83 protein-coding genes and 1 tRNA gene (2 of these 84 running past the window's edge) are annotated in these 115,343 nt (G+C 45.1%); 54 read left to right on the forward strand and 30 right to left on the reverse strand.

Going from position 1 to position 115,343, the window contains the following annotated elements; all coding sequences use genetic code 11:
• The 5 genes in view from A0256_07295 to A0256_07315 are tightly spaced (at most 8 nt apart) and all read right to left on the reverse strand, a layout consistent with a single transcriptional unit that may run on beyond the window.
• A protein-coding gene (locus tag A0256_07295) for a sulfatase maturase (GenBank protein ID AMR31247.1) crosses the window boundary here: on the reverse strand, positions 1-696 show its 5' portion. 459 nt of this gene lie to the left of the window's left edge; only the first 696 of its 1,155 coding nucleotides appear in the window; the start codon lies at positions 694-696; its stop codon lies beyond the left edge, outside the window.
• 5 nt (positions 697-701) lie between these two features.
• On the reverse strand, positions 702-2,273 hold the full coding sequence (locus A0256_07300; GenBank protein ID AMR31248.1) for an ABC transporter permease: 1,572 nt from the start codon (positions 2,271-2,273) through the stop codon (positions 702-704).
• Positions 2,266-3,231 (reverse strand): glycine/betaine ABC transporter ATP-binding protein, encoded by a 966-nt coding sequence (locus A0256_07305; protein AMR31249.1) that lies wholly within the window; start codon positions 3,229-3,231, stop codon positions 2,266-2,268. Before A0256_07305 ends, A0256_07300 begins: the two co-directional genes overlap by 8 nt.
• Before the next feature lie 8 nt (positions 3,232-3,239).
• Positions 3,240-4,625 (reverse strand): mercuric reductase, encoded by a 1,386-nt coding sequence (locus tag A0256_07310; GenBank protein AMR31250.1) that lies wholly within the window; start codon positions 4,623-4,625, stop codon positions 3,240-3,242.
• 1 nt (position 4,626) lies between these two features.
• Positions 4,627-4,908, reverse strand: coding sequence for a hypothetical protein (locus A0256_07315; protein ID AMR34459.1), 282 nt, complete (start codon positions 4,906-4,908; stop codon positions 4,627-4,629).
• 241 nt (positions 4,909-5,149) lie between these two features.
• Between A0256_07315 and A0256_07320 the strand changes: the two genes are divergently transcribed.
• The 7 genes from A0256_07320 to A0256_07350 all read left to right on the forward strand — a co-directional run bounded on the left by A0256_07320 (position 5,150) and on the right by A0256_07350 (position 15,261).
• A tRNA-Glu gene (locus A0256_07320) sits at positions 5,150-5,221 on the forward strand.
• 297 nt (positions 5,222-5,518) lie between these two features.
• Complete coding sequence (locus A0256_07325; GenBank protein ID AMR31251.1) at positions 5,519-6,097, forward strand: hypothetical protein; 579 nt, start codon at positions 5,519-5,521, stop codon at positions 6,095-6,097.
• A 67-nt stretch (positions 6,098-6,164) separates the two neighbouring features.
• Complete coding sequence (locus A0256_07330; protein AMR31252.1) at positions 6,165-7,664, forward strand: metallophosphoesterase; 1,500 nt, start codon at positions 6,165-6,167, stop codon at positions 7,662-7,664.
• Between the two features lie 157 nt (positions 7,665-7,821).
• The gene (locus A0256_07335; protein ID AMR31253.1) at positions 7,822-8,784 is read left to right on the forward strand and encodes a hypothetical protein; all 963 of its coding nucleotides are present in this window, start codon (positions 7,822-7,824) and stop codon (positions 8,782-8,784) included.
• A 265-nt stretch (positions 8,785-9,049) separates the two neighbouring features.
• Positions 9,050-12,223 (forward strand): SusC/RagA family TonB-linked outer membrane protein, encoded by a 3,174-nt coding sequence (locus A0256_07340; protein AMR34460.1) that lies wholly within the window; start codon positions 9,050-9,052, stop codon positions 12,221-12,223.
• Positions 12,224-12,235: 12 nt separating this feature from the next.
• Positions 12,236-13,678 (forward strand): hypothetical protein, encoded by a 1,443-nt coding sequence (locus tag A0256_07345; GenBank protein AMR31254.1) that lies wholly within the window; start codon positions 12,236-12,238, stop codon positions 13,676-13,678.
• Between the two features lie 11 nt (positions 13,679-13,689).
• Positions 13,690-15,261 (forward strand): hypothetical protein, encoded by a 1,572-nt coding sequence (locus tag A0256_07350; GenBank protein AMR31255.1) that lies wholly within the window; start codon positions 13,690-13,692, stop codon positions 15,259-15,261.
• A 160-nt stretch (positions 15,262-15,421) separates the two neighbouring features.
• Here A0256_07350 and A0256_07355 read toward each other — a convergent pair whose 3' ends face one another.
• The 9 genes from A0256_07355 to A0256_07395 all read right to left on the reverse strand — a co-directional run bounded on the left by A0256_07355 (position 15,422) and on the right by A0256_07395 (position 33,632).
• Positions 15,422-17,152: a GMC family oxidoreductase gene (locus A0256_07355; protein ID AMR31256.1), complete on the reverse strand. Its 1,731-nt coding sequence runs from the start codon at positions 17,150-17,152 to the stop codon at positions 15,422-15,424.
• Positions 17,153-17,200: 48 nt separating this feature from the next.
• Positions 17,201-20,536, reverse strand: a complete 3,336-nt coding sequence (locus A0256_07360; protein AMR34461.1) for a hypothetical protein — start codon at positions 20,534-20,536, stop codon at positions 17,201-17,203.
• 41 nt (positions 20,537-20,577) lie between these two features.
• Positions 20,578-21,150, reverse strand: coding sequence for a hypothetical protein (locus tag A0256_07365; GenBank protein AMR31257.1), 573 nt, complete (start codon positions 21,148-21,150; stop codon positions 20,578-20,580).
• Positions 21,147-24,530: a hypothetical protein gene (locus tag A0256_07370; GenBank protein ID AMR34462.1), complete on the reverse strand. Its 3,384-nt coding sequence runs from the start codon at positions 24,528-24,530 to the stop codon at positions 21,147-21,149. The genes A0256_07365 and A0256_07370 overlap by 4 nt, the downstream gene beginning before the upstream one ends.
• A gap of 219 nt (positions 24,531-24,749) precedes the next feature.
• Positions 24,750-26,354, reverse strand: coding sequence for a hypothetical protein (locus A0256_07375; protein AMR31258.1), 1,605 nt, complete (start codon positions 26,352-26,354; stop codon positions 24,750-24,752).
• Positions 26,355-26,391: 37 nt separating this feature from the next.
• Positions 26,392-29,766 (reverse strand): hypothetical protein, encoded by a 3,375-nt coding sequence (locus A0256_07380; GenBank protein ID AMR31259.1) that lies wholly within the window; start codon positions 29,764-29,766, stop codon positions 26,392-26,394.
• Between the two features lie 216 nt (positions 29,767-29,982).
• Positions 29,983-30,963 (reverse strand): hypothetical protein, encoded by a 981-nt coding sequence (locus tag A0256_07385; protein AMR31260.1) that lies wholly within the window; start codon positions 30,961-30,963, stop codon positions 29,983-29,985.
• Positions 30,964-31,036: 73 nt separating this feature from the next.
• Positions 31,037-31,645, reverse strand: coding sequence for a hypothetical protein (locus tag A0256_07390; GenBank protein AMR31261.1), 609 nt, complete (start codon positions 31,643-31,645; stop codon positions 31,037-31,039).
• Positions 31,646-32,120: 475 nt separating this feature from the next.
• On the reverse strand, positions 32,121-33,632 hold the full coding sequence (locus A0256_07395; protein AMR31262.1) for a beta-xylosidase: 1,512 nt from the start codon (positions 33,630-33,632) through the stop codon (positions 32,121-32,123).
• A 260-nt stretch (positions 33,633-33,892) separates the two neighbouring features.
• Here A0256_07395 and A0256_07400 point away from each other — a divergent pair, with 260 nt between their 5' ends.
• The 12 genes from A0256_07400 (at position 33,893) to A0256_07455 (ending at position 51,063) form a co-directional block, all read left to right on the forward strand.
• Positions 33,893-34,975 carry a sugar:proton symporter gene (locus A0256_07400; GenBank protein ID AMR31263.1) on the forward strand — a complete coding sequence of 361 codons (1,083 nt, stop codon included), beginning with the start codon at positions 33,893-33,895 and terminating at the stop codon, positions 34,973-34,975.
• 120 nt (positions 34,976-35,095) lie between these two features.
• Positions 35,096-37,216, forward strand: coding sequence for a short-chain dehydrogenase (locus A0256_07405; protein ID AMR31264.1), 2,121 nt, complete (start codon positions 35,096-35,098; stop codon positions 37,214-37,216).
• 51 nt (positions 37,217-37,267) lie between these two features.
• A complete protein-coding gene (locus A0256_07410; protein ID AMR31265.1) occupies positions 37,268-38,542 on the forward strand; it encodes a sugar isomerase in 1,275 nt (424 codons plus the stop codon).
• Positions 38,543-38,547: 5 nt separating this feature from the next.
• On the forward strand, positions 38,548-39,930 hold the full coding sequence (locus A0256_07415; protein AMR31266.1) for a carbohydrate kinase: 1,383 nt from the start codon (positions 38,548-38,550) through the stop codon (positions 39,928-39,930).
• Positions 39,931-40,227: 297 nt separating this feature from the next.
• Positions 40,228-41,259, forward strand: a complete 1,032-nt coding sequence (locus A0256_07420) for a transcriptional regulator (protein AMR31267.1) — start codon at positions 40,228-40,230, stop codon at positions 41,257-41,259.
• 44 nt (positions 41,260-41,303) lie between these two features.
• Positions 41,304-41,939 carry a hypothetical protein gene (locus A0256_07425; protein ID AMR31268.1) on the forward strand — a complete coding sequence of 212 codons (636 nt, stop codon included), beginning with the start codon at positions 41,304-41,306 and terminating at the stop codon, positions 41,937-41,939.
• A gap of 263 nt (positions 41,940-42,202) precedes the next feature.
• The gene (locus A0256_07430; GenBank protein ID AMR34463.1) at positions 42,203-45,427 is read left to right on the forward strand and encodes a glycoside hydrolase family 2; all 3,225 of its coding nucleotides are present in this window, start codon (positions 42,203-42,205) and stop codon (positions 45,425-45,427) included.
• A 73-nt stretch (positions 45,428-45,500) separates the two neighbouring features.
• Positions 45,501-47,204 (forward strand): alpha-L-rhamnosidase, encoded by a 1,704-nt coding sequence (locus A0256_07435; GenBank protein ID AMR34464.1) that lies wholly within the window; start codon positions 45,501-45,503, stop codon positions 47,202-47,204.
• Between the two features lie 15 nt (positions 47,205-47,219).
• On the forward strand, positions 47,220-48,059 hold the full coding sequence (locus tag A0256_07440) for a GDSL family lipase (protein AMR31269.1): 840 nt from the start codon (positions 47,220-47,222) through the stop codon (positions 48,057-48,059).
• 142 nt (positions 48,060-48,201) lie between these two features.
• Positions 48,202-48,951, forward strand: a complete 750-nt coding sequence (locus A0256_07445) for a Fe-S oxidoreductase (GenBank protein AMR31270.1) — start codon at positions 48,202-48,204, stop codon at positions 48,949-48,951.
• Positions 48,948-50,309, forward strand: coding sequence for a 4Fe-4S ferredoxin (locus A0256_07450; GenBank protein ID AMR31271.1), 1,362 nt, complete (start codon positions 48,948-48,950; stop codon positions 50,307-50,309). Before A0256_07445 ends, A0256_07450 begins: the two co-directional genes overlap by 4 nt.
• 148 nt (positions 50,310-50,457) lie before the next feature.
• On the forward strand, positions 50,458-51,063 hold the full coding sequence (locus tag A0256_07455; GenBank protein ID AMR31272.1) for a hypothetical protein: 606 nt from the start codon (positions 50,458-50,460) through the stop codon (positions 51,061-51,063).
• Between the two features lie 72 nt (positions 51,064-51,135).
• Here the strand turns inward: A0256_07455 and A0256_07460 are convergent, their stop codons facing one another.
• Positions 51,136-51,375 (reverse strand): hypothetical protein, encoded by a 240-nt coding sequence (locus A0256_07460; protein AMR31273.1) that lies wholly within the window; start codon positions 51,373-51,375, stop codon positions 51,136-51,138.
• A gap of 77 nt (positions 51,376-51,452) precedes the next feature.
• Positions 51,453-52,379 carry a hypothetical protein gene (locus tag A0256_07465; protein ID AMR31274.1) on the reverse strand — a complete coding sequence of 309 codons (927 nt, stop codon included), beginning with the start codon at positions 52,377-52,379 and terminating at the stop codon, positions 51,453-51,455.
• A 199-nt stretch (positions 52,380-52,578) separates the two neighbouring features.
• On the opposite strand from A0256_07465, the gene A0256_07470 reads away from it, so the two are divergent.
• The 6 genes from A0256_07470 to A0256_07495 all read left to right on the forward strand — a co-directional run bounded on the left by A0256_07470 (position 52,579) and on the right by A0256_07495 (position 59,614).
• A complete protein-coding gene (locus A0256_07470; protein AMR31275.1) occupies positions 52,579-53,862 on the forward strand; it encodes a phenylacetate--CoA ligase in 1,284 nt (427 codons plus the stop codon).
• 89 nt (positions 53,863-53,951) lie between these two features.
• On the forward strand, positions 53,952-55,502 hold the full coding sequence (locus A0256_07475) for a histidine ammonia-lyase (protein ID AMR31276.1): 1,551 nt from the start codon (positions 53,952-53,954) through the stop codon (positions 55,500-55,502).
• A 22-nt stretch (positions 55,503-55,524) separates the two neighbouring features.
• Positions 55,525-56,682, forward strand: coding sequence for a beta-ketoacyl synthase (locus A0256_07480; protein AMR31277.1), 1,158 nt, complete (start codon positions 55,525-55,527; stop codon positions 56,680-56,682).
• Between the two features lie 29 nt (positions 56,683-56,711).
• The gene (locus A0256_07485; GenBank protein ID AMR31278.1) at positions 56,712-57,335 is read left to right on the forward strand and encodes a hypothetical protein; all 624 of its coding nucleotides are present in this window, start codon (positions 56,712-56,714) and stop codon (positions 57,333-57,335) included.
• 28 nt (positions 57,336-57,363) lie between these two features.
• A complete protein-coding gene (locus A0256_07490) occupies positions 57,364-58,551 on the forward strand; it encodes a beta-ACP synthase (protein AMR34465.1) in 1,188 nt (395 codons plus the stop codon).
• 7 nt (positions 58,552-58,558) lie between these two features.
• Positions 58,559-59,614, forward strand: a complete 1,056-nt coding sequence (locus tag A0256_07495) for a hypothetical protein (protein AMR34466.1) — start codon at positions 58,559-58,561, stop codon at positions 59,612-59,614.
• A 121-nt stretch (positions 59,615-59,735) separates the two neighbouring features.
• Here the strand turns inward: A0256_07495 and A0256_07500 are convergent, their stop codons facing one another.
• The 8 genes from A0256_07500 to A0256_07535 are packed head-to-tail and all read right to left on the reverse strand — an operon-like array spanning position 59,736 to position 66,046.
• The gene (locus tag A0256_07500; protein AMR31279.1) at positions 59,736-59,999 is read right to left on the reverse strand and encodes an acyl carrier protein; all 264 of its coding nucleotides are present in this window, start codon (positions 59,997-59,999) and stop codon (positions 59,736-59,738) included.
• Entirely contained in the window at positions 60,000-61,277 is a 1,278-nt protein-coding gene (locus A0256_07505) for an ABC transporter permease (GenBank protein ID AMR31280.1), read from the reverse strand.
• Positions 61,277-62,032: an ABC transporter ATP-binding protein gene (locus tag A0256_07510; GenBank protein AMR31281.1), complete on the reverse strand. Its 756-nt coding sequence runs from the start codon at positions 62,030-62,032 to the stop codon at positions 61,277-61,279. Before A0256_07510 ends, A0256_07505 begins: the two co-directional genes overlap by 1 nt.
• Positions 62,023-63,033: a peptidase gene (locus A0256_07515; GenBank protein AMR31282.1), complete on the reverse strand. Its 1,011-nt coding sequence runs from the start codon at positions 63,031-63,033 to the stop codon at positions 62,023-62,025. Before A0256_07515 ends, A0256_07510 begins: the two co-directional genes overlap by 10 nt.
• On the reverse strand, positions 63,026-63,430 hold the full coding sequence (locus A0256_07520; GenBank protein ID AMR31283.1) for a hypothetical protein: 405 nt from the start codon (positions 63,428-63,430) through the stop codon (positions 63,026-63,028). Before A0256_07520 ends, A0256_07515 begins: the two co-directional genes overlap by 8 nt.
• A 13-nt stretch (positions 63,431-63,443) precedes the next feature.
• The gene (locus tag A0256_07525) at positions 63,444-64,586 is read right to left on the reverse strand and encodes a 3-oxoacyl-ACP synthase (protein AMR31284.1); all 1,143 of its coding nucleotides are present in this window, start codon (positions 64,584-64,586) and stop codon (positions 63,444-63,446) included.
• Between the two features lie 7 nt (positions 64,587-64,593).
• On the reverse strand, positions 64,594-65,496 hold the full coding sequence (locus A0256_07530; protein AMR31285.1) for a hypothetical protein: 903 nt from the start codon (positions 65,494-65,496) through the stop codon (positions 64,594-64,596).
• Between the two features lie 31 nt (positions 65,497-65,527).
• Positions 65,528-66,046 carry a hypothetical protein gene (locus A0256_07535; protein AMR31286.1) on the reverse strand — a complete coding sequence of 173 codons (519 nt, stop codon included), beginning with the start codon at positions 66,044-66,046 and terminating at the stop codon, positions 65,528-65,530.
• 204 nt (positions 66,047-66,250) lie between these two features.
• Here A0256_07535 and A0256_07540 point away from each other — a divergent pair, with 204 nt between their 5' ends.
• The 14 genes from A0256_07540 (at position 66,251) to A0256_07605 (ending at position 87,580) form a co-directional block, all read left to right on the forward strand.
• Positions 66,251-67,054 carry a hypothetical protein gene (locus tag A0256_07540; GenBank protein ID AMR31287.1) on the forward strand — a complete coding sequence of 268 codons (804 nt, stop codon included), beginning with the start codon at positions 66,251-66,253 and terminating at the stop codon, positions 67,052-67,054.
• 19 nt (positions 67,055-67,073) lie between these two features.
• Complete coding sequence (locus tag A0256_07545) at positions 67,074-67,538, forward strand: hydroxymyristoyl-ACP dehydratase (GenBank protein AMR34467.1); 465 nt, start codon at positions 67,074-67,076, stop codon at positions 67,536-67,538.
• On the forward strand, positions 67,535-68,806 hold the full coding sequence (locus A0256_07550; GenBank protein AMR31288.1) for a beta-ketoacyl-ACP synthase: 1,272 nt from the start codon (positions 67,535-67,537) through the stop codon (positions 68,804-68,806). Before A0256_07545 ends, A0256_07550 begins: the two co-directional genes overlap by 4 nt.
• 2 nt (positions 68,807-68,808) lie before the next feature.
• The gene (locus A0256_07555) at positions 68,809-69,066 is read left to right on the forward strand and encodes an acyl carrier protein (GenBank protein ID AMR31289.1); all 258 of its coding nucleotides are present in this window, start codon (positions 68,809-68,811) and stop codon (positions 69,064-69,066) included.
• Positions 69,063-69,731: a hypothetical protein gene (locus A0256_07560; protein ID AMR31290.1), complete on the forward strand. Its 669-nt coding sequence runs from the start codon at positions 69,063-69,065 to the stop codon at positions 69,729-69,731. The genes A0256_07555 and A0256_07560 overlap by 4 nt, the downstream gene beginning before the upstream one ends.
• A 299-nt stretch (positions 69,732-70,030) precedes the next feature.
• Positions 70,031-71,629, forward strand: a complete 1,599-nt coding sequence (locus tag A0256_07565; GenBank protein ID AMR31291.1) for a hypothetical protein — start codon at positions 70,031-70,033, stop codon at positions 71,627-71,629.
• 681 nt (positions 71,630-72,310) lie between these two features.
• A complete protein-coding gene (locus A0256_07570; protein AMR31292.1) occupies positions 72,311-75,322 on the forward strand; it encodes a SusC/RagA family protein in 3,012 nt (1,003 codons plus the stop codon).
• A gap of 46 nt (positions 75,323-75,368) precedes the next feature.
• Positions 75,369-76,952, forward strand: coding sequence for a hypothetical protein (locus A0256_07575; GenBank protein AMR31293.1), 1,584 nt, complete (start codon positions 75,369-75,371; stop codon positions 76,950-76,952).
• A gap of 76 nt (positions 76,953-77,028) precedes the next feature.
• Positions 77,029-78,090 (forward strand): hypothetical protein, encoded by a 1,062-nt coding sequence (locus tag A0256_07580; GenBank protein ID AMR31294.1) that lies wholly within the window; start codon positions 77,029-77,031, stop codon positions 78,088-78,090.
• 98 nt (positions 78,091-78,188) lie between these two features.
• On the forward strand, positions 78,189-80,042 hold the full coding sequence (locus A0256_07585) for an alpha-amylase (GenBank protein AMR31295.1): 1,854 nt from the start codon (positions 78,189-78,191) through the stop codon (positions 80,040-80,042).
• Positions 80,039-81,433: an MFS transporter gene (locus tag A0256_07590; GenBank protein AMR31296.1), complete on the forward strand. Its 1,395-nt coding sequence runs from the start codon at positions 80,039-80,041 to the stop codon at positions 81,431-81,433. Before A0256_07585 ends, A0256_07590 begins: the two co-directional genes overlap by 4 nt.
• Positions 81,434-81,447: 14 nt before the next feature.
• A complete protein-coding gene (locus A0256_07595; GenBank protein AMR31297.1) occupies positions 81,448-83,430 on the forward strand; it encodes a type I pullulanase in 1,983 nt (660 codons plus the stop codon).
• Between the two features lie 43 nt (positions 83,431-83,473).
• Positions 83,474-85,390 (forward strand): alpha-amylase, encoded by a 1,917-nt coding sequence (locus tag A0256_07600; protein AMR31298.1) that lies wholly within the window; start codon positions 83,474-83,476, stop codon positions 85,388-85,390.
• 213 nt (positions 85,391-85,603) lie between these two features.
• Entirely contained in the window at positions 85,604-87,580 is a 1,977-nt protein-coding gene (locus A0256_07605; protein AMR31299.1) for an alpha-L-arabinofuranosidase, read from the forward strand.
• Here A0256_07605 and A0256_07610 read toward each other — a convergent pair.
• The 3 genes from A0256_07610 to A0256_07620 are packed head-to-tail and all read right to left on the reverse strand — an operon-like array spanning position 87,577 to position 90,396.
• Entirely contained in the window at positions 87,577-88,134 is a 558-nt protein-coding gene (locus A0256_07610; GenBank protein AMR31300.1) for a hypothetical protein, read from the reverse strand. The two genes, A0256_07605 and A0256_07610, sit on opposite strands and share 4 nt — an antisense overlap.
• Before the next feature lie 6 nt (positions 88,135-88,140).
• The gene (locus A0256_07615; protein ID AMR31301.1) at positions 88,141-88,719 is read right to left on the reverse strand and encodes a hypothetical protein; all 579 of its coding nucleotides are present in this window, start codon (positions 88,717-88,719) and stop codon (positions 88,141-88,143) included.
• Positions 88,720-88,743: 24 nt separating this feature from the next.
• Positions 88,744-90,396 (reverse strand): hypothetical protein, encoded by a 1,653-nt coding sequence (locus A0256_07620; protein ID AMR34468.1) that lies wholly within the window; start codon positions 90,394-90,396, stop codon positions 88,744-88,746.
• A gap of 653 nt (positions 90,397-91,049) precedes the next feature.
• Here A0256_07620 and A0256_07625 point away from each other — a divergent pair.
• On the forward strand, positions 91,050-91,826 hold the full coding sequence (locus tag A0256_07625) for an exodeoxyribonuclease III (protein AMR31302.1): 777 nt from the start codon (positions 91,050-91,052) through the stop codon (positions 91,824-91,826).
• 345 nt (positions 91,827-92,171) lie between these two features.
• Positions 92,172-94,364: an alpha-galactosidase gene (locus tag A0256_07630; GenBank protein AMR31303.1), complete on the forward strand. Its 2,193-nt coding sequence runs from the start codon at positions 92,172-92,174 to the stop codon at positions 94,362-94,364.
• Between the two features lie 302 nt (positions 94,365-94,666).
• Here A0256_07630 and A0256_07635 read toward each other — a convergent pair whose 3' ends face one another.
• Both A0256_07635 and A0256_07640 read right to left on the reverse strand, forming a co-directional pair.
• Positions 94,667-95,350 (reverse strand): two-component system response regulator, encoded by a 684-nt coding sequence (locus tag A0256_07635; protein AMR31304.1) that lies wholly within the window; start codon positions 95,348-95,350, stop codon positions 94,667-94,669.
• A complete protein-coding gene (locus tag A0256_07640) occupies positions 95,340-96,707 on the reverse strand; it encodes a hypothetical protein (protein AMR31305.1) in 1,368 nt (455 codons plus the stop codon). Before A0256_07640 ends, A0256_07635 begins: the two co-directional genes overlap by 11 nt.
• A 74-nt stretch (positions 96,708-96,781) precedes the next feature.
• Between A0256_07640 and A0256_07645 the strand changes: the two genes are divergently transcribed.
• The 3 genes from A0256_07645 (at position 96,782) to A0256_07655 (ending at position 101,305) form a co-directional block, all read left to right on the forward strand.
• Positions 96,782-98,173, forward strand: coding sequence for a hypothetical protein (locus A0256_07645; GenBank protein ID AMR31306.1), 1,392 nt, complete (start codon positions 96,782-96,784; stop codon positions 98,171-98,173).
• A 677-nt stretch (positions 98,174-98,850) separates the two neighbouring features.
• Complete coding sequence (locus A0256_07650; GenBank protein ID AMR31307.1) at positions 98,851-99,723, forward strand: ABC transporter ATP-binding protein; 873 nt, start codon at positions 98,851-98,853, stop codon at positions 99,721-99,723.
• A 4-nt stretch (positions 99,724-99,727) separates the two neighbouring features.
• A complete protein-coding gene (locus tag A0256_07655; protein AMR31308.1) occupies positions 99,728-101,305 on the forward strand; it encodes a hypothetical protein in 1,578 nt (525 codons plus the stop codon).
• Between the two features lie 362 nt (positions 101,306-101,667).
• Here the strand turns inward: A0256_07655 and A0256_07660 are convergent, their stop codons facing one another.
• Entirely contained in the window at positions 101,668-101,922 is a 255-nt protein-coding gene (locus tag A0256_07660; GenBank protein AMR31309.1) for a hypothetical protein, read from the reverse strand.
• On the opposite strand from A0256_07660, the gene A0256_07665 reads away from it, so the two are divergent.
• The 10 genes from A0256_07665 to A0256_07710 form a co-directional block, all read left to right on the forward strand.
• Positions 101,921-102,472 (forward strand): DNA-directed RNA polymerase subunit beta, encoded by a 552-nt coding sequence (locus A0256_07665; protein AMR31310.1) that lies wholly within the window; start codon positions 101,921-101,923, stop codon positions 102,470-102,472. The two genes, A0256_07660 and A0256_07665, sit on opposite strands and share 2 nt — an antisense overlap.
• A 427-nt stretch (positions 102,473-102,899) precedes the next feature.
• Complete coding sequence (locus A0256_07670) at positions 102,900-103,577, forward strand: DNA-binding response regulator (GenBank protein AMR31311.1); 678 nt, start codon at positions 102,900-102,902, stop codon at positions 103,575-103,577.
• A 15-nt stretch (positions 103,578-103,592) separates the two neighbouring features.
• A complete protein-coding gene (locus A0256_07675; protein AMR31312.1) occupies positions 103,593-104,957 on the forward strand; it encodes a two-component sensor histidine kinase in 1,365 nt (454 codons plus the stop codon).
• An 89-nt stretch (positions 104,958-105,046) separates the two neighbouring features.
• Positions 105,047-106,321, forward strand: coding sequence for a hypothetical protein (locus A0256_07680; GenBank protein ID AMR31313.1), 1,275 nt, complete (start codon positions 105,047-105,049; stop codon positions 106,319-106,321).
• 24 nt (positions 106,322-106,345) lie between these two features.
• Positions 106,346-107,440, forward strand: a complete 1,095-nt coding sequence (locus A0256_07685) for an efflux transporter periplasmic adaptor subunit (GenBank protein ID AMR31314.1) — start codon at positions 106,346-106,348, stop codon at positions 107,438-107,440.
• Between the two features lie 80 nt (positions 107,441-107,520).
• A complete protein-coding gene (locus A0256_07690; GenBank protein AMR31315.1) occupies positions 107,521-110,658 on the forward strand; it encodes a cation transporter in 3,138 nt (1,045 codons plus the stop codon).
• A gap of 331 nt (positions 110,659-110,989) precedes the next feature.
• Positions 110,990-112,240, forward strand: coding sequence for an alpha-D-mannose-alpha,1-6-phosphatidyl myo-inositol monomannoside transferase (locus tag A0256_07695; protein ID AMR31316.1), 1,251 nt, complete (start codon positions 110,990-110,992; stop codon positions 112,238-112,240).
• 73 nt (positions 112,241-112,313) lie between these two features.
• A complete protein-coding gene (locus tag A0256_07700; GenBank protein ID AMR31317.1) occupies positions 112,314-112,712 on the forward strand; it encodes a hypothetical protein in 399 nt (132 codons plus the stop codon).
• Positions 112,713-112,808: 96 nt separating this feature from the next.
• Positions 112,809-113,291 (forward strand): hypothetical protein, encoded by a 483-nt coding sequence (locus A0256_07705; GenBank protein ID AMR31318.1) that lies wholly within the window; start codon positions 112,809-112,811, stop codon positions 113,289-113,291.
• Between the two features lie 196 nt (positions 113,292-113,487).
• Positions 113,488-115,343, forward strand: the 5' portion of a protein-coding gene (locus tag A0256_07710) for a TonB-dependent receptor (protein ID AMR34469.1). 907 nt of this gene lie beyond the right edge of the window; only the first 1,856 of its 2,763 coding nucleotides appear in the window; the start codon lies at positions 113,488-113,490; its stop codon lies off the right edge, out of view.

Consider the following 115,343-nt stretch of genomic DNA (forward strand, 5'->3'; position numbering starts at 1 on the left):
GCGGAAATCGTGATAACCACCTGCGTTAATAAATTCCAAATATTCGGCATTGGTAACCAGTGCCGAGCTGATCTCAAAGGCGTTCAAATATACCTTATGACGATTCAGCTCGTTATCAAAGGCGAAGCCTTGCCCTTCAAAACCGACCTCGTAAACACCTTCTTCAATTTTAACAAACGCTTTGTCCGCAGGAACTATGGCCCTGGGTTTAACATAATTTTTTGAATAGGCAGGAAACAGCGGGTTGTTGCCAAGGATGTATTTGATATCTGTCAGCAGTAGTTCCTGGTGTTGCTCTTCGTGGTGAAAGCCCAAAATAAGGAGTTCTTCCACGTCGTTACTTATGTTGCCACAAGCGATAAAACTCTGCATCGCATCGTCCACGTATTTGCGATACAGCTGAATGTCGATCACCGTAGGGCGGCTTAAATTACCCCTGTCCGTACGGATAACCCGGTTGCCTACCGTTTCATAATAACTATTGAACACATAATTGTAGTTGGCATCATATTCCTGATACCCCATAAAATAGGGTTTCAAAATAAAAGTTTCGAAGAACCAGGTAGTATGGCCGATATGCCACTTAGGCGGACTTACATCGCCCACAGGCTGCACTACATAATCTTCGGTTTGTAAGGGGGCGCAGATCGCTTCGGTGCGTCGGCGTACTTTTAAATAACAGTCAGCTAAATCCATTGGTATTATTTGCTATCCAAATATCGTTTGAGGTTAGAAATTGTTTTAACATTCAAATCTTTTGCCTGTTGCTGCCGCATCATTAAAGCGTAGGCGTTGTTGAAACCGATTGGCTTGAGCCATTTAAGCTGATAGCGCTTTTCAAATTCGCGGGCTACATAATTGTAGGTGCTATCTTTACTTACCTGTAGCTGGCTCACCGTTTTTGAGGATGCCTGCAGAATAGCAAGCAGGCCTGTGCCGGTGTACTCCGGGTAAAAATCTACCTGGTCGTTGGTTAAGGCATCAAAAACTATCTTGGTGCCCCCTAGGCCGGTTTTGGTAGCTACATCATAGTTGGTGTAGCCTTTTATCAGCATGCTGTATATGCTGGCCAAAATGTATTGTTCGCCAAAAATTTTTGAACCGATGCGCACCACGCCGCCGCTTGCCGTTTTTGCAGGGCGAAAAAGATTTTTTGAAACCAGAAAGTCTTTAGCAACCCGTTCCGGGGATTGGTGCAGGTAGTCGGTTCTGTAATTCAACTCCGTCATAATGGAGTCGTTGATATGGCCGGCTAACAGATTGAGTGTTTTTTCAAGTTCAGGGAATTTTCTTAAAGCATCATCGCGAACAACGGGTGCGGCATAATATGGCGGGAAGATCTTTTTATCATCCTCCAGCACCACCAAATTGTAAGCCTTTAAACGCCCGTCGGTAGAGTAGCCGCTGATCACGTCCAGTTCCTTTTCTTGCGCTGCTTTGTACATCACTGCGTCGCTAATCACAATGGTATGGATCTTTAAGCCATATTCGTTTTGCAGGCCCAAATTGCCATCTTGCCTACCCATAAACTCGGGCGTGAAGCCTGCCGTTAATTTACTGCCATAAGCGGAAGGGATAAAGTAGAGGCAGGAGAGTATGACCAACATCACCGGCGCTACCTTTACCGCCCCTTTTATCTTTTTAAAATTCAGCTTTTGCACCAGTGAGAGCAGAAAATCGAAAATTATAGCCAGCAATGCTGCCGGGATGGCCCCCGCAAGGATCATATTGGTGTTATTAAGCGAGATGCCGCCGAAAATGAATTCCCCTAAGCCGCCAGCTGCAATATAAGAGGCTAAAGTGGCCACACCAACATTGATCACCGTTGCCGTGCGGATACCTGCCAGAATCACCGGCATGGCTAAAGGTAGTTCCACTTTAAACAGTATCTGCCATTTGCTCATCCCCATAGCCATTGCCGCCTCTTTTACGGTGCCGTCCACGCCGGTTATACCGGTATAGGTATTGCGGATAATGGGCAATAGCGCATAAAGCAGCAATGCCACAATAGCGGGTTTGGCGCCAATGCCTAACAGCGGAATCATAAAGCCGAGCAATGCAATACTTGGGATGGTTTGTAATATTCCTGCAATACCCAGCACCAGCCCCGAGATGCTTTTTTTCCGGGTAATATAAATGCCTAATGGCAGGCCTATGAGCACCGCGATAAATAGCGAAATAAAGGTAAGCCCAATGTGTTGCAGGGTTTGTATGCCCAGTTTATCGGCCTGCTGACTCATAAAACTCCATAAGGTTTGCTGTTGCTCATTCATGGGGTTGCAGAGTTTTATATTTGGAATATGCCGCCATAACCTGCTCAAAAGTTACGGTTTTAAAGGCTTTGGTTTGTTGATTGAAGATATTGAGATTTTCGCCCTGAATAAACTTGAACTGCTCAAAGGCCGACCAGATATCCGCATCGGCAGATAATGAAGACGGGTTTGTTTTGCGATCTACTTGCGGCAGGTATTCCCACAGGTCATACACCCTGATCGCTTTCAGCTCCAGTTGAAGGCGCTGCTCTTTTAAAAAGCTGCTGACAAAATCATTTGCGGGTTTGAACAACAGATCGGCAGGCGTGCCTATCTGTACAATTTTACCCTTATCCATCAGCGCAACCCGGTCGGCCAGTTCAAACGCTTCCTGCACATCGTGCGTAACCATGATGATGGTTTTTCGCTTCAATTCGTCCAACGCCTTAAATTCCTTATGAATACTGGTACGGGTAACGTTATCTAAGGCGCCAAAGGGCTCGTCCATCAACAGTACCGGCGGGTCTGCTACCAGCGCGCGGGCCAGGCCAATTCGTTGCTGCTGGCCGCCGCTTAGTTCGTTTGGGTAAACATCTAAATATTGTTTATCCAAATGGAGTTTTTGTAATAGTTCTAAACTCCGCTTTTGTGTTTTCCCTTTATCCCATTTAAGCAACCCCGGCACTATAGCAATGTTTTCTGCAACGGTATAGTGGGGGAAGAGGCCGTTATTTTGCAAAACATAGCCAATGCCCCGGCGTAATGTCTCGGGCGACTGCTCTAAAATGTTTTGCCCACCAATGGCAATCGTTCCACTGTCAGGCTCTATGAGCCGGTTCAGCATTTTAAGGGTGGTGGTTTTTCCGCATCCGCTGGTACCCAGCAAAACCAGGGTTTCGCCTTCGGCTACTTCAAAAGAAATGTCATCTACCGCTTTTGTTGTATTGAATATTTTTACGAGATGCTCAACTTTGATCATACATTTGCTTATGCCTCCAGCGCCATAAATAGGTTGTTTAATGATTCTGAATAAGTAGGATGGGCAAAAACACAATAACGTATGCGATCATAAGTAATGCCACCCTCCATAGCCATTTGCAGCACCGACATGATCTCGCCGCCTTCGGTCCCCACAATAGCTACACCCAATATTTCTTTGGTATCGGCATTAACTATCGCTTTCATTAAGCCTCGGGTATCGCCGGTTTCCAGCGCCCTCGCCACATGCGACATTTCTAAACGTGCTACTTTTATGTTTAGCCCCTGCTTTATTGCTTCTGCTTCCGTAATGCCCACGCGCCCAAGTTCCGGATCGGTAAACATACAGTAAGGCACCGGCCTGTCTTTTATCGTCAGGTCTTGTTTCTCTACCAGGTTACGGTACACGATGGTGTAATCATTATAGGAGATATGTGTAAATGCCGGGCCGCCTTTTACATCGCCCAAAGCATAAATGCCTTTTGCGCTGGTTTCCAGCTTGTCGTTTACCTTGATGTAGCCCTTTTCATCAATCTCCACACCTGTTCTGTCTAAACCAAGCTTCTCGGTTTGCGGCGACCGGCCAACTGCGATCAATACATGGCTGCATTTTATTTTCGATTCTTTGCCGCCGGTTCTAATTGTTGCTGTGATTTTGTTTTTACCCTTATCCGCAAATTTAACAGCCTCAGCACTTGTAATTATTGTTAGTCCCTCATCTTCAAGTATCTTGGTTATTTCCAACGCAATATCCTCATCTTCGCGGGTCAGTAATCTTTCCGACCGTTCCAGTATGGTCACCTTGCTGCCAAACCTGCGAAACATCTGCCCAAACTCCAGCCCAATATAGTTACCGCCAAGAATCAGCAGGTGTTCGGGCACTTTCTCCAGATCCAAAATAGAAGTAGATGTTAAATATTCTATTTCATCGAGGCCTTCAATCTTTGGAATAATGGTTTTGCAGCCGGTGTCTATAAATATTTTATCGGCCGAAAACTGACGGGCTTTTCCGGTTTTAGGGTTTACCGAAATAGTGTTTTTATCAATGAAAGTGGCCTCACCAAAAAGCAGATCAAGATTTTTTGTATGCTCAATAGCGTCTTTTGCGCCATTCCGCGATTTTTTTACAATGCCATCCGCACGTTTTTTAACCTGCTTCAGATCTACCGTATAGCCTTTGATATTAATTCCCATATCGTTACAACGGCCTGCCAAATAAGCTAGCCGCGCACTTGCTACCATTGTTTTGGTAGGCGTGCAGCCATCATTAACACATGTGCCACCAATAAAGCGCTTTTCAACCAACAGGGTTTTCATGCCGGCATTTGCCAGTTTTTTACAGAGCGGCACACCTGCCTGGCCGGCCCCGATAACAATCGCGTCGTAATGCTTCATATTATTGCGTTACTTTCACCCCTTTCCAAAAGGCAATGTAATTGGCAATGTTTGCTGCAGCAGATTTTGGCTCCGGGTAATACCAGGCAGCATCCGGGTTTTGTTTACCGTCTACTTCCACAGTATAGTAGGAGGCAAGGCCTTTCCAAGGGCAGGTTGTTTTAGTGGACGTTTGTTTAAAAAATTCGGCTTTTATACTATCCTTTGGAAAATAGTGGTTGTTTTCTACAACGATGGTTTCATCGCTTTCCGCAATAACCTGGTTGTTCCAGATGGCTTTCATGTGAAGTTGATTTGTGTATAAAGATATCGTAACGTTATCGGAATTATAAATAGCCAAAAGCCTTTTTTGTTTGCCGGCAAAAAAAATGAGATTCATTTTAATAATCTGTAGCAGAGGCAGAAAAATATTTACGATAATTTTTTTTTAAACTTTATTTTAATTTTCTCAGAAAAGATATATCTTTGCATTCCCAAAATAAGGGGAGCAAAATTTAAAAACACAAATTTTGCCACTCAGAAATGGCCCGTTCGTCTAGGGGTTAGGACGTTAGATTTTCATTCTAGAAACAGGGGTTCGATTCCCCTACGGGCTACAGCAGGGACTTGTCCCGAAAAACTAAGGGTTGTTCTACAAAGAGCAGCCCTTTTTTATTGGCTTTTAATAGTTGTGCCAAATCGCTTCATTTATAGCAGGTGTTTAATACCCACCTTAAAGGCTAATAAATTTTCAAACTCGCTATGAAGGGTGATCCCAATAGGGCAGTACGTTTTTAAGCTTTTAGAGCATCCGTAATTTATTTTAATACTATTATCATAAAAGGTTAAGCTTAACACAAACTTAACATTGAAGGTGTTTGCGGTAATATGGTGTACCTTAAATTTGCGCCCTTATGGAACTGGCATCTACCTCAGCACCTTGTTTTGATTTGCAGCAGTTTGAAGATGTTTTTAAACAGCATTATTCAGCACTGTTTCGTTATTTGAAATCAATTGTGCGGGATGGGGAGCTCGCTAAAGATATACTGTCGGATCTTTTTCTGAACCTATGGCTGCAAAAGGATAAACTGCAGATCAATAATATTAAACCTTATCTCTTCCGTTCCGCCCGAAACGGCGCCTTAAAGGCAATGAGTTCGCAGTCAGTAAACAGTTCAATAGACGATTCCTGGGATATTACTGAAGATGCATTTAACCCGCTTGAACGTATTGTGGCTAAAGAATCTATAAAAATAGTAGAAGAACTCATGAACAAGCTACCTGCCACGCGTAAAGAGATCATCAACCTCCGCCTCATTGGTTTAAAGAATCATGAGATAGCCAAAACGCTAGATATCAGTGAAAAAAAGGTGGAATATAATATGCGTGAGGCGATTGAGCAGTTGAGCTATTATATGCATAATAGCAATTATGATAAGGCAACTATTGCAGGCGGCTTAATGCTCGTTAACATAATCTTCACATTAATTTAATTATTTCTTTTAGTGGAAGCCGGCGTGTAATTGCTCTTACACGTAAAGCATTAATCACTCAAAAGATATGTCTAACAGAAGAGACTTTATAAAAGCGCTTGGCCTTACCGGTGCAGTGCTAACCGTTCCCGCGGGTGTCACGGTTGCCAATCCTGCATTAGCTATTCCAGACACCGTTGATATTACCAACCTGACACTTAAAGGCCGCGTACTTAGTAACGGTGCGGGTGTAGCCAATGTTGCTGTAACAGATGGCGTAAACATCACTTTAACGGATAAACGTGGTAATTACCAGTTAATGAGCAATAAAACCGCAAGATTTGTATACATCAGCATCCCGGCGGGATATGCTATCCCACATGATAAACATATTGCCCAGTTTTATAAAACAATCGATGTCAAGTCAAATGCTTTTACAGCGAACTTTCAGTTGGACAGGCTGGAAAAAGAGGATAATGATCACGTTTTTGTAGTTTGGGCCGATCCGCAGATCATCTCTAAAAAAGATGGCGAGGCGTTAGTAAAACGTACTGCCCCCGATCTACGCGACCTGGTAGCCAATTATCCAGCCGGTACGTCTGTTCATGCCATTGGCTGCGGGGACCTGGTGTGGGATCATTTTGAACTGTTCGATGATTACCGGGAGGCGGTTAATATTACCGGCATCCCATTTTTTAACGTCATTGGTAACCATGATATGGACCTGGATGCCCGAACTGATGATTATTCGGCAAAGACATTTAAAGATAATTTTGGGCCAACCTATTATTCTTTTAACCGGAGCAATATCCATTACGTAATGCTGGACGACGTATTCTTTATCGGTACAGCTAAACGCTATATTGGTTACCTTACCGAAACCCAGCTGCAATGGCTGGAACAGGACCTGAAACACGTTAAGGCAGGCAGTACAGTAGTAGTGTCACTCCATATCCCTACAAACTCCGGTGCAATGCGCCGGAATAAAGACAAGCAGGATGATCTTGGCGGCACAGTATCCAACAGGGAGCAGCTATATAAAATACTGGCACCATATAAAGTTCATATCATGTCGGGCCATACCCACATGAATGAGAAATGGGAGGACGGTAACATCACCGAGCATGTGCATGGCACGGTTTGCGGTGCCTGGTGGACAGGCCCAATTTGCAGCGATGGCACACCTGAAGGTTATGCCGTTTATGAAGTTAAGGGCAATGAGATCAGCTGGTTCTATAAATCGACCGGTAAACCTAAGGATTATCAGTTGAAAGTTTATCCTAAAGGTTATTTGGCAACTGCTCCGGAAGAAATCGTGGCAAATGTTTGGAACTGGGACAAAGCCTGGAAAGTACAATGGTTGGAAGATGGCGTGCTGAAAGGCGATATGGACCAGCGTATTGATTTTGACCCCTGGGCGGTTGACCTGTATGCAGGACCTCAGTTACCCAAAAAACACAAATGGGTTGACCCAACCCTGACCGATCACCTGTTTTTTGCAAAACCCTCGACTGGTGTTAAAATAATAAAAGTTATTGCCACTGATAGGTTTGGTAAACAATACATGCAGGAAATAACATTAGCATAATTTTCTGATAATGAAAGAGCTGCTTTTAAGGCGGCTTTTTCATTATCGTTTTAATTCGTACATCTTCTAAACGCTTAACATAATATTCATAAACACTTAACAATTTCTTTTGGTGGAAAGGAGGGCTGTACTCCTCTTTAAATAAAGATCACCATAAATGAATTGGGAATTACTAATACGGCATGTTAACGGCGAAAGCACAACGGAAGAAATTGCCGAAGTTGATGCCTGGCTTAATGAGAAAGCCGAAAATAAGCTCATTCTTAAACAACTGCAGCAAAAGCAAAAGCAACTTACCCAGCCTGTAAAAGAGGATGCGATCCATACGGAATGGGTGAAAATGTTAGACAGGGTTTTTGAAAGCCCAAAGCAGGTGGGCGAGGCTAAAATTAAGCCACTGTTCCGCTTGCTGAGTATTGCCGCAACCTTGCTGTTGGCCTGTTGTATTACCTGGTATGCTGTTAATACCAATAAGAAAATTGCCAACGAAATAGTAACCGTCAAAACAACCTTAGAAAGACGTCAGGTTACATTACCTGATGGTTCGGCAGTTTACCTGGCACCAAACTCCACCTTAAAGGTAAGTGGTGCATTCGGCCAGAAAACAAGAGAGCTTACACTTACCGGCGAAGCATTTTTTGATGTAAAGCACGATGGTAAGAAATCTTTCATCATCCATACGGCCAATAACCTTAAAGTAAACGTGCTGGGTACCTCATTCAATGTGTATTCCCGTAAGGGCGTCAATGAAGAGGTTAAGGTAGCAACAGGGTTGGTGGGTTTGGTATACGGGAAATCAACCATATTCATTAAAGCGGGCCAGCAGGGTAACTATACCTTAGCAACACAACAAGCCAGCAAAACCCGGGTAAATATCCAGGATGCATCCAGCTTGCAAAACGGCACCTTATACTTCCACAATAGCCGTGCAGAAGAGATAGCCCGAAAAATAGAACGTTACTACAATGTGCAGGTTTCAGTTGCACAATCCGCCAAAAAGCAGGCGGCTTTTAGCGGCGAAATGAAAGATTATGGCGTAACCAAATTGCTTGATGGTTTAGGTTATGCCACAGGCATCCGTTATCGGTTCACCAATAAAAATTCCATCCTACTATATTAATTAAATACATATGTATCGTAAATTTTTACTTCATCTGGGTAAGATCTGCATCTGTTTACTGGTCGCAGGTATCATTGCAATTAAAGCAAATGCCCAGATCAATAACAACCAGCTTACTTTCAACAACAACGCCTCCATTGCCAGCATTATTGACAGGCTGCAAACGGTTTATAAATACCGGGTATCTTATGAAGCCGGCTTAAATACGGCTAAAGTTATCCACCTGCCTTCACAAAAGCTTTCGTTAGAAAGCCTGATGAGGCAGATAGAACAGCAGGCTAATGTGGGTATACGTAATATGGGCGGTAACTTAATTATCAGGCAGCTTGATGTGGTATCGATTAGCGGTACTGCTTTTTCTGCTGATGACAACCAGCCTTTAATAGGGGTAAGCATAATAGGAAGCAACAAGCAAATGCTTGGTATCACCAATGCCGAAGGAAAATTCAACATCCGTATAAGCAGTGGTACTAACGTCATCTTCTCCATGTTGGGTTTCGAGCCGCAAACTACAACGTTCACTAAAAACACAACCGATACTAAAATTGTGCTTGCTATAGCCAGCAACGCACTAAATGAAGTTGTTGTTACAGCCCTTGGTATAAAACGGGAAGAGAAAGCCTTGGGTTATGCAGTTACAAAAATAAAAGGTGAGCAGCTTACCGAAGCATTGTCAAATAACTGGACCGATGCTTTATCAGGTAAAGTGGCAGGTTTAAACCTGATCCGCTCTAATGGCGGGCCTACGGGGTCTAACAAAATCATTTTACGGGGCGAGAGTAACCTTACCGGAGAGAATGATGCGCTTATTGTAGTTGATGGCGTAGTGATCAACCACGGGAGTGGCCGCCGTACCGATAATGGTAGTGGTGCTTATCTTGACAGCGAATCGCCAGTTGATTTTGGCAGTGGTTTAAATGATATTAACCCTGAAGATATCCAGGACATCACCGTATTAAAAGGGCCAAGCGCAGCTGCATTATATGGCCAGCGTGGTGCCAATGGTGCACTTATCATCACCACTAAAAGCGGTAAGGTAAGAAAAGGAATAGGTGTTACCCTCAATTCAAACATGGCAATTGAGCAAATTTCGCGCTGGCCAGATTATCAGTACCAATACGGGCAGGGTGCCGATGGCGAAAATTATTATTCATTTGGTGCAACGGCTGATGGGGCAAGTACACGCAGTACAAGTTCGGCGTGGGGCCCGAAGTTTGACGGGCAGTCATATTTTCAATATGACCCTATCACACATACAGGCGGCACAACCCGTACGCCCTGGGTTGCCTATCCCAACGCCCGAAAAGATTTCTTTGAAACAGCTAAAACTTATACAAATAGCATAACCCTTGATGGCGGTACCGAAAAAACATCGGTAAGGTTTTCGGCAACAAACGTAAAAAACACCTGGATCTTGCCAAATACAGGGTATGATCGCAATACTGTCTCATTATCAGCCAACCAAAAGGTTACAGATAAGTTACAGATCAGCGCCAAAGTTAATTACACTAATAAAGGGAGCGACAACCTGCCGTCTACCGGTTACAATAACCAGTCGCTGATGTATTGGAACATGTTTTGGGTGCCCAATGGTGATGTAAACTGGTTGAAAGATTACTGGTTGCCGGGTAAAGAAAATATTAATCAGAGCTATCCTTTCAGCAGCTTCCCGGATAATCCTTATCTGATATCTTATCAGATGCTGAATAAATCAACCCGTAATGATGTGTTGGGCAACATACAGGCTACCTACAACTTTTCTAAGGAATTTAGTGTGATGGTACGTACAGCATTGACCAGCTCATACGATCAGCGTTCACAGCAAAGGCCTTACGACACAGAAAAATTCAGAAAGGGGATGTTTCGTACGCAGAGCATTTACTCACAGGAGATCAATAATGATTTTTTGTTGAGATATGCGAAAAAAATAAGCAAAGATTGGTCTGCTTCAGTTTCTGCCGGTGGTAGTATGCTTATAAACAGCTACAACCGGGATGACCTACGTGCAGATTCATTACTCTATCCTGGTGTTTTTAACCTTGCAAATAAAGCGGGCGTGTTGGTTGCATACCCATACCAAAGTAAATACAAAGTCAATAGCTTTTATGGTATAGCCACTGGTGGCTATAAAGACTTTTTGTTTATGGACGTAACCGCCCGTAACGATTGGAACGGTGTGTTGGCATCAGCTACTTCTACGAGCAATGTCTCCTTTTTTTATCCGTCAGTAAATTTAAGTGCTATAATTTCAGAGATGTTTGATTTGCCTAAGTTTATCAGTTACGCAAAGTTAAGAGCATCCTATGCCAGTGTAGGTAGTGGTGGACAAGATCCATATTACACCTCTTATGGTTATAACGCCAGTGCCACATTTCCCGGCGGGTTATTTAACCCAACGCTTGTTGCCAACCCCGATCTTAGATCGTTGCGTACAAATAGTAAAGAAATTGGAGCCGACTTAAGGTTCTTCGGCAGCAGGTTAGGACTGGACGTTTCATTATATAAAAGCAATACAAAATCTCAAATTTTGCGCAATGCGCTTGATCCTGCAACAGGATATAATGAGGCAGTAATTAACGCAGGAGATGTACAGAACCGTGGTATTGAGATCCAGGCCAACGGATCACCAATCAAAACCAAGACTTTCAGCTGGAATGTCAACTATACATTTTCAGCGAACAGTAACAAAGTAGTATCGTTAACAGACGGGCTGCCGTTAACCCTGCAATCTGGCCCTGGTGGCAGGGGGCAGGTATCGGCCAGGGTTGGTGGCAGCATGGGCGCGCTATATGGCCGTGGGTATCAGCGCTCGCCTGATGGCCAGATCGTTTATTTAAAAGGCTACCCGCAACTAACTGATAGTTTACAATACATTGGCAACAGTATTCCTACCTGGAAAATGAGTATGGGCCACCAGTTCAGGTACAGGCAATTCAGTATGAGCTTTTTGGTTGATGCACAGTATGGCGCAGTTGGCTACTCACTAACTGCAGCTGTATTGGCCGAACAAGGTAAAACGAAAAATACATTACCCGGCAGGTACAATGGTATTATTGGCAACGGTGTAATGCTTAATGCAGATGGCACTTACATTACTAACAATGTAATTGCGCAGGATGTTTATACATACTACAATGCTCATTACGGCCGGGATAATGTGGAAGGTTCAACCTACTCAACCGACTTTATTAAACTGCGCGAGACAAGGCTGGATTATAGCCTTACTCCAAAACTGCTGAGCAGGCTTGGTCTACAACGTGTAACGCTTGGTATTTACGGGCGTGATTTGCTCACCATAACCAAATGGCCGGGCTTTGATCCCGAGTTTGGTACGCTGACAACTAATGCCCAGGGCGCATCAACCATAGCAAGGGGCTTTGAGTTGGGTCAGTTTCCATCCACCCGCACTTTTGGCTTTAACCTAACTGTTGGCTTTTAATTATAATCAAAAATGAGAATTAACATACGTTTCGTTTATCTGATAACCTTGATATCAGCAATATGTACAACATCGTGTACAAAAGATTTTAAAGAACTAAGTGTAAACCCCAACGTTGCCGATCATGCCTTGCCGCAAGCATTGCTGGCACAGGCAATTACAGATGTGGTAGCCACCAACATGAGTCGTAGCCAGAGACTCACAAATGAACTGATGCAGGTAACCGTAAATATGGGTGACGGCGATGGGAAAATATTCAGATATGATGTTCGGAAGGCTGAATCAGACTATCTGTATCGTAACTGGTATCTCGAGCTTACTAATATCAATGATGTTTATAGAGGTGGTGTTGAAATCGCAAGCCCAACCTATCAGGCCATTGCCTTGATCTGCCGCTCATGGGTATTCTCTCTCCTTACTGATACCTATGGCGATGTTCCTTTTACCGAAGCTAATCTGGGAAAAGATGGTTTGTTTACCCCTAAGTTTGATAAGCAGCAAGATATCTATACCGGTATTTTCAAACAATTGGAAGAGGCTAACAATTTATTAAAGACGGGGGCAAATGTATCCGCCTCAAGCGACCCGCTGTATGCCGGCGTTGCCGCCAATTGGCGCAAATTTGGCAATTCATTATACCTGAGGTTGCTTTTACGGGTCTCAGCCAAAGCAGATATGAATGCACCTGCCAAGATCAAAGAGATGGTTGATACCAATCCGGCAAATTATCCAATCATGACAAGCAATGCTGAGTCTGCCATTTTAAAATGGTCTGGTACCGCACCGTATATATCACCGTTTGCAACCTGGCGCCCGGCAGATTGGTACACGCCAAAATTGGCTAGTTTTTTTGTAGATAACCTAAACGCCTGGAGCGATCCCCGCATTGGCCGCTGGGCAACTTTGTTTGAAGGCGAATATGCAGGTGTGCCAAGTGGTTACCAACCGGGGCAGCCGCCTGTAGCAAAATCAACTTTGCTTTCCTCCTTACAAAGCGAAGCTTTATTTGGCAATGTGATGAACTACTCTGAACTGCAGTTTACCCTTGCAGAAGCCGCGGCGAAAGGCTGGATAACAAAATCAGCCAAAACATATTATGAAACAGGTGCTACCAACGCTATAACACTTTGGAGCCTTACTGTCCCGGCAGGGTATCTTGGCTTTCAGCAAGTTAAGTGGGACGATAATTACACACTTGATCAAAAAATGGAACTGATTCACAAGCAAAAATATTACTCCCTGTTTTTTACCGATTTGGAGCAATGGTTTGAATACCGTCGTACCGGTCACCCGGTGTTGCCAACCGGCCCCGGCTTTCTTAATAATGGTATAATGCCGGCCCGCTTAAGTTATCCAACTTATGTGCAAACCAGCAATACAGCTAATTACAATTCTGCAGTAGCAGCGCAGGGCGCAGATAATATCAACACACTGGTTTGGTGGCAAAAACAATAACAAGGATAGTTATGAAAAAACATATAATAATGAAAACAAAATTTTTATACATCATTTTGTGTCTTGTAGCATTGGTCGCAGCATCATGCCAAAAGCATGATTATGCCAGAGGCGAATTAAGCCCGATCATTTCAGTTGGTGATATGCGGGTGCTGTACAAAGGGGCGGATGTAACATTGACTAAAGACAATATGCTGGGCGCTTACCAGATCACCGGTACGGTAATATCCCGCCCGGACTCTGGCAATGTGCCGCAAGGGATAGTAGTTATTCAAAATTATCGCCGGGCAATGTTAAGAGGCATCTCTTTTGACCTTGGCGCTGTTGCCGGCAACTATAAATCGGGCGACTCCTTAGTGGTTAATGTAGAGGGTACGGTTTTAAAGAGAGTAAACGGTTCGCTGCAGATAACAGGATTAAGCGAGTCAAAAATTCAACGTATTTCTCAGGGTAACCCGGTGAATGTACAGTCTGTTTCCAGCTATTCAATTAAACTGAATCCAGACCAGTATGAGAACACCCTTGTGCAGGTAAAAACAGCCAATATTTCTCCTGCGCCAAAGTTCGACGATACCTTTGCAGGCGATCGCTTCCTGGTAAACGGCGCCGACAGTATTATGCTGCATACCGAAACTGCTGCAAGCTTTGCGGGCGCAAAGCTACCGGCAAACGCTACAGTGGCCGGCATCTTATTTGTTGGCAAGAATGCTGCTGGTCAGGATGCACTGCAGCTCTGGCCGCGAGGTATTTCCGACATAAGTGACATTACCAAACCTGCTGATCCAAATGCAACGCTGGGTAAGGCGCCGGTAATTATTACCGGATTTATCAATGACACTAAAGGTGCTGATGGTAATTACGAGTACTTCCAGTTTCTGGCCACCCGCACAATTGACTTTACCAAAACACCAATGGCCGTTATTACCTGTACCAACGCAGGTAGTGCGGCACCAAATGCCGGCGACGCGCCGGGTGCAGGCTGGGCAACGGGCGGGGGCCGTACCTATAAGTTTAATCTTACATCTGGTACAGTTACCAAAGGGGAGTTCTTTTACGTAGGCGGTAGCAACAAAAAGATCAACGGGCCGAATACTACTGATATCAGCACGGCTAAATGGATCAGATCAATAGCTTATGTGACAAACGATGGGGATGGTTTTGGCAGCGCGAGTTCTGGTTTATTACCCAATAGTGGTAATGCAGGTGGTATAGCTATCTTTGATGGTGTCACTATTACGGAAGCTTCAGTACCGGTAGATGCAATTTTATTTGGCGGAACAGGCAAGACAACCGTTTTTAATGCCATAACCAATAAAGGTTATCGTGTTGCCGATAACGATCGCTACAATGCACTGGATGCAGCGGGTGCCGCACAACCATTCTTTTACCAGGGCACCAATACTTACGTTATACCGCATTCAACCCCTGCTGATGCAGGCATATTTGTAAAGCTGGGTGGTAAGTTTAATGCTACGAGTAAAACATGGGTTACGCCACGTGGCTTTGTATTCTTTACCTTATCCGCAACATCGGCTTTAAACGCTATTGAAACAGGAACAGATGTGAGTGCATTAATTAATTAGTGTATATATACGCAATAACTTCCAATAGTTCTGATAGGCGTTCAAGTAATTTGTCTTTCGGGCTACAAGAAAACCACAAAAAAAGGCTGCAAATCATTGATTTGTAGCCTTTTTTGCTCTAGCTAAACTCCGGTATTGGATCGCCTTTAAGCTTCCATTGTTAAATATTCCCCTTCTTCAGCTCCGCTACAGCAAATGATGCTGCACGGGCGGTAAGGGCCATGTACGTAAGCGACGGATTTTGGCAGGCACTTGAGGTCATACAGGCGCCATCGGTTACAAAAACGTTTAGCGCATCCCATACCTGGTTATGGCCGTTTAGCACCGAGGTTTTAGCCTCTCGCCCCATTCTGGCAGTTCCCATCTCGTGTATGCCCTGGCCTATTGCATAGTTATCGTCCCAGGTAGTAATATTTTTCACGCCGGCAGCATCATACATGGCTACTATTTCTTTAATGATGTCTTTTCGCATTTTCAATTCATTCTCCTTTAGCCCGGCATCCATCGCCAGTACGGGCAGGCCCCATTTATCCTTTATCGTTTTATCCAGCGTCATTTTGTTGTCGTGATATGGTAAGATCTCTCCAAATCCTGTGGCACCGATATGCCATGCCCCGGGTTCTGCAAGCGCGTCTTTAAACCCGCCACCTATATTCATCTCGGCCACGTTGCGGCTCCAGCCCTCGCGGCTGGCGCTTCCCTGGAAACCGTATCCTCGCAGAAAATCACGTTTATCGCCGTTGATATTAGCAAACCGGGGGATATAAAAACCATTGGCCCTGCGGCCGAAGTAGTATTTATCTTCATACCCTTCAATGGTTCCCTGTGCACCAAGCATGTAATGGTGGTCCATGATATTATGGCCCAGTTCGCCGCTGCTGCTGCCCAAACCTTCCGGCCATATATCAGTAGCGGAGTTCATCAGTACCCAGGCGCTATTAAGGCTGGATGCATTGAGGAATACAATGCGCGAATTAAACACGTAGGTTTTGTTGGTTTCTGCATCCAGAACTTCTACACCGGTAGCTTTCTTTGTATCTTTATCATACAGTATTTGTGTTACGATAGAAAAGGGGCGCACCGTTAAATTCCCCGTGGCCATTGCGGCCGGGAGCGTTGACGACTGCGTACTGAAATAGGCGCCAAAAGGGCAACCTTCCCAGCATCGGTTGCGGTACTGGCATTTGGTGCGGCCCGGCAGCGATTCTGTAATATTGGCTACGCGACCAATGAACATATGCCGCTTTTCTTGATAGAAATTTTTGATCCGTGAGGCTACATCCTTTTCCACGCAATTGAGTTCCATCGGTGGCATAAAATGACCGTCTGGCAGGTGCGCCAGCCCTTCCTTTGAGCCACTTACGCCAATAAACTTCTCCACATGATCATACCATGGCGCCATTTCTGCGTAGCGGATGGGCCAGTCTACCGCGATGCCATCTTTTGCGTTTGCCTCAAAATCAAGGTCGCTTAGCCGGTAACTTTGCCGGCCCCACAAGGTGGACCGGCCACCTAACTGGTAAGAACGCCACCAGGTGAACGGCTTTTTTTCAACATACGGACTATCTTTTTCATTTACCCACGAATCCATCAGTGGCTCTTGTGCGGCGGTTCCGTACATGGCCCAGGGGCGGGTTATTACCGGGTTGTCTGTTTTTTGCTGTAGTGTTGGCTGGCCGCGATGTTTAAAATCCCAGGGGGCTTTATTTGCGGTAACATAGCCCTTAATATGTTCGTAATTCCTGCCGCGTTCCAGCATCAGCACTTTTAAGCCTTTTTCCGTTAATTCTTTTGCCGCCCATCCCCCGCTGATACCCGAACCAATAACGATTGCATCATACGTGTTTTGCGCGGTTGCTTTGTTGTTTATGCTTGCTGCTTCTATTGCCATAATGTGTTGGGTGTTAAGGATATCCTTTTTGCTAAACTTTATTTGTAATCATTTGGTGTGGATGCCTGGGGGCTGCTTATTTAGTATTTGCGTTTGCTCATTATTTTTGGCGAACACGAGGAGCGTTTTGCTGCCGGCATCAATCTGCAAGATATCGCGTACGGCACCTTTAACGAGTATGCCGCTTTGCTGTGGTGCCACGGCGCGGAAACCACCGCTGCCATTGCCTTTGAGCAGCAGGCCGTAGCTGGCATCGTAAATACCGGCCTCGGGCTTGGATTGGTAAAAGTTGCCTCCCAGCAGGATATCCGCCTTGCCGTCGCCATCCTGATCTTTTACCACCAGCCCGAATACGGTGGAGAACTGCGCCTCTGCCGGCAGTGGCTGCAGCTTAAACCGGCCTTTGCCGCTGTTGAGCACTACGCAGCTGCGCATTTCATAGGCATCTGTTTTGGTGATGGTTTTCAGCAGTTCCGCCCCAAAAATATCTTCCATTGTTTGCTCTTTATATTGTTCGTAGCGCAGGTATTTCTTTTTCAGCAGCGGTAGTTCGCCCATCAGATCATGGCGCAGCACCATGGGGTACTGCTTATCGCCGTTGTACGTGCATACGATTTGTTCTATGGCACCCGTTCCGCTGAAGTCGCCGGTGTAGAGGCTTACGGGTTTTGTTGCGCTGGCTTTAAACCTGGAGTTGAGGCCGTGGTTGCCAGCCACCAGGTCCGGGTAGCCATCGCCGTTTACATCGGCCACCTGCAGGCGGTTCCACCAGCCGCTGCTCTTAGATAAGCCTGCTGCATCGGTGATCTCGTTTAACCTGCCGCCCTGGTTATGAAATATGCGGATGGGCATATACTCCCCGCAGATGGCCAGGTCCGGGCGGCCGTCGCGGTCATAATCAAACCATTTGGCGTCGGTAACCATACCTGCCTGGTTTAAGGCGGGGGCAACGTTATCTGTTACATCGCTGAAGATGCCGCTCCCGTTGTTGGCCAGGATATAGCTTTTGCAGGCATAGCCCCAGTTTCCCGGCTTAAGCCTTACGCCAACAAACAGGTCCAGGTCGCCGTCACCATCCATATCGGCGGCTGCCACACAGGAACTGCTCTCGAACTGAAAAGAAGGGAGTACCTGGGGGGAACGGCTGAAACGGCCATGCCCGTCATTCAGGTAAAGCCTGCTGATCAGCGCGGTGGAGTTGGCAGAGAACTCGCTGCCGCCGCTGCAAACGTACAGGTCCTGGTCGCCGTCGCCGTCCGCGTCAAAAAACAGGCAGTCGGTATCTTCGCTCGCTTTGTCTTTCGCCAGCAATTCTTCGTTGCTTTTTTTGAACCGTCCGCCGGGGGTTTGGATATATAGGGCACCGGGCTGATCCTTTGCTCCGCAGATATAAAAGTCCTGCAGGTGATCTCCGTTGACATCGCCTGCGGCCATGCGGGGCCCGTCGGTAGAGTGCATCTGGAAAATAAGCTTCTCCTGGTCAAAGTCTGCGTACTCGTTCTCCTGATGTTTAAAAGCGATGCCGTAATCGTCTGCACCTTGTTCAAAAATAGTTTTGGGTGCGGCTGCTGCCTTGGTTTTTAAGGGAAGAGCGGATTCGCTTTGCTTTATGGTAATTGTTTGGTTGGGTTTCACCGCTTTCAGGATCTTTTGTTTCCCGTCGGGCCATTGCACCAGTACCGAATCGATCAGGCCGGTTTTCCCCAGCCCGAAGTTGAGGCGGTTATCCACGCTGGATTCAAACCCGCGTGCGGGCATTTGCTCCTGGTAGCTCAGGGTATGGTTGTAATAAACGGTTACACGGCTGCCGGTGCCAAAGCGGTTCATGCCTTCGCCCCGGAGCACTACCTTGAGGTATTTGTTCTCGGGGTGCAGCTTGCGGCTATTGTTGCGGTACACAAATGCGGGCATGTTCACGTTATTAACAACCAGGTCAAGGGCACCGTCATTATCCAGATCGCCGTAGGCCGAGCCGTTGGAGAAGCCCGGCTGATCCAGGCCCCAGTCTGCAGCCTTGTTGCTGAAGGTAAGGTCCCCGTTGTTGTGATAAGCATAGTTTGGTATAGCCACTGATGGCATCAGGTCGATCAGCTTTTTGTAGTTGATGCTCTTATCTTTAATTAACGTAGTCATCACTTCTCGATTAGAGAGGTATTGGATATAATCGCCATTGGTAAGATCCTGGTAAATACCATTAGCGACGAAAATATCTTTAAAGCCATCATTATCCATATCGGTAATTAGCGCTCCCCAGCTCCAGTCGGTCGCATGCACGCCTGCTAAACGACCGATTTCGCTGAAAGTGCCGTTACCATTATTAAGCTGCAGGGTGTTACGGGTAAACTGGTTGTAATAGCCATACTTTAGGTCCATCTGGTATTTGTCCCAGTTTTCGTAGGTGGTGTTGGTTTTAAGTCGCGCCTCGCGCTCGGGCAGCATGTCGGTCACAAAAATATCGGGTCTGGCGTCGTTGTTAATATCGGCCAGGTCGGCGCCCATGGAGGCATTGCTGATGCTGTGCATCTGGTCTTCCAGCGATTCCTTAAATGTGCCATTTTTATTATTGATATACAGGTAATCGCGTTCAAAAAAGTCATTTGATACGTAAATGTCGTCCCAGCCATCATGATCAACATCGCCCACACTTACACCCAGCCCAAAACCGATCACGCTACCCAAAATCCCAGCCTCAGCACTTACATCTTTGAAATGCCCGCCGTCATTACGGAAGAGTTTTTGCCCGCCCAGGGGGTCGCGTATGTTCCGCTCGTTGTTCTGGATGTTAAAAGTGCCGATGGCTTTAAAGGAATTACTGAGGATGAAAAGATCCAGGTCGCCATCGTGATCGTAATCAAAAAAAACGGCGTGGGTAGAGTAACCGTTTACGCCTATGCCATATGCAACGGCACTCTCTTTAAACTTTAAGTTCCCTTGGTTAATGTACAGTTCGTTTTGCTTATGGTCGCCTTTAACGTCTCCGCTGTTGCAAACATAAATATCCAACAAACCATCTCCGTTAACATCGGCCATGGTTACCCCGGTAGACCATTTACCCACTTTGCCGATACCTGCCTTGACGGTGATATCTTCAAATTTAAAATTCCCCTTGTTGAGATAGAGTTTACTTGGCTCGGTGTTCCCTACCATAAAAACATCTATCAACCCATCATTATTAATATCTCCAAGTGCCACACCGCCGCCGTTGTAAAAGTTGCGGTAGGTATAAATATTAAACTCGTTGTTGTAAGTGAGTTTGTTAGTAAAATTAATGTTGGTATCGTCGGCATCCAAAAGCTCAAAAAGCGTTGTGCCCGATTTGCCTTTGCCGCCACCGCAGCCACAAAGCATCCAGGTTAACAACAGGAGTGTACCGTACCGGCTCAAGTACCTGCTGCGAATTTTGCTACCGGTGATATAGTCTCTCATTACTGGGTGCTGTTTTCTGTCAACAGATCGGTAAAATCCACTTTTACGCGCTGCTCGTCATACTTGCCGATGATAATCCTGCGGTTGCCTTTAACCTGTACCAATATCGTTCCGCGCACAGGATCGGTCATGGTTAGAAAATCAGCGCCTTTGTACCAATTTTTAAAAAGATTGGATACGTCGAGCTGTAAACTATCGGCAAACAGTGCCTTGTTCCAGGGTGCAAATGCGTCGTAACTAAATGTTACCCCCATTTTGTTGATCTTATCCTGGCGAAAATCGGGGTAAAAGGTCATGGTTGCGGGGTGTTTCAATTCATTTTTGAAATGGTACAATACAGACATGTTTCCCGGGCCTTCGAAAAATAATCCCTTTTTGTTCATCCGCCAGCAATGAGCATAAAATTCTTTGCTGGTCATTCCCAGTTTTATGCCCATAAAAATGCTGTCATGCCGAATGCCGGTAGCCAATTCGCGCGTTACCGAATCCTTATACCGCTGATTGTCTGACTGGCAGGCCACCAGCGCGCACATGACAGCGACAAAAAATAACCATTTATAACGTTTTATCATTTAACCGCGATCTTATTTAAATTTAGTATTTGCGTTTGCTCATTATTTTTGGCGAATACGAGGAGCGTTTTGCCGCCGGCATCAATTTGCAAGATATCGCGTACGGCACCTTTAACAAGTATGCCGCTTTGCTGTGGTGCCACGGCGCGGAAACCACCGCTGCCATTGCCTTTGAGCAGCAGGCCGTAGCTGGCATCGTAGATACCGGCCTCGGGCTTGGATTGGTAAAAGTTGCCGCCCAGCAGGATATCCGCCTTGCCGTCGCCATCCTGATCTTTTACCACCAGCCCGAATACGGTGGAGAACTGCGCCTCTGCCGGCAGGGGCTGCAGCTTAAACCGGCCTTTGCCGCTGTTGAGCACTACGCAGCTGCGCATTTCATAGGCATCTGTTTTGGTGATGGTTTTCAGCAGTTCCGCCCCAAAAATATCTTCCATTGTTTGCTCTTTATATTGTTCGTAGCGCAGGTATTTCTTTTTCAGCAGCGGTAGTTCGCCCATCAGATCATGGCGCAGCACCATGGGGTACTGCTTATCGCCGTTGTACGTGCATACGATTTGTTCTATGGCACCCGTTCCGCTGAAGTCGCCGGTGTAGAGGCTTACGGGTTTTGTTGCGCTGGCTTTAAACCTGGAGTTGAGGCCGTGGTTGCCAGCCACCAGGTCCGGATAGCCATCGCCGTTTACATCGGCCACCTGCAGGCGGTTCCACCAGCCGCTGCTCTTAGATAAGCCTGCTGCATCGGTGATCTCGTTTAACCTGCCGCCCTGGTTATGAAATATGCGGATGGGCATATACTCCCCGCAGATGACCAGGTCCGGGCGGCCGTCGCGGTCATAATCAAACCATTTGGCGTCGGTAACCATACCTGCCTGGTTTAAGGCGGGGGCAACGTTATCTGTTACATCGCTGAAGATGCCGCTCCCGTTGTTGGCCAGGATATAGCTTTTGCAGGCATAGCCCCAGTTTCCCGGCTTAAGCCTTACGCCAACAAACAGGTCCAGGTCGCCGTCACCATCCATATCGGCGGCTGCCACACAGGAGCTGCTCTCGAACTGAAAAGAGGGGAGTACCTGGGGGGAACGGCTGAAACGGCCATGCCCGTCATTCAGGTAAAGCCTGCTGATCAGCGCGGTGGAGTTGGCAGAGAACTCGCTGCCGCCGCTGCAAACGTACAGGTCCTGGTCGCCGTCGCCGTCCGCGTCAAAAAACAGGCAGTCGGTATCTTCGCTCGCTTTGTCTTTCGCCAGCAATTCTTCGTTGCTTTTTTTGAACCGTCCGCCGGGGGTTTGGATATATAGGGCACCGGGCTGATCCTTTGCTCCGCAGATATAAAAGTCCTGCAGGTGATCTCCGTTGACATCGCCTGCGGCCATGCGGGGCCCGTCGGTAGAGTGCATCTGGAAAATAAGCTTCTCTTGGTCAAAGTCTGCGTACTCGTTCTCCTGATGTTTAAAAGCGATGCCGTAATTGTCTGCACTTTGCTCAAAAATAGTTTTGGGTGCGGCTGCTGCCTTGGTTTTTAAGGGAAGAGCGGATTCGCTTTGCTTTATGGTAATTGTTTGGTTGGGTTTCACCGCTTTCAGGATCTTTTGTTTCCCGTCGGGCCATTGCACCAGTACCGAATCGATCAGGCCGGTTTTCCCCAGCCCGAAGTTGAGACGGTTATCCACGCTGGATTCAAACCCGCGTGCGGGCATTTGCTCCTGGTAGCTCAGGGTATGGTTGTAATAAACGGTTACCCTGCTGCCGGTGCCAAAGCGGTTCATGCCTTCGCCCCGGAGCACTACCTTGAGGTATTTGTTCTGGGGGTGCAGCTTGCGGCTATTGTTGCGGTACACAAATGCGGGCATGTTCACGTTATTGACAACCAGGTCAAGGGCACCGTCATTATCCAGATCGCCGTAGGCCGAGCCATTGGAGAAGCCCGGCTGATCCAGGCCCCAGTCTGCAGCCTTGTTACTGAAGGTAAGGTCCCCGTTGTTGTGATAAGCATAGTTCGGTATAGCCACTGATGGCATCAGGTCGATCAGCTTTTTAATTGGCTCTTTTTCACGGCCGATCATCCGGCGCACCTCGACGGGGTTGGCCATAAACTGAATGTAATCCTGATCGGTAAGATCTTTAAAAATACCGTTACTCACAAAAATGTCTTTGAACCCATCATTATCCATATCGGTAATTAGCGCTCCCCAGCTCCAATCGGTAGCATGCACGCCTGCTAAACGCCCGATTTCGCTGAAGTTGACCCTTTGCGTTTTACTGCCCGGCGCAGTGCCCCGGTTCAATTGCAATACATTACGCAGGAATTGCTGGTAATAACCGTTATCTAGGTCTGATTGGTATTTATCCCAGTTTTCAAATGCGGTTTTTGTTTTTAATCGTCGCTCTGTTTGCGGCAGCATGTCGGTAACGTAAATATCCGGAAGGCCATCGTTGTTGATGTCGGCAATATCGGCTCCCATGGAGTTGAGGCTTAATTCCCTGATCATATCTGGGAGGCATTCTTTGAACGTACCATTGCGGTTATTGATATACAGGTAATCGCGTTCGAAAAAGTCGTTGGATACGTAAATATCATCCCATCCGTCGTTATTTACATCAGCAATAGTTACACCGAGCCCAAACCCGATTTTGCTGCTGTAGATGCCCGTTTGCAGGGTAACGTCGCTAAAATGCCCATTGTCATTCTGGTACAGTTTATTGCCGCCAAGCGAATCGGGTATGTTACGCTGATCCTTGATCAGATCATAGTTGCCAACCGAGCGGAAGGAGTTATTCAGTAGGTAGCAATCCAGATCGCCATCTTTGTCATAATCAAAAAAAACAGCGTGTGTACACAATCCTTTGTTATTAAGCCCATAACGGGCGGCCTGTTCGGTAAAAGTTAAGTTGCCGTTATTAATGAACAGCTGATTGCTGCGGTTTTTCCCGGAAAAATCGCCTGATTTACAAACATAAATGTCAAGCCAGCCGTCGCCGTTAACATCGGCCAGGGTAACGCCGGTTGACCAAACACCTGCTGAAGAGAGACCTGCTTTAACAGTTACATCTGAAAATTTAAAATTGCCGCTGTTTATATAAAGCTTATTTGACTGCTGGTTACCACAGAAAAAGATATCGGGCAATCCATCGTTATTCATGTCCCCAATAGCCACGCCTCCGCCATTATAAAAATTGCGGTATGTATAAACGTTAAGCTGCTCGGTATACGCTACGTTGTTGGCGAATGAAACGCCTGTAAAGTTAGCCGGCAATGCAGAAAACAATTTTATGGCCGCTGCCGGCGGTTTGTTATTACAGGCTACTAAACCTACCGCCAAAAGTAATATTGCTCCGATGCCTGTGCGATTACTACCGGCATTTAGCCTCCTGCGCAGCAATAGGCAACCGTACCTTAAAATTTGTTTTAAAATCGCGTCTAACATCTATTCTATCCCCGGTAGTGCGGTGCTATCCTTGTAAGTAACTGGTTAATAAGCCATCAGACAAATAATTTCGACTTGAAAACGCATATCCGTTTGTAAATTAAAACGGAAGGCAAATCATAAATCATTTGCCTTCCGTAGAACCCAGTTCTAATAAAACTATACTATCAATTAATAACCCGGATTTTGCTTCAGATTGGGATTTGCGTTGATCTGCGGCTCGGGTATCGGGAAAATATTAACATTTGTACTTGCGTCTGCCTCATGGAAACGGTATTTATTATTATACGTACCAAAGCGCAGCATGTCCTGCCTCCGGTAACTTTCGGCAAACATTTCGCGGCCGCGTTCGGCTAGGAATGTTTCGGCTGTTAAGGCAGGCATAGGCGAAACTCCCCCATGCACGGTACGTATCTGGTTCACCAATGCTAACGTCACCGGATCATTCCAGTTGCCACTTTTGCGGGCAATTAATTCGGCTTTCATCATTAAAATGTCGGCATAACGGTAAATGGCCAAATCGTTATCCAAATCGGTTAACATGCCTTTGTAGAACTGCCATTTGCCAATACGAGCGCCCGATTGTCTCCAGGCATTCGGTTGCAGCTCGTTGATATAGGGTGTCAGAGTGATCGCTTCACCATCCGGGTCGGTTTTATCTGCACCACCATCCGTTAAGGCTGTAACGCCATCGGCTTGGTACTGCGGCCCAACAAGGAAATTATTCAGCATCCTTTTATCTACTGTACCGGTTGTTGGGGTTCCTTTCGGATCTAAGCCTACTACTGTTCCCTGCGGGCCAGGGTTTTGTGCCGGATCGATATAGGATTGATAGAATTCCTGTACCGAAGCGAAACCGTTCCATGGCTGGTTGTTCATTTGGTAGGTGTTTTGGCTTTGCAGATGCAGGGTTTCCATATTCATATTAAAGCCTTTTGCTTTTACGCCATCGAAAGGTATTGCCCAGATCGATTCGGTAGAGCCAGCATTATTGCGCGAAAAAAGGTCTGCGTAGTTGTTCATCAACTGGTACTTACCCGAATTAATGATCGTATCGCAAGCCGCCAAGGCTTTATCATACTGTGGCGCCCCGGTATAGGTTTGTGCGTTTAAATACAATTTGGCAAGCGTGGCTTGTGCAACATAATAAGTAACACGGCCATAATAGGGGCCATCTCCAGGGCCAATCTTTGGCAATTTTCCTATATTCTCAAGCAATTCTTTTTCAATAAACGCATATACTTCAGCACGGGGTTTTGTAGCTGGCGGGGCAGTTTCCGAAAAATCCGTGGTGATGGGCACGTTACCAAAAAGGTCTAGCAGCCAATAGTAATAAATTGCGCGCAGCGCCTTTAGTTCGGCTACGTAGGTAATTGCTGTTGGCGATTTGCTAACCGCAAGGGCTGCAAGTAATTTGTTACAGGTGGTTACACCACCAAAACCAAGGTTCCAGCCGTTGGCGGGCTGCGAATCGGTACTGTTGGTTTTATGTGTTTTTAAACGCACCCAGTGGCCGCCGTCACCCCAGTCTGCACCGCGTGTGGGCACTACAACCTCATCGGTGGTAACTTCGTTGAGGTTAAAAAATGCGCCATTATAGCCGTATATAGTAGAATATGCTGCTCCAACTGCAGATGCCAGTTGCTTATCGGTTTGGTAGAAGTTTGCTTCGGTAACCTGGTCATAAAGCAGTTTGTTCTCATCAAGTTTGGTGCACGATGCGGCAACAAACAAAACTGCAAGAACTGCAAATTTGGTTAATGATGTATGTTTCATAATTCACTAATATTTTTAATTGACAATCTTAATATTATTAAAAGCCGATGTTTACGCCCAAAGTAAATGAACGGGTATAAACCCAGGTTTCCCGCCGGTCGATACCGGGTGCCAGTACGTTACCCGAATCGGCATACCTTACTTCCGGATCAACCCCGGTGTAGTTGGTAATGGTAAACAGGTTTTGGCCTGAAACAAACACCCTTAAACTACTTATCATCCCCGGTTTGGTAGACCTGCCGATTGGGAAGGTATAACCGATGGTAGCATTATCCAATTTCAGGAAAGAGGCTTTCTCTACATCATAGCTGCTGTATGCTGCGCCATCAGTTACATTCGGGTTAAAGTACTTGGTGTTTACGATGTTGTAACTTGTTGCCACATTTGGGTTTTCATAAAATGCCCGGAAAGTGTTAATCAACTGGTGGCCAATGGACGAGCGGAGGAAGAAGCCGAGATCGAACTGCTTGTATTTAAAGTTGTTTGTGATACCAAATTCAAATTTAGGCAAGCCATTGCCAATTACCTGTCGAGGAGCATCTGCCAGGCCTGTAACGCCGCCTTTGCCATCGTCATATTGGTAAACGCCTTTTGCATCTACACCAACATATTTTGGCCCATACAGTATACCAATTGGCTGCCCTTCAACAGCCCGGGTTAGCTGAGTAGCCTCCTGGCCCGGTGTACCCAGGTTAGTTGCACCCACATATGAGCCTTTCAATTGGTCAATCAATTTCGTTAATACCACGTGGTAGCTGGAAATGTTACCGCCGGTTGTCCATGTGAAATTCTTACCTCTGATCACTTCGTAACTTAATGCCACTTCAATACCTGAATTGGTTAGTTCGCCAATATTTAACCAGGTATTATTAAATAGTGCAGGTGGTGATGGTACGGTTACGTTGAAGATCAAATCGTTTGTTTTACGATTGAAGTAATCTATAGAGCCGGTTAGCCGCGAATCAAACAAAGTAAAATCCAAACCAATATCCGTTTCTAATTTTTTCTCCCATTTCAGATTGGGGTTTGGGTTACGCGTACCAGCATAAGTACTGAAGTAATTGTTGTTGCCCCCGTAATAAGTGCCGCCGCTATTGCTTAGGGTGGTTAATGAAAGGTAGGGGAATGGTGGCAAAGCACCGGTTACACCAAAGCTTCCCCTTAGTTTTAAGTTGCTAACAAAAGAGATATCAACCATTTTGCTAACATCCAAACCTGCGCTAACTGCCGGGAACAATCCCCATTTGTTGTTCTCTCCAAACTCGGTAGAACCGTCGCGCCTTAAACTGGCAGAAAGAAAGGCAATGTTGTCATAATTTACTTTTACCCGGCCAAAGAAAGAGATCAGTTTGTTTTCATTCTTATAGCTCTCTACAACACCGATTCCGTTTTTAAAATCGAGGGCCGCGGCAAAATTCTGGCCGGAAGCATCGGTTACGAAATTACCTCCCTGTGCATCAAAGCCTGTATATTTAAAGTCCTGGTACGAATAGCCTGCAATAGCGGATAGTTCGAATTTTTTTATCGTTTTGTCATATGATAAGGTATTCTCGTACAAAATATTGTCTGCTTCATCGTCATACTTGGCAGAAATACCCGACCGCCCAAAGCCGCTGCCTAACGGAAATCCCCTTGAAATAAAGGCATCGGTTGGCGAATACATAGAGCGGTAGTTGCTGGTGGTTTGCTTGTAGAACTGAGTTGAAAATTTCAGGTTCTTGAATATCTCGTAGCTTACTGTTCCCCCTATGTTGAATTTCTTATTGGTTGCTTCATTGGTATTTTGTTTTAGCATTGCAACCGGGTTAGAATAATCAACAAAGTTCGATTCAAAGTAACCGCCACCGGTAAGGTCATAAAGCGGATCTTTTGAATAAACAGGCGCTGTCGGGTTAAAAATGGTAGCGTATTTAAAGGCATCGGAGAAGCCAAACTGAGAGTTGCGGCTGGTTGTGTTGATGTTTAAATTAAATACCAGTTTATCGTTCAGTGCCTTGTGGCTTATATTTAAGCGGCCGTTAAGTTGCTGAAAACCTGTAGTGATTGCAACACCCTGAGTATTACGATAGTTAAAGGAAGCATTATAAGTTGTGCGTTCATCTCCGCCGGAGAAACCAAGGTTATGCACCTGGGAATAAGCGGTACGGGTGATCTCTTTGTTCCAGTCGGTGTTTGAGCCAAAATCGGTTCCTTTACCAAGTGCCTTAAATTCGTCAGCATTCATATGCTGAGTAAATCTGGCAGGTGTTTCGCTGGTTCCGGATACGTTGTAGGTGAATTTGGAGGTACCCTTTTTGCCCGATTTGGTAGTGATGATGATCACACCAGCAGAGCCACGTGTGCCGTAGATCGCAGCGGCAGAACCATCTTTCAATACGTCGATACTTTTGATATCATTAGGGTCAACTGTGTTAATATCCGCACCTACCTGCCCATCTAACACAACCAGCGGCTGTGTATTTGCACCTAAGGTAGATAACCCTCTTAAACGGATTGCAAAGCCACCATTTGGATCGCCTCCGGGGCGTGCAATGGATAAACCAGGTACCTTACCCTGTAGTAACTGAGCAACGTCGCTGATATTACCTTTATTAAACTGTTCGGCATTTACCGTTGTTATGGCGCTGGTTACTTCCCGTTTCTTTTGCGTACCGTAACCCACAACCACCACCTCGTCAAGATTACTCGTGCTTTCTGTAAGTACGGCATTGGCAGTTACCACAAGCCCATCAGCTACTACAACGGGTTTGGATAGGGTAGTGAATCCCACAAACGTAAAGCTGATGGTATAGTTGCCCACAGGCAAATTGGTAAAACTGTAAGCCCCAATATAATCGGTAACTTTTGCCATTGAGGCGGCTCCGGTAAGGCTAACGGTTACCCCGGGCAAAGTGTTGCCTTTTTGGTCGGTAACGATACCTTTGATACTGCCTGTTGCTACCTGCTTAAATGCACCGGTAACGGATCCAGGCTGATTTTCCATCATGATATTGTCGGTACCCGCTTTGGATATCAATATCTGGTTGTCTATTTGCTGGAAAACAAGGGAGGTGTTCGTGAGAATCGTTTTTAATAATCCCGCTACGGATTGGGTTTTGGCCTCCAATTCCAAGTTACGAATGCCCTTAATGTCTTCATTACGGTACATAAAATGAAACGGTGTTTGCGCTTCAATTTTCCGGAAGGCTTTCGCCAATGATTCGTTTTTGAGTGAGATGCTGACTTCAACCTTCTCAAGCACCTGGCTCTTAGCTGTAGTGGCCGAGAGCACTGGTATTGAGGTGATTAAAGCAAATAAAGCTATTATCCCTGTTCTCATAATTAATTTAAAATTGGGATTAGGTGGCAAGCACAACCTGAGCACAAATTTGACAAAATGCCAAGGCTGCGCATTAATTGCTGAAAAAATCATAATTTAGTTCGTTTTAAGTTATTAATGCCTGAATTGATTTTAAAATTTAAAACACATGTTAAGCAATCGATTGCAGTCGAAGGCCAAACAAGCCCGTAGAATAAGCATCCCCTGGGGAAATATTCTGCGGGTTTTTTATCCTAAAGCGTTGTAGTAATGCGCTCCGGAATAGATCTGATTGGATGATTTAGATAAATTTTCTTCATATTTAAGGGTTTAATTAATTGGTTTCGCTTTAATAGTTATTAGTGTCCGCTCTTTATTATAGCTATAGGTTGCATCGTTGAAAGCACATGTACTTATAAGCGCCTGATCAAGGCTCGTTACGCTATCGAAAGAAGCAGTAAAGTGTTTATTTTTAATACTATCGTCACCAAATCCTATTTTCACTTTAAACCGTTCCTCAAATAATCTGGCGGCTTCTGCAACGCTAACATCCTCTAAATAGAGGTTGTTTTTGGTTGTCCAACCGGTAAAAATAGTTGCGGTTGTATTTGTTTTTGTTGCGCTTGCTACGCGCTCATCGTAAATGATTTGCTGGTTTGGTATAATTACCCCTATCAGTTTGTTTTCATTATTGACTTTTACCTTTCCCCTTGTAACGGTTATGGTTACTACCTTGTCGCCGGGCAGTGCTTTGATGTTAAAAGCAGTGCCCAAAACGGTAGTATAAACGTGCCCGGTATGTACTACAAACGGACGGGCGGCATCATGTTTAATATCAAAATACGCTTGCCCTGACAAGTAAACTTCGCGTTTAGCAAACCCAGGTGCGTAATTCAGTTTGCTGCCATGGCTTAAAATCACGCTGCTTCCATCCGGCAATACCATATAAATATTGGAAGATTTTTGTATTAAATTTTCACCTATAATGTTATTTTGAGCATGTTTCTCGCGTGCGTAAAACAACGCCCCGGTTGCCGCAAAAACAAATAACAGTACAGCAGCTACCTTAAGCCAGTAACCGGCGCCAACCACACCATTATCTTTTTTTTGTTCCTGTTGTTGTATTTTCCCCCAGATTGCTTTTTGGATGTTCTGCTTTAACTCTTCTTTTTCGTTGGTTGATAATAATATTGTGACGTCCGTTTCAGACGCAAACATTTCGTAGAGATTAACTAAATAACTTCTTTCCTCGGCCGTTGCCGTGCCGTCACGATGCTTTCGCAACAACTCCAGGATTTTCGTTTTGTCCATCGAAAGCAGTTAATCAATTGTTTTTAATATGACCCGTAACTTCGCAAAAGTCCCATCGCTCATTAAATTATTTTTATACAACATTAAATAAGAAAATGAGCAGTGAAAAAAGGGGAGTTATTGATACTTTTAGTTTCTTCACCGCCTTAAGTAGTTGGTTTTGAACAGTCTTACGGGAGATGCCCAATTTGGCCGCAATATCTTTAGTAGGTAAATCTTGCTCATAATGCAGCCGAAAGATATTCTGCCCTTTATCCGGTAAATTATTCACCCATGTTTCGTAAAAACTGGTAAGTTCCTTTGTGAGAAGATTTCTTTCGCCATTTGAATAGTCTGATGGTATGTTTTCCAGCGCGTCAAAAAACGGGATATGATTGGACTGTTTCTCCAGATGTTTAAAAACCTTGTTTCTTATCGCAATGTTCAAATAGGCCGGCAAATTCAGGATTTTCAAAGTTTCCCGTTTTACCCATATGTGTACAAATACGTCCTGTACAATATCTTTCGCTATATCTGTGTCGGCTATCCGTTTAAAAGCATCTGCGTATGCCTTCTCCCAGTGTAAATTGAAAAGTGCATTGAACGATTCCTTGCAGCCACAGCTTATTTGCCGCAACAAAGCGTCATCTGTTGCCTGAGCCAATTTATCTTTTAGAATAATTTGCATATTAAGGACTGCCATTTGGAAAAAATTCTAAACAGTTTTTAAATCCTGCATCAACTGAAGGATCAACAAAAACAGGGAAAAAGTTTATAATTGCACGGCTCGCCGCGTTGGTTTCAATGCACTAATCTAAATGTAATATTTCAATTACAATCTAAAATAAAAAATTAATTGTATAAAAAACACTCATTATATTTTAATGAATGGATTACTAACCCGTTTTTGGTTTCGACCGGGCCTTTAGGCTTTGAAATGCAACACTTTATAAAACGATGGTAATGTGCAAATAATCATTTTTGCAACTACTAGCCGGCTGGAATGGGATATATCAGTGATAAAGGTGTGCAATTCAGCCTACCGGTACCATTCCCGATGAATTGGGAAGCGGCGGTGGGATGCAGGTCGCTACCGTACAATTGCTATCACTAAAGGAGCGACAATAGGTAGACTTGTATAATTTGAGCGTTTCGGAATTCTGTAGCTTAATAAGTGTTTACTGGTTTACCATTCGGAAATCTGAGAATTGTGCATCGAGCTTATCATCGCCATTAAAATGTAAGCCGGCTCTTGGGCTGCGATCCCATTGGGGTAGAAGGTCGGTTTTTAGGGCGGTATCAGTTTTTAACTGTTTCCACTTACTTGTCCCTTGCCGATAATAGAACACACATGTTTTTGTACCAACTAATTCCAGCTTAAGTTGAACCGGTAATTTATCATTTGCGGGTACCTTTTTTAAGGATGAATATTTATTAGCTGTAACTTCCCAAAGCGTTATTTGGTTGTTTTGGACACCTATGCCCACTGCTATAGTGGCATCGCCATATAAACACAGACCTTTGAGGGCATTGTTATGATTTACCACTGTAGTTGCGATTGATAAATTACCCGATACCGGCCTCGCGGTTAATACGATACCGGTTTCATTGCCGGGTTTAACAGTTCCCGATAAATGTAAAATACCCTTATGCTGACTTATTGCCGGTGCTGCGTTCCGGAAATCCCATTGCCAAAAGTTAGCCGGCAATTGCCCGTTGAAACTTTCATTGATATCAGCAGGCTCGTCACCTGTTATTTGCTGCGTTTTAAATAAAGGCCAGCCTTCTTTTGTTGGCCGTACCAGTTCTGATATTAAGCCCTGCCGACCGGTGAATACTGTGCTTTCCCGGTTATAGGCATGATGCAGATACATATCGGCCCCGGTTGGCCCCTTAATAAAAGTGCCATGGCCCATACATTTCCATTTTTCATTTTCAGATAGGATAGGGTTAGCCGAATAGTATGTGTAAGGGCCTTTGAAACTTCTTGAGCGCGCCACCCTCACATTATAGCCACAATTGCCGCCGCAGCAATTCCCGGCCGAATAGAACAGGTAGTAAAAGCCATCTTTTTTCAGGAAACTTTGCCCTTCCATGCCTATCCGCTGCTCATCTTTTAGTAATGAAAACGGCTGGCCTTCTAACTTAAGCCCATCTGCAGATAGCTTGCTGCCAAGGATCTCAATTGGCCGGTTATCCAAACCGTAGGCCTTAAAGGTGATATACAATTGCCCGTTATCGTTAAAAATAAAGGCGTCTATAGCCTCACTGCCAAATGCCACCAACACCCCATGGTCGGTAAATGCTTTGTCGGGATACTTTGAAGTGGCAACCCCTATGTACGATTTATTATCAGTTTTTCGGCGCGCTGTATAGTAGATGTAGTAAGTGTCCTTAATCTTGTAATACTCAGGTGCCCAGAACGAACCGGATGCCCACTCTGGTGTTTTATTAAACACATAGCCGCTTTGCCGCCAGTGCTTCAGATCGGACGATTGGTATAGTGGGAAATGCGGCGCCCACTCGGAGGAAGTGCCAACCGCGAAATATTTATTACCTGCTTTGATAATTGAAGGATCCGCAAAATCTCCCGGGATAACCGCCCCGTTATTGTGTTGGGCCAGAAGGGTAAACGGGAATACACAGATTAATATGTGTAATAAAACGATTGCTTTTAAATGCTGCATAATAGTAATTGCTGTAAAGTATCTGGTCGGATTTATCTCTTATAGCGTCTTCGAATCAGGCCCTTGATTATTGGGGCGGAAATTAGCTAAATCAATTTACGGGTGAGCTATATTATGCTAATTAATTGTACTTCGCCAATATCTTTAAGCGGACGAATTAAATAAAGGCTCGACAGCTACCAGCGAAACATAACAGTGCATAACAGTTGTTAAAAAGGGGTTATTTAAATTAGCAGGGTTATTTACCAATTAACCTATTTTTCATGCAAGCAATCTTTGGGATTATTTTCCATTTTATCGGTGGATTCTCGTCGGGTAGTTTTTATATTCCTTATAAAAAAGTAAAAGGCTGGTCCTGGGAGAGTTTTTGGATTGTAGGCGGTATTTTCTCCTGGTTAATTGTGCCGCCTATCGCTGCATGGTTAACCATTCCCGGTTTTGCGGAAATCATCAAACAAACTAACGGGCACATTTTGTTGGTCACCTATTTTTTCGGGGTGCTTTGGGGCATAGGCGGATTAACCTATGGCCTTGGTGTTAGATACCTCGGCGTAGCCTTAGGTAGTTCAATTATTCTGGGCTTATGTTCCATCTTCGGTGCGCTGATCCCCTCTGTTTATTATGATTTTTACCCGGCCAAAGGCAAGGATTCTTTAACTGTTTTACTAACCAGTCCCTGGGGGCAAATGGTACTGATTGGTATAGCCGTTTGCGTATTGGGGATTGTTATTTGCGGATACGCAGGTACGGTAAAGGAACGTGAATTATCAAAAGACAGGGAGGTATCAGCCAATAATACTGAATACAAATTTGGCCTTGGCCTTTTTGTGGCTATCATATCGGGGGTGTTAAGCGCTTGCTTTGCCTTCGGTATAGATGCAGGGAAAAGTATGGCTAATGAAGCCAACACGGCCTGGAAAGCGCTGCATCCGGGTGGCGGCGAGTTTCTTTATCAGAATAACGTAACGTACATCGTCATACTTTGGGGCGGGCTTACGACTAATTTTATCTGGTGCATGCTACTGAACGCCAGAAACAAAACCTTTGGTGATTACACCAATAAGGCCACCCCGCTAAAGGCTAATTATATCTTTTGTGCACTGGCTGGTACCACGTGGTTTTTACAGTTCTTTTTTTACGGAATGGGGGAGAGCCGTTTAGGTAACGGACCGAGTTCCTGGATTCTGCATATGGCCTTTATTATATTGGTAGCTAACATGTGGGGCTTGTTTTTAAAGGAATGGAAAGGCGTAAGTAAAAAGGGTATTACCGCTTTGGTATGTGGCATTTTAACCATTATTGTTTCCGTACTGGTTGTTGGTTATGGCAATTCTATCAAGCCATAGTACAATATATAACGGCTAATCAACACAGTACATAACAGTTTAAAAACAGTTGTTATTTACTTTAGCCCAACAATTTCCGAGATCTGTCAATAATCATTTAACAATACAAAATACAAGTATATGTCTGTCAGCAATACACAATTTAAGCATGTAAGTTACCTGTGGGATGATGCCCGCGCCGCCGAGTTAGCCGGGGATGAAGTAGCCCTGCTCATCTACCGTTCCAACCTTCTGGGGGCCGATCTGCGTTTAACTAATTATGGCGGTGGCAACACCTCTTGTAAGGTGATGGATAAGGATCCGCTAACTGGCAAAGAAGTAGAGGTAATGTGGATCAAAGGTTCTGGTGGCGACATCGGTACGTTAAAGAAAAGCGGGCTGGCAGCACTTTATGTTGATCGCCTGCGCAGTCTGACAAATGTGTATCGCGGCATAGCGCATGAAGATGAAATGGTAGCGCTTTTCAACCACAGTATCTTCGATTTAAATTCAAAAGCACCATCTATAGATACCCCGCTGCATGGCTTTCTTCCTTTTAAACATATTGATCACCTGCATCCCGATGCAGCCATTGCTATCGCGGCAGCAAAAGATGGGGAGCAGATCACTAAAGATCTGTTTGGTGGAACAATTGGGTGGGTAGGCTGGCAAAGGCCTGGTTTTGACCTGGGCCTTCAGCTTAAACAGTGCCTTGATGAAAATCCCGGCATCCGTGGTATTATGCTGGGTTCGCACGGTTTATTTACCTGGGGCAATACGGCTTATGAAAGCTATATCAACACGCTTGAAGTAATTGAGAAATGTGCCGAATATTTAGAAGAAAGCTACCTCAAGAAAGGTGCGGCGTTCGGCGATAAGAAAATAGATAGCTTACCAAAAGATGCGCGTGAAAAGCAAGCCGTAGCTCTGGCGCCGATACTGCGTGGTTTCTGTTCATCAAAAACGCAAATGATCGGCCATTTTACGGATGATGCGCGCGTATTAGAATTTATCAATTCTAACGATCTGGACAGGTTAGCCCCGCTGGGCACCAGCTGCCCGGATCACTTTTTACGTACAAAGATCAGTCCGCTGGTATTGGAACTAGGTGCAGGTGACGATCTTTCGGATGTAGATGCTGTAAAAGAAAAACTTAGTCCGGCATTTGAAGCATATCGAAAAATGTACGGGGATTATTATGATACTTGCAAACACCCTAACAGCCCGGCTATAAGGGATGCTAACCCGGTGGTTATATTATTCCCCGGTGTAGGCATGTTTACGTTTGCAAAGGATAAGCAAACCGCGCGTGTTGCAGCCGAGTTTTACACCAACGCCATTAACGTAATGAAGGGGGCGGAGGCTATTTCTGAATATACCTCTTTGCCGAGGCAGGAAGCTTTCGATATAGAGTATTGGTTGCTGGAAGAGGCTAAACTACAGCGCATGCCAAAAGCGAAAGCCTTATCAGGCCGGATTGCTTTAGTTACCGGTAGTGCCGGCGGAATTGGTAAAGCCATTGCTAAAAAGTTTGCCGATGAGGGTGCCGTAGTCGTATTGAATGATATGAATGCCGACCGCCTGGCTGAAGCCGGCGAGGAGTTTGAAAAGCTTTATGGCAAGGATGTTTATACTACTGCTTTGCTGGATGTTACTAAAGGCGACCAAATTGCAGACGCTATTGCCACCGCGATACTGGCTTTTGGAGGGGTGGATCTGATCGTAAACAATGCGGGATTGTCTATCTCAAAAACCATCGCCGGGCATACTGAAAAAGATTGGGACCTGTTGTATGATGTGCTGGTTAAGGGCCAGTTTTTGGTAACACAGGCTGCGGTTGCCGTAATGCAAAAGCAAGCCATTGGCGGAGATATCATCAATATTGTAAGTAAGAACGCATTGGTAAGCGGACCAAATAATGCGGGTTACGGCAGCGCTAAAGCAGCGCAATTACACCTTAGCCGGTTAAACGCTGCTGAGCTGGGTGCCGACGGGATCCGCGTAAATGTGGTAAATCCCGATGCGGTAATAAGCGACAGTAATATCTGGGCTGGCGGATGGGCCGAAGGCCGTGCGAAAGCTTATGGGATTACAGTAGCAGAGTTACCCGCATATTATGCTAAGCGGACTTTATTGAACGAAACTATTTTACCCGCCGATATCGCTAATGCCTGTTTTGCATTTGCAGGAGGGTTGCTCAATAAATCAACCGGAAATGTGCTGAATGTGGATGGCGGCGTTGCGGCAGCTTTTGTACGATAAATTTTAAATGAGCTGGGTCAACATACTCATTTTACCAAGTAATAAACCAATATGCAGATAGAGAAGAATGCTATTGATGACCTCAATCAGCAGCAGATAAAAAAACACCAGCGACAATTCGATTTTGTTGCCGGCGAGATTGATAATCTTGATGGGATCTTAGAAAAGCTGAGTGCTTTCAATGTTGCCATACCAAGCTGGGCTTTGGGTACCGGCGGCACGCGTTTCGGCAGGTTTTCTGGCGGCGGCGAGCCGCGCAGCCTGGAGGAGAAAATTGAAGATGTGGGTGTTATTCATGCGCTGAACAAATCCAGTAATTCCATATCGCTGCATATCCCCTGGGATATCCCGGATAATGCGCCCGCGATAAAAGCGCTGGCGTCGCAATTGGGTTTACGCTTTGATGCCGTTAATTCCAACACTTTCCAGGATCAGAAAGAACAGGAATTGAGCTACAAGTTTGGCTCGCTGCATCATGTGGATAAAGGGGTTCGCAGGCAAGCTGTTGAACACAATATAGAAGTGATTAAATACGGCAAACAACTCGATTCAAAAGCACTGTCAGTCTGGCTGTCGGATGGGTCAAATTTTCCGGGGCAATTGAATTTCCGCACGGCTTTCCAAAACACATTGGAGAGTTTGCAGGAGATTTACACCGCCCTGCCCGACGATTGGAAGATTTGGGTAGAATATAAACCTTACGAACCAAATTTTTATTCCACAACAATTGGCGATTGGGGGCAATCTTTTTTGCTGGCTAACAAATTAGGAGCAAAGGCAAGCACGCTGGTAGATTTAGGTCACCACTTGCAGGGCACCAATATCGAACAGATCGTGTCCATTTTATTGATGGAGGGCAAGCTGGCCGGTTTCCATTTCAACGATTCTAAATACGGAGACGACGATTTGACTGTGGGGAGTATCAATCCTTATCAGCTTTTCCTGATCTTCAATGAACTGGTGGAAGGGATGGATGCACGGGGCATGGATCACGCCACATCCATTGGCTGGATGATCGATGCATCGCATAATGTCAAGGACCCTATAGAGGATCTGCTACAATCCGTCCAGGCGATTAAGATCGCCTATGCACAGGCGTTGTTGGTTGATAAGCCTGCTTTGCAAATTGCACAGCAGAACAACGACGTAGCCCTGGCACAGGAGATTTTACAGCAGGCCTATCGCACCGACGTACGTGCCCTGGTATCAGAAGCAAGTTTACGAATTGGCGGCGCTATCAGCCCGATTGAGGCTTATCGCAACTTGAAGGTACGGGAGCAACTGATCAACGACCGTGGTTTAAAAACAGTGGCAACAGGACTATAACGAATATGCAGCCTGTACCTGTTATCGCCATTTTTGATGTAGGCAAAACCAACAAGAAGCTTTTCCTGTTCGATGAACACTACAGGATCGTTTATGAACGTTCGGCGCGCTTTAACGAAACCGTAGACGAAGACGGCGACCCTTGTGAAAACCTGGATAGCCTGCGCCTATCAGTTTTTGATTCGCTGCGTGAGGTCTTTAAATTAGTAGAATTCAACATCAGGGCGATCAATTTTTCCACTTATGGGGCAAGTTTTGTGCACATCGGCGAAAGCGGAAATGCTGTAGCGCCGCTGTATAATTATCTGAAGGAATATCCTGCAGATTTGAAAGAACAGTTTTACCAAACCTATGGAGGTGAGACGAAACTTGCACGCGAAACGTCATCGCCGGTATTGGGTAATCTAAACTCGTGTATGCAATTGTACCGGCTCAAATACCAAAAGCCAGACGTTTTCAGCGAGATAAAATATAGCCTGCATTTGCCGCAGTATATGAGCTACCTGCTTACAGGCAGAGCTTGTACCGATCTTACAAGCGTTGGCTGCCATACCGGGCTTTGGGATTTTGCCAAAAAAGATTACCATGATTGGGTTTACGCTGAAGCGCTCATTAGCAAATTTGCGCCGATCACCAATGCCGATTTTGTCATGCAAGGCAAGGAACCCGGTTATGATTATGTGGTAGGCATCGGTTTGCATGATAGTTCTGCTGCACTGATTCCTTACCTTGTTAATTTTACGGAGCCTTTTGTACTGATCAGTACGGGTACCTGGTGTATCAGCCTCAATCCTTTTAATAACTCCCCGGTTACCGATGAGGAACTGGAAAACGATTGCCTTCAGTATATTCAGTTTAAAGGGGAGCCGGTAAAGGCATCCCGGCTTTTTGCAGGTAACGAGCATGAGTTACAAATAAAGCGTATTGCCCGGCATTTCCAGATCAAAACAGCAGAACTAAAGCATGTGGAATATGATCCGGGTATCATCAGTCAGCTGCAAAATAACGGAGCTATCGCGCACTTGCCATTTACACGGCACCAATCTGCATTTGCAGCGCGTGAACTGAGTTTTTTTGTGGATTACAAAGAGGCCTATCACCAGCTGGTGGCGGATATTATGGATCAGCAGGTGCAAGCCACGAATCTGATCCTGGGCGGTAACCAGATCCACCGCATCTTTGTGGACGGTGGTTTTAGTAAAAACAGGATCTATATGAACCTGCTGGCAAGAGCATACCCGCAACTGGAAGTATTTGCAGCCTCAATGGCACAGGCAACTGCTATAGGTACGGCCATTGCCATTCACAAAAGCTGGAACAGCAAGCCGCTGCCTGCCGATATCATCGAATTGAAGTACTACTCCGGCCATCATCCGGCTACGTTGTGAGCGCCTAAATTGCGTTTGTTCCATTTTGTAGTGTGGAACACCTGTATTTGTTATTTAACTGTATATCAGATATTTGCAGGGCTGTGTTGGAACAGATTGGAACATCCCTGATCTTTAGGTAGATTAAATAAACATTTGATTTTCAATGTTTTATAGAGAATTTGATTTTTCTTACGAAGCATCTTGGAACACCTTTTTGGAACAACGGGAAATGCCATTTCACGGGCCATTTTAGCCACCGGCATTTGTTAGTAGTTTTGGATCATTACATTTACGGTTACATCAAGCCAGCTAAATTTGAAAAAGTTAACCTTTTACGATTTTATTAAGATAGATGAATACTCTGCAACACCAAAATATTTGCAGCTGGCCAATTCTATCGTTAATGCCATCGAGGCTGCCGTTATTCAAAAGGATTACCTGCTCCCCTCCATCAACGAGTTGAGTTACCAGTTTGATATTTCCCGTGATACCATCCAGAAAAGCTATAAGCACTTAAAAAAGATTGGCGTTGTCAACTCCTTTCCAGGTAAGGGCTACTGCATTTCCAATATGGACTTTCGCCAAAAGCTAAAAGTGTTTTTACTGTTCAATAAGCTTAGTCCGCATAAAAAGATCATTTACGACGCCATGGTGCAGGCGCTGGGAGATGATGTTGCGATAGATTTTTATATCTACAACAACGATTTTAAGCTGTTTAAAAAGCTGCTCCAATCCAAAAAAGAAGACTATTCGCATTACGTAATTATTCCTCATTTCATCGATGGCGGAGAAAATGCCAACGAGATCATCAATACCATCCCGAAGGATAAACTGATCTTGCTGGATAAAAACATCCCGGGCATCAGTGGCGAATATAGCGTGGTGTACGAGAATTTTGAAAAGGATATTTACGGGGCGCTAAGCCAGGCAAAGGAACCGTTGAGTAAATACGATACCATTAAACTCATCTTTCCCGATCAAACCTACTTCCCGGTAGAGATCATTAAAGGGTTCCAGCACTTTTGCCAGCAGTATGCCTTCAATCATGAGGTGATCAACGATATCAGTACCGCCCCCTTAAAAAAAGGCGAGGTTTTTATCAGCCTGATGGAAGACGACCTGGTGATCCTGCTGGAAAGAACGATGGAGCTTAAACTTAAAGTCGGCAAGGAAGTTGGCGTAATTTCCTACAATGAAACTCCTGTGAAAAAAGTTTTGTTGAATGGCATCACCACCATATCAACGGATTTCAAATACATGGGAAATATAGCTGCCGGCATGGTGTTAGGGAAATCGAAAGGGCATGTAGAGGTGCCGTTTTACTACACGCGGAGAGCGTCTATATAATAAGTAAGAATTTAGTGAAAACCGTATATTTGTTTGTATGTTTAATGAAAAAGACAAAAGATGAATTACAAAATATCATTTTCGGAGATGGACCGGTTGGCGAGGATAGCCAACTCAAAAAAGCCCAAACTTTCCTTAGAAGATATGCGCAAACAAGTGTGTCAAGTGAAACATCGAAGCAATTCAAATATCAAGAAGCAGCAGCACTCTTAGCTTTTGCTGAAAAAGAAGGGCTTTACTATACCCTTCCTGTAATAACTGCTAATTTTCTCGGCGAGGGGGCAGAGCAAAAGGTCTACAGATACGACGATGCTACCGTTTTAAAGACTAATCAGCGTATTTTCTACGAAACCTGGCTCGACTATTTTAATAGTCTTTTGATTCATAACTATTTTTTTAAAACAACTGCTTACCATTTTATTGGTTTTCAAATAATTGATGATGTGTTGCAGGCAATTGTTCAACAGGAATTTATTATTTCAGATGAAGTCGTAAATCAGGAACAATTGAAAAATTTCCTAATTTATAACGGGTTTAAGCACACGCGAAACAATGATTACAGCCATCCTGAAATCGGCTTGATTTTAGAGGATCTTCATGATGAAAATGTATTGTCTTATCATGGAATACTTTATTTTATAGATACCGTTTTTTATTTAACTCCTAAGTTTTTCCACTAGCTTTCCTGCAAAACCTAACGCCCTTCCCCGGTCAGCACAGCACAGGTTGCCAATGCCAATTTCATCAGGTATTCTTGCGTATTACAGTACCAATAATAAGCCATCTAAATTGTTGCCTGAAGATCCTGGGTCATGTCCGCTATCCGGAATTGTGCCGGCCGGATCAGCTACTGGCAAAAAGATTTGTAAACCACATGGAGAAAATATACCGCAACCCTATTTTTAATCATCTGCTCACTTCCCTTTTGCTAAAAAAAGCTGTCGTGATTTTTCTTTTTACAGCGGTGTGCGGGGCTTCCTTCTGCCAGGTAAAACCAAACGTTAAGCAGGGATTACCTGCCAACTTTCGCGCTATCGAATCAGGCTTTGTAAACATTCCCGACTCCGTTCAAACCAGTATTTACTGGTATTGGATCTCCGGCAATATTTCTAAAGAAGGGGTGATCAAAGATCTGGAGGCCATGAAAAAAGTGGGTATCAACCGTGCCTTTATTGGTAATATCGGTTTGGATAACGTCCCTCAAGGCAAGATTAAAATGTTTTCGGACGAGTGGTGGGATATTCTGCATACCGCCCTTAAAACTGCCACCAGGCTGAATATCCAGATCGGGCTTTTCAATAGCCCCGGCTGGAGCCAGTCGGGTGGGCCCTGGGTTAAACCGGAGCAGTCCATGCGCTACCTTACCTCATCTAAACAAATGCTGAAAGGCCCGGCATTATTCAACGGACAGTTGCTTAAGCCAAAGGAATTGTTCCAGGATGTAAAAGTTTTGGCCTACCCGGTTGCACCAGGCTACGGTGATGATATCAGCAGGCAAAAAGTAGTACTTTCTGCTACGCCGGATGTTGATTCGCTGCGTAACCTAATGGACCACGATCCTAAGACTGCCGTTCATTTAAAAGGCGGCCAGCAGTTTTCAGTAGCCGCTAACTTAAAAGAGGCTTATACGGTCCGCAGCTTAACACTTACCACCACCCAGCAGCCTGTTCGGTTGGCAGGCGAGATCCAGGTAAATGTGAACGATAATTTCGTTACCCTTAGAAAGTTTAAAATTGACCGCAGCAACCCGGCCATTAATACCGGTTTTGTACCTTTTCCGCCTGCTGCCATCTCGCTGCCACTTACCACGGCGAAAAACTTCCGGGTAGTATTTACTACCATATCTAACGATTGCGGAATTACCGAACTCAAATTCTCCGGTACACCGGTAGTAGAAAATTACGACGAAAAAACACTGGCTAAAATGTGGCCCAATCCGCACCCTTTTTGGGATGCTTACCAATGGCCGCAGCAACCCGATGAGCCTTCGTCCTTTTATATCAACCCGGCAAAAGTTATGGATATCTCTCATTTCATGACTGCTGACGGTACCCTTAAATGGAACGTGCCTGCCGGTAACTGGATGGTTGAGCGCACCGGCATGACGCCAACCACGGCAACCAACAGCCCCGCCCCGCCGGAAGGGACAGGCTTAGAGGCGGATAAAATGAGCAAGCAGCATATCGCGGCGCATTTTGAAGCTTTTTTAGGCGAAGTGATCAGGCGGATTCCTGCGGCGGACAGGCAATCATGGAAAGTAACCGTGGAGGACAGTTACGAAACCGGCGGCCAAAACTGGACCGACGACCTGATAGCGGAATTCAAACAAAAATACAACTACGATCCAACACCTTACATCCCCGTTTTGCAAGGGACTGTGATTGGCAGCGAAGATCAATCCGACAGGTTTCTTTGGGATTTGAGGCGCTTAATTGCTGATGATGTTTCGTTTAAATACGTAGGCGGGCTCCGGGAGATCAGCCACAAATACGGCCTTACTACCTGGCTGGAAAACTATGGTCACTGGGGGTTCCCGGGCGAGTTTTTGCAATACGGCGGCCAGTCGGACGAGGTTGGCGGCGAGTTTTGGAGCGAGGGTGACCTGGGCGATATAGAAAACCGGGCTGCATCGTCTTCGGCCCATATCTACGGTAAAACAAAGGTTTCCGCAGAATCATTTACCGCTGCAGGTGCGGAGTTCAGGCGGTACCCGGCCATGTTTAAAAAACGCGGGGACAGGTTTTTTACCGAAGGTATTAACAATACCCTGATGCATGTATATGTCCAGCAGCCAAATGATGATGCCATACCGGGCTTTAACGCCTGGTTTGGAGTAGAGTTTAACCGGCTCAACACCTGGTTTTATGATATGGATGTGTTTCTCAAATACATTAAACGCAGTAATATGATGCTGCAGCAGGGGCAGTATGTGGCCGATGTTGCTTATTTTATTGGCGAGGATGCACCAAAGATGATCGGGGTGACGGACCCGGCATTGCCGCAGGGTTACGCTTTCGATTATATTAACGGTGATGTGATTAAACAGCGGCTAACCGTAAAAAATGGCAAGCTTGTTTTACCAAACGGCATTAGCTATAGCGTACTGGTACTGCCCAAACTGCAAACCATTCGCCCGGAACTGCTTGTTAAGATAAAAGAACTGGTAAAACAAGGCGCTGTTGTTCTTGGTCCAAAGCCGGAGCGCTCGCCAAGTTTGGCCGGTTATCCGGCAGCAGACGAGCAGGTAAAAAGCATTGCCGCCGAACTTTGGGGTAATGTTGATGGTACCAGGAATAAAGTTCATCACTACGGAAAAGGGATGGTAATTAATGGAATTGATCTGCAACAAACGCTGGACCTGATTAAGGTGAAACCGGATCTGAAAATTTCCGGCAGCGAACCAGTACTGTTTATCCACCGCAAGCTAAACGAAGGGGCCATCTATTTTATCTCCAACCAAAAGGATACCCCGGTAAAATTTTCTACCGCTTTTCGTATCACGGGCAAAATCCCCGAGCTGTGGGATGCGGTAACCGGTGCCATGCGCAACCTGCCGGTGTACACGCAGCATGCAGGTACAACCCAAATCAATATGCAGCTGGAGCCTTTTGAAAGTGCCTTCGTGATCTTTAGAAACAATGTGGCGACAAGTAATACAAAAAAAGCCAATTACCCTTCGCCTGTACATACCACAGCCATTACACAACCCTGGACGGTAAACTTTGATAAAGCGCGGCGCGGGCCTGCAAACCCGGTGGTTTTTAATACGCTGACGGATTGGACGGTAAATGCAAACGACAGCATCAAATATTATTCGGGCACTGCCTATTACCATAATACCTTTAAAGTGGAGCAGGTAACAAAGGGTGCAAATTATTTTATCGACCTTGGCCTTGCCCGGGCAATTGCCAAAGTGAAGGTAAACGGCATAGATGTAGGCGGCGCATGGACCCCGCCTTACCGGCTGGATATTACAAAAGCGCTAAAGCCGGGCGAAAATAAAATTGAAATAAAAGTGGTTAATACCTGGGCAAACCGATTGGTAGGTGATCAGCGGCTGCCCAAAGATCAGCGAAAAACATCGGCAAATTACAGTCCGGATGCAAAGGCTTCATTGGAATCATCCGGCTTGTTGGGCCCGGTAAAAATTGATGAAATAATTTATTAAAGGCAGCATGAGCAAGATCAAATTATATATTCTCCCATTATTGCTTTTTTTTACCAGGAGCACTTACGCGCAGCTGCCGCCGGTTTTTGCCGGTACACATCTTAAAGATGTGCAAACCGAGGAGACTGTTCGGCGGTATCTTTCACCTGTGCGCATTTTATGGCAAGCGCCGGGTGCGGCCAGCCATATCAAAAATGCCGAACGCTTATTGAAGCCGGGTGATGGACAGGCCGACCTTTCGGGTAAGGACCTGTGCGTAATGGAAAATGATGCTACCGGCAAAGCTGGCTTACTGCTGGATTTTGGCCGCGAAATGCACGGCGGGCTGCAGCTGGTTACCGATCAATCCCGGGGAGGCAAACCGGTGAGGGTTCGCATCAGGTTTGGCGAATCAGCAAGTGAGGCCATGAGCGACATCGATACTGTAAAGGGTGCAACCAATGACCATGCCATGCGCGATTTTGTGATCTCGCTGCCCTGGCTGGGTAAACTGGAGGTGGGTAACACCGGTTTCCGGTTTGTGCGGATAGATCTGCTGGATGATAATGCACAGCTAAAACTTAAAGAAGCACGCGCAATTTTCATTTACCGCGATATTCCGTACCTCGGCTCGTTCAAAAGCAGTGATACCTTACTAAACAAGATCTGGATGACCGGGGCTTATACCGTACACCTCAATATGCAGGATTATCTTTGGGATGGCATCAAACGCGACCGCCTGGTTTGGGTGGGTGATATGCACCCCGAAACATCAACCATAGCAGCGGTGTTTGGTAATAGCAATGTGGTAACCAAAAGCCTGGATCTGGCACGTGACATTACCCCATTGCCCGAATACATGAACGGTATGGTGTCTTACTCGATGTGGTGGGTTCTCATTCAGCGCGATTGGTATATGCACAACGGCGACCTGGCCTATCTAAAAAAGCAAAAAATATACTTAACTGCTTTGCTCAATCAGTTTGCTCAAAAAATTGATGCCAATAACAGCGAAAGCCTGAACGATGGTGCCCGCTTTTTAGACTGGCCCTCCAGCACTGACCCGAAGGCAATCCACGCGGGCCTGCAGGCTATGCTGGTGATGACTTTAAATGCCGGGGCAGAGCTCAGCACGGTTTTAAATGATCCTGCTACCGCAGCCCGGTGCAAAGCCGCGGTAGCCAATTTGAAAAAGAACGTACCCGATCCGGGCAGTTCCAAACAAGCGGCGGCTTTGCTTTCGCTCTCGGGCCTGATGCCGGCTGAAAAGGCAAACCAGATCCTGTCGGCAGGCGGCGTACACAATTACTCCACCTTTTTTGGCTATTACATGCTGAACGCCAAAGCTAATGCAGGGGATTACCAGGGTGGGGTGGATGCTATCCGCAATTATTGGGGGCCTATGCTCTCATTAGGTGCAACCACCTTTTGGGAAGATTTTAATATCGACTGGCTGCCCAATGCATCAAGAATAGATGAACTGGTGCCTGCAGGTAAAAAAGATATCCATGGGGATTACGGCGCGTTTTGTTATAAAGGGTTTCGGCATAGTTTAAGCCACGGCTGGGCGTCGGGCCCAACGCCATGGCTTACCCAATATGTGCTGGGCGTTAATTTAATGGCGCCGGGTTGCCGGGTATTAAAGATTGCACCGCATTTGGGCGATCTGAAATATGCAGAAGGCACTTTCCCCACGCCGTTGGGTATTGTCAGCATCAAAAATACAAGGCTGGCGAATGGCAGCGTTAATATTGAAGTGAAAGCGCCAAAGGGTATTAAAATTATAAAGGTTAAATGATAAATTGCCGCAACAATGAGAATTATCAAACTAACAGTTGCTGTTTTATTGGGCATAGGCTTGCTTAGCTCATTCAGCAACCGGGAAACAACCTGGGTGGCCATCGGCGATTCGATCACTTACCTGAACGATCACCGTAATGAAACGGCGAACCGCGTTACTAAAGGCTATTTGACTGGTGTTGCCGAGCATTTTCCTGGGCTGCATTACATCAATAAGGGATACAACGGATGGACATCAGGCAATATAGCCAGCCGGATAGATAGCCTGGGCCTCACCAAAGCCGATACCTATTCGGTATTTTTAGGCACGAATGACTGGTGGCAGGGCAGGCCACTGGGTGCGCTGGCGGATTACAAAACCAATAGAGGCAATGCCACGGTTTATGGATCCTTCCGGATCATTATCAATAAAATCCGCAGCCTCAAACCGCAGGCAAAAATCCTGCTGATCACCCCGATGCAGCGTGGTGACTTTGTATACATCAACGATGCTAAGAACAATGCATTTGGCTCTTACAAATCCAAAAACGGGCAAACGCTGGCAGCTTTTGCCGATGCAATAGATTCGATAGGGCAATTTGAAAAGATCCCGGTGGTGGACCTTTATCACAACAAAAAATTAGCGGTTGAAAAGGCTGTAAAGTTCAAGCGTTTAAAAGACCCGGTAACTGGTTTATACGTCAATTATAAATATCCCGGGTACATAGCAGTGCCGTTTAACCCGGTTACAGATGAATATCCCTACCCGACAGCGGCCAGCAACGTAACTTTTGATGGTTTGCATCCCTCAGATAAAGGATATGCCATCATCACCAAAGCGATAATTAAGCAATTTGAGCAACTGGGGTTATGAAGCAGTGCAGCAGGGAGCAAGCTGGCAATTTGTCAATTTTTGCTAAGTTGAAAGTTTATGATTTATATTCGCCCGCTGCGGCTTTGCCGGTTTAGATAAGAAAATTAATACAACAAAATAAGTATAACCGCGTAATCATTACATGAAAGTAGGCCTTTTTATCCCTTGCTACGTCGATCAGTTTTATCCCGGCGCAGCTATCGCCACACTGGAGTTGCTTGAAAAGCTTGGTGTGGAGGTGGCTTATCCGGCTCAGCAAACCTGCTGCGGGCAGCCTATGGCCAATTCCGGTTACGAACACCTAACCGGGGGTTGCAATGATCTGTTTGTAAAAAACTTTGCAGCGTATGATTACATCGTATCACCCTCTGGCAGTTGTGCCCTGCACATTAAGGAGCACCTGCACGCGCAAGATAACGAGCAAGCTGCACTCGGGATCCGCAAAAAGATCTATGAGCTTACGGAGTTTTTAACCGATGTATTAAAAGTAGAAAAATTAACCGCGAAGTTTCCGCACAAGGTGGGGCTGCATCAAAGCTGCCACGGGCAACGCGGACTCAAACTAGCGCAAATGACGGAGCTGACTGCTGCGCCTTTTTCTAAACCCGGCAGTTTGTTAAATATGGTGGAAGGCATACAAATGGTGGAGCTTACGCGGGCAGACGAGTGCTGTGGTTTCGGCGGTACTTTTTGCGTGGCAGAGGAGGCGGTATCTGCCAAGATGGGTAAGGATCGCGTGGCTGACCATATCCAGAATGGTGCGGAATATATCACGGCTGCGGATCTGTCCTGCCTGATGCATATGGAAGGCATTTTGAAAAGGCAAAATAGTAAAGTAAAAGTGATCCATATTGCCGAGATATTGAACGGTGTAAAGGAGGAAGCGATATGAAAGACCATGCAGAACTTGCAGAGGCGTTTAATAAAGATGAGCAGCGCGTAGAATGGCACGATGAAACCCTCTGGTGGGTTCGCCAAAAGCGGGATAAGGCATCTCACCAGATTCCTGATTGGGAGGAATTGCGGGAGGCAGCTTCGCAGATCAAACACAATGTATTGTCAGATCTGGCTAATTACCTGGAGCAATTTGAAAAGCATGCCATAAGCAATGGTATTAACGTGCACTGGGCGGCCGATGCCAAAGAACACAACGAGATTGTGCTCAGTATTTTAAAAAAGCATCAAATTCACCAGATGGTGAAAAGCAAATCGATGCTGACGGAAGAATGCCATCTCAACCATTACCTGGAAGAACAGGGGATCAATGTGGTGGATTCTGACCTGGGCGAACTTATTGTTCAGCTGGCAAAGGAGCCGCCAAGCCATATCGTATTGCCCTGTATCCACAAAAAGAAAGAAGAAATTGGCGATATTTTTCACCTGCACCTGGGCAGCGAGAAGGGGGAATCTGACCCGCAGATTTTAACGGAAACTGCCCGGATCCATTTAAGAAACACTTTTTTATCGCGTAAAGCAGCGCTTACCGGTGTAAATTTTGCCGTGGCAGAAACCGGGGAATTTGTAGTATGTACCAATGAGGGGAACGCAGATATGGGCGCCCACCTGGCAGATGTGCACATTGCCAGCATGGGGATCGAAAAACTGATCCCTGAACGCAAGCACCTTGGCGTATTTTTACGCTTGCTTACCCGTAGTGCTACCGGGCAGCCTATTACCACTTATTCCAGTCATTTTAAACGCCCGCGACCAGGGCATGAAATGCATATTATTTTGGTTGATAACGGCCGAAGCATTCAGCTTGGCCGTGAGGATTTTCGCAATTCGCTTAAATGCATCCGTTGCGGAGCCTGTATGAACACTTGCCCGGTTTACCGGCGCAGTGGCGGGCACAGCTATCATACGGCGGTAGCAGGGCCGATAGGCTCTATACTGGCGCCGAATTTAGATATGAAGCAATACGCCGACCTGCCATTTGCTTCAACGCTTTGCGGGTCTTGTACCAATGTTTGCCCGGTTAAGATCGATATCCACGAACAGCTTTACAAATGGCGGCAGGTAATTATAAAAGAAGGTTACGGCGATAAAAAGAAAGCCGCCGCCATGCAGGCCATGGCCTATACCCTTTCATCGCCAAAAGTTTACCGAGTTGCAGGTAAGGCCGGGAGGTGGGTAATGAAGCACGCGCCTTTTGCCATGAACAACCCGCTAAATCCCTGGTATAAGCAGCGCGACATGCCCGATGTACCAAAGGAATCATTCGGGGAATGGTACGCGAAGAACAGGTCTTAAGAGGCAAGGGGGCAAGAATCAAGAGACAAGAATCAAGATATAAGAGACAAGAATTCAAGAGTTAGGAATCAGGAATTCAGGAGTCAGGAGTTAGAAATCAGGAATCAAGAATTCAGGAGACAGGATCAGGAAAGAGTTAAATAAGAATATGACTGCAAGGGAAAAGATATTGGCAGATGTACGCCGCAACCAGCCGCCTTTGGTAGCTGCGCCGGGCGTTACCGGATGGGAAAATAAGCTCTGCGATAAGGCTGATTTGCTGGATACTTTTAAAACGATTGCCGGGAATGTAGGCGGTAAAGTGATTGATGTAAACAACGTTGCTGAAATTAAAGATCACCTGAGTATCATTAGCGGCGCAAGGGTATTAACATCCATCCCCGAGCTTTTAGGCGTAGCCAAAGATGCCGCGTTGTTTGCCAATGAAACCCCGCACGAAATGGCTAATGTAGATTTAGCGATATTACAGGCAGAGTTTGGCGTAGCCGAGAACAGTGCCTTGTGGCTTACCGAAAAGCAAATGGGTACCCGTGTGCTGCCGTTTATTTGCCAGCACCTGGCCCTGGTGGTGCGCGCGGAAGATATTGTGCCGGATATGCACGCCGCCTACCTGCGTACCCAAGGCAGCAATCACGGTTTTGCCACTTTTATAGCCGGCCCATCCAAAACTGCCGACATAGAACAATCGCTGGTATTGGGAGCACACGGGGCAAGGAGTTTGTTGATTTTTGTTGTGGGGGGAGTGGGCAGCTAAGGCTTTCTTTCTTTGAGGTAATTTAAGTACAAATAAGGCCCCTGATTTTTAAACCAGGGGCCTCTTCATATTTTAGAACGGACGCGGTGGCGCCGGTGGTCGTGGCGGTAATTTAATGCGCACTTTTCCGCGGCGATGTCTTACTACTCTGCGGCGCGGGCGCTTGCTGAAAATGTGCAAGGGATCTGGTGGCGGCGGCGGTCTCCTGATCTGGAAGGTTTCCGCTGGTGCCGGCATTAATGGCGATGCATCAGCAAACTCAAAGCTGGTCATGATGATCACTGCAATTAAAACGGTGCGTATCAGTTTCATGTTTAATTGGTTAATTTATTGTGTAAGACATCAGTTAAACGCCAAAGTTTAATTATTGTTTATCAGAGGTGTTTTCGTTATTTGATAACATTGGCGTAAAGAAAGTCTGCGGTGAACTGCCCCGCTTCCAGCCAACGCGATTTGGTGCTTTTGCCAAGGTTGAACAAAGGGTTGAAGTGCCGCTGCAATTCATGCGAATAACCTTCGTAGATCTTCAGATCGTTGGGGATCTTCAACTCGTCGGCTTTTTCGTGAATGGACACGCTGCCGAAAAGCGGGGCACTTTTGTGAGTTATGGGCACAATACCATCCTTGCTGCCGTGTACGCTTACGATGGGCACCCGGGCGTTCTTCAGCCAGTCGGTGTTGAATATTGCGCCCCAATAATTAATTACCCCTGCAACTTTAAGCATTTCGGTTGCTTTAGTGCCCGGGATTGAATCCGGCATAGCGGCCATTTTACCAAGCTCGGCATTACTGGTGTAGGCTGCTTGAAGGGCGATCATGCCGCCGGCAGAGTTTCCGCCTAAAATGATCTTGTTTGGGTCGATATGATATTGTTTGGCGTTCTTTTTAAAATACGCAACGGCAGTACGGGCATCCTGCACCGCCATATAAGCGCTGGTGAGCAGCTGGTCTACATGCAGGAACGGGTAGTGCTTACTTAGCGTATAATTCAGCGCTACGCATACATATCCGCGTTTGGCAAATGTTTCGCTCCATAATTTAATGCCTGATGCGTTTTTTGATCCGAATTTGAAGCCCCCGCCGTGCATCCATATAATCAGCGGGCGGGCGGTGGCTTTATCACCCGCGGGCTCGTACAAATCAAATAGGTGGGCTTTTTTCTGGTCTTTATCATCGCCGGGGCTGTAGGTCAAGTCTTCTGTTTTGCTTACATTGGGGAAAACGAAATCCTTGTATCTCACCGGGTTGTTTACTTGGGCAGTCGTGCTGAAAGTAATCACAAGCAGGGCGACTAACATCATTGGGTGTTTAAACATAATACTTTACATACGTTACAAATTAAACTTCGGCTTGTTTTGCGTGTCATGTTTATGGAGTAAGTATCACATTGATAGTTGCCTGCCGGTCTTTTTTCTTAAATTTGGAATCGGCTCGGCCTAAAAATGAGAGCCGCACAGTGCTTATAGCCGCGGCAAAGATGCGATAGATGGTGAGTTGGTTACGATAGAGGAATACATGGAATTGATAAAAGAGAAGCCCGAAGGGACCACTTTACTGCAGGAAAGAAAATTACAGGAACTGTTAGCTTATGTGGCTGCTAATTCCCCGTTCTATAAAGAGCTGTTCGCCCTGCACCAGGTAGATTACCGTACGATCACTTCGGTTGCCGATCTATCGGTGATCCCCGTTACCACAAAAGATGATCTGCAGCAGCGCAATGACGAATTCCTGTGTGTGGCTCCGCGTGATGTGGTGGAATATATGTCTACCTCCGGTACGCTCGGCAGCCCGGTTACTATAGCCCTCACCGAAAACGACCTCAACCGCCTGGCTTACAACGAGTACAATTCTTTCCTGTGCGCCGAAGGTACCAGCGATGATATCTATCAGCTGATGCTAACGCTGGACAGGCAGTTTATGGCCGGTATCGCCTATTATTCCGGCATTCGTAAATTGGGTGCAGGGATGGTACGTTTGGGCCCCGGCGTACCTGCTCTGCAATGGGAAACCATTAAGCGCATTAAACCAACAGCTATTGTGGGGGTACCGTCGTTTATTTTAAAACTCATACAGTTTGCAAAAGAGACCGGCATCGATGTTAACCAGACATCGGTGAAGAAAGCCATCTGTATCGGAGAGAATATCCGCAATACCGATTTCAGCCTGAACATTCTCGGTAAAAAAATCACCGAAGCCTGGAATATCCAGCTGTTTTCTACTTACGCCAGTACAGAAATGCAAACCGCTTTTACGGAGTGTACCCAAGGCAAAGGCGGCCATTACCAGCCTGATCTGCTGATTGTGGAGTTACTGGATGAGCAAAATCAGCCGGTTGCGCCATATACGCCCGGCGAGGTTACCATTACCACATTAGGAGTTGAAGGGATGCCGCTGCTGCGCTACAAAACCGGCGATATCTGTATGTATTTTGATGAGCCCTGTGCCTGCGGCCGAACCAGTTTGCGCCTGTCATCTATCATTGGCCGTAAAAAGCAGATGATCAAATTTAAAGGTACCACGCTGTACCCGCCGGCACTGTTCGATCTGCTGAACGAGCGGGAAGAGATCCTTGATTTTGTGATAGAAGTGTACCCGGATGAAATTGGGCTCGACCAGGTATTGCTTTACCTGGTGCCCGCCGAAGATAACGAAGAATGCGATCACCGCATCAGGGCGTACCTGCAGGCCCGGTTGCGCGTTAGCCCGCATATTAAATACCTATCGGTTGAAGAGATACAAAAAATGCAGTTCAGCGATGCCAGCCGCAAGCCCATCAAGTTTATAGATAGGCGCCCGTAATAGCCCGAATTGCTTTTACATAAGGGTGCTTTTGCATATATTTTATACTTTAGCCAATTATTATTCACCATCGACAGAAAAACTTGCCCATGATACTTGTTGGACAAAATGTCCTTTCCTTAGCTGATTTCTCGGAACTGATATTCAAACAAAAGCAGATTGCATTAGATGAAACCGCCTTGAAAAAGGTGAATACTAATTTTGAATTTCTCCGGCAGTTTTCGTCCAATAAGTTGATCTACGGCATCAATACCGGGTTTGGGCCAATGGCACAATACAAGGTAACCGAGGAGAATATACTGCAGTTGCAGTATAACCTTATTCGCAGCCATTCATCCGGCAGCGGCAAGGTGATGCCTGCACAACTGTCAAAGGCGTTAATGATAGCGCGGTTAAACAGCTTTATGCAGGCTTATTCGGGCGTGCATCCCGAGGCTGTCGAGATCCTGAAAGAGCTGATCAACCATAATATTTGTCCCTGCATTTACGAGCATGGCGGCGTAGGCGCAAGCGGCGATCTGGTACAACTGGCACACCTGGGTTTGATCCTGATTGGTGAAGGCGAAGTGCTGTTTGAAGATGGTGTTCATCCAACTATCGAGATCTTTAACAAATTCAACATTAAGCCGTTGACCATCCACATTCGGGAAGGTTTGGCCATTATTAACGGTACCTCCGCAATGACGGGTATCGGGATGATCAATATCATCCAGGCGCAGAAATTATTAAACTGGTCGCTGCTGTTTTCAGCGATGATCAACGAGGTGGTACAGGCGTTTGACGATCATTTTTCTAAAGAGCTTAATATTGTAAAACACCATAAGGGGCAAAATAAGATTGCCGCTATGATGCGGGAGATCCTAAAAGACAGTCAACTGATCCGTGACCGTTCTGAACATTTATACAACCCCGATAATTTAGACCAGGAAGTATTTGAGGATAAGGTGCAGGAATATTACTCACTGCGCTGTGTAACGCAAGTGCTTGGGCCGATCTATGACACCATCAAATCTGCGGAGCATGTGGTAGTGAACGAACTGAATTCGGTAAACGATAACCCGGTTATCGATCACGAGAACCAGAATATTTTTCACGGTGGCAACTTCCACGGCGATTACGTTTCGCTGGAGATGGATAAACTAAAGATTGCGATCACCAAGCTAAGTATGCTGGCCGAACGCCAGCTGAACTATCTGCTCAACAGTAAGCTGAACCAAAAGCTGCCGCCATTTGTAAATCTGGGCGTGCTGGGCTTTAACTTTGGCATGCAGGGGATGCAGTTCACGGCTACCTCTACCGTGGCGGAGAATCAAACCCTGTCATTCCCCATGTATGTACACAGCATCCCGAATAATAATGATAACCAGGATATTGTTAGCATGGGCTGTAATGCTGCGCTGATGACCAAGCGCGTTATCGATAACTCGTTTGAAGTGCTGGGCATCCACCTGATGACTATTTTACAGGCGATAGATTATTTGAATTGCCAGGATAAGCTCTCATCGGTATCCCGCGCCCTGTATGATCAGGCCAGGGGGATCTTCCCGAAATTTGTGGAGGATCAGCCAAAGTATAAAGACTTGCAGCGGATAAAAGAGTTCCTGGAAAACAACGAACATATTACTGCGTTTGCCGATTAGTTAACGGCAATAAACCAAGCAAATGAACAGTGCAGGCGAAGACATAGCACGCGGCGTGTATGTGGTTGCGGATAATATTTTATCTCCGTTAGGGAAAACCACTGCCGCAAATTTCGCAGCCTTAAAGGCCGGGCGAACAGCTGTGATACAACGCAGCGATCCGGCATTGTCTGCCCGGCCTTTCTTTGCCGCTCTGTTTGATGGGGACGAAACATTTCTCGCTGATTCCGATAACCGGTATACCCGCTTTGAGCGGATGCTTGTTGCATCTGTTGCTGATGCCCTGCAAATAAGCGGCATCGACGCAGAGAATAGCCGTACCGTTTTAATCGTTTCTTCTACCAAAGGCAACATTGGCCTGCTGGATACGGAAGTGAGTAGCCCGGAGCTTAACGCCCGGATTGCGCTGCCGGCTTCTGCAAAATTAGTTGCAGCACATTTTGGGTTTGTGAACGCCCCCGTAGTTATTTCAAACGCCTGTATTTCCGGGGTTTTGGCGTTGATTACCGCCATGCGTTTATTAAAATCCGGGCAATATGACCATGCAGTGGTAACGGGTGCAGATGAAGTATCCAGGTTTGTGCTATCCGGATTTCAATCCTTCCAGGCATTGAGCGATGCTGTATGTAAACCGTTTGATAGCGGGCGTAACGGTTTGAATTTAGGCGAAGGAGCTGCAACGGTTATATTATCAACCAACAGCAAGTACAAAGATAATTTGCAGGTTTTGGGCGGTTCGGTAAGCAATGATGCTAACCATATTTCTGGCCCGTCGCGCACCGGTGAAGAATTGGGGCAGGCCATAAAAGATGCTTTGGCAAATGCCGGCAAACGCCCGGCCGATATTGGGTTTATATCTGCACACGGCACAGCCACCCCCTATAACGACGAAATGGAGGCCAGTGCTATCACCTTTGCCGGGCTACAAAACACACCTATAAATAGTTTAAAAGGCTACTACGGCCATACGCTGGGCGCGGCAGGATTAATTGAATCTGTTATTTCTATCCAAGAGGCTGTTCAGGGGTTGCTTATTGCAACCCCCGGCTACGAGCATAACGGGGTTACCCATGAAATGAAGGTGAGCCCAACGCAGACCATGATTAAAACAAACACCTTTTTAAAAACAGCTTCTGGGTTTGGGGGTTGTAATGCTGCCATGGTTATTGGTAAAAAATAATATTTTTGGTAATTAGTTAAATAAATAAGTTGCTTATAAATAACTACATAACTGCAAATTGTTCCATTGCCGGCAGCACTGTGTTTAAAAACGAGCAACAGATATTTAGCAATCCGGATGCTTCTTTACAGGAATTCCTGGTGTATATTTACCAACAGCTGAAAGTAACTTATCCTAAATTTTATAAAATGGATAACCTGAGCAAGCTCGGTTGGCTGGCATCGGAGGTATTGCTTCAGAACGAAAATATACAGGAAAATTACCAAGCCGGGAAAATTGGATTAGTTATCGCCAATTGCAATTCCAGTTTAGATAACGACCTTAAATACCACGATACGATAAGCGAGATTCCGAGTCCTTCGGTGTTTGTTTACACTTTGCCCAATATTGTTATTGGAGAAATTTGCATCAGGAATAAATTCAAAGGCGAGCAGGCATTTTTTTTACAGGAAACATTTGATGCGGCTTTTATGCATAGCCAGGTGGCCTATTTGCTGAATCATGGCATCCTGGATGCATGTATCTGCGGCTGGGTGGATGTACTGGGCGAAGAATATAAAGCCACGTTGTTTTTGATTGAAAAGAAAGAAATTCAATCAGCTGATTTGTTTACACCGGCGAACATGAACCGTATTTTTAACAGGGCTAATTAACATTACCAAATTGAGTACAGAGGCAACCATTTACATAGCGGGAGTTGGCGTTATTTCTGCCATCGGTAACAATGTGAACGAACATTTAACCGCATTTAAAAACGAGACGGCCGGTATGGCCGGTATTACCCTGTTTGATACCGTATATGAGGGTAAGCTGCCCGTTGCAGAAGTAAAGCTATCCAACGAAGAACTGGCCGGGCGGGTTGGGTTAATTGATTACAACAGCCGTACCACCTTACTCAGCCTGGCTGCTGCACAGGAGGCACTGGCAGATGCCAATATCCCCGGAATTGCCAACCTGCGTACCGGGTTTATTTCGGCAAACACCGTGGGCGGGATGGATAAGAGCGAAGATTTTTTTGTTGATTTTTTAGCCGATAATAACAAGGGGAAATTAAAGAGTGTATATGATCATGAGTGCGGCAGCGTTACCGAAATTGTAGCCGATAAGCTTGGGATAACCGATTTTATAACCACGATCAGCACGGCTTGTTCCTCATCTGCCAATGCTATTTTTTACGGTGCCCGGTTGATCCGGAACGACGTTGCCGACGTTGTGGTAGCGGGAGGTGCGGATGCTTTGACCAAATTTACGCTGAATGGATTCAATACGCTGATGATATTGGATGATGATTTTTGTAAGCCATTTGATGAGGAGCGGAAGGGCTTAAATTTGGGCGAGGGTGCCGGTTACGTGGTGCTGGTATCAGAAAAAGTTGCAGCAACTTTAGGCAAACCCATGTATTGTAAATTAAGCGGCTACAATAACAGCAATGACGCTTACCATCAAACCGCGTCATCTCCGGATGGCACCGGCTCTTATATGGCCATGACGGGTGCACTTTCCAAAAGCGGCCTAAGCCCGGCGGATATCAGCTATATCAACCTGCATGGCACCGGCACGCCAAATAACGACAGTGCCGAGGGTACAGCGGTAAAGCGGGTATTTCATCCCAATTATCCCCCCATGAGCTCTACCAAATCATTCACGGGGCATACCCTTGGTGCAAGTGGTGGTATCGAAGCGGTGTTTTCTGCTCTGGCCATCCGGCATAAGATCATCTATCCTAATCTGCGTTTTAAAACCCGCATAACCGAATTGCCTTTTGAGCCCGAGAAGCATTTCCAGGAAGAGCAACCGGTTAACCATGTAATGTCCAATTCATTTGGCTTTGGTGGGAATTGCACATCTTTAATTTTTTCGGCTGTTTAATATGAAGATATATATCAGGTCGGCCGCCGCAATATCTGCCCAAAATACCCTGGCTAATCCTGCCTTTTTGCAGAACGTTTTGGAGTATACCGGCACCCGTTTAAAAGCGGTTGAGCCGGATTATAAAAACTATATCGATCCCAAATTAATCCGGCGGATGAGCCATGTGATCAAAATGGGTGTGGCTGCTGCCAAAGAGTGCCTGGCTTTGGGCAAAACCGAGATGCCGGGGGCAATCATTACAGGTACAGCCTTTGGTTGTATGGAAGATACCATCACTTTTTTAACCCGGATAGTTGAACTGAACGAAGAGATGCTGCCGCCGACAGCGTTTATCCAAAGCACCCACAACACGGTTGCAGCGCAAATAGCGCTGATGCTGAAGTGCCATAGTTATAACAGCACCTTTGTGCATAAAGGTGTTTCTTTTGAAAATGCTTTGTTTGATGCCGTTATGCTGTTAAAAGAGCAGGAAGCTGATACCGTATTGGTAGGGGGGATAGATGAAATGGTAGATACCAGCTTTAAAGTTTTTACCCGTTTGGGCCTTTACAAGCGTTCGCCCATATCAAATATTGAACTGTATAAACAAAGATCCAAAGGCACTATAGGCGGGGAGGGGGCGGCTTTTACGCTGCTTTCTAACAATTCATCTCCCGAGGATCTGGCAGAATTGACGGATTTAAAAACCTTGTACAAGCCGGCAGATCTGCACGCAGCCATTACAGCTTTTTTAAGGAAAAACGGATTGGTAGCTGAAGATCTTAGCCTGGTGATCGCCGGTAAAAATGGTGATCTGGCCAACGATGCGATCTATGAAAATTTGGAGCAATCGCTGTTCAAAAGTAACACCACAGGTGTTTATAAACACCTGTGCGGCGAATATCCTACCTCGTCATCATTTGCATTATGGCTGGCGGCAAATATTTTAAAAAGGGGTGAGGTGCCGGCTACGGTTTTGCAGGGAGCAAACCAGCCTCAAAAGGCACTTAAAAATATTTTATATTATAACCATTACCAGGGTAAATATCATTCGCTGATGCTCGTATCGGCCACCGAATAAGGTATAAAAAAAGCCGGCAGCTTCAGATGGCTGCATTTGCCTTCGGAAACTGCCGGACTCAATATTACTTAGCAAAGGAGTGTTACTACGCTTAGCGTTAGTAACAGCAAGTACTTTCGTATTATTTTGGACTATTAGCCTGGATATAATCGGCCATGGTAGCTACATCTACCAATGCTTTACGGCCCTCTCTCGGGTCTTTAATGTCTACACCATACTCTTTTTTTAACAATACGATCAGCTCGAGCGAGTCGATAGAATCGAGGCCCAGTCCTTCGCCAAATAGCGGTTCTGTATCACTTATATCAGCAGGAGTAAGGTCGGTAAGGTTTAAAAATTGGATGATCTGACGCTTAAGCTGCTCTTTTAATTCGGTAGTTTCCATTTATATTAAGTTCTTTCTTTTTAAGCCCGCATAGGTAATTCCCTGGAGCAATAGGGTTATCAGGAATAAAGGTATAATATTATTTATAACATCTTTGAGTTTTCCGCCTTCCAAAAACAGCGTGTAATATGCTTGCAGGCACCAGTGCATTGGTGAAATATTGGCTGCAGTTTTAGCAAAACCCTGCATGGCAAAGCTGGGTACCATTAGCCCGCCTATACAGGCCAGTATTACAATAGATACGGCGCCAAAGCCGTTGGCCTGCTCCTGGGTATTCGAAAAAACACCCACACACATGGCATAACTTACCGCACACCAGCCGCAAATAATGGTGACGATGACGAGCGCCAGCAGATCTGTTGGTACGTTTAAGGCAGGTAACCCAAAAACAGGGAACAACCATATGCCCATAGAAAATATAACCGCTGCCTGCAGCATGGTAACCGCCAGGTAGGTGATCTGTTTAGATAGTAAACCCACCAGGTAATTGGTAGGGAGTGTTTTTAACCGGATAAAGCTTCCGCTCACCTTTTCCCGTACAATGCTGCCGCCAAGCGACATAATGATAAAGAACATGGCAAAGATGGTCCAGGCGGGTACGTTGTGCTGGGTAGCATTGGGCGTTGTACGCGTACCGTCTTTAGATACCGGAATTTCGTTTATCGCTGTCTTATTGTTCAGCATCTCGTTCTCCAGGCTCTCGGGCAATTGTTTTTCGTTAATGGCCAGGTAAAGTGTACGCAACGTTTCGCGGCTTTCTACCAGCTGCAGCGCGCTTCTTAAAGCGCCCTGAATAGATGACCGGATATTATCCTGCAAAACCGGGTTGTAATATACCGTAAGGGGATCAACATCGCCCACATTTTTAACGGTATCGCTCTGCAACCCGAAACTGATCAAAGCTTTGCCGGCCACTGCTTTTGATTTGGCCGCTACCTTTTTAGAAAAATCAGCGGGTATGATCACCCCCAGCATGGCATCCTTTTCATGCATAGCATCGGCAATTTCCCGCTCGGTTTTATCTCCTGCTACCAACGATACGTTAAACATGCCAATCTTGTCAATTGCTTTGATCAATTGTTTGCTGGATGCGCCGGTATCGATACTATTTATAATGATAGAGAGCTTGTTTTTATTTACCAGCTGAAAGGTGCTGTTTTGAATGTTAGTGACTACGATCACCAGGATTATGGGCATTACGAACATCAGCGAAATGCCCACTTTATCGCGGAAGAGGATCCGGAGATCTTTTATGATCGTTGCTTTTAATTTAAACATCAGTTTCTGTACTCCTTACCTGTTAAGTTCAAAAACAGTTGCTCTAAATTAGCTTGATTGTGTGTTTTTAGCAATTGCTCCATACTGTCCTGGGCAATGATCTTGCCGCCATCTATCAAAGCAACCTGCTGGCAAAGCTCCTCGGCCTCGCTCAATTGGTGCGATGTATAAACCAGTGTTGTGCCACTTTCATTAAGTTGCAGCAGATAGTTAACAATGGCGTGCCCGGTTTGCACATCCACCCCAACGGTAGGCTCATCCAAAAATAAGATGGCTGGGTTATGGATCACACCAATCGCCAGGTTCACGCGCCTTTTCATCCCGCCCGAGAATTTATGTACCTGTTTATCGCGCACATCGTTTAGCCCCAGTATGGTTAGCAGTTCGTCTGTACGTATTATAATAGCCTGTTTAGAGAGCCCGCTCCAGGCGCCGAAGAATTCCAGGTTTTCTACCGGGCTCAATTCATGGTAAAAAGAAAAATCCTGCGGAACAAAGCCGAAGAGTTTATTAACCCCGCTTTTTTGCTTGCCAATTTGCTGCCCCAGCAATTTGATCTTGCCTTCATCGGCGCTAAGTAAGCCCGTCATGAGACTAATGAGCGTAGTTTTGCCGGCACCATTAGGCCCAAATAAGCCAAAGCGAACGCCTTTTGGAACCTTTAGACTAAGATCGGTAAAAGATACATCAGGATTGCCGGGATACCGGAACCCTATATGATCTACTTCGATAGCCAGTGGCTCGTTTAATCCCATTTGATTTTTTTTAATTGCTCAAAAGCCTGTTTTTCTACTTTGGCAATTTCTACAAGGTAGTCACCCATCTGATCAAAATCAGCCTGGCTGGTTAATCTTCCTTTGAAAATACCCGCAGCCTGCACCGCAGCGGTCCGCCACAGATCTCCTGATACAGTAAATACATTCGAGATGTCTAAAAGGTTCTTGTCCGGCCAATAAATAGCTGCCTGCTGCAAAAACGCCGCATAAATATATCTGAAGCCACCCCCGCCTGTACCAATCTCTTCCTGCATGCGTACCAGTTGGGCCAGGTAAAGGCCTGATTTTTCCAGGCCAAGCTTATCGCGCCATTTTTTAATCCGCTTGCCGGTATAGGCAATGCCGGCCACCCCTGCAAAAGCCCCGGGGATGTTCAGCATATTGGATACGTTTTTTTTAATGCCGTTTTTAATGGCCTGTTTGATCTGCTCGTGCGTGATGTTTTTTATTTCTTTTGGATAATAAATATGGCCCTTAGGCGCCAGTGCCCCTTTTGCAAAACGAACCCGTTCCAGTTCGTAACTGCTCATGGTGGTGGCCTCTTCCATTATGGGGTCGCTGATCATGTATTGATCACCTTCGCGGCCGTACACAATAAGATTATGTGCGTTAAAATGGAAACGGTATTGCTTGGGGAAGTAGGGCAAGTAATAAACCCCCACCTGGCATCCAACAGGCTGGCCGGTATTGATCGCCTCATTCAGAAATCCTTCCGCCTTCTCTTTTGAATAAAATTTTTTACGTTCCACCGGGATGCCCAGTGCCTTGCAAGTACGGCTAAAAATATAACCCGGAAACGTACGGAACGCTATAGCCGGGCCGTTATTTATTTTGATAAGCGGGATGTAGGCGAAAAATAAGCCGGCACCTATACCAAATGCGAGTGGCTCGGATATTTTACCGCCCGAGCTTTCCCATAATAAATTACTGGTAACGCCCGATTCACAATGTGCACTCTGACGGTGTTTAAACTCAATCATGCACGGTCATGGTTTTAAGATCTTCAATAGTCGTATTAAACGCCGTGGCGTATTTTTTTAATTTGCTATCCGGCAGTTGCTCAAACACAGCAGGTTTTAAATGCCGCTTAATTTGCCACTGCCAAAAGCCGGTATAGTCGGCAAGGATGCCCAGGTCCATCAGGCGGTATTCCATAAAGAAATGGATAGGGCTGGTTTCTTTGTTCAGCACTTTTTGCCTGGCGGCCGCAATGCGTTTTTCAATATCACTCCAGGCCAGGTCAAGCGCATCTATCTTTACATTCCAGCCCCGGCTTAGTTCGGTGGTGTATTTGCCATCGCCATCGGTGGCATAGCAAACCTCTTTGGTTAATTTGCCAAGCGCACTCAGGTCCTGTGGTATCTCATCCTTTTTCATAACCAGCGCCCCCTTAACAAACCGTAAGCATGGCATACATGTAAGAGAACCGCGCACTCTCCGGTACCAACAGCAGGATCTTTTCCCCGGGTTTCAAACGGCCGCTTTTAAACAGCTCATCAATCATTAAATATACCGATGCTGCACCTACGTTGCCCACGGTGTACAGGTTGATAAACCATTTTTCGTAAGGGATGCCGCCGCCGTACTCCAGGATCATATCATAGATCTTGCTTTTGAAAAAGTTGCTGGAGATATGAGGTAAAAAATAATCGATGTCTGCCGCGGTAAGGCCCTTATTTTCAAAGATCTCTTTGATTTTTTTACCACCAAGCGGTACAATGTTATCACTCAGCAGGCTAATGTCCTGTTTTACGCTGAAGATAGATTTGGTCATGATCTCCTCCGGTGTATACTCCATAAAGCCTTTAAGGCTGCCATCGGGCTGTTTTTCGCCGCCCATATACATACAGGTATCCATTTCGTTGGCATACGAAACGCCCTCTATCCATTCTACTTTAAGCGAAAGGCCGTTAGGGTTGGGCTTATCCGTCATTAAAAATGCCGAAGCGCCATCAGATAGCATCCAGCGTAAAAAGTCTTTAGAAAAAGCGATGAAAGGGTTTTCCTCCATCTCTTTCAGCTTTTGGGCCTCTTCCTCAAAAACGTCAGAAACCAGCAAACCCGAAAATCTTTCGGAACCGGTAGCCACCGCCATTTTAACGTCGCCTGTTTTAATGGCCAGGTAAGCATATTTTAAAGCATGCATTCCCGCGCAGCATACACCGGATGGGGATACCACTTCTACGCCGCCTAATTCCGGGAGCCAGCCATGCGTCATTACCCCATGGCTCGGCATCATCTGGTCGGGGGAAGAGGTACCGCAGGAAAGCAATTCAATTTCTGCTAACTTTTCGGTGTCGTTTTTAAAAAGCTCCCTTACAGCCAAGGCAGTCATCTGGGCATTGGTATGGGTGGGTTTGCGTTCTTTGTTTAAAGCGTAGTACCTGTTGGTTATACCGTTGTTACGGAGCACAATCTTTTTAGACTTTGAAGGCTTATTATCGATATAGCCAAGGTATTGCTCCATTTCATCGTTCGGAACGGGTTCATTAGGGAAATAGGCAGCCGTATGGTTAATATAAACGTCAGACATGTGGGGATCAGTTATTAACTTGTAAGTATCTTAATTTTGTTCGTTTAATCCTTGCAGCCGAGAACGGCTTCAGCAGGATCGCATCTAATGTTAACAGTACAGGGGCGCCCAAAAATAGCGCGATGAATAAATAATATTTAAAGGCACTTAACCAGGGTACCTGGTTTTTACGTTTGGAAATAAATTTGGCCCAAACCGCAAATATCGGCTTTGCACGGGCCTCTATAAACATCAGCTTGTAGTTGATCACTACAGCGTTTTCTTTTAACAGTTCATCCTGCAGGGTTGTCCAATTGTCTGCGCCAAGGTGCCGGTTTACAATGTGGCCAAAAACCGCGGTGTTTTTAATATCCGCCTCGTCTACACCCGGCTTAGGGAAGATATTTAAATACCTTTCTTTTTTTCCGGACAGCATCCAGTAAAATATGGTAATAAAGCTTACCACGTTTGGGTGTTTATCAACTAAAGCAATATTGCCAACGAGGTTGGCACCTGCATCTGCAAGCATTTTTTTGATGCGTACAAAAGCGTTGATCCACATATTGCGTGCCGCGCTGATGGTGATCACCGGCGTTCCGTTTAATAGCTGTTTAAACTCCGGTGATTGCAGCAGCGAATTACTTGGGATGCTTGGCGATAAAAACCATGGCTGATAAGCCATGATGATGAGATCGTATTTGCTTTCCTTAAAATTAAAGGGTTCCAAACTCGTAGGGACACCCAGTACACAAGCCGGCATGACGGAAAAAAAACGCTTGCCCGTCCATGGGAAATCAAAATTAGCTATGGGTTTTATCTTCACCTTTTCCACAACTGCGCCACCTGCAATTAATGGGGCTGTGAACGAGTCGATTATTTCGGCCATCTGGCCCGACTGGGTGTAATAAACGGCTAGGATCTTTTTGCTCATGCGCTGCAAAGTTAACAACTATCATTAACCATTACTTTAAATCTTCGGCATGCAGAACCTTAGATTTTTTACTGTAATCAATTATTGCCTGTTGGACAGCTTGGGGCTGGGCTTTAAAATGAGCCTGGATAAATGCTTTGTCTTTCTCTATTTCCTTATTGTATTTAACAATTTTTGGGGCGTTCTCTTCTATCGCCAACCGCAAAAACCGGAACTCGGTATTCTCCGGTTCGGCTAAAATGGCAGTCTCCAGTTTTATCCGTCCTTCTTTAAAAAAGCCGAGTTTCTTTTTTGGGCCCTTGGCCTTGCCTGCTTTGCGCATTAGCAATGCACCTTCGTACCCGCCTTTGTTAGTCAGGCTGGAGGCAGTAACGGTCTCCAGTTCGTTATCAATTGCGGTGAGATCGCCATCGGCCATAACCGTGTAGAAAGCGGCTTTTTCAAATTTTTGCTGTGCGTAGCTTTTAAAACTTGCTACCGTGCAAATGAATAATAGCACAGCCATAGATGTTACTGTGTTTTTAAGGATGCTTTTCATATCATCAAACATAATTAATTATATATACCATTTCAAACCCCGAAAAGGGCATCCATCCCGGTTAAATGGGTAATGCCAATACAACTTAAACGATTAAAAGTTGTATTATCTATAAAGCATACGTTAAATTTCGTATACTTTCGCTTACTTTGGGGTTGGGTTTTTTGCTCATTTCATTAATGACACGTTAAGCAGGGAAAGGTTTAAAAATACCGGATGGATAAAAGTGTACAATTTAAGGGGCTATGGGCTGTTGTTTTGGGTGGATCGAGCGGGTTTGGCTTTGCCTCCCTTGAAAAACTGGCCAAACACGGTATGAGTATCGCCTTGCTTTACCGCGAAACGGCTGTTGCCGATAAAGCCCTCCGCATGAAACTTGCTACCATTGCCGCTGCAAATTCCGTTACTATTTTACCGTTCAATATCAACGCGCTGGACAGCCACGGAAGAGCGCTGTTTATTGAACAATTTACAGCAGTGGCCCCAAAACACAGCGTAAAGTTATTGCTGCACAGTATTGCAAGGGGTAATTTAAAGCCGCTTACTGCCAATGGTGATGAATATGCCGAGCTATCTGCCGAAGATATCCAGATGACCACCTACGCTATGAGCAACAGTTTGCTGGATTGGACCCGGCTGTTGTTAAAGCATAACTTTTTTCATGCAGATAGCCGTATCCTTGGGCTGACCAGTGAAGGCGCACACAAGTATTGGGAGAGTTACGCTGCCGTATCTATTGCCAAAGCATCTTTGGAGAGTTTAAGCAAGTACATGGCGGTAGAGTTTAGTCCCTTTGGCTTGAAAACCAATATTATACAAGCAGGGGTAACCGAAACCCCATCACTAAAAATGATCCCCGGAAGCGAACAATTAATTGCGAACGGTGTTACAAGAAATCCCCTCGGTAGGATCACCCAGCCTGCAGACGTTGCGAATGTAGTTTACCTGTTATGTACCGAGGAGTCGTTTTGGATAAACGGGGCCCTGATTCACGTTGACGGAGGCGAACACTGCAAATAAATACGCGCTTATGGCACACATGAACAATCATATATTAAACCATTTGCCCTATAAATCGTCTTTTCGTTTCGTAGATCACATTTTGTTTTTAAACGAGAACGAAGTTCGGGGCGATTATACCTTAAAAAAGGATTCGTTTTTTTACGAGGACCATTTTGAAGGCAACCCCGTTACGCCGGGCGTTATCATTACTGAAATAATGGCGCAGATTGGCTTGGTTGTGCTGGGGATATTTTTGATCCTCCGTGATACTGACGTGAATTTTGAAGGTGATGACGATTCGGTATACCCTTTGTTAACCTCAACAGATGTATCGTTCTATAAAATGGTGCTGCCGGGAGAAAAAGTAACCGTGGTATCCAATAAACAATATTTCCGTTTTGGTAAGCTGAAATGTTACGTGGAAATGCTGGATGCCGAAGGCGAATTAATTGCAAAAGGAACTTTTGCCGGGATTATAAAAAAGATATCAGTTAAAAAATGAGCAAACGTGTTGTAGTTACCGGCTTAGGAGTTGTATCGCCAAATGGAATTGGGGTGCCGGCTTTTTTGCATGCAATACAAAACGGGATATCTGGTATAAAATTTATCCAGCAATATAAAGAGCTGAATTTGAGCTGCCAGTTGGCGGGGATGCCTGCCTTTGAATGGGAGAGTTTAAAAAACTATATTTCTGAAGTGGCATTCCACGGGCTAAAGGGTACCAATATCGGCTATGGTTTAGCCGCCGCGCTGGATGCCTGGGCAGACTCCGGCATGCCGTATGATACCGATGAGCCTCATTGGGAAACCGGCTGCGTATTTGGCAACAGTATTGCCGATACCGAGGCCATGAAAAGCGTTATTGCCAAAGTGGATAATAAAGAAGCGCGTAAGCTGGGCTCCCGGGTGGTGGAGCAGGCCATGAACAGTGGTGTAACTTCTTACATATCCGGCAGGCTTGGTTTGGGTAATAAGGTGATCACCAATTCTGCCGCCTGCGCAACCGGCACGCAATCCATCCTGATGGGTTACGAGTATATTAAGCACGGCTATGCACAGCGGATGCTGGTAGGAAGTGCCGAGCATGTGGATACCTACGTTTATGGTGCTTTTGATAGCATGCGGGTACTATCGCGCAAGTTTAACGATGAGCCCGAAAAAGCATCCAGACCAATGAGCAGTACCGCAGGTGGCTTTGTGCCGGGATCGGGCGCCGGGGCACTAGTTTTGGAAGATCTGGACTTTGCGCTGGCACGTAATGCCCATATTTATGCCGAGGTTTTAGGCGGATGCAGTAATTCTGGTGGGCAAAAGCAGGGAGGTACCATGACGGCCGCCAACCCCGTTGGCGTGATCCGCTCCATCACCGAATCACTGAGAATGGCTGGCGTTACTGGTGAGCAGATCGATCTCATCAGCGGGCACCTCACTGCTACCAATGCCGACAGGCAGGAAATTGAGAATTGGTGTAAAGCGCTTAATAGGGCAGGGGACGAGTTCCCGTACACCAATTCCATGAAATCGATGATAGGGCATTCATTGAGCGCCGCCGGTTCTATAGAAACCGTGGCCTCGATTTTACAGATCGTGCACGGCTTTATTCACCCAAATATCAACCTCGAGGATCCTAACCCCGAAATTGAAAAATTGGTGAGTTTAGAAAAGTTGCCGGTTAAAATGATAAAAAAAGAAGTTAACATTGTAGCAAAAGCAAATTTTGGTTTTGGAGATGTGAACTCCTGTTTAATACTTAGTAAATACAAGGGATAATAATGACAAGAGACGAGATTTTAAGTGAATTGAAGACGGTTATTTCGCCGTATACCACCGATAAAGAAAAATTGGCACAGATCAATGATGATACAGACCTGATCAAAGATCTGAAGATCAATTCGGCCAACCTTGTTGATATTATTATTGATGCTGAAGCCAAGTACGATATTGAAATTGATTACGACTCTGCCGATAAAATGGTAAACGTAGGCAATTGCCTTGATGTGATCAGCGAAAAGCTAGCCGAAAAGCAATGATAAGTGCCGGCAACGATATCGTATCTTTTGCCGCAACAAATTTCAAACGCACCAAACAGCCTGCGTTTTACAGCAAGATCCTTTCCGAACCGGAAATAGCAGCCATTGGTGAACGCTATGCAAGCCTTCTTTCTATTGAAGTGTATGTTTGGCTTTTATGGTCGGTGAAGGAGGCCGTTTACAAATTTCAAAAGCGGCTATATCCCGAAACAATGTTTTCGCCGACAAGGATAATCATAACCCGGCTGCAATCCCCTGTAAAGCCTCAATCGGGTTTTGATGCCGGAACATTGGAGGGTATTGGTTTTTCCATTGACACAAGCTGGGCGGGCGTAGCTACGGTTGGCCCGTATCGGCTATATTTCAGGTCGCTTGTATGCAATGATCTCCTGCATACGGTGGTTAACCCCCTGGATGATTTTGATAATGTTTACTGGGGTATACAAAAAATAGCTGATAGCAGTTCCCCGTCCCAATCTGCCGCGGTAAGGGCCTTTGCATTAAATAGGGTTCAATCCGTTTATAGTCTAACAAAATTGCAGATTGAGAAAGACGAGCAAGGGATTCCGCTGGTTACCGGCTTTAAACAAGGGACAGTCTTACCCGTTTCGTTTTCGCACCACGGCCATTTTATAGCTTACAGCTTCAATACTCTGCAGATTTAAATTGCTATACAGTAATGCATTGTAATATTTTCATCGACATGATCTTTTAGCTGGTGATCTTACAGGAAACTTTTGCTTAGTGCAGGTTAAAAAAAACGCAAAAAGCCAATCTTTCTTGATGTTATACCGTATAAAGCGAAAGTTGGGTTTTAAATTATTAAACATTAGTTATAATTATTTCTCTTTGCTTCATTAAAAAATTACGATTGCCCTTAACTGACCTTTATTTTCATTATTTGAAAATTATATATCTTTATACACGTTTTTGATGACCAGGTTACGCTGGTAGGTGACCAATTATGAGAAGGATATTACTCTTCGTTTTCGCTTTATTACCATTTTCGTTACTAGCGGCTTCTAATACCAACGATTTGTTTGATGATTTAAAGTCGGAGTTTGATAAGAAAAGCACCTACGATCAGCAGAAAGAAGCGCATATAGCAAGCCTTAAAGCTGCTCTCCGGCAACTCCCCGCAGCTGATTTAAATAAACAGTTTGCTGCCTGCAATAATTTATACGAGGAGTACAAATCATACCAGTACGATTCAGCCTACGTATATGTCAATAAGCTGCTTTCCATTAGTCAAACGCTGCACGACAAGACCAAAGAAGATCTCAGTAAGATAAAAATGGGTTTTATCCTGCTGTCTTCCGGTATGTTTAAGGAAACATTTGAAAGTATGCAGGGTATTAATGTACCAACGCTTGACGATGCCGCAAAATCTGAATACTACTCCATTAAAATGCGGGCCTATTATGACCTGGCCGCCTACAATAACGACAAACATTATAGCCCCAATTACATCAACCTGGCTAACCGATACATCGATTCGGCCATCTCGCTGAGTACGCCCGGGTCTTATGATAATTTGTACCTAACCGGCTATAAAGCCTACAAAAACGGTATGAACGACTCGGCAGAGAAAATATTTCTGCAATTACTTGGTTCTAAAAAGCTGACAGAGCACCAGGAAGCCATCGTTTCCTCTACTTTAAGTAACGTTTATCAAAACACATCAGAGTCTGATAAAAGCATTGGTTTGCTGGTAAAGGCTACCATTAGTGATATCCGCTCATCTACCAAAGAAACTATTGCTCTTTTTTGGCTGGCCGAGATCCTCTATAAAAAAGGAGATATTAAAAATGCCTATGTGGCGCTGGAACATGCACTGGCCGATGCGGAATTTTATGGCGCAAGGCAGCGCAAGGTGCAGATCGGCTCGCTGCTGCCCATAGTGGCATCTGAGAAGCTGGTATTTATAGAGCGGGAGGAAAACTTATATATCAGGAGTCTAAGCCTCATCACCGCCTTGGCAGCAATAATTATCCTGGTGTCTATATTGCTTTATAAGCGCAACCACAAGCTAAAGGCGAAAGAAAAGATCATTGAGAAGGTAAACCAAAAACTGATAGAGGGTACCAAGATCAAAGAAGACTATATCGGTTATTTTTTCAATGTGATCTCCGGCTATATCCTGCAGCTGGAACGCATTAAACGATCTGTTGATACCAAGTTGCCCGCCAAAAAATATGAGGATATTCAGTTGATGGCTAATAACATCAACATTAAAAAGGAACGCGAGACGTTGTTCAATACTTTCGACCAGGTGTTCATCAAGATCTTCCCCAACTTTGTGGAAGAGTTTAACACCCTGTTTAAAAAAGAAAACCAGATCTGGCCAAAAGAGCACGAGGTGCTCACTACCGACCTGCGCATTTTCGCATTGATGAGGATGGGCATTACAGATACCGAAACCATCGCCAAGATCCTGGAATATTCTGAAAAAACCATCTACGTTTATAAGATGCGGATCAAAGCCAAGGCACTCATCCACGGCGACGAATTTGATCACCGTATCATGGCCATCAAGGCGGTTGATATGACGAGCAAATCTTAGGAGTCGGACCTCCAGCTAAAGCATTTAAACTTTAATCTTATTGTACTTAATACACTAAGCCATTTTTCCATGTGCCGTTTTTTTGTGATACACATCAATTTGGGTCTGTCATTTTTTTGGAATTGTTTCAATGTTATTGGCATTCTTAACCCCGCCGCCGCTAACCCCCGATTATCCCTTCATTTAACCCAATTAAATGCGATAATTCAATGTTTAGTGTGTTCAAAATGTTGCTAAACTATTTAAATTTTTTGATTTTAAAATATTTTAATAAATTGATTATCAATTTGTTAAATTTAAACAAAATGCTATTTTATTAAATTTTCAGTAAATAAATAGTTAGTGGTGTTTTAGCTCCTTTTCTTTGTATCATCATACAAGGCAGGCCCGCCAATTACGGCCCTGTCTTCAAAGATCAAACCAATTATAATTATCGTACCAGCAAAATTACTTATCGTTTTGTGGATCAGTCCTGCAACAGTCTGTGATACATTTCGGAGTTGAACCAATACACGACAAGTGTTTTGCAGCGATGAGCAATGAATGTTTACAGGCCATTTATTAATGAAGATTAACCAATTATTACCCAGTAACCGGCATCCGGCAGCAGATGTGCCGGCTGGCAATTAAGAATTTTTACAAACAAACTCACCAATCCAAACTACTAATCAATTAAATTAAATGAGAAACAATTACCTTAAAAAGTTTATGCTCCTTTTTGCTGTGCTGTTTATATCACAAGTGATATTTGCACAAACAGGAAGCATTACCGGTAAAGTGGTTGACGAAAATAATCAATCGTTACCCGGGGCAACCGTTTTAATATCAGGCACCACCACGGCCGGTGCGGCAGATATTAATGGCGTTTACAGGATCACCGGCCTTAAAGCCGGTACTTACACATTAACTGCCAGCTTTATCGGCTATACCTCGCAGCCCAAAACGGTTACCGTAGATGCCGGTGGCGCAACGGTAAACTTCACCATGCAATCATCATCCAAATCGCTTAACGAAATTGTGGTGATTGGATACGGTACCGTAAAGAAGAAGGACCTAACCGGTTCTGTTACAACCGTAAGCTCAAAAGATTTCCAAACAGGTAACATTACCTCACCCGAGCAATTAATTGCCGGTAAGGTAGCGGGTGTTTCCATCACTTCAAATGGTGGTGCGCCGGGTGCAGGTAGCACGATCCGCGTTCGTGGCGGGGCATCGCTAAATGCCAGTAACGATCCTTTGATTGTTGTTGATGGAGTGCAGTTGAGCAACGATAACGTACCAGGGGCTCCTAATGCTTTAAGCCTGATCAACCCTAATGATATCGAAACCTTTAGCGTACTAAAAGATGCATCAGCGACAGCGATCTATGGTTCACGGGCATCAAATGGTGTAATTATTATTACCACCAAAAAAGGTGTTACAGGCAAGCCTGTTATTAACTTCAATACACAGGTATCGGTCTCAACCCTATCTAAAGAAGTGCCGGTTTTAACCGGCGATCAGTTAAGAGCTTACGTAAAAGCTAACGGAACAGCTGCTTTCCAGGCATTATTGGGTAACGCCAATACCGACTGGCAAAAGGAAATATACCAAACTGCTATCAGCAATGACAATAATTTGAGCGTTGCCGGTGGAGTAAAAAACTTGCCATACCGTGTTTCTGTTGGTTACCTGGATCAAAAGGGGATTTTGAGAACAGGCTATCTGAACAGGGCATCTGCATCTATTAATATTTCTCCAAAGCTATTTGATCAGCATCTACGCATTGATATCAATGTAAAAGGATCAGCAAGCAAGGCTCGTTTTGCTAATCAGGGCGCTATAGGTGCAGCAGTTAGCTTCGACCCAACGCAACCCGTAAAATCGGGCAACAACAACTACGGCGGTTATTACGAATACCTAGATTCAGACCCATCATCTGCTACCGGTTTAAAGCAATTAGCGCCGCGTAACCCGGTTGGTTTACTGGAGCAGCGTTATGACAAAAGTGATGTGAAAAGAAGCATTGGTAATGCGCAGTTAGATTATAAATTTCATTTCCTGCCGGATTTACATGCCAACGTAAATTTTGGATATGATGCTTCTGAAGGAAAAGGAACAATTGTGCATCCGGATTTTGCTGCTGCCAGCTACAGAAGGTATAAAGATGCCAATAACGTTTTACACAGCGGGGTAAATAACCAATACAGAAGTACTATCCTGAATACAACTTTTGAAGCTTATTTAAACTATGCCAAGGATATTAAATCACTTAACAGCCGTGTAGATGCGATTGCGGGTTACGCATTTTACGACTATAAAACGACCAATTATGGTTTCCCGGACCTAACAACCGATGGTACTGTGGTAAGCGTGCCAACCTTTCCGTTTGATAAACCGGAGAATACACTGTTATCATACTATGGCCGTTTAAATTACACTTACGCTAATAAGTACTTGCTGACAGGTACCATTCGTCGCGACGGATCATCAAGATTCAGTCCGCTTAATCGCTATGCGGTATTCCCTTCCGGTGCATTTGCCTGGAAGATCAAAGAGGAGTCTTTCCTGAAAGACAATAAGGTTTTATCTGATTTAAAATTGCGTGTAGGTTACGGCTTAACCGGCCAGCAGGACGGTTTGTCTAACTACGCTTACACCCCTTATTACAGTTTAAGCTCGCAAACAGCGTCTTACCAGTTTGGTAACACTTTTTACCAACTGTATCGCCCTGTTGCTTATGACCCGAAACGTAAATGGGAGCAGAGTGCCACTACAAACGTAGGTATTGATTACGGTTTCTTAAATGGACGTATCACCGGTAGTATTGATGCTTACTATAAAGAAACAAAAGATTTATTGGCAGAGGTTACCGTACCAGCTGGTGCTGGTTTCTCTAACAAATTTGTAACTAACGTGGGTAATATGGTAAATAAAGGTATCGAGGTAGCGATAAGCGCACAGGTTGTACGCAGCAATACCGTAACCTGGGATGTAGCCTTTAATGCCACTTACAACACTAACAAAATAACCAAACTTACTTTTGTAAATGACCCTAATGCAACAGGTGCCCCGGTTGGCGGTGTATCCGGCGGAACCGGTACTACCATTCAGCGCAATTACGTTGGGCAACCACGTTCGGCATTTTACGTTTACCAGCAGGTATACGGTACTGATGGTAAACCGTTGGATAATGTGTATGTAGACCGTAATGGCGATGGAACCATTAATGACAAGGATCTGTATTTATACAAACAGCCGGATCCTAAATATATTTTTGGATTTTCAAGCAACGTAACTTACAAAAGTTTCAACCTGGCGGTGGTAATGCGTGCCAATTTAGGCAACTACGCTTATAACAACGTATTCTCAAGCACCGGAACGCGTAACAGTGTTCTTAACCCGCTTGGCTACTTAAACAATGGCTCAACCAACGTTTTAGAAAGCAGCCTTATCGGTGCTAACGACAAAAACATATTGTCTGATTATTACGTGCAGAACGCTTCATTCGTAAAAATGGATAATGCGAGCCTCGGTTATAACTTTGGCAAAGTGTTAGGTGGTTCAACTCAATTGAGCTTGAGCGGAAATGTGCAGAACGTGTTTACTATTACCAAATACAAGGGTGTTGATCCTGAAGTAGGTGGTGGCATAGATAATAATATCTACCCGCGGCCGCGTACTTACGTATTGGGTTTAAACCTTAAATTTTAATTCATTCGTATAGTAACATATACATACAGCTCATAAATAAAGCGACATGAAAAAGAACTTGATTATAAAAGCATTTACAGTGGTAGTGCTAACAGGCAGCCTGGTATCTTGCACCAAAAGGCTTGATTTACAACCCACAAACGATATTACCTCGGCCACCGTTTACGCAAATGCTGCCGGCTATAAACAAGCATTTGCCAAGGTTTATGGCTCCTTTGCCTTAACAGGTAACCAGGGCCCGGCGGGTAATGGCGACGTACAGGGCATTGATGAGGGTACTTCCGATTTTTTACGTTTGTACTGGAAAGCCCAGGAACTGAGTACCGATGAGGCTGTGATTGCCTGGGGTGATGTAGGGATCCAGGATTTTCATAACATGAACTGGTCTGCCGCTAACCCATTCCTGAAAGGTTTATACTATCGCAGCCTATACCAGGTAACCTTGGCGAATGAATTCATCAGGCAATCTGCCGATGATCAGTTAAGCAGCCATGGTATTACCGGTGCCGATGCAGATGCCATCCGCCAATTTCGTGCAGAGGCCCGTTTTTTGAGAGCGTTTCAATACTGGGTGCTTTTGGATATGTACGGTTCTGTACCGTTAGTTACAGAAACCGACCTGATAGGCGTTACTGTTCCTAAACAGGCTGATCGTAAAACCTTGTTTGCTTACGTAGAATCTGAATTAAAGGCGATCGAGCCAACGTTGGCGGCTCCGAAAGCCAACGAATATGGCCGTGCCGACCAGGCAGCTGAATGGGCCTTGTTGGCGCGTTTATACTTAAATGCCGAAATTTATACCGGTACAAAAAGATATGATGATGCTGTTACCTATTCCAACAAAGTAATTAACTCGGGCTATTCTCTTGTTAGCAACTATCAGTGGCTAATGCTTGCAGATAACCAGCAAAACACCAGTGAAAACATTTTCACTATTAACTATGATGGTTTACGCACACAAAGCTATGGTGGTACAACTTTCCTTACCCATGCACCGGTTGGCGGTTCAGAATCTGCCAGTAATTTTGGTATCAGTGGCGGCTGGGGTGGTACACGTACTACTAAAAGCCTGCCTAACTTGTTCCCTGATTATACCGGCACTGTTGATAAACGTTCTCAGTTTTACACTAACGGACAAAATCTGGAAATAAAGGATCAGAGCGTATTTACCGATGGCTTTGCAGTTACAAAATTCCGTAACGTTAACCGCGCAGGTGCAGCAGGCCAGAGCCTTGACTTTGCCGATGTTGATTTCCCGCTGTTCCGTTTATCAGAGCAGTACCTGATTTATGCAGAAGCAGTTCTGCGCGGCGGGGCAGGCGGCGATGTGGGTACAGCCTTAAACTATGTAAACAAGATACGCACCCGTGCCTATGGTAACACCAGCGGTAATGTGGCTACCATTAATCTTGACTTTATCCTGGATGAAAGAGCCCGCGAATTATACTGGGAAGGTTTCCGTCGTACAGATTTGATCCGTTACGGTAAATTCACTACAGCAACATACCTGTGGCCGTTTAAAGGCGGTGTTGCAGGTGGTAAAAGTGTTGAGGATTTCAGGAACATCTACCCAATCCCAACGGATGATATTACTGCAAACCCTACTTTAAAACAAAACCCGGGGTACTAAAAATAAAAAAAAGGCCCGGGCAAACGGGCCTTTATAAAGCTATTTTAAAAACGTATTCAATATCAAAGTATTCAAAATGAAAAAATTAATTACCAAATTTTTAGCATTCAGCTGCCTTGCCGTACTGGTATTGGCATCATGCAAAAAGGATGAAGTACGCACAGTGGCGCAGCCTGCAACAGGGGGGGCGTTAACTGCATCAACTACGGCACCGGCACTGTCTAAAGCAAACCTTAGCGCAAACGCCATTACTTTAACCGGTACCGCGCAGGCTTACGGATATAACTCGGCTGCAAGCAATGTATTGCAGATAGCGGTTAAGGGCACCAACTTTGCTGCCCCTGTTGAGGTATCTCTACCGGTGGGTGCGCTTACCAAAAGCTACACCGTTCAGGATTTTAACAACCTGTTATTATCCATGAATTTACCAACCGGCACAGCTGCCCAGCTCGAGATGAGAATGAAAACTTCGCTTAGCGCAACGGCTACCCAAGGTACCGCATATACCAATGTGGTTACGGTAACTGCCACGCCATTTGCGCTGGTTTCTTACATCTACGTGCCGGGTGCTTACCAGGGCTGGAACCCGCCTACAGCAGATAGTTTGCAATCCCCTACAGGTAACGGTATTTATACAGGTATCATCAACTTTACTGCTGGTAACCTAAACTTTAAGATCACTCCTGAGAAAAAATGGGACGTGGCTTACGGTAAAACAAGCGGTAACGGTATCAGCACTTCCGGCGGCGATATTCCTGCACCAGGCGCAGGCCAGTACCAGGTTACGGTAGACCTAAACGCTAAAACCATTACCCTGGAAGCAGTAGCTGCTTACTACAGCATCATTGGCGACGCAACAGCTGGTGGCTGGGATAGCGATACCGACATGAAATATAATAATGGAACCAATGTTTGGGAAATCACTGCTCCGCTTGTTTCTACAGGTCAGTTTAAAGTGAGAAAGAACCATGATTGGGGTACCAGCTATGGCATCCCGAAAATCGGTGCCAATGGCGCAACATTAGCTTCAAGCGATAGCGACAATATACCGGTAGCCACATCAGGAACTTATAAGTTCACGTTCGCACCGGTGGGCACCGACAATAAAACTGCCGCTTATACTTTAGTAAAACAATAAACATAAAACGGCCGGCCTGCAATAAGGGCTGGCCGTTTTGTTCTTTCTGTCCTTTTTGTGCAGCTACCCAATGGCTGCTTCATACCAATTTTAAACTTATGAAATTGAGATTAAACATTACGCTGGCCTTTTTGCTGCTGTCAAGCTGCTTAATGGCACAAATCCCTGCACTGGAAAGAGTAGAACCAGCCTTTTGGTGGGTTGGATTTAAAAACCCTAAAGTGCAGTTGCTGGTGCACGGCGATAAAATTGCCGGCAGTGCGGTTAGTTTAAACTATCCCGGTGTAAAGCTTACTGCGTTACATAAAGTAGAGAATAGCAACTATCTGTTTTTGGATCTCACTGTTGCTGCGGCAACCCGTCCGGGCAAATTTCCAATCACTTTTAAACAGGCAGGCAAAAAAGATATCGTATACACGTACGAACTTAAACAGCGCAACAAAACCGCGCAATGGGCACAAGGCGTAACCAATAAAGATCTCATCTACCTGTTAATGCCGGATCGTTTCGCCAACGGCGACCCATCTAACGATGTGGTTGCGGGTATGCGCGAAACCGGCTTGCACCGCGATTCGATGTACTCCCGCCATGGAGGCGATATCCAGGGGTTGATCAACCATTTGGGATATTTGAAGGATCTGGGTGTTACAACAACTTGGATGACGCCAGAGATAGAGAACGACGAGCCGCATGCATCTTACCATGGCTATGCCGTAACCGATTATTATAAGATCGATCCACGCTATGGCACCAGTGACCTGTACAAAACCTACGTAGCTAAAAGCCACGAAATGGGGATGAAGGTTATTAAAGATCTGGTGCATAACCATATTGGTACAGAGAGCTGGCTGATACAGGATATGCCGATGAAAAGCTGGGTACACCAGTGGCCAAAATATACCAATTCCAATTTTCGGGATGCGGCCGTAATGGATCCGCACGGCGCTGCTGCTGATAAAAAGCAAATGCTGGATGGCTGGTTTGATAAGCGTATGGCCGATGTAAATCAAAACAATCCCTATGTGCAGAATTACCTCACCCAAAACCATATCTGGTGGGTGGAATATGCCGGTATTGATGGCTTCAGGTTAGATACTTACCCGTACAATGATGCTGCCTACATGGCCGACTGGGCCAAAAAGGTGAAAGCAGAGTTTCCTCACTTTACAATTTTCGGCGAAACACTGGTATGGTCGGTAGCTAATCAGGCTTATTTTACGCAGGGCAATACCGTAAACCGCGGTTTTGATACCGAGCTGCCGGGCATAACCGATGCGCAGATAAAAGATGCCATTACCGAGGCGCTGAACGGCAAAGAAGGCTGGACAGACGGGGTTTACAGGCTTTACAATATCGTAGCCCAGGATTTTATGTACCAGGATGCTACGCGCAATACTATCTTTTTAGATAACCATGATATGAGCCGCTTTTACTCCGTAGTGAACGAAGACTTTACCAAATTTAAATCGGGTATGGCGATGTTGTTGACCATGCGCGGCGTACCGCAGATGTATTATGGCGACGAGATATTGATGAAGGGTTACTCCAACCCCGACGGATTGGTGCGCGAGGATTTCTCCGGCGGCTGGGCAGGTGATAAAAAAGACAAGTTCACCGCAGCGGGCCGCGATAAAAAAGAAAACGAAGCATTTGATTTTGTACGCACTTTAGCTAATTACCGCAAAAACACCCCGGCGCTGCAAACAGGTAAATTAATGCAATACATTCCGCGGAATGGTATTTACACTTACTTCAGGTACGATGGGCAGAAAACGGTGATGATTGCTTATAACGGTGGCGATAAGGATGCGGTTTTAGACACCGGCTTTTTTACCGAACGCATGGCCGGATTTACCAGCGGGACCAACATCATCACGCATGAAAAAATAGGCTCTTTAAAGCAGTTAAACATACCTGCCAAAACCACAATCATTATTGAATTAAGCAAATGACAGCTTTAAAAGAACCTATCACCAACCGGGCTGCAGCAAATGCACACCAGGTTGTTGAGCGCCCAAAACTAACTTTTTGGCAAATCTTCAATATGAGTTTCGGCTTTTTGGGGATCCAGTTTGGTTTTGCTTTGCAAAATGGTAATGCATCGCGCATACTGCAAAGCTTCGGTGCCGATGTGGAACACCTCTCGTTATTTTGGCTGGCGGCGCCGATAACGGGCATGATCGTGCAACCCATCATCGGCCACTACAGCGACCGTACCTGGAACCGCCTTGGCCGCCGTAAACCGTATTTTTTAACCGGGGGGATACTATCTGCTTTGGCACTGTTATTCATGCCGAATTCGGCTATGCTGATGTTCCTTCCGCCGGTGATGGTGGGTGCAGGTATCCTCATGATCATGGATGCTTCCTTCAACGTAGCGATGGAGCCTTTCCGGGCGCTCATTGGCGATAATTTGCCGGATAGCCAGCGCAGCCTGGGCTTTTCTATCCAGACTTTTTTAATCGGCATAGGTGCGGTAACGGGCTCTGTTTTGCCATGGGCTATCAGTCATTTTATGGGAACCCAAACAGCCCAGCCGGGTCATGTGCAGCCGAACGTTATTTATTCGTTTTACGTTGGCGCAGCCGTGATGATTATTTGCCTGCTGTGGACGGTTTTACGCACCAAAGAATACTCGCCTGCCGAGTACGCCAAATTCCACCCGGAAGAGGCGGAAGAAGAACAAAAGCAAGGCCTGGGCGAGATCGTTAAAGATTTTAAACGCATGCCGATGGCTATGCGCCAATTGGGGTTGGTGCAATTTTTTTCGTGGTTTGCCTTATTCTCTATGTGGGTATTTGCATCGCCGGCAATAGCAACCCACGTATTTCATGTAGATTTAAAAGATACCACATCTGTAAATGCCGCCAAAGCCGGCGATTGGGTTACATTGATGTTTGGTGTATACAACGGCGTATCCGCAGTTTATGCGCTGTGCTTACCGGCCATCGCCCGCGCAACCAGTCGCAAACTGGCGCACTCATTTTCGCTGATTGCCGGGGGTATAGGGCTCATCTCTATCTTTTTTGTGCAGGATCCAAATATGCTCATCATCAGTATGATCGGCATCGGGTTAGCATGGGCCAGTATCCTGGCCATGCCATATGCCATCCTTTCGGGTTCAATCCCGGCTAAAAAGATGGGGGTGTATATGGGGATCTTTAATTTCTTTATCACCTTTCCGCAAATTGTCAACGGTTTTTTTGGTGGCTGGATAGTGAAGAGCCTCTTCGGCGGTCAGTCAATCTATGCGCTGGTACTGGCGGGCATTTTTATGCTTTGTGCAGCGGTATCGGTAATTTATGTGCAGGATGGCACGGATATTAAATACGCCAAAAATTAGCAAACTACATTTACATGAGGGTACTTAAGTTTTACGGATCGATATTTTTATTAATGCTAGGCGCTACAGCCTTTAAGCCGGCTGAAGCGATTGATCCCGTTTATAAAGGCACCGATTTGGGCGTTACCTATTCGCCGGGCAAAACAACTTTTAAAGTCTGGGCACCGGAAGCGGCCGCTGTTAAGCTGCGTTTATATGCAAATGGCCTGGGCGGAGAAGCGCTGCAAGCCATCGATCTGAAAAAACAGGCCGACGGCGTTTGGGCAACCAGTGTGGTGCAAGATCTTAAGAACCGATACTATACTTTCCAGGTAATGCAGGGCAACAAATGGCTGCTGGAAGTCCCTGATATGTACGCCAAAGCCGTGGGCGTTAATGGCAAACGCGGTATGGTGGTCAACCTTTCGGACACCAATCCGGTTGGCTGGACTGCGGATAAAAAACCTGCGCTGAAGAATTTTACCGATATCGTTTTATACGAAACCCATGTGCGCGATATTTCTGTGGATGCCAATTCGGGAATTCAACATAAAGGGAAGTTTCTCGGCCTGGCAGAAGTGGGCACCAAAAGCCCGGATGGTTTATCTACCGGGCTTAGCCACATAAAAGAATTAGGCGCAACCCATGTACACCTGTTGCCATCGTTTGATTTCGCTACGGTTGACGAAACCAAGCCATTAAACGGGCAATATAACTGGGGTTACGATCCGCAGAATTATAACGTGCCCGAGGGGAGCTATGCAACGGATGCTTACAACGGCAACGTGCGCATCCGCGAGTTTAAGGAAATGATGAAAGCGATGCATGCTAACGGCCTGCGGGTGGTATTGGATGTGGTTTATAACCATACTAATGATACCGAACATTCAGTTTTTAACCAGTTTGCACCAGGCTATTTTTACAGGCAGACAGCATCTGGCCAGTATTCAAACGGAACAGGCTGCGGTAACGAAACCGCGTCTGAAAAACCGATGATGCGCAAATTCATGATTGAATCTGTTTTGTACTGGGCCAAAGAATATCATTTAGATGGTTTCCGGTTTGATCTGATGGGCGTGCATGATATCGCCACTATGAATGCACTGAGCGATGCCCTGCACCAATATGACCCAACAATCTTCATCTACGGTGAAGGCTGGACGGCTGGCGACAGCGTTCTCCCGGATAGTCTCCGTGCCACCAAGGCCCATACCGCGCAGCTGCACCAGATTGCAGCCTTCGGCGATGATATGCGCGATGGACTGAAAGGCGGCTTCAGCGATGTTAAATCAAAAGGTTTTGTAAGTGCGCAACCGGGTACTGCCGAAAGCGCGAAATTTGGCATTGCCGGGGCAATACAACATCCGCAGATCAATTACCAGGCGGTAAATTATTCCAAAGCGCCATGGGCGGCACAACCCGGCCAGGCCATCAGCTACGCTTCCTGCCATGATGATAACACGCTTTTTGATCGTTTAAAGATTGCTAACCCGGATGCTACCGAGGCGCAGCTCATCAAAATGGATCAGTTGGCTAATACGGCGGTGTTAACTGCCCAGGGAGTAGCATTTTTACATTCAGGAGCAGAATTCCTGCGGACTAAAAAAGGGGTAGCTAATTCCTATAATTCGCCGGATAGCATTAACCAGATCGACTGGCACCGCAAGGCGCAGTATAAGCAGGTTTATAATTATTACAAAGGATTGGTCGCGCTGCGTAAAAGTCACCCCGCGTTCCGGATGCCTACCGCGCAGATGATCCAAAAGCATTTAAACTTCGAAAAAACAACTGAAGAGGGTTTGATCGCCTACACCTTAACCGACAATGCAAACGGCGATAAATGGAGAAATATTCTGGTAGTGCTCAACGGTGCTGCTGCTGCAAGGCCCCTAAGTTTGCCGCCAGGTAACTGGACGCTGGTTGCCAATGGTAACCAGGTTAACCTGGCTGGTTTAAGTAAGGCAAAACAAAACATTACGGTGCCTGCTACTACAGCGTATATATTCTATCAACAATAAAACAACATTTACCAAGCAGTCTACAGACTGAAATACCACCAATATGAGGAGAAGAATATTTTTATTAACAAGTATTATCGGCTTACTGTTAGGCACTGTAAGCTGCAGTAAGAAAAGTGTGGATGTGCCATCCGGCGGTGGGGGCACTGTTACGCCTCCGGTTACCAATGGCAAAGCACTCCCTTCCGGCGCAGGGGATGGAGTAACCTTTATCAATTCGGGTGCTTCGGCCATCTTTAATATTTACGCACCGGGCAAAACCTCTATGGCCGTTATTGGCGAGTTTAATAATTGGTCGCCTACCGCCATGACTGTTACCCCCGATGGTAATAACTGGTGGGTGCAGATAGATAACCTGGACGCCAGCAAAGAATATGCCTATCAGTTCCTGGCAGATGGCACCTTAAAAGTAGCCGACCCCTACTGCGAAAAGGTATTGGATCCGGATAACGATAAGTATATCCCGGCCAGTGTGTATCCAAATTTAAAGGCATACCCTGCGGGCCAAACAGGCATAGTAAGTGTAATGCAGGCTAATCAGCCCACCTACACCTGGAAGAACACCAACTTTACCCGCCCGGATAAAAATAAACTCGTGATCTATGAATTACACGTTCGCGATTTTGTGGGTACACACAGCTATAAAACCTTAACAGATACGCTGAATTATCTGACCAATTTAGGTGTTAACGCTATTGAGTTGATGCCGGTCAACGAGTTTGAAGGTAACTCCTCTTGGGGATACAACCCTTCCTTTTATTTTGCGGTGGATAAATACTACGGAACCAAAAATGATCTGAAAGCATTCATCGATGCCTGCCACTCACGCGGTATGGCGGTGATAATGGATATGGTTTTAAACCATTCATTTGGCCAGTCGCCCATGGTACAGTTATATTTTGATAAAGCCACTCAGAAACCTACCAGCGCTAACCCCTGGTTTAATGTAGACCCTAAGCATCCTTATAATGTGGGTTACGATTTTAACCATCAAAGTGCTGCCACTAAGTATTTCGCTAAGAATGTGATGAAGTTTTATATGCAGCAATACAAAATAGATGGCTACCGTTTTGATCTGGCAAAAGGATTTACACAAAACGTTAGTTCAGACGATGGCTCTTTTGCAGCTTACGATGCCAGCCGCGTGGCCATCTGGAACGAGTATAACACCTTCATCAAAAGCATTGATAACAACAACTTTTATAATATACTGGAATTTTTTGGCGGCGATCGCGAGGAAAAGGAACTATCAGATAATGGCATGATGCTTTGGAGCAACATCAACTATAACGTTAACGAAGCCACCATGGGCTATGTGCCTACATCAAACTTCGCGCGCCTTTATTTTACTAACCACAGCGGCTTTACCCAGCCGGATAATATTGTGAGTTACATGGAAAGCCATGACGAGGAGCGCCTCATGTATAAAAACATACAGTTTGGTAACAGTGGCGGTGCAAGCGGCTACAATGTAAAAACACTGGCAACTGCGCTCTCCCGCCAGGAGGCAGCTGCTGCGTTTCTTTTCACCGCTCCTGGCCCAAAAATGGTTTGGCAGTTTGGAGAATTGGGTTATGATGTTTCTATTGATCAGAATGGCCGCACAGGCGAGAAACCAATCCACTGGGAATATAATAACGATCCGCTTCGCCATAAGCTATACGCCACGTTTTCAAAGCTGATAAAAATGAAGATCAACAACGCGGTTTTTGCTACTTCAACTATCACCTACAATGCAGCCGGTTCTATAAAAACGGCCTACTTAACGGGAACAGGCGGCACCAACGTGGTTGTTGCGGGCAACTTTGATGTAAACACTCAGTCGGCAACACTGGCCTTCCCAAGCGCAGGTACCTGGTACGATTACATGACCGGTACGTCAATCAACGTTACCCTGCCGTACACGGTAAACTTCGCACCCGGCGAATACCACATTTACAGCAGTACGGTCTTGAAATAGGCTTCGCCGAATTAATTGTCATTTGAAACAGTAAAGGCTGCCCGCATCGTCGGGCAGCCTTTACTGTTTGCAGATTTCCCATCGGATGTGGCAGACCCGGAGCAAAACTTGGTTCGGTATTAATTTTAATTGTGGAAATAACACTTATTTTTAAAAAGAGTCGATTTTAAAAATATATTTGTTAAAAATCCAATCAAACCAATGCTTCGCCAAATGAACCGGACTATCCTAATAGCCTTTTTCGGCTTGTGTATCGCTACCTTGACTGCAGATGGGCAATCTGCAAAAGTTTATACTATTGCCGCCGATAAAATAAAGGCACACATAGAGCCAACCATGTACGGGATCTTTTTCGAGGATATCAACATGGCCGCGGATGGCGGTGTTTACGCCGAACTGGTAAAGAACCGGTCGTTCGAGTTTAATTCGCATTTAACCGGGTGGACGGAGCAACAAAAGGCAGGCGGTAAAGGCAGCATTGAAGTGTTGGACCGTACCGCCGAACGCCCGGATAACGCTCATACAATTAAAGTTGATGTAAATTCCAATACCGGAGCCTTCGGGTTGGCAAACGAAGGGTTTAGAGGGATGGGGATAAAAAAGGGTGAAACCTACAGTTTTTCGGTAACGGCACGCAAACCGGTTTTCAATGCTATAACACTACTGGTTGAATTGCATGATGCTAACGGAGCCGTAATTGGTACCGGTAAGTTGTCGCCGGCATCTGCAGCCTGGAAAAAATATAATGTAAAATTTGTAGCAACGGCTACAGCCAATAAAGCCAGTTTATATGTTTGGCTAAAAGGGAAAGGCGCAATTGAGCTGGACATGATCTCCCTTTTTCCACAGCATACCTGGAAGAACCGCCCGGCGGGTTTACGTGCCGACCTGGTGCAAAAGCTGGCCGATATGAAACCCGGTTTTCTGCGTTTCCCCGGCGGCTGTATTGTTGAGGGCCGCGATCTGGCTAACCGTTATCAATGGAAAAAAAGCATCGGCGATATTGATAAACGTGAAAACATTATCAACCGCTGGAATACTGAATTTGAGCACCGCCAAACACCCGATTATTATCAGACCTTCGGGCTGGGCTTTATGGAATATTTTATGACGGCCGAGGATATTGGTGCTTCGCCGCTCCCTATTCTTAATTGCGGCATGGCTTGCCAGTTCAATACCGGGCAATTGGTGCCGGTAGATCAGCTGGACCCCTACGTGCAGGATGCTTTAGACCTGATAGAATTTGCAAATGGCGGTCCCGATACCAAGTGGGGTAAGCTTCGGGCAGATCTTGGGCACCCGAAACCATTCAACCTAAAAATGATGGGTGTAGGAAATGAGCAATGGGGTGAACAATACATCGAACGTTGGAAGGTATTTACCAAGGCCATCAAGGATAAGTACCCCTATGTGAAGATCATCTCCAGCGTTGGTCCGTTTGCAGGGGGCGAAGAGTTTAAGCGACTGGACAAATTTTTCAGAAGCGAGCACGCTGACATCCTGGACGAGCATTATTACCAGTCGCCCAAGTGGTTCTTGGATAATGCAAAGCGATATGATAATTACGACCGCCAGGGGCCAAAGATTTTTGCAGGCGAATATGCTGCGCAAAGTAAAGGAGGCGGTAGTCCCGAAAACAAGAACAACTGGGATTGCGCATTGTCTGAAGCCGCTTTCATGACGGGCCTGGAACGCAATGCAGATATTGTGAACATGGCATCCTATGCGCCGCTGTTTGCGCATGTGGATGGTTGGCAATGGAAACCAGATCTGATCTGGTTTGATAACCTGAAATCTTACGGATCCCCGAGTTATTATGTACAGCAACTATTCGGCGTAAATAAAGGTACCGATGTAGTGCCACTATTGCAAAATGGTGAAATGGTGAGCGGGCAGGATGGTTGCTACGCTAGTGCCAGTGTGGACAAGGCGACCAATGAATTGATCATCAAATTTGTAAATAGCGGCTCCACGGAACAGCAGGTTAAGTTTGCTGTTGATGGTTCAAGAAATTATCAGAAAACAGCCTTAGTAACTACGCTGCGCAGCGATAGTAAAGAAACAGAGAATACACTGGAAGCGCCAATGGCAGTTAGTCCCGTTAAAAGTGCTTTAACAGTTAGCAACAAGACGCTGGATTTGCTGGTGCAACCTTATACGTTTAAAGTGATTCGGCTAAAAATGATTTAAATAGCGTATTGTAGATGGTAGTGACTGCCACCCAGTAAACTCTTTTCGCCTACCATTTTAAAGCCCAGTTGCTCATAAAGCTTCCGGGCTTTATCATTTCCCTTGCTTACCAGGAGGCCCATTTTATGGTGCCCCAGGCTGGTTGCTTTTGCCGTTAAAGCTTTTATTAAATCTTTAGCTATGCCCTTACCCTGGTGCTGCGGAAATACCGCCAGGCAATCAATGTAAAATTCATCAGCCTGTGTTTCGTCCTCCGGCGTTCCCCGGAAGCCAAGTTCAGCACGGGTATACTCCAGGAATGGCTCTCTTAAATCGTAAAGCTTTGCACCATCATAGCCGAGGATCATACCACAAATTTGTTCGTCTTCCTGCCAAACCAAAATATTCCTATAACTGTAAAGGTTGCCCGGCAATGCTGTAAATTTTTCAAATAATGCGGTAATGACTGTCATATCGCCGCTGTTTGCAAATTTGCCGGCAAGGCTGTTACCCATAGCCAGGATAATTAATTGCGCAAGAGCAGGGTCATCATAGGGTGTAGCAGGGCGGATCATAAAGAGTTAAGGCAGTTTGTCCAGCTTGAAATAACCCAAATGAATTTCATCATCCGGAAGGTTTGCAGATGGTGTAATTTGGATATGATAATTGTTTTTATGCGCAGGTGTCAGCATTTCTTCAATATTATAAATATCATCCACATCTATGCCGTACTTATCATCAATATGGGCATTGGCACCTTTCACTTTAGCAATGGTGTTGGATTTAAAGAACACCGTTTTTTTAGCATGCTGTATGGCCTGTGCTCGGTCTGTTTGCACGGTTAGTACGGTATAATGCTGTTCCTCTAGTTTATTAGCCTGGTAACCACCAAGAAAAATGAAGAAAAGCTTTTCAGGTGTATGGTTTGCTGCTTCAGCTTTCGGTACTACCTTAATATCAAAGCCGTCAACCGAATTTACTTCGCGCCAGCCATCGATATGAATACTCGAACCCGCTTCGCGCCAGAAAGCTTTAATATCGGGCACCAGATCCTTCAGGCTGTTGGCTATGCCAAAGAAAAAATCATGCTGTTCCACATGCCGGCCTGGGGCCTTACTGCCGATCAGCAGCATATATAATTTAGGTAGATCGGTTGTCATTTAATAATTTATACGGTTGTTATGTTAAAACATACTTTCAATAATACGGCCCGATGCTTCTTCGCTAAAATCCAAGCCTGAATAATCAGGGTTGAAACCGCCGATATATGGAACGGCCATCATGTAGATCCGGTTATTCAGCGCGCCATATCCATCCACAATCTGGAAGCTATCGTTAATTGCGATGCCCGGCACCCGAAGGTAATAAATCCCCTTATGATCTAAATCCACTTTATCATCGCAATTCTCCATTGCCGCTTTACCTATCGATTGGTCTTTAAAACGGAGACGGGCCGGGCTGATCGTTCTTGCATCCAGCAAACCCTTAAATGGGAAATCGCCGTATGACAAATGCTGCTGCCCAACGGAATCTATATAAGTTTCAAAATGAACGGCCTGCTCCTTACCGCTTTCATCAGTATAATGATAAACAGCTCCGCTTTCATCTCCGGGCTCTACAAAACTATCATTGCCCACCGGTAAAATATCCAGTGCGCCGGCATTGTGCAGCGCCATCAGTTCTTCGCAGGAACTTTGCGGAATGTAGGCGATCACTACAGAGATCAAAGGCTGCAGCACTTTTTGTAACCGCTGCATATCTTCTGCCGAGAAATGCTTTGCCGGGTAATTCATCGCGAAGCTTAGAACGCCCAGCATCTCTTTCCAGTAAACGGATTCTTTATTTCTGATAGACTGCTCCGCTTCTGCATATTCTGCTTTCAACAGATCGAATGCGTCCTGGCTTTCCCTGAATCCCATCATCATTTCAACGAATGCCTCCATGTCCAGGTCGCGGATGCGGGCGTAAAACTCGGGGTCCTTTTCTTTAATGATCGCTTTAAAGTCGTTTTTAAAAATAAAATCAAGCGATAAAAAGCCGTCGTTGTTTTTCATGTGCGCTGCGATTTCCTCCTCGGTAAGCAGGGAATCATTTTCGAGATGCGAATCCTCCAAATGAAACCGCACAGCAGGCAGCAAGCCGTTACGTGAATGAAGCACAATTTTAAAGTTCGGGCTTTCCGGCGAAACGGTGTAAGTTAGTTTACCTTTTGCGTCCTTATCATAGGCACCATTATGGCGCGACAGTGTCCGGATCGCATCTACTGCAGTGAGAGACGATCCTTTGATGGCCACCGGGTGATTGGCACGAAAAGCGAGTTTAGCAGGAGGATAAGGGGAGTCAAACCAGCCAGGCACAGTTTCTTCCTTTTTTTTGAGCCAGTTGTGGCCGGTGCAAACAATAACCTGGTCGTACTCGAAATTTTCGTTGTTATTGATTTCTACGGAAACGGTTTCAGATTCCGGATCATCGGTAATATCGGTTACCGCACTATTATAATGAACAGTAGTTTCTATTCCGGCCTCTTTAGCATTTTGCTGCAACAGTTTAAACTGGTCAGCCAGGTACCGGCCAAATAGCAGTCGCGGTAGTACTTTATAATCGTTGAATTTTGCCGGGTCTATCCTGTATTTAAGCAGCGTATCGTTATGAACGGTTTTGATCCACTCATGAATGGGTGTCACAAGATCCGGAATCTCGTTGCCGGATACATTGGTAACATGTTCATCATTGGCTCCCTCTGCACTGTAGGGCATTCCGGAGCCCAATTGCTGCTTGCGTTCAAAAATGTCTACACTAATGTCATTACGTTTGGTCTCTACCAATCGCTTGTACATAAATAAAGCACTTGGGCCACCGCCCAAAATTGCTATGCGCTTATTGTTAACTAAAGTTTTTGCCACGTAACAAATATGAAATGGTTAAATTAAATTGGTATGAAATTGTTTTAAGTAGAAACGCTTTAAACAAAGGGGAGCGGCAAAAAATAAAAAAAGCCTCAATTAAGAAGCTCATTTCCATAGGTAGATGGTATATGTAGATCAGGCGATGAAGCCCGGAAATTGCGTGTTATATTCATCGTTATTCTGCAAAAACTGCTTGCTGAAAGCTTTGATCATTTTCACATCTTTTTTAAACTGTTTGATGATAGATCTTTTGATCTGAACAACAGGCTGGTCGAAATTTATGTGTACTACTTGCATGTTTGATGTATAACCAAAGTCGTGCCAAAGTGCCGGAAAGTTTCGTCAAACAATAGTTCAGTGTATCTTCTTGCAGAGAAAATAGACGGTGTGTCAAGAGAAATACACGAAGTATCAAATTAGCGCATTGAATTGCTAACACTGTACAGCTTAAATTCATCGCTATTAAATTCTTTCCGTTTTAGAAAATGATTAACAGGTTTTGGAAACAAATTTTTAAAGGTTTTAGTTAGATTTGAATTACACCATACACTTTGAGTGTTTGTGTATGGTTTTTAATCACCACCATGAGAATTGCTACTTATAATGTTAACGGAATAAACGGCCGCTTGCCGGTACTGCTGCGCTGGCTGGAAGAAACGAAACCAGATGTAGTTTGCCTGCAGGAATTAAAGGCTCCGCAGGAAAAATTCCCGGAACAGGCAATAGCCGATGCCGGTTATAACGCTATCTGGCACGGGCAGAAAAGCTGGAACGGTGTAGCCATTCTGGCCCGCGGGCAGGAGATCAAAGAACTGAAACGCGGCCTCCCCGGCGAACCGGAAGATGAGCACAGCCGCTATATCGAAGCATTTGTAAACGGCGTGGTAGTTGGTTGCCTGTACCTGCCAAACGGAAACCCGGCCCCGGGGCCTAAATATGATTATAAACTCCGTTGGTTCCAGCGCCTTCATGAGCATGCCGCCGGGCTGCTAAAAAGCGGTTTGCCCGTTGTTTTAACCGGTGATTATAACGCCATCCCTACCGAACTGGATGCCTACAAAGCCGAGCGCTGGGTGGAGGATGCCCTGTTTAGACCGGAAACGCGCCTGGCTTTTAAAAACCTGGTTGACCAGGGCTGGACGGATGCCATCCGGAAGCTGTACCCGGGTGAGATCATTTATACCTTTTGGGATTATTTCAGAAATGCTTACGGCCGCAACGCCGGTTTGCGGATAGACCACTTCTTGCTTTCGCCGGAGGTGGATAAACGACTGCTTGCCGGTGGTGTAGATCACCAGGTACGCGGCTGGGAAAAATCAAGCGATCATGGCCCGGTTTGGATAGAAATTGGTGACGAGTAAACAGCTGCGCGGGTAAATAAATTGAATTTTTTGCGAGGTGTTTCACTGCGCAAATGTGAATCGGGTGAAACACCCTACCGGCTGATTATAAGTGCTTTGCATTTTTAGCTGAATCACCCATTTTGCGGCATTGTATCCGAAAGTATTTGTATTTCAGGTAGTTATACTTACCGGTAAGATGGTTGCAAACAGGGTGAATCACTTTTAGTGAAACACTGCTGGCAGGTGCTTGTCCGTATTTGGGTTTACACTTTGGCGGTTTTTAGCTGTTAATAATCTGCGTTGATCTGCGCTTAACATCGAGATAAAAAATTAATTTAGTGCCTCAACCATAATACACCACAAGTGAAAAACTTCTTTACCCTATCAGTGCTTCTGCCGGCGGCTTTGTTGCTAACGTCAACCGTTTTGGCGCAGGATGTAACCATCCCCGTTGAAACCAAACACAACGCCCTGGTACTGCAAACCGATGCAGAGAAAAACCTGAAAATGGTTTACTTTGGTACCCGGCTGGCCGATAGCAAGGAATACGCACAGGTTAAAAAGATGTACCGGCAGGCCGATGATTCCGGCGTGCTGGATGATGCCTACCTGCCATCCGGCTCTACCGGTTTGGCCGAACCGGCTATTACGGTTACTCATGCCGATGGCAATAAATCGCTCAACTTATATTACGTAAGCCATACCGTTACCAAAATTGATGATAACGTGTCCTTACTGGCCATCAACCTTAAAGACCCTGCTTATGCCTTTGCCGTAACTTTATATTACAAAACGTTTTTCAACGAGGATGTTACCGAGCAGTGGAGCGTGATCAAACACGGTGAAAAGGGCGTTGTTACCCTCAATAAATTTGCCTCAGCTAACCTTAACCTAAAAGGCGATAGCTTTTGGCTGAAGCAATACCACGGCAACTGGGCGTCTGAAATGCAGCCCGAAGAAAGTAAATTAACGCACGGCATCAAAACCATCGACACCAAACTGGGTACCCGCGCCAATTTGTACGAACCATCTATGTTTATGGTATCCATTGATAAACCTGCTACCGAAGATGAGGGGAAGGTGCTGTTTGGTGCAATGGAATGGTCTGGCAATTTCCGGGAGGATTTTGAATTGGATGTATCCAATAACCTGCGTGTAATTGCAGGCATCAATAATGCGGCTTCAGAATACCACTTAAAACCGGGCGAAGAATTTACTACCCCCGCATTCCTGTACACCTATTCGGACCAGGGCAAGGGAGATGCCAGTCGCAAATTGCAGCGCTGGGCACGCAAGTATAAAATTGTAGACGGCGAGGGCCAGCGGCTAACGCTGTTGAATAACTGGGAATCTACCTATTTCGACTTTAATGAAACCAAGCTGGCAGAACTATTGAAGGATACCAAAAAGCTGGGTGTCGACCTGTTTTTGCTGGATGATGGCTGGTTTGGGAACAAGTACCCACGCAACGGTGATAACGCCGGACTGGGCGATTGGCAGGAGAACCGCCAAAAACTGCCGAGCGGCATTGGTTCGCTGGTAAAAGAAGCGCAGGCAAACGGTGTGAAGTTCGGTATTTGGATAGAGCCCGAGATGGTGAACCCCAAAAGCGAACTTTATGAAAAGCACCCGGACTGGGTCATTAAACAGCCCAACCGCCCCGAGAAATATTTTCGTAACCAGCTGGTGCTGGATCTCAGCAACCCTAAGGTGCAGGATTTTGTTTACGGTATTGTGGATGATCTGTTTACCAAAAACCCGGCCCTGGCCTATATTAAATGGGATTGTAACGCAGTGATCTATAATGCGTATTCGGCCTATTTAAAAAAGGATCAGTCGCATTTGTATATAGATTATGTACGCGGTTTATACAAGGTGCTGGATAGGGTAAGGGCGAAATATCCCAAAGTACCCTTGATGCTTTGCAGTGGTGGCGGCGGCCGGGTAGATTACGGCGCGCTTAAATATTTTACCGAATACTGGCCAAGTGACAATACCGAACCGCTGGAACGGGTGTTTTTACAATGGGAATATTCCTACTTTTTCCCGGCGATCACCAGCTCAAATCACGTTACCGACTGGGGCAAGCAGCCTATCAAATTCCGCGTGGATGTGGCCATGATGGGCAAATTAGGCTTTGATATTGTGGTGAGCAAGCTGACCCCAAAAGAACTGGCCTTTTGCCAGGACGCGCTAAAAAGTTATGATGCTTTGAAGGATGTGATCTGGCACGGCGATCAGTATCGTTTACAAAGCCCCTGGGATAATGATGCCGCCGCGCTGATGTATGTTAACGATGCCAGATCAACAGCGGTAGTATTTAATTATTTGGTTAATAACCGCTTTGATAAGGGTACGAAATCACCCATCCGCCTTAAGGGTCTTGATCCGCAAAAGAAATATTCGGTTAAAGAGATCAATGTGTATCCCGGCAGCAAGTCCGTATTGCCTGCCGGCGAGGTATACAGCGGCGATTTTTTAATGAACATAGGACTTAACCCCGAAGTAAGCGCTTCCCACACCAGTGTGGTGTTGCAGCTGGATGAGGTAAGATAGTTTGCGGGGGCGCGGGGAGATTAAGTAAGTCTTCGTATTTATATGTAGTTAATAAACTCACGCCCAACCAAGTGTGTACACTTGGATATGCGGATGGTTTCAAATAAGTGGTTCGAGCCAAGTCTTGGGAGCAACATCATTTAGATGAAAATTCGTTGCGGTTCTATATTAATAGTGTAATGTTGTTACAATAATCACATTTTTTAATATCAAGTTGTCTAAATACAAAGGGTATTTCGTCGAGTCCACTTCGCTCAAACTATTCAAAAGGCTAATTATTCTCCTAAACAAAGGATTCTGCATTAACAATTTTCACTTAACCGAAAACCGATTCCGCGAATGCTTTCAAGTTGAACGCATGTATCTTCAGACAAATATTTACGTAAGCGGCTGACGAACACATCCAGGCTACGGCCATTAAAAAAGTCCGGCTCACCCCATATTTCGCGTAAGACCTTTTCCCTATTTATCAGGTTTCCCTTGTTCAAACAAAGCAACTTTAACAAACGGGCTTCTTTATCAGTAAGTGCCCGATGACCTGAAGGACCCGCGAGGGATAAATTTTTAAAGTCAAGGATATAAGATCCTATTTTATATGCTTCCGGTTCCGGACTATTCACCCTGGTTCTCTTTAAAATATTTTGCAGGCGTAACACCAATTCTTCTACATCAAAAGGTTTGGTAATGTAATCATCGGCACCCAGGCCCAGGCCTTTCAGCACATCATGCTTTTGGTTTCGTGCGGTTAAAAACAGAAAAGGTGTTTGAGGATGATTGCTTCTGAGATGCAACGCCAAGCTAAATCCATCCTCTCTAGGCATCATGACGTCTACCAGCAACAGGTCGTATTGATTCTCTAGTAAGTATTGCCGTGCTACAAAACCGTCCCCTGCACAATCCACCAAAAAACCCCGGATTTGAAGATATTGAGCCAAGTGAGCAGCAAGATCTCCATCATCTTCAACTAGTAAGAGGCTATGCTTCATGTTTAGGAAGATTTAATTGAAAGCAATTGCCAACTTTATGAGGTATCAGGTAACTAAGGTGGCCTCCCAATGCTGACGCATTGCGTCGGCACAAATACAAACCAAGACCTAAGCCTTTTACCGAATGCTTATTGTTATCCTCAGGTATCCTGTAAAACTTATCAAACAAGTATGGCCGGTACTTCTGCGGAATAGTTAATCCATTGTCCTCCACTTCGAAGATGTAGTCGTCGTTATTTGTGTAATATCGAATAGTGATCGTTCCGCCTAAATCGCTGTACTTAATGGCATTGTCCAGCAAATTCCCTAGAATTCCTGTTAATAGTACTTGATTGTTGTTGATCCGCTCGTCTGGATCACACTCGATCAGTAATTGGTGCAAAGGTGCCGCACGGTTATTGATCAAGTCAAGCAGCCAGCCCTTAACATTAAATTCTTCGGCCATTACTGGGGGTGTGTTAACCATAGCGCTCTCCAGTACAAAGTCGACTGTCCTGGTGATCTTTTGGTGTTGCTTTTCCAACGATAAAAGCTGCTCCTGAAAAAGTTGCTTGTCCTTGGCAGCATCAAGGATACTAAGCGTTTTAATGATTATACCTGCCGTGCTTAAAGGAGTTTTGAGCTCATGGGTGATGTTGTTTGCAAAATCAGTCTTTAGCTCTGCTACCTTCTTTTGCTTAAGCAGGGCGACAACGATGCCATATAATACCAACACTATTAAGATGATCAAACCGGCACAGGAAAGGTACACTGCCGCCAATCGCTTCAACGCTTGTGATCGCCATGCGTCAATATTGACGTTTTGCGCAATACTGATCTCCACTGTAAATTCAGTTAATTTACCTTTAGCGTTTTTGCTCTTGAAAGTGGTGCTTTGAACACCGTTACTGATCGATAATCTGTTTGGCTCTTTAATTTGACTGCCTGCGATCACTAATAACGGGTGTGTACTTGCTGATACCAGTGTGTCAGCTTTATTGCCATTCCGAAGCAAGATGCGAGGATAGCTTAGATTGTAGTTAACACCATTTAGTTCCGGGACGCGGCCGATTGCTTCCAAAAGTAAGGTTCGAAGCATTTTGTTGTCTCTCGCAATTTGTGTGCTGATAGTCTTAGACAGATCTTTACTCACGGCAGGGTTATGCTTAGTAACATCAATTACTGAAGCAACTGCTGTAGCATGTATCTTTTCAACCTCTTCACGCAAATTTTGGGCTATTGCCTGGCGCAGTTCACTAACATACTTTTCTTTTTCCAATTGGTAGGTTTTCATGATCAGGAAATACTGAAGAACGCCAAACACGCCTACAATCAAACCACAGCCAGCAATGAGTAACCTAATGTTGTTTTTAAACATCTTGTCAAATATAGGCGGTTTAAATTGGTAGTGAATGACGTTGCTGGCACATTAACCTTTCATTAACCTAATTTATGATTGCATTAATTAACCTTTGCGACCTGTTAAACATCATACTAAACAATCAACTTATCATGAATATTTTTAAATGCCTTTTAATAGTTTTGTTAATCAGTTTACTGTCTCCGGGCAGATTATTAGCCCAAACTGAAAAACGGGCGGCTGTGCCTCGCTCCAATGTTTCATTACAAAAGCATCTTGACAAGTATTTGTCGGCATTGAAGCTTCTTAAAAAGTTCAACGGCTGTATCTACGTCAGCGCGGCCGGTCATGAAATTTTGAAAAAGGCATATAATTTAAATGCTGATCCTAAAAGTACTTTGTGGGTAACGAATGAAAGCCAGTTCGACATCCATTCGGTAAGTAAACTCATGGCTTATAGTATTTTAGTTAAATTACAAGCCGAACACAAAGTAACGATGACAGATACCTTAGGCAAGTATCTGCCACAATTCAATCAAGACAAAAGGATAACAATTGACCAGTTATTACACCATAGCTCGGGTTTGCCACGTGAGCTTACCAACAAGCCAAATAATGTTTTGGGCTTAAATCCAGATCAAATTATTTACGCGGCAAGCAAAGAAAAATTGGAGTTTGCTCCGGGAACCGATACCCGCTACTCCAATGTAGGTTACGAGGTGATCTACTATCTTATAAAGAAAATAACAGGTAAACCTTTTGTTCAGTGTGTCGAAGATTACATTTTTAAACCGTTAGGCATGAGGGGTTCCGGGGCTCACTTTATTATCAGTCATACCAATTTGAAGCACCCGGCTTTGAATCACCAGTTAAAGAATGGAAAAATTACTCGTATTCCAAATATCACGCAAGACGAGTTTGCTACTGCCCGGATCTATTCTACTACAGGCGATCTAATGGTGTATTTGCAGTCGCTCACCAAAGAACCTTTCCGTTCAACTTTAAAAAATGCCCAAGATGTGATTGAAAAGAACGGAGGGGCAGACGGCATCAGGGCGCAGATCTATACGGATACACGCCTTAATTATAGCTTTGTGTTGCTGTCAAATTATGACGAAATACCTTTCCAGCAGACCATTACAGATCTTATCAGCATCATGGAAAGCAAACCATATCAGGTTCCCGCAGAGATCAACAGAAAAGCGATAACTCTACCCATAAATGTACTAAAACGGTATGTTGGTAAATACGATTTTGCGGAAGCTAACCACACGCAGTTAGCATTCAAATTAGAAGATGGACATTTAGCGCTTTACCAAAACGACAAAAAGCTTTCTACCCTTTTAGCTGAAAGTGAAACAACATTTTTTGAAGCCCCCAAAGCAGCTACATCATATGCGTTTACAACTAATAGAAACGACTGGGATATTGTTTGGACTTACCAAGGGGTTAAGTTCAAGGGCATTAAGATTGGGAAAGAATGATAAGGTATAGATTAGGTCGATCCGTCCAATAGATTAATAAGAAAAAATAGCAGCTCAAGTTACTATGAGACAATTATATCATTGGTCACTATTACCACAACGTTAGAAAAAAATCGTCTAAAATTTGAATTGTTTCAATACTTGTAATTCATTCAAAACCTTTAATTGTTCAATTAAATGATTCGAATTATGTCCAGTCTGGGAGCAAATGCCATCAACTTAATATTGATAGCATTTTTATTTAAAGTTGTTAATGGATACGATCAATAAAGGCTTTTATCCATTGCAAAATATGAAGTTTTTAGGGTTCGAGCCCATCTCGGTTTCAGGCCATTAATTTTATTTTAGCCGTTGCATGAGATAGAATTGTTACTGTAGCGGTATAGTAACCGAACTCGTATTTCGCGCTACTAACTTTTACTTTGATTTACTCGATCTCATTACTTGTATTTACAGCCACAAATCAATTAGTTTACAATCATTAAAATCGGCGTTTTCGTTGCTGGTATAGGCAATTAATGAAGCTCGGAGATCAACTCCGTCGTCTCTAATTTGAAATTTAAATAAAAAGGTCATTTTCTTTACCCGTCATCGTTAAAAAAATATGCAGCCACATTTAATCTTTATTTACTGTAACATCATATAGGCGAACTGCATCATAGCAACTACTAAACACTATGGCATTAGAAATTAAAGGATTATCCAAACAATACAACGCAACTAAAATCGGTTTATCAGACTATTCTATTTCGATTGACAAAGGTATACTTGGGCTGCTGGGGCCAAATGGGGCTGGTAAATCAACCTTAATGAAGATTATCGCTACAATAAGTAAGCCTACGAGTGGCACTTTATTCTTAGACGGTGTCGACATTGTAAGCAACCCGAATTTTCTTCGTAAAGTATTGGGCTACCTGCCTCAGGATTTTGGCGTATACCCGAATTTAAATGCTTATGAGTTTTTGGAATACATCGCAGCGATGAAAGGTGTAGGCGGTAAAGGTTTAAGCCAGCGTATCGACATGCTTTTAGAAAGCGTTAACCTTACTGCTGATGCTAAAAAGCCTATTGGTACCTATTCCGGGGGGATGAAGCAACGCGTTGGCATTGCGCAGGCTTTGCTCAACGACCCAAAAGTGCTGATATTTGATGAACCCACAGTAGGCCTTGACCCGGAAGAACGGGTGAGGTTCAGGCAACTGATCACTGAACTTGCAAATGATTGTATCATTATTCTTTCCTCGCACATCGTATCAGACATTGAAACCATTGCTGATGAAGTAGCTATTATGAAAGGCGGGAAACTGGTTACCAAAGGTTACCCGCATCAGATTATTGAACAGGCCAATGGACAAATATTTGAAATACTATTAGATAACACAGATGTTGCTGGATTTAAAGCCCGTTACCAGGTCATTGATTCCGGACGCCACGACACCCGTACCAGAATACGTTTCATCAATCCCGACAAATTTACTATCCCTGCATCAAGGGCTATTGATGCCAGTTTGGAAGACGCTTACTTACTATTAACTCAAAACAAAGCTTAAACTGATGCCTTACATTTATAGCATTATCAAAGCTGATTATTTACAGCGTACCCGCAGCTACTCCTTTTTAATCACCCTGGCTGTTACTGTTTATATAGCCTATCTCTTTGTGCCGCCTACCGATGCTTCTTACACCACTTTAAGCACGGTTGGATTTAAAAGTGTTTATAACGCCGCCTGGGTGGGTTATATTTCAGCTACAATGACAGCGGTGATGCTTTCTTTTTACGGTTTCTTGCTGGTCAATAACAGCATTAAAAGAGATGTGGATACAGAAGTAGGCTTAATAATTGCCGCCATGCCTGTTTCCAATTTTAAATATCTTTTAGGCAAGCAACTTAGCAATTACGCGGTACTTTGCACTATTTCCGGTTGTACGTTCGTGATCAGTATTTTGATGTTCTTAATGCGTGGCACTGGTTATCCTTTTGTGCTGGCTAATTTTGTGTTACCCTACCTGTTTTTTGTATTACCTGCTATGTTCCTGGTCGCCTCGTTAGCCGTTATCGCCGAAGTGTTCTTAGGAAAGCGCAGCATCCTGCAATTTATTTTATATTTCTTCCTCTGCGGGGTAAGCATTGCTGCTACCAACACCCAAAACAACCATCTTCCCATCGGTATTTTTGATCCGTTTGGTCTGAGCTTAGTTACAAGCAGTATCAGAAATCAGGTAAACGCACAATATCACCAGCATATAGACCAAGTGTCATTCGGTTTTATATTCTCCAAACGCCAGCCTTTTAAGCTATTCACTTGGAATGGCGTCCATTGGACGGGCTTGTTTATTTTGAGCCGTGCGCTGTGGATGCTCTTATCGTTCGGGCTGGTGTATCTGGCTTCTTTCTTTTTTCACCGGTTCGATATTGGAAAGGCAGTTAGCAAAAAGAAAAAGCGGATACAATTGATGCGAAACCAGGAAGGGTTTGCTTTGGTCCCGACTGGTATATCTTGGGCATCAATCCCTCCTGTACAATTTGATTACCGCATGTTTCCCTTTATTAAAACCGAGTTGTTATTGTTAGTGAGGCAGGGAAATAAATGGTTGTGGCTATTGAATATAGGTTTAAGCTTAAGCATGCTGTTTGCCCCTTTGACTATCGCATCCTTATATTTGCTCCCGACTTTATGGTTCTTGCAGGTAGCTCGCTGGTCAGAACTAGTAACAAAAGAAAAAACTAACCGGGTCCATTATTTTACCTATGCGGCTTATAAGCCATTGCAACGCATGCTGCCTGCTCAAATTATAGCCGGCTTTTTATTGGCTATAGGGTTATCACTACCCTTGATAATACGTTATATAATTCCCTTCAATGGATTAGCTATTGTAAACATCATTGCCGGAGCCTTACTAGTAGTTTTAATGGCGGTAAGTACAGGCATTTTAAGTGGCGGTAAAAAACTGTTTGAGGTTTTCTTTTTTCTGCTCACTTATACGTTGATTAATAAACTGCAGATTGCCGATTATTTGGGCGTTATGCCGCAGCATCGTACCTTAATATACACCGGCGTTCTTGTTAGCATTGTTTCCCTTTTAGCAGTGATTAGCTTTGCTGCCAGAAGCTATCAAATAAAACACTTGTAGCGTTAATACAAAATTCTGATCATCACAGATATTTCCTAACGTAGAAAAGACGTACAAGTAGCAGGCCGCAATTAACATAATCAAAGTAAAGTAAACGAAGGTCTTCTTTACTATTGGACTGAGAAGATGCTGATTGACGTACATTAACGGAAAACTCAAAGGTTCGGTTGTCGAATAAGGTTTCGTTCTTTACTGGATTTCTCATGCCTTAAAAAAAATTTAAGATTTTGTTCGAATTATGTCCAGTCTGGGACTCGTTGTCTTAGTCAACCTTGCCTTACCAACTGTCCACACTTGGATATGCGGATAAATCAGTTCAATAACCCAGCCTACTCTTTCCATCGGCCGGAAGCGCACCGTGATCACTTAAAGCCCGCTTTTTTAATCCTTTGTCCGTATGCTTTACCGCTATCAGTTTTAAGCCCGATTACTTGCCTTAACGCGGATATTACGTATTTATACAGAGTTATTAAACGCCGCATTTGTACTCTTTTTGAGGGTAGTTGAAGCTTGTACTTTAGTATTGTTATCAGCGGCTGATTATTTATCAACCGGATAACAAAACGGAGCAAGCCGAAAATCCGATCAAAGAGTAGGCGATCTAAATAACCTATCATGAGTTCAGTAGAAATTTCGTCTTCAGAGGCGATTGACATCCTCATCGTAATCGACACCGAGTACGTGAAAAAAACTTACCCTCACCCAAGCCAGGATCCAAACAATCCAACCGGCATTGATCACACCAGCCAGTTTATGATCTGCAGCGACCCGCGCGGGGGCATTAGCGGACAGGGAACTGCCGACCTTAACTTTAGAGCCAACCCGGGCGATACCGTATGGTTCAGAGGCACATCTATTTATCAAAATTCAGATGATGCGGTTATTGTTTACAACATTAAATATTGGAGCGGTGATAAAGTTTTCAATCAGTTTACTCCCGTATTGGTAAAACGTAACCGTGCGGTTATGCCGGATGTAAACACATCAAACGGCCTGCCTGCTGTTCAGGCAGCGTTAAACTTTACCAGTTTAAATACTACAGTAAGCCAGTCTGGTACCGAGAATTTCTATGTATACATTGCCTTGTATACTTTAGGGAGCGATGGCCAGACTCAAAACCTTTTCGGTTACTATTTCTGGGATCCAAGCTGCACAGTACCTGCCTAACGGGTTAATGTTTTACCTAAACATATCGCAAAAAAGGGGGCTGGCAAAGTATGGCCAGGGCCCCTTTTTCATAAATACCCGTCATCTTTAATCTTCAGCCCTCAGCGGGCATTTGTTATTTCCCAATTACCTGTAACAGGCCCGTCTGGTTGGTATTTGCTTTTGGCATATGCAGAGATCTGGTCCCGTGCTGGTTATCAGTTCGTGGTTGGTGGCGTGATCAAACCTTTAACCGTGAAGCGAAGGCTTTGCAACGGCATTGAGCGGCAACGCCCCAAAAGCAAAATTCAACTAACATCGTTTTATCCGCAGCGCCTGGTTCAATAAAATTGGAGGATCAGTGCCTGGATCATCAGTATTTGATCGTTGTAAAACAACCGCTTTATTAGCCGAAAAAAAGTAGTTTTGCAATTCACAAATACACAACATGAACACCATTTGCCTGGTAGAGGATGAAGAGAAGGTGTCGTCTTTCATAAAAAAGGGGCTAAACGAACACGACTTTGCGGTAGATGTTTACCAAAGCGGGCGCGATGCTTTACAGGCCCTGCCGCAGAAAGATTATAATTTGGTGATACTGGATGTAATGCTGCCCGATATAAGCGGCATTGAAGTGTGCAGGCAGCTGCGAATGCACCAGCCGCAATTGCCGGTTTTGATGCTGAGTGCGCTGGATAGTATTGACGACAGGGTGAACGGCCTCCATTCTGGTGCGGACGACTATTTGGTAAAACCATTTCATTTTAATGAGCTTTTAGCTCGCATAGAGGCGCTGTTACGGCGAAAGAAACTGGCTGAAACGGTAAGCCATATCCTTGCTTTTGGCGGCCTTAAATTGAATACCTGGACCAAAACCGCAGAACGCGATGGCAAGCAAATTACCTTAACCGCAAAAGAATACAGTTTGCTGGAACTGTTTATAAATCATCCAAATAAGTTGCTTTCACGGGAGTACATTATGGAAACCGTTTGGGGGATAAGCTTTGATACCGGTACCAACATGGTAGATGTGTATGTGAATTACCTGCGTAATAAGATCCAGAAGGGGTTTGATAAAAAGCTGATCCATACCGTAATTGGTATGGGCTATATTTTAAAGGATTAAACAGCCCGGCAAAGCATGAAGATAAAAACCCGCCTTTCGCTTTATTTTACGCTGGTAAGTTCCGGGGCGCTGCTGCTGGTCTTAATCTGCGTATACGTGGCCGTTTTCTCTTTTTTTAAGGCTGATTTTTATAACCGCATTACCGATAGGGTGAACCTGGCCTCGCAGCTTTATTTAAAAGCCGATGAGCTGCGTGCCGATTCGATACAGCAGTTACAGCAGCGATACCTGGAAAAGCTGCCGGGCGAGGTGATTCGCCTGTATGATGATAACAACCTCTCGGCCTTTAGCATGAAGCATAATATCTACTGGAAAAAAGATATTATAGACCAGGTACGGCAGGATGGTTACCTGGAATATGAGGAAGGGGATAAAAAAGTAGTAGGGAAATATTTTAAAGATAACCAGGGCAATTTTGTGATCCTGGCTTCGGTAATAGACATCAATTCCTCGCGGCGCATGCTGATGCTGGGCCAGATAACAGCAGTGCTATTTTTAATATTTAGTGCTATCCTGTTTTTTGCGGGGCAGATGTTTGCACAAAATGCGTTATCCCCGGTAAATAAGATCATCTCGCAGATCAATCAGATCCGCTCAACCAACCTGCACCTGCGGGTTACACAGGTAAACAGCAAAGATGAAATAGCCGAACTGATAGATAACGTTAACCGGCTGCTGGCCCATTTAGATAATGCGTTTGAGCTGCAGCAAACATTTGTTTCCAATGCATCGCATGAACTGCGCACCCCCTTAACAAGCATCATGGGCGAGGTAGATGTAGCGCTGGATAAACCACGGGATGAGCAGGAATATAAGCGGGTACTTAACTCCATTGCTGCTGATGGGGCCCGCCTGCAGGAAACCATTACCGGTTTAATGGAGCTTGCCCAGGTGGATGTGCATTACACCCAGGCCAAACTTTCGCCGGTGCGGGTGGATGAACTGATTTGGGAACTATCAGAAAAATGGACCACCAAAAAAGGCCCCGGATTTTTAAAAGTGACCATGGCCGATATGCCGGAGGATGATGAACTATTGAATATCCCCGCTAACAAGCCTATGCTGTACATCGCTCTGAATAATATTATAGATAATGCCTTTAAATATTCGGCCGGGCAGCCGGTGACTTTAAATTTTACGGCTGATCAAAGCTCCGTAAAGATTGTGGTGCAGGACAAGGGGCAGGGGATAGATCCCGCCGAGCAGGATAAGATTTTCAGATCCTTTTATCGCGGCAGCGGCGTTAAGGCGGTGGCCGGCAGCGGTATAGGTTTGTATATCACCAGCAAGATCATCGAACTGTTTAAGGGTACCATCTCTGTAACGTCTGACGGTGCCAGCGGCAGCACTTTTGTATTGCAGTTTTTTAGGGAGCAATAGCCGGCTGCAATTCTAATCCCATTCTAATGTAGTTTTAATTCGCCTCTAATTCGGGTACGGTAGTTTTGTTTCATAATACTATCGTACTTATGATCAAAAAATATCACATCGCCCTGATAACGCTTGCCCTGGTTCTGGGGGCACTCTCAGGCGCTTTTGCGCAAACAGATACTTTAAAGGTGACATTTAAAGATGCCGAGAAAACCTTTTTGGCGAATAATTTAGAATTACTGGCGCAAAAGTATAACGTAGATGCTTCCGCTGCTTTAATTCAGCAGGCCAAACTTTGGGATAATCCGGTTTTAAACACCGATCAAAATATCAAGGCAGATAATACCCCACGTTTCTTTGATCATCGCGGCAGCAACGGGCAAATATTGGTACAGCTGAGCCAGCTGATTAAAACTGCCGGCAAACGCGGTAAAAACATCCAGATTGCGCAGGATGGCGCCCAGATACAGCAGGCCCAGTTCAACGATCTGCTGCGCAACCTGCATTACAACCTGTTGCTTGACTTTGCACAGGTTGCCAACCTGATAGATCAGCGCAAAGTTTATCAAACAGAAATAGCTTCGGCCACGCAAATGGTGGCTGCCATTGACAAATCTTACAAAGCAGGTAACCACTCGCTAAAAGATGTGATACGTTTAAAGGCCTTGCTTTTTGGCCTGCAAAACGACCTGGTAGGCATAGACAGTCAGCTAAATGAGTTGCAAAGCGAATTGAAAACCTTTTTGGTAGCTAACCCCGCGCAGTTCATTGCCCCGCAAATAACTTTCAATAACAGCGATACTACACTAAATGCGGCCTTACTGGCCGAGCAGGCAAAAGCATACCGCGGCGATTATTTGGCCAACCGTTACACGCTCAATCAAAACAACCACAACCTGGCGCTGCAAAAGGCAATGGCCGTGCCTGATATTACCATCGGGTCCACCTTTGATCAGAACAGCAGTTATGCCGGTAATTACGTGGGTTTGGAGATCAGCCTGCCAATTCCATTGTTTAACCGCAATCAGGGCAACATCAAATCGGCCAGGTTAACGGCGCAAAGCCAGGAATATACGGTGAAGAACAGCGAGGTGCAGTTAATCAATGATGTGTATTCGGCCGTAAATCAATATAATATCAGCAAGCAATTGCTGGGCACCGGCGAAACCGACTTTTACAATAAGTACGACCAGCTGTACAACAGCATGCAAAAAGGTTTCCAGATGAAGCAGATCAGTCTGCAGGAATTTATTGATTTCTTCGATTCATACCGCGAAACCAAATTGAAGATTTTACAGCAGCAGGTAAACATGCAAAAAGCCATTGCCGATGTAAATTACTCCGTTGGCACTACAATTATCAACCCACTTTAAAACAAAGCTTAATACTTAAATACGATGAATAACAAAATATTATATATAGCTGTAGCCGGGCTTTTGGGAGTTGCGTCCTGCACACAGGAAAAAACGGGTACAATGGAAACCAAGCAGGTTTGCATCAGCGATTCGCTGGCGAAAATGGTTACGATAGATACCGCTAAAAATACCCCCATGAAAGATGAGCTAGCGCTGTCGGGTGAGGTGTCTTTTGATGAGAACAAGGTGGTAAAGGTGTTCCCTTTTACCAGCGGGCAGGTGGTAGAGGTTAAAGTTACCTTAGGCGATAAGGTAACCAAGGGGCAAACACTTGCGGTCATCCGCAGTGCTGATGTTGCCGGCAATTATACCGATCTGAGCTCTACCAAGGCAGATCTGTCCATCAGCAAACGCCAGCTGGAGCAGGCGGAATACTTATACAAGAACGGTATATCCAGCGAGCGCGATTATACAGAAGCAAAAGAGAACTATAACAAAGCGATAGCGGCCAACAGCAAAGTGCGCGATCAGATCTCTATCAACGGCGGAGGCAATACCAGTTCTAACGGTACGCTGGTTATCAAAGCGCCGGGCAGTGGTTTCATTGTAGAAAAAAATATTACGGCCGGGAACTTTATTCGCCCGGATAACAGCAGCAGCTTGTTCACCATATCTGATATGAAGGATGTTTGGATCTGGGCCAACGTTTTCGAAAGCGATATCTCTAAAATTAAAAAAGGGTACAACGCCCGTATAACCACACTGGCTTATCCGGATAAGGTGTTTAACGGTAAGGTGGATGAGATCAGCTCTGTGCTTGATCCCGATAATAAAGTAATGAAAGTGCGGATCTCTTTGAGTAATGCCGATATGCTTTTAAAACCGGAAATGTTCACCAATGTGCTGATCACCAATAAAGAGAACGGTACCGCGGTGGCCATACCGGCATCGGCAGTGGTATTTGATAACAGCAAAAACTTCGTGGTAATATATAACAGCAAGTGCGACTTGCAGGTGCGCGAAGTAGGCGTAATTAAAACGGTTGACGGTATCACGTATGTATCGGGTTTAAAACCCGGCGAAAAGGTGGTATCGAAAAGCCAGCTACTGCTTTACCAGGCTTTAACAGAAGATTAACAAATTTATTTTACTGTAGAATAATCCGGTGCGCCCTGGTAAACCAGGGCCTGTCTTCCCGTACTATCATCATATATAACATGGATAAGCTAATAAAAAATATCATATACTTCTCGCTCCGGCACCGGGCGATGGTGTTCTTTTTAACAGGTGTGCTGGCGGTATTGGGCGTCTGGAGTTATTTAAATACCCCTATCGAAACTTTTCCGGATGTTACCAATACACAAATTATCATTATAGCCCAATGGCCGGGCCGCAGTGCCGAAGAAGTAGAGAAAATGGTAACCATCCCAATGGAAACGGTTTTAAACTCCGTACAAAAAAAGGCCAACCTGCGTACTACGTCCTCCTTTGGCTTATCATACATCCGTATCATTTTTGATGATGATGTGGATGATGCGTTTGCACGCCAGCAGGTATTAAGTCGTTTAGGCAACGCCGATTTGCCGGATGGCATTAAACCCGAAGTTGAGCCACCATACGGCCCGACGGGGGAAATTTACCGTTATACGTTAAAAAGTAAAACAAAAACGCTGCACGAGCTTACCGCTATACAGGATTGGGTGCTCGACAGGCAATTTAAGGCCATTCCAGGTGTTGCCGACGTAAACAGCTTTGGTGGCGAGGAAAAAACATACGAGGTAAGTGTAAACCCCTCGCTGCTGCAAAAATACGGCTTAACCTCGTTGGATGTGTATAACGCCATTAACCGAAGTAACATCAATGTAGGCGGTGATATAATTGAAAAGAATGACCAGGCTTATATTGTGCGTGGTATCGGGTTGATCAATAACATTAGTGAAATAGAGAATATCATCATTAAAAACGTAAACAACGTACCGATACTTGCCCGTAACATTGCCGATATTAAAGAAAGCGGTTTGCCACGGCTTGGCCAGGTTGGGCGCGATAAGGATAACGATGTAATTGAAGGCATAGTGGTCATGCGGAAGGGTGAGAACCCGGCTGATGTGCTTACCCGCATCAAAGCAAAAGTGACCGACCTGAACGACAATGTGCTGCCCAAAGATGTAAAGCTGGATACGTTTTATGACCGTACTAACCTGATGGAGTTTTGTACCGAAACGGTGATCCATAACTTGCTGGAGGGAATTGTGCTGGTAACAGTTGTTGTGTTCCTTTTCATGGCCGACTGGCGTACTACTTTAACTGTGGCTATTATTATACCGCTGGCTTTGTTGTTTGCCTTTATATGTATGCGTATAAAAGGAATGACAGCCAATTTACTCTCGATGGGGGCGGTAGATTTCGGGATCATCATAGATGGTGCCGTGGTAATGGTAGAAGGTATTTTTGTGGCGCTGGATCACCGCGCCAAGGAAGTAGGCATGCAAAAGTTTAACGGCCTTGCTAAACTTGGTCTGTTTAAAAATGTAGGTGCCGAGATGGGTAAGGCCATCTTTTTTTCCAAGCTGATCATCATCACTTGTTTGATCCCGATTTTCGCTTTTCAGAAGGTAGAGGGCAAAATGTTCTCTCCGCTGGCATATACGCTGGGCTTTGCCCTGCTGGGTGCCTTATTATTTACTTTAACGCTGGTGCCGGCCTTATCCAGCATCCTGCTGCGGAAAAACGTGCGCGAAAAGCATAACCCGGTAGTGCTGTTTTTTGAGAATGGCATTCGCCGCATGTTTGGTTACACTTATAAAAACCAAAAGTTAAGTTTAAGCGTGGCCATTATTTTTATGGCGCTCACCTTTTTCTCTGCCCGTTTTTTAGGCACGGAGTTTCTGCCGCAATTGAATGAAGGCGCCCTATGGGTTACCGCCCAGTTGCCGATGAGTACTTCGCTGGAAAGTTCGGTAAACGTAACCAATAAAATGCGCCAGGTGCTTTCTACCTTCCCAGAGGTTAAACAAACGCTGTCGCAGGTTGGCCGTACCAATGATGGTACCGACCCGAAAGGATTCTTCAACGTGCAGATCCAGGTAGATCTTTTGCCAAAAAAAGAATGGAAACGTAATATTACGCAGGAAGAACTTATTGCCCAGATTGATAAAAAGATGAGCCAGTTCCCGGGTATCATTTTCAATTATTCGCAACCGATTATTGATAACGTGGCGGAGGCTGTTGCCGGGGTGCCCGCATCCATGGCAGTGAAAATCTTTGGACCGGACTTTACCGTGCTGGATCATAAAGCAGATTCGGTAATGGCGGTGCTGAAAAAGATCCGGGGTGTTGAAGATCTGGGCATATTGAGGAACCTTGGTCAGCCGGAGTTCCGTATTGAACTGGATCAGCGCAAAATGGCCCTTTACGGGGTAGCTACATCTGATGCCAACTCTGTTATTGAAATGGCCATAGGCGGTAAAGCTGCAACGCAACTGTACGAGGGTGAGCGGAAATTCGATATCAGGATCCGCTACCAGAAACAATACCGTGATACCGAAGAAAAGATCAGGAACCTGATGGTGCCTACGCTCAATGGCTCAAAGATCTCTATCCAGGAGATTGCCAATATCACCACCTCAACCGGGCCTGCATTTATTTATCGTGATAATAATATGCGGTACATTGCCGTAAAATTCTCCGTGCGTGGCCGTGACCTGGGCGGAACCATCGCAGAAGCACAGCAAAAGGTTGGCGATGCCGTGAAATTGGGGCAGGGTTATTCCTTCACCTGGAACGGAGAGTTTGAAAACCAGATCCGCGCCTCCAATACATTGACCCACGTAGTGCCAATATGTTTGCTGGTGATCTTTTTAATACTCTATACCACTTTTGGTAATGCAAAAGATGCCGTGCTGGTTTTGATGAACGTACCGTTTGCGCTGATAGGCGGCATCCTGGCGCTGCACATTACCCGCATCAATTTCAGTATTTCGGCGGGTATCGGCTTCATTGCCCTTTTTGGGGTGTGTATCCAAAACGGGGTTATCCTGATCTCTGTGTTCCGCAAGAACCTGCAGGACGGCCTGCAACTGGATGAAGCGATCCTGACCGGGGTAATATCCCGTGTGCGCCCCGTAGTAATGACCGCGCTGATGGCCGCTATCGGTTTAATGCCGGCAGCTATCTCCACCGGTATCGGGTCAGAAACGCAGAAACCACTGGCCATTGTAGTGATTGGCGGGTTGGTAACCTCAACTATCCTTACGCTGCTGATACTCCCGGTGATCTATGCTATTGTTTACCGGTTTATCCACAAACGCGAAAACAGGAAACTCTTAAAGAAAATTGGTGCTATCAACGCCTAGAATATTTTTAATTCCCCTACAAACATAAGCCCCTAATGTTGGCAACTGGCTGCTCTACGAAAGTAAAGCGGCCTTTTGTTTTTATATCGTGCAGGCAGCCAACTATATCATAATACAAACTTAACTTTAGAGTAAAACCATTCGGTTACCTTTAGGTTATTAAACAAAAGGTATTATGGAAGCGAGTTACAGTACAGTTGACTTAGTGATGCTTGCCATTGCAGCATTTATTATCTGGATGACCATGCGTACGCCTGAAGTGAAAAGCACTTTGGAGCAACCCGAAGTGATGCCAGCAGAGCAATAGCAATATCTTATTATTGTTACAGCCATGACAGGTACATTGCCGGAATCTGTCCGCTGCGAGGTTAGCAGGAAGATCAGGGTTGTTTTCTTTGCCGAGATACTGACACCCGATCAGGACGGCGCTATCCGCACCATGTACCAACTCATCAACAGGGTGGATCGTAACCGTTTTGAGTTCCTCTTTATTTACGGTGCAGGGCCGGAGGTTATTGCAGGTTTCCAGAGTTTAAAAGTTCCCGCAGTATCTTTATTTATCAATGCCGGGTACTCGCTGGCACTACCCGCGCTCGCTCAAAAAACGATTACCGAAACTCTTCACCGTTTTTTGCCGGATGTAGTACACATCGCTACGCCATCGCTGTTGGGTAACGTTGGCCTTCACTACGCTTTGCAATTGCAATTACCGGTCATCACCATTTACCATACCCATTTTATTTCTTACATCGATTATTATTTTAAATACCTGCCCTTCCTGATAGATGGGGCCCGGCAGCTTGTTGCGCAAAGCCACAAGGCATTTTATAATCAGTGCGGTAAAATATATGTACCATCAAACGCTATCGCAGCCGAACTGGTGGCAATGGGTATAGAGGCCACTCGGATGCAGATCTGGAAACGGGGGATAGACACCTTTTTATTTTCTCCCGCTAAGAAAGATAAGCCGGCAATGCAGGCTATTACCGGCAACAGTTATGCAACTATACTATTTGCCAGCAGGCTGGTTTGGGAAAAGAACCTGGAAACCTTGTTTCTTATTTATGATGAGCTGCAAAAATCTGATTTAAAAACCAATCTGGTGATTGCCGGTGACGGCAGTGCGTTAAAGGCATGCAAAGCCCGGATGCCCCGCGCTGTTTTTACAGGTACGATCAGTCACCAGCAGCTGGCAGTACTGTATGCCTCGGCTGATGTTTTCCTGTTTCCCTCCGTTTCTGAGGCATATGGCAATGTGGTTTTGGAAGCCATGGCATCGGGCCTGCCTTGTGTCATAGCAGATGGCGGTGGCTCGGCAGATTTTATTACGCAGGGCATCAATGGGTTTAAATGCAGGCCATATGACGCTAAGGATTATGTAGCTAAGATCCACTGTGTGCTGCAAAATACGGCCCTAAGCAACCAATTTGCTGAGGAGGGCCTCAGCTACAGCAGTGCCTTTAGCTGGGATGAGCTCGCCGAAACCTATTTTACCGATCTGGAGCTGCTTGCGCTGCAACCCGGCCACAAGCTGGCGCTGGTTCAAAACGCCCACAAAGCCATACTTGCAATGTTTATTTAATATTATCATTGCGTTACCAAATTGATTGTGCTTGTATCCCGGCCGTAAAGTACAAATCTTTGCAAGTTAAATAATGCCCGGTAAACAGCAAATGCTAAAAAATCTGATCAAGTCTGTGTTCTTTTTCACGATACTCATGATCATTGCCATGCCAACGTTTATGGCTTTTTACGGCCCGGCGCTTCACCAGCATCATGCCCACATTGCCACCAAACAGAAAGCCGGGCATACTTACCTGGAAACGGGCGGGCATCATGATACCAGCTGGGAACTGATCAAAAAACGGCACCTGTCTGCCCCGCCCACACTGATTAAAGTGCGTATGCTGGCAGCAGTTTGCCTGCTTTTCAGCATTTTTGCCTTTGCTGTTTCATCAGCGGTATCCAACCTATCCTTCGTTAATTATCTCTCCCGGAAAAAGCCTTTTCCAATTGCTGAAAGATATCTTGTTTATCAAACGTTCCTTATTTAGTCCTTCTCCGGCTTTATAGCCAAATCCGTTTCAATTAACTTATTTTTTAATAAGCCGCCGGCATGCTATGCCTGTGCCCGGTTTTAAGTTTTTTACATGAATTTTGGAGAAGATCTGAGCCTGCAGTTGATGCTGGCTAATAAATCATACCATCAGTACTTATTTAACGTGTTAAAAGAGATAGATGTTTACCAGCATTACCAGATCATCTTACTCATTAGCCGTTGCGGTGGCCGTACCACGCAGAAAAACATCGGCGATACCCTGCAGATAGAAAAATCGAACATGGTGGCCATTATAACCTTGCTGGATGAGAAGGGCTATGTAACTAAAGAGGTGAATTTTAAGGACCGCCGCAGTAAGCTGATCTCATTAACAGCGAAAGCCCGGGAACTGATTACCACCATTGGCCAGTCGTTTGCCGCATTTGAAAATGAGCTGGCAGATGACCTTACCTGGCAGGAAATGCATAACTGCCTGCGTGTGTTAAATAAGGTGACGGATAAACTTAAGCACATCTCCTTAGCGGCAAATGGCCTTAAAACGTTAAATGAAAGCGGTGCTTTTGTTAACTCCTAACCACGGGTTTTACGTTTTGTTAACATAGCTACTATCCCGTTAGCTATAAATGGTTGTTAGATTGAACCATTGGTAACATCCATTGGGCAAATATATAATAGTATGATAACCGCAAAAAATCGCTTGCAAAATGCCGCCCCGGTAGCTTTGTATCAAAATAAAAGCGGTGAAAAAAGCAATACATACAGCACTTGTAATTTTAATAACTTACTCCTTTTGCCTGCCTGCATTCGGGCAGAGTACCGGTAAAATTATCGGTAAGGTAATCGATCAAAAAACCAGCGAAACACTTATTGGTGCTACCGTTAATATAGAAGGTACCACGCAGGGCATCGCTACTGATGTGGATGGGCACTATGCGTTAAGCGGGGTGAAGCCGGGTAAATACACCATCCTGGTGAGGTACATTGGCTATCAAACCAAATCCATATCTGATATTGAAGTTAAGGCCGGCGCAACTACGCCGCTGGATGTTACCTTAGCTGCATCAACTACCACTGCTTTAAAAGAAGTAGTAGTAAGAGCAACCTATCGCCAGGCATCGGTAGCATCCTTATATGCTATTCAAAAAAACAGTGTATCGATCTCTGACGGGATCTCTTCGGAGCTGATCCGCAGATCGCCTGACAGAAACACCAGCGACGTGTTAAAACGAGTAAGCGGTACAACCATACAGGATAACAAATTTGTTGTTGTGCGTGGTTTAAGTGATCGTTACAACAGTGCATCCTTAGATGGCGCGCCGCTGCCAAGCACCGAGCCAAACCGCAAGGCTTTCTCTTTTGATATTGTGCCTTCAAACCTTATCGACAACATTATTATCAATAAAACCGCAAGCCCCGATCTGCCCGGCGATTTTGCAGGCGGTAACGTACAGATCCTGACCAAAGATATTCCGGATCAAAATTTTGTAAGCCTTGCCCTCGGCTATGGCTACAATACACAAAGCACATTTAAAGATTTCCGCAGCGGTTTCCGCAGCACCAGCGATTATTTTGGTTTTGACGACGGTAGCCGTAAACTGGTCAAAAACTTTCCATCCACTAATGAAATTTTAACTAACCAGGTAACCGGTACCCGCAACATCCAGTCTATCAATAGCCTCAACAACGATTTTAATATTTATACCAGTAAGGCCTTGCCAAGCCAAAATTACCAGATCACTGTAGGCAATGTGCAGGAGATAGGTAAAAACAAAAACCGTTTTGGTACTACATTGTCATTAACCTATCGCAACACGCAAACCATTACGCCCGATTTGCAGCAGCAATATGATAACTACGATTATCATAGTTCAGTAAGCAAGTTTTCTACCAACATTGGTGCTTTGGCAAACTTTGCCTATAGCTTTGGCAAAAGCAAGATTACCTTAAAGAACCTATATAACAGGATTCTTGACGATCAGTTCACTTATCGTACAGGTGCTAATACAGGTACAACATCATCCGACAACCGGTATTATGCTTTCGATATGCTTGAAAAGGGATTGTTTAAGTCAACCCTGGAAGGTGAGCATGCACTGGGAGCAAAAACATCCAAGATAAAATGGAACCTGGGGTACACTAATATCATTAACGATCAGCCGGATCAAAAGAAAGTAAACTACAAGCAAAATAACCCGGGCGATCCTTATACGGCAACTGTCGCCTCTTCACTGGGAAAAGAGAATGCGAGGTTATTTTCTAAATTAAACGAGAATATTTACTCGGGTAAGATAGATTATAGTTTGCCTGTTGATTTGTTTAAACAAAGTACACTTAAAATTGGCGTAAATTCTCAATACCGCGACAGGGTTTTTGACGCCAGATTCCTGGGTGTGGTTTTCAACGAACAAACATCAGATCAGCTAGGTTATAATACTGCCAGCCTTTTACAACGTCCAATCCAAACTTTATTTGGACCAAACCTGGTAGGTACCGGCGTTTATGATCTGGATGAGATTGCCAACTTAACAGACAGGTATACCGCTAATAGTCTTACCAACGCTGCATACGCCATGCTCGATAGCAAATTGGGCGATAAGGTACGCGTGGTTTATGGGTTGAGGGTTGA

Source organism: Mucilaginibacter sp. PAMC 26640, from assembly GCA_001596135.1.
GTDB lineage: Bacteria > Bacteroidota > Bacteroidia > Sphingobacteriales > Sphingobacteriaceae > Mucilaginibacter.

Bases quoted from the DNA above. Each gene is read 5' to 3' on its own strand.
- A0256_07300 (AMR31248.1), bottom strand. From the start codon at position 2,273: ATGAATGAGCAACAGCAAACCTTATGGAGTTTTATGAGTCAGCAGGCC.
- A0256_07305 (AMR31249.1), bottom strand. From the start codon at position 3,231: ATGATCAAAGTTGAGCATCTCGTAAAAATATTCAATACAACAAAAGCG.
- A0256_07310 (AMR31250.1), bottom strand. From the start codon at position 4,625: ATGAAGCATTACGACGCGATTGTTATCGGGGCCGGCCAGGCAGGTGTG.
- A0256_07315 (AMR34459.1), bottom strand. From the start codon at position 4,908: ATGAAAGCCATCTGGAACAACCAGGTTATTGCGGAAAGCGATGAAACC.
- A0256_07325 (AMR31251.1), top strand. From the start codon at position 5,519: ATGGAACTGGCATCTACCTCAGCACCTTGTTTTGATTTGCAGCAGTTT.
- A0256_07330 (AMR31252.1), top strand. From the start codon at position 6,165: ATGTCTAACAGAAGAGACTTTATAAAAGCGCTTGGCCTTACCGGTGCA.
- A0256_07335 (AMR31253.1), top strand. From the start codon at position 7,822: ATGAATTGGGAATTACTAATACGGCATGTTAACGGCGAAAGCACAACG.
- A0256_07345 (AMR31254.1), top strand. From the start codon at position 12,236: ATGAGAATTAACATACGTTTCGTTTATCTGATAACCTTGATATCAGCA.
- A0256_07350 (AMR31255.1), top strand. From the start codon at position 13,690: ATGAAAAAACATATAATAATGAAAACAAAATTTTTATACATCATTTTG.
- A0256_07355 (AMR31256.1), bottom strand. From the start codon at position 17,152: ATGGCAATAGAAGCAGCAAGCATAAACAACAAAGCAACCGCGCAAAAC.
- A0256_07365 (AMR31257.1), bottom strand. From the start codon at position 21,150: ATGATAAAACGTTATAAATGGTTATTTTTTGTCGCTGTCATGTGCGCG.
- A0256_07375 (AMR31258.1), bottom strand. From the start codon at position 26,354: ATGAAACATACATCATTAACCAAATTTGCAGTTCTTGCAGTTTTGTTT.
- A0256_07380 (AMR31259.1), bottom strand. From the start codon at position 29,766: ATGATTTTTTCAGCAATTAATGCGCAGCCTTGGCATTTTGTCAAATTT.
- A0256_07385 (AMR31260.1), bottom strand. From the start codon at position 30,963: ATGGACAAAACGAAAATCCTGGAGTTGTTGCGAAAGCATCGTGACGGC.
- A0256_07390 (AMR31261.1), bottom strand. From the start codon at position 31,645: ATGGCAGTCCTTAATATGCAAATTATTCTAAAAGATAAATTGGCTCAG.
- A0256_07400 (AMR31263.1), top strand. From the start codon at position 33,893: ATGCAAGCAATCTTTGGGATTATTTTCCATTTTATCGGTGGATTCTCG.
- A0256_07405 (AMR31264.1), top strand. From the start codon at position 35,096: ATGTCTGTCAGCAATACACAATTTAAGCATGTAAGTTACCTGTGGGAT.
- A0256_07410 (AMR31265.1), top strand. From the start codon at position 37,268: ATGCAGATAGAGAAGAATGCTATTGATGACCTCAATCAGCAGCAGATA.
- A0256_07415 (AMR31266.1), top strand. From the start codon at position 38,548: ATGCAGCCTGTACCTGTTATCGCCATTTTTGATGTAGGCAAAACCAAC.
- A0256_07425 (AMR31268.1), top strand. From the start codon at position 41,304: ATGAAAAAGACAAAAGATGAATTACAAAATATCATTTTCGGAGATGGA.
- A0256_07440 (AMR31269.1), top strand. From the start codon at position 47,220: ATGAGAATTATCAAACTAACAGTTGCTGTTTTATTGGGCATAGGCTTG.
- A0256_07445 (AMR31270.1), top strand. From the start codon at position 48,202: ATGAAAGTAGGCCTTTTTATCCCTTGCTACGTCGATCAGTTTTATCCC.
- A0256_07450 (AMR31271.1), top strand. From the start codon at position 48,948: ATGAAAGACCATGCAGAACTTGCAGAGGCGTTTAATAAAGATGAGCAG.
- A0256_07455 (AMR31272.1), top strand. From the start codon at position 50,458: ATGACTGCAAGGGAAAAGATATTGGCAGATGTACGCCGCAACCAGCCG.
- A0256_07460 (AMR31273.1), bottom strand. From the start codon at position 51,375: ATGAAACTGATACGCACCGTTTTAATTGCAGTGATCATCATGACCAGC.
- A0256_07465 (AMR31274.1), bottom strand. From the start codon at position 52,379: ATGTTTAAACACCCAATGATGTTAGTCGCCCTGCTTGTGATTACTTTC.
- A0256_07470 (AMR31275.1), top strand. From the start codon at position 52,579: ATGGAATTGATAAAAGAGAAGCCCGAAGGGACCACTTTACTGCAGGAA.
- A0256_07475 (AMR31276.1), top strand. From the start codon at position 53,952: ATGATACTTGTTGGACAAAATGTCCTTTCCTTAGCTGATTTCTCGGAA.
- A0256_07480 (AMR31277.1), top strand. From the start codon at position 55,525: ATGAACAGTGCAGGCGAAGACATAGCACGCGGCGTGTATGTGGTTGCG.
- A0256_07500 (AMR31279.1), bottom strand. From the start codon at position 59,999: ATGGAAACTACCGAATTAAAAGAGCAGCTTAAGCGTCAGATCATCCAA.
- A0256_07505 (AMR31280.1), bottom strand. From the start codon at position 61,277: ATGTTTAAATTAAAAGCAACGATCATAAAAGATCTCCGGATCCTCTTC.
- A0256_07510 (AMR31281.1), bottom strand. From the start codon at position 62,032: ATGGGATTAAACGAGCCACTGGCTATCGAAGTAGATCATATAGGGTTC.
- A0256_07515 (AMR31282.1), bottom strand. From the start codon at position 63,033: ATGATTGAGTTTAAACACCGTCAGAGTGCACATTGTGAATCGGGCGTT.
- A0256_07520 (AMR31283.1), bottom strand. From the start codon at position 63,430: ATGAAAAAGGATGAGATACCACAGGACCTGAGTGCGCTTGGCAAATTA.
- A0256_07525 (AMR31284.1), bottom strand. From the start codon at position 64,586: ATGTCTGACGTTTATATTAACCATACGGCTGCCTATTTCCCTAATGAA.
- A0256_07530 (AMR31285.1), bottom strand. From the start codon at position 65,496: ATGAGCAAAAAGATCCTAGCCGTTTATTACACCCAGTCGGGCCAGATG.
- A0256_07535 (AMR31286.1), bottom strand. From the start codon at position 66,046: ATGTTTGATGATATGAAAAGCATCCTTAAAAACACAGTAACATCTATG.
- A0256_07540 (AMR31287.1), top strand. From the start codon at position 66,251: ATGGATAAAAGTGTACAATTTAAGGGGCTATGGGCTGTTGTTTTGGGT.
- A0256_07545 (AMR34467.1), top strand. From the start codon at position 67,074: ATGAACAATCATATATTAAACCATTTGCCCTATAAATCGTCTTTTCGT.
- A0256_07550 (AMR31288.1), top strand. From the start codon at position 67,535: ATGAGCAAACGTGTTGTAGTTACCGGCTTAGGAGTTGTATCGCCAAAT.
- A0256_07555 (AMR31289.1), top strand. From the start codon at position 68,809: ATGACAAGAGACGAGATTTTAAGTGAATTGAAGACGGTTATTTCGCCG.
- A0256_07560 (AMR31290.1), top strand. From the start codon at position 69,063: ATGATAAGTGCCGGCAACGATATCGTATCTTTTGCCGCAACAAATTTC.
- A0256_07565 (AMR31291.1), top strand. From the start codon at position 70,031: ATGAGAAGGATATTACTCTTCGTTTTCGCTTTATTACCATTTTCGTTA.
- A0256_07570 (AMR31292.1), top strand. From the start codon at position 72,311: ATGAGAAACAATTACCTTAAAAAGTTTATGCTCCTTTTTGCTGTGCTG.
- A0256_07575 (AMR31293.1), top strand. From the start codon at position 75,369: ATGAAAAAGAACTTGATTATAAAAGCATTTACAGTGGTAGTGCTAACA.
- A0256_07580 (AMR31294.1), top strand. From the start codon at position 77,029: ATGAAAAAATTAATTACCAAATTTTTAGCATTCAGCTGCCTTGCCGTA.
- A0256_07585 (AMR31295.1), top strand. From the start codon at position 78,189: ATGAAATTGAGATTAAACATTACGCTGGCCTTTTTGCTGCTGTCAAGC.
- A0256_07590 (AMR31296.1), top strand. From the start codon at position 80,039: ATGACAGCTTTAAAAGAACCTATCACCAACCGGGCTGCAGCAAATGCA.
- A0256_07595 (AMR31297.1), top strand. From the start codon at position 81,448: ATGAGGGTACTTAAGTTTTACGGATCGATATTTTTATTAATGCTAGGC.
- A0256_07600 (AMR31298.1), top strand. From the start codon at position 83,474: ATGAGGAGAAGAATATTTTTATTAACAAGTATTATCGGCTTACTGTTA.
- A0256_07605 (AMR31299.1), top strand. From the start codon at position 85,604: ATGAACCGGACTATCCTAATAGCCTTTTTCGGCTTGTGTATCGCTACC.
- A0256_07610 (AMR31300.1), bottom strand. From the start codon at position 88,134: ATGATCCGCCCTGCTACACCCTATGATGACCCTGCTCTTGCGCAATTA.
- A0256_07615 (AMR31301.1), bottom strand. From the start codon at position 88,719: ATGACAACCGATCTACCTAAATTATATATGCTGCTGATCGGCAGTAAG.
- A0256_07620 (AMR34468.1), bottom strand. From the start codon at position 90,396: ATGTACAAGCGATTGGTAGAGACCAAACGTAATGACATTAGTGTAGAC.
- A0256_07625 (AMR31302.1), top strand. From the start codon at position 91,050: ATGAGAATTGCTACTTATAATGTTAACGGAATAAACGGCCGCTTGCCG.
- A0256_07635 (AMR31304.1), bottom strand. From the start codon at position 95,350: ATGAAGCATAGCCTCTTACTAGTTGAAGATGATGGAGATCTTGCTGCT.
- A0256_07640 (AMR31305.1), bottom strand. From the start codon at position 96,707: ATGTTTAAAAACAACATTAGGTTACTCATTGCTGGCTGTGGTTTGATT.
- A0256_07645 (AMR31306.1), top strand. From the start codon at position 96,782: ATGATTGCATTAATTAACCTTTGCGACCTGTTAAACATCATACTAAAC.
- A0256_07650 (AMR31307.1), top strand. From the start codon at position 98,851: ATGGCATTAGAAATTAAAGGATTATCCAAACAATACAACGCAACTAAA.
- A0256_07655 (AMR31308.1), top strand. From the start codon at position 99,728: ATGCCTTACATTTATAGCATTATCAAAGCTGATTATTTACAGCGTACC.
- A0256_07665 (AMR31310.1), top strand. From the start codon at position 101,921: ATGAGTTCAGTAGAAATTTCGTCTTCAGAGGCGATTGACATCCTCATC.
- A0256_07660 (AMR31309.1), bottom strand. From the start codon at position 101,922: ATGATAGGTTATTTAGATCGCCTACTCTTTGATCGGATTTTCGGCTTG.
- A0256_07670 (AMR31311.1), top strand. From the start codon at position 102,900: ATGAACACCATTTGCCTGGTAGAGGATGAAGAGAAGGTGTCGTCTTTC.
- A0256_07675 (AMR31312.1), top strand. From the start codon at position 103,593: ATGAAGATAAAAACCCGCCTTTCGCTTTATTTTACGCTGGTAAGTTCC.
- A0256_07680 (AMR31313.1), top strand. From the start codon at position 105,047: ATGATCAAAAAATATCACATCGCCCTGATAACGCTTGCCCTGGTTCTG.
- A0256_07685 (AMR31314.1), top strand. From the start codon at position 106,346: ATGAATAACAAAATATTATATATAGCTGTAGCCGGGCTTTTGGGAGTT.
- A0256_07690 (AMR31315.1), top strand. From the start codon at position 107,521: ATGGATAAGCTAATAAAAAATATCATATACTTCTCGCTCCGGCACCGG.
- A0256_07695 (AMR31316.1), top strand. From the start codon at position 110,990: ATGACAGGTACATTGCCGGAATCTGTCCGCTGCGAGGTTAGCAGGAAG.
- A0256_07700 (AMR31317.1), top strand. From the start codon at position 112,314: ATGCCCGGTAAACAGCAAATGCTAAAAAATCTGATCAAGTCTGTGTTC.
- A0256_07705 (AMR31318.1), top strand. From the start codon at position 112,809: ATGAATTTTGGAGAAGATCTGAGCCTGCAGTTGATGCTGGCTAATAAA.